The sequence below is a fragment of the Lactobacillus sp. M0403 genome (assembly GCF_016101265.1).
GTDB classification, from domain to species: Bacteria; Bacillota; Bacilli; order Lactobacillales; family Lactobacillaceae; genus Lactobacillus; species Lactobacillus apis.
In genome coordinates this window covers 288358-403700 of the sequence record NZ_JACFQV010000002.1, presented here as the reverse complement: position 1 = coordinate 403700, position 115343 = coordinate 288358, and the positions used below count along the sequence as shown (strand labels likewise).

The window sequence follows — 115343 nt, the reverse complement described above, 5'->3', positions numbered from 1 at the left end:
ATGCTTGTTTCGCCAACGGTTAAGGCGGAAGACTTTAATAAATCCCAACTTGCCTTAAGAATCAGTGCAAATCGAAAGCAACAAAACAAAGATAATAAAGCTTTGATTGCAAAAATGAAAAAGGCAAAAAAGAAGGATGAAAAAAAGAGCAAGCTGATAGCTCAAGCGAAGCGAAGCGCTAAAAAACATCCTGTAAATCGCTCCTATACAAAATATGGGATTAGCCAAGTTGACCTACAGCTGGGACAAAAAGTGCGCCTTACTGCAATAGGTGATTCGGTCATGGCCGGTTCGAGTAATGACTTAACTAAGTTAATGCCTAAGGCAATTATTGACGCGGCTATTTCACGTCAGCTAAATGTTGCTTTTGGATTGGTTAGTCAATATAAAGCCCAACATGCACTTGCTGACAATGTGCTAATTGGTTTAGGCACAAATGGGCCATTTGCCATATCTGATTTAGAGCAGTTGATGAAAGAAGTTGGTCCAAAGCGACATGTTTTTTGGATAAATACGCACGTACCAAATAAACCATGGCAAAATCAAGTAAATAAATTACTGGCACATGCGGCGAAACGTTATCACAATCTTACAATTATTGACTGGTATGATTTTTCTAAAAATAAAACCAACTGGTTTTACGAAGATTTGACTCATCCAACACCAATAGGATCAAAGTACTACAGTGCTTTAATCGTCAAAACGATCACAAAAAACGCCAAATATTAGAACGAGGGACATATGGAATTAGAATTTTTAGGAACGGGTGCAGGGCAGCCATCTAAGCAGCGCAATGTTTCGAGTATTGCACTTAAAATGTTAGATGAAATTAACGAAATTTGGTTATTTGATGTTGGAGAAGCAACACAGCATCAAATTTTACGTACAAATATTAGATTACGAAAAGTGACCAAAATTTTTATTTCTCATAATCATGGTGATCATATTTTTGGGTTACCTGGTTTGCTTGCAACCAGATCGTTTCAAGGGGATGTTGGTCCGATAACTATTTATGGTCCTCCAGGACTAGAACAGTTTGTTCGCACTGCACTTAAAATTTCGCGTACAAAAATATCCTATCCAATCAAGTTTGTTCAACTTGAAGAGGGTGGTCTAATATTCCAAGGCCAAGGATTTAAAGTATATGCAGAAAAACTTGCGCATCGTGTTCCAAGCTTTGGGTACCGTGTAGTCGAAGATAACCATCAAGGTGAGTTGCTAATGAGTAAGTTAACGCAATATAATATTCCTAATGGACCATTACTTGGTAAACTTAAAAATGGTGAAAAAGTGACCTTAGACGATGGTACAATATTGGATGGAAATGATTTCTTAGGACCAAGTAAGCCAGGTAGAATAATTACAATTATTTACGATACTCGTTCTACGCCGACAATTGCAAAGCTTGCTAAGGATGCTGATGTATTGGTCCATGAATCAACTTTTGCTGGTCATGAAGCCGACTTAGCGCACTCATATTTTCATTCAACGGCGGTTGAAGCAGCTAAAATTGCGCGCGATAATGGAGTAAAAAGCTTATATTTGGATCATATTTCAGCCAGATATTTAGGGGCAAAAGCCAGAAAATTAGTAAACCAAGCCGAAAAAATTTTCCCTAATACTAAATTAGCGAATGATTTTGACCGGGTAATAATTCCAATGGAGGGTGAGCAGAATGAGTGACTCATTAAGAAATAAGGTCGTGGTTGTTACTGGAGCATCCAGTGGCATTGGCCATTCAATTGCTTTAGAAAGTGCGGGACGCGGTGCGACCGTAATTTTGATAGCACGAAACAAGGAAAAGCTGGAAAAGGTGGCGGCTGAGGCACATGAACTATCTGGTGCACCAACGTACAGCTTTGTTACTGACATGAGTGAAAGTGAGCAAATTGATGCTACTTTCAAGGACATTGTTAAAGTAACTAAACATGTTGATTACTTAGTTAACTGTGCCGGCTTTGGTAAATTTGAAAATTTTGTTGAAATGGATCGCCGTGAAGTTACTGCAATGTTCCAAGTTAACGTTTTGGGCTTGATGTACTTTACTAGACTAATCGGAAGACTAATGATGGACCAAAAGACCGGTCAAATCATTAATTTTGGTTCAATGGCTGGTAAGGTTCCAACTGTAAAATCAGCTGCTTATAGTGCCTCAAAAGCTGCAGTAATTCAATTTTCAAATGTCTTGCGTCTAGAACTAAAGCCATTCGGTGTTAAAGTAATGACGGTCAATCCAGGACCCGTTTACACGAATTTCTTTAATATTGCTGATAAAAGTGGTGAATATGTTAAAAACGTTGAAAGATACATTCTTGATCCTGATGATGTTGCTTGGCAAGTGGTTCACTTCTTTGGTAGCAATAAGCGTGAATTAAATATTCCGCTTAGTTTGGCCACTTTAGCTAAGCTTTATAATCTATTTCCATCAATTGGGGATAAATTATCCCTTAAGTTTGCCTCAAGAAAGTAGTGCGATAAATGAAAAATAAGACAAGACAAATAAAATTGATCTTAATCTTGATCCTTACTCTTTTAGCAGTGATTTTTGTCGTACTTAATACCAAAAATGTTGCAATTAATTTCGGCTTGTTTAATGTTAAGGTACCACTAATTATTATTTTGGTGCTAATGATTATTATAGGTGTCTTAATTGGCTGGTTTTTTGGAGCAAATGGGCATAAAAGGGACAAGAATAACTAATATATCTTGATTTATTTAAGATACAATAGTATCATTAACAAACGTGAAGTGTTTTAGGCACTGTTTTATTAGTGACCTAAAAACGTAATTCTACAATAAAGGAGATCAAATAAAATGGCAGTTCCTAAGAGACATACTTCTAAGCAAAAGAAACGTTCACGTCGTGGCCATATCAAGTTAGCTGTTCCAGCAATGCATTATGATGCAACTACTGGTGAATACCGTTTGAGCCACCGCGTTTCACCTAAAGGTTATTACAAGGGTCGTCAAGTTGTTAGTGAAACTAACGCAAGCGACAACAACTAATTTAAAGACACCTCAATTAAGGGTGTCTTTTTTTTACCTAAAATTTGTTCACGTAGATAGGATTAGACAAGATGGAACTAGTTTTCTTAAGTTCAAGTGATTTACATGGTTATATATTACCGACAGACTATCAAAGTCCCAAAGATTGCAATGCACCTTTTGGATTAAGTAGGGTTAGTAGCGTCATCAAGCGTGAGCAAGAGACGTATGGAAAGGATAATGTTGTCATCATTGATTCCGGCGATTTCCTGCAGGGCTCGCCATTAGCCTCATTTGCCCAGTCAACTAAAAATATTGAGCAGGTAAAAGAATTTCTTTCTTTGTATAATGCAATCGATTATGATGCACGGTGCTTGGGCAACCACGACTTCAATTACGGACTTGATTACTTAAACGATTGCATTAATAACAGTAGAGCGCCATTTGTAAATGACAATGTTTTGGATGAAAAAACCGGTCAACCTGCTTTTGGAAAAGACTATTTAATCGTCAATAAAAATGGGATAAGGGTAGGATTAATTGGTGCTACCACTAAAAAAGTTCCTTCATGGGAACCTGCGGAACATGTCGCGGGGCTTAGATTTGCCTCTGCATTTGCTCAAACAAAGTATTATGCGCAAATTCTACGCCCACAAGTAGATGTTTTAGCCGTAATTTATCATGGTGGCTTTGAAGCTGATCCCGAAAGTGGTATGCAAACTGAACCAGCAACAGGGGAAAACGAAGGCTACAAAATGCTGGCTGAAATTCCAGAAATTGATGTTTTCCTGACAGGGCATCAGCACAAAAAGATGAGTGCGGTAGTTAATAACACAGCAATTGTACAGCCAGGATATCGCGGTGAAGCCGTCGGAAAAGTGGTATTAGAGATTGACGAACAGACTAAAAAAATCATCTCTAAAAAGGCAATGTTGATTGATACTGCAGAAGCCACTCCTGATTCAGAAATTATTAATCTTTCTACGGATTTAAACAAAAATACACAAAAATGGCTGGATCAGCCGATAGCAAAGTTAAGCCAGTCAGCACCAATTGAAGATGCAAATAAAGCGCGGATTGAGGGATCACCGTTTGTTAACTTGTTACAGCAAATGCAACTTTATTTTACTGGAGCAGATGTTTCAGCCACTGCAGTGATGAGTGAAACGGCGAAAGGCTTTAAACAAGAAGTAACAATGCGTGACATTTTGCTAAACTATCCGTATTCCAATTTGTTATGCAAAGTAAAAATTTTAGGCTCTGAACTACGAGCAATTGTTGAACATAGTTTATCTTTTTTAAAAAAAGATGATCTAGGAAAAATTAGTTTTGCACCTGAATATCAAGATTTATTATTTAACTTTGACGTTTTTTATCCAATTGACTATGAAGCTGATCTTAGTAGAGAAGTAGGCCAGCGCTTAACCAAATTTGAGCTAAAAGGCAGAGCAATTGAGCCAGAAAAGAGCTACTACTTAGCAGTTAACAATTATCGGGCAATGGGTGGCGGCTTTTATCCATGTTATAGTCAGGATAAAATTGAGGAAACACTTGATAAAGATTATGTCCAAATGTTTCAAGAATTTTTAACTCAAGCAAAGATACCAGTTGATCCAAGAAAAAATTATAAATTTTATTAAAACAAAAAGCCGCTAGCAGTCTATGCTAACGGCTTTTTAAGATCTATTTTAGCTTAGTGTATTGACTTTTATCTTTAACAGAATGAGCTGTAATTGTTGGGATAATAGCGGCAAATAGAACACCAAAAATCACACCAATAATAGCAGCTTCACCTAGGTTGAAGACGTTTTGCGTTAAAGGAGCTGCAATAAAACCCACAATTAACATATAAACAACGCTCCAACAAATGGTTACAATATAACGTCCCATAGTGTTGCCCTCTTTCATAGGAGAATTTTAGCAAAGTTTGGGCAGGTTTTCAAACTAAAAGAGTAGTTTTTGGTATACTAATTTTAATAGAAGGGAAGATGCCAAATGAAAATTGCTGCTTTACAAAATACAAGTTCTTTCACACTTCTTGAAAGTCCAATTAAAATTAAAGATCTTTTAATTGCCGCTAAAAGTGAAGGTTATGAGGCAGTTAGCCTAACTGACATAAATGTTACCTATGGTCTAGTTAACTTTTTTGAAGTGGCGCAAGATGTTGGCATTAAACCTATTTTAGGGATGCAGCTCAGATTAAACGGTCTAATTGATAATTCGCACCAATATGACATAATTGCATTGGCAAAAACTGATGAGGGCTATCGCAACATTCTACGCTTATCTAGTAGGATTAACTTATTAACTGAGAATGGGGCTAATAAGAAAATACTAACTTTAGACAAATTGGCTAAAGATCTTGGTGATTTAGTTTTAATTGTTCCGGCAAATTCATATAGCGAGCTGCTTAATTTACAAAAGCAGGATGACCAGCTTGGCAACGATTTTGTACGAAAGCTGCTTAAATTGGTGCCAGAAACAAGCTCTCTATACTTGGGAGTATATGGCTCGAAAAAACAGGAAGTTTATCTTACATATGTTAAAGAACTGGCTAAACAGTTTAAACTACCAATTGTTAGCCTGGAAGATACCAACTACCTGAAACCACATGATCAATTTTTAAAGAAAACATTACAGGCTGTAAAAAATGGTCTTGTCATGGAAGACATCGAATCACTAGCTAAGCAAGAAGGCTCGCATTATTTACCAAGTACGCAAGAATTAAGCATCAGGTACCATGATTTGGACCTTGATGAAGCACTAGAGAATACTTGGAAAATTGCTGAGCAATGTAATGCTAACATTGTTTTTCAAGAACCTGTTTTACCAAAATATAAACAAAACAAATTCCCGACTTCAAAGGAATATCTTACTTATTTGGCGCAAACAGGTTTGCAGGCTCGTTTTAAAAATCAAGAAATTCCTGCTAATTACCAAAACCAACTTGATTATGAATTAGGCATAATTGATGAAATGGGCTTTAACGATTATTTCCTAATCGTTTGGGACGTAATTAATTACTGCCATCGTGCTAAAATTGTCACAGGTCCGGGACGTGGTTCGGCTTGTGGATCACTTGTTTCATATTCATTGCGGATTACCGAAGTTGATCCAATTGAATATCATCTTCTGTTTGAGCGTTTTTTGAATCCTTCAAGACACGAAATGCCTGATATTGATCTAGATATTCCTGACAATCGCCGAGATGATGTTATCAAGTATATGTTTGAAAAGTATGGGATGGATCATGCAGCGCAAATTTTAACCTTTGGTACTTTGGCAGCTAAACAAGTTTTACGTGATACTGGGCGTACATTTGGTTTAAGTGAAGCTGAAATGAGTAAGTGGTCGCAAAGTGTGCCGTTTTCTAAAACAAAAATTTCACTTGAAGAGTCTTATCAAAGTTCTAATAAGATGCGCTTATTGGTTGACGCTAGTTCGAAGAATAAGCTCCTTTTTGAAACGGCAAAGGGACTTGAAGGTCTGCCACGGCATTACTCAATCCATGCTGCTGGGTTGGTTTTAAGCGATAACTCAATTGCAGCGATTTCTGGATTGCAAGCCGGTCAGCTCGGTATACCGATTACACAACAAACTAAAAAGTATGTTGAAAGCCTTGGCTTATTAAAAATTGATTTTTTAGGACTTCGTAATCTAACAATTCTGGGTGACACTGTAGATATGATTCAGAGTCAAGGTAAGACAATTGATGTAAATCAAATACCGCTTGATGATCAAAAGACAATGGAAGCTTTCCAGAAAGGGGATACGGATTTAGTCTTTCAATTTGAATCTGGTGGGATTAAGAATGTTCTTCGTGAGCTTCATCCGGATAACTTTGAAGATCTCGTTGCGGTTAATGCTTTATATCGTCCGGGTCCAATGCAAAATATCCATTCTTTTGTTGCTCGGAAAAGAGGAAAGGAAAAAGTTACTTATCCGGATCCAAGCCTTAAGGAAATTTTGGCACCAACGTATGGTATCTTGGTTTACCAGGAACAAGTTATGCAAACAGCTCAGATTTTAGCTGGCTTTTCTTTAGGTGAAGCTGACATCTTACGCCGGGCAATGTCCAAAAAGAACCAGCAAGTCATTGATCAAGAAAAAGATAAATTTATTGAGGGCACAGTAAAAAATGGACACCCTCGTGAAGTAGGAGAACGTGTATACAGCTATATTGAGCAGTTTGCTAACTATGGTTTTAATCGTTCCCATGCAGTTGCCTATACTAAAATGGCATTTTGGCTTGCATACTTAAAGGTTCACTATCCAGCAGAATTTTATGCCGCAATGCTAAATTCTAATAGTGGTAATCACTTTAAAATTAGTGATTACATTATGCGTGCTCAAGGAGCTGGAGTGAAAATCTTGCCACCTGATATCAATAAGAGTGATTTGAATTATCAGATGGTTGATGGTCGAATTCTGGTTGGTCTTCGCGCAATCAAGGGAATAAGAATTGATGCACTTAGGGAAATTTTAAAAGCACGTGGAAATAAACCTTTTACCTCGTTTACTAATTTTCTGCGTCGAATTGACTCCAAGTTTTTAAAAGTTAAGTTAATTCAGCCGTTAATTAAGGCAGGATGTTTTGATAGTTTAAATAATAATCGAAATGAATTACTCAAAAATAGCCCAGAGATTATTGAAAATATTGAATTGACTGGTAACAATTTGGCTTTATCGGAAAGCTTGGGTGGCGTACCAATAAAATCAGCTGAAGCACCAACTAATACTGAAAAAGCTGATATGGAGCAAGAAGCACTAGGCTTTTCGACCATGACATCACCAATAGTTGCGGTACAAAAATATGCCGAAAAGTTTCATGCAAAAGCACTTAATGAGTTTGAAATTAACGAAGTTGGTGTCGCAGTAGGAAAACTGATGACATTAAAACTTGTCAAAACTAAGAAAAATACAACGATGGCATTTGCTAATTTTGTTGATTCTTCAAGTAGAGAAGATATTGTTATTTTTCCAAATGTTTATGAAAAAGCTCAGTCTATTTTAAAGGAAGGTGATATTTACCTTCTGAATGTTAAAGTTCAAAATGACCGCTTTGATTCAAGTAAAAAACAATACGTTTTACTGAACATAAAAGTGGTGAACTTTAAGGGATAAAGCGTTTTTTCTAACAATTTTTGGTGAGTAATGACTGTTAGCGCTAACAAGCAAAAAGACCGATAAAACGGTAAAATAAGTCATTTTTTTGAGATTTTTTTGGCAAAGAATGTTAGAATTTAGTGGATGTGAGAAATTACACAATAAATATTAATGAGGTGAATTCATGAAGCGAATTGGTATTTTAACGAGCGGCGGCGATGCTCCCGGCATGAATGCAGCTATTAGAGCTGTTACTAAGACTGCAATTCATAACGGGCTTGGTGTCGTTGGTATTCGTTATGGCTTTGCCGGGTTAGTTGCTGGTGACTTTGTTACGCTTACTGCTGAAAACGTTGACCACATGATAAGTTTAGGTGGCACATTTTTATATAGTGCACGTTTCCCAGAATTTGCACAACCAGAGGTGCAAAAAAAGGGTGTTGAACAACTAAAGAAGCATGATATTGACACTGTTATCGTAATCGGCGGTGACGGTTCTTATCACGGTGCCTTAGCCTTAACTCGTCTTGGCATTAACTCAATCGGTTTACCAGGTACAATTGATAATGATATTCCATGTACTGACTACACAATCGGTTTAGATACTGCCTGCAATACTGCGTTAGAAGCAATTGACAAGATTCGTGATACTGCAAGTAGCCACCACCGTGTGTTCATTGTTAATGTAATGGGCCGTGGTTGTGGTGATATTGCTATGCGTGTTGGTTTAGCAAGTGGTGCAGATGCAATTGTTGTTCCTGAACGTCCATACGATGTTAAAGAAATTGCTGAGACACTTAAGCGTGGCTTTGCAGCAGGCAAGGATCATGGTATTATCGTATTAGCTGAAGGCGTAATGGATGCCGAAGAATTTAGAACTGAACTTCTAAAATACGGTGACTTTGACGCTAGAGCTAATATCTTAGGTCATATGCAACGTGGTGGATCACCAACAGTTCTGGATAGAGTTAATGCAACTAAGATGGGTAATTATGCCGTTAAGTTGCTTCTCGATGGTAAAGGCGGTTTGGCTGTCGGTATGGAGAACGGGCAACTTGAAACACACGATATCTTAGACCTGTTTGATGATACTCATCGCAGTGATGAGACGTTATTAGATATAAATGATGAAATGACTAAATAATTTAGTCGATTTTGGGGAGAATTTTACATAATGAAGAAAACTAAAATTGTTAGTACTTTAGGGCCAGCTTCAAACGATATTGAAACTATTACAGCTTTGGCTAAGTCAGGCGTAAACGTATTTCGTTTCAACTTTTCACACGGTGATCATGCTGAGCATTTATCACGTATGAAGATGGTTCGCCAAGTTGAAAAAGAAACTGGAATACTTCTTGGTATTGCTTTGGATACTAAAGGTGCTGAAATTAGAACCACTGATCAAGAAGGTGGCAAGTTCACTATTAATACCGGTGACGAAATCCGCGTTTCAATGGATGCTTCAAAACCTGGTAATAAGGACATGATTCATGTTACTTATGAAGGTCTATATGGTGATACTCACGTTGGTGGTCATGTTTTAATTGATGATGGTTTAGTTGATTTATTAATTAAAGAAAAAGACGACTCTAAGAAAGAATTAGTTTGTGAAGCTCAAAATACTGGAGTTATTGGTTCTAAGAAAGGTGTTAACGCACCTGGTGTTGAAATCCGCCTCCCAGGAATTACTGACAAAGACGCTGATGACATCAAGTTTGGTCTAGAGCACGGTATTAACTTTATCTTTGCCTCATTTGCACGTAAAGCTCAAGATATTCTTGATATCCGTAAGCTTTGTGAAGATGCTGGTTGTGATTATGTTAAGATTTATCCTAAGATTGAATCACAAGAAGGTATTGATAACGCAGACGAAATTTTACAAGTTTCAGATGGTTTGATGGTTGCTCGTGGTGACATGGGTGTTGAAATTCCATTTATCGATGTACCATTTGTTCAAAAGGACTTAATCAAGAGAGCTAATGCACTTGGCAAGCCAGTTATCACTGCAACCCAAATGCTTGACTCAATGCAAGAAAATCCTCGTCCAACTCGTGCTGAAGTTTCTGACGTTGCTAACGCAGTACTTGACGGTACTGACGCAACTATGCTTTCAGGTGAATCAGCAAACGGTCTTTACCCAGTTAAAGCTGTTTCAGCAATGGCTGAAATTGACGAAAGAACTGAACAAGAACTTCTTAAGCGTAACACTTTAGCTCTTCAAAGATTTGAAGAATACAAGGGTTCAAACGTTACTGAAGCTATTGGTGAATCAGTTGTCCGTACTGCTCAAGAATTAGGTGTTAAGACTATCATTACTGCAACTAACTCTGGTTACACTGCAAGAATGATTTCTAAATACCGTCCAAATGCTAACATCTTAGCTTTGACTTTTGACGAAAAGATTCAACACTCACTTGGCATTTGCTGGGGTGTTCAACCATTACTTACTGAAAAACCTGCTTCAACTGACGACATGTTTGATGTAGCTGCTAAAGTTGCTAAAGAACAAGGTTACGTTAAGGATGGTGACTTAGTAATCATCGTAGCTGGTGTTCCAGTTGGTGATTCAGGTACAACTAACTTAATGAAGCTTCAAATCATTGGTAGCAAATTAGCTCAAGGTTTAGGCGTTGGTAACGGTTCAGTTGTTGGTAAAACAGTTGTTGTAAACAGTGCTGAAGAAGCAATTAGCAAGACTAATGAAGGTGATATCCTTGTTGCTAAGAACACTGATCCTGATTACATGCCTGCTATTAAGAAGGCTTCAGGTTTAGTTGTTGAAGCTTCAGGCTTAACTTCACATGCTGCAGTTGTTGGTTTATCACTTGGTATTCCAGTAGTTGTAGGTGTAACTGATGCAACCGAAAAGATTGCTGGTGGTACTACTGTTACTGTTGATGCTCGTCGTGGTGCAATTTACCAAGGTGAAGTTTCAAACCTTTAATTAATAACTTTAAACGAAAAAGTCAGCTTAGTTAGCTGGCTTTTTTGTTTTGCTTTTTTCTTATCATCTTGTAAATAAATTAAATTGCTTCTTAAGAAAAATATTACGTGGTAAAATGTTATACTTAGTGAATAGAATATGTAAAATTAAAGGGAGAATTTTATGCTTGGCACAATTGCAAAAGGAAAGGTCATCGATCAAAATGATGATGCCTATTACGTTCAAATTGAGGGTGTTACTTATGAGCTGAAACGTAAAGAAATAACTCAAGAAGAACCACCTAAACTTGGTGATGAAGTAAAAGGCTTTCTGTATGACGATAAACAGCACAATCGCCAAATGACCCAGTTTTTACCTTTTGCTCAAGCGGATCAGTACGGCTGGAGTAAAGTGACAGATGTAAGGTTTGACTTAGGGGTCTTTGTTGATATCGGGTTGCCTGATAAAGATGTTGTTTTATCAGTCGATGATTTACCTTTTAACAAAGATGTATGGCCAAGAAAAGATGATCAGCTTTTAGTTCATCTTGAAACAGATGATAAAGACCGTATCTGGGCCAAGCTGGCAGATGAAGATATTTTTGAACAACTTTCAGCTCACTTTCCAACTGATATGAAAAATAAAGATGTCTTTGGAACAGTGTATTCTAGTCGCGATGTAGGTGCTTTTGTCATTACTAGTGACTATTATTTGGCTTTCGTTCATGCTTCACAAATGGCGCAGCCATTACGTGTTGGTGAACAATTTAAAGGTCGTGTAGTGGGCATTAGTCAATATGGACGCTTAAACTTAAGTAGTTTGCCGCGCGCATTTGAAGAAATTGATGATGACGCTCAAATGATTCTGATGAGCTTACGTCGTAAAAGAGATAAGACCTTGCCTTTTTATGACAAGTCAGATGCTCAGGAAATTAAAAACTACTTTGGCATTTCTAAGTCAGCTTTTAAACGTGCTGTGGGCCATTTACTTAAAAACAGATACATTTCAGAAGATAAGGAAGCAGGATCGATTACTTTAATTAATGATCCTGAAGCTGAAGAAAATGAATAAACTGCAAGAAGATGTTGAAGATTATCTGCGCTATAGTCAAATTGAACGTGGATTAAGTGATAATACAATTTTTGCTTATCGACAAGATCTAATGGATTTCTTGGCCTTTTTGAAAAAAGAAGGACTCGATTCTTGGCCAACAAAAGCGGTGGATATAGATGCTTTTTTAGCCGAACAGCGTGATTTAAATAAAGCAACAAGTTCGATTAGTAGGATGATTTCAAGTCTAAGAAAATTTTATCAATGGTTGGTTAGGCAAAACATTCAAAAAATAAATCCCATGCTTGAAATTGATTCACCCAAAAAAGAACATCGTTTACCTGTAGCATTAAGTGTTGATGAAGTAACAAAGTTGCTTGATCAACCCGATATAACTAAAAAATTGGGCATACGAGATCGAGCCCTGTTAGAAACTTTATATGCAACAGGAATTAGGGTGAGTGAACTAATTAATTTGAAATTTAGTGACCTGCACGAAGAACTAAAGCTGCTAAAAGTATTGGGAAAAGGATCAAAGGAACGCCTGATACCAATTAGTGATGTGGCAATTTCTTGGATTAAGAGTTATCAGGAGAAAGTAAGGGATCCGCTTCTTTTAAAATCTGGCAAGTACACTGACACCATTTTCTTGAATAATCGTGGTGGTACATTGACTAGACAGGCTGTTTGGCAAATTATTAAGCGCTATTGTCAAATGGCTGGAATCAGGAAAAATGTCACTCCACATACATTGCGCCACACTTTTGCAACTCACTTGCTTGAAAATGGTGCTGATTTAAGAGTGGTGCAAGAAATATTGGGGCACTCAGATATCAGTACGACGCAGATTTATACTAATTTATCGCAGCAGCATATTTTGCAAGTGTATGCTAAAACACATCCACGAACCTAGGTGATTGAATGCTGATTCAATGTAAAAAAGATAAAGAAAAAGTGGCAATGGGCTTATTGTCCTACTTGCCAGATTTTAAAAATTTAGATAATTTAAGAGACGAAATTGAACTAAATAAAAATAGTGAAGAATTTCGGCTGTTTTTGTATCGGGATGATGATCCTAACTTTGTTGGTGTAATGGGAACTCAATGGGATAATGAGTTTATTGTTGTACGTTATCTCTCACTGGCGCCAGATTATCGTCAAGCCAAAACAGAGAGTAAAATAATGCAAGAATTGGCAAGCAGTAATCCGACCAAAAAAATTACCGCCGTACCAGAGTACATTTATTTAGTAAAATATTTAACTAAAGATAATTAAAAGATGAATAGTAATTTAACTTTAGAATTACCAAACTTTGAGGGACCATTAGATTTGCTCCTTCATTTAATCAAATCGCAAAAAATTGATATTTATGATATTCCGATTGCACAAATCACTAGTCAATATTTATCCTATTTGCATGAAATGCAAAGATTAAATTTAAAAATTGCTGGTGAGTATTTTGTGATGTCTTCAATGTTGTTACGGATTAAGTCACAGTCTTTATTACCAAAAAATGATTTTACGGAAGATGAGGGGCCTGAAGAAGACCCAAGGGATGAACTTGTCCAACAATTAGTGCAGTACTCAGTTTTTAAAAAGATTTCTGCTTATTTTAAAGAACGAAATGAGGAGGTTCCGATTACTGCTGCTAAAGAAGAAAGTGTTCCGCAGACTAAAAAAATTCAGCCGCTACCATTAGGACAAATTACCTCCTCAGAATTGGCAAATACCTTTATTGTAGTTCTGCAGCGGTTAAAAATTAGACAGCCTGATGCTGTTTCGGTTGACGTCAAGGAAACGCCAATTAACGAAATGATTGATTACTTGCACCAAAAATTGGCTACACAACGGAAAATTAGTTTTTTTTCTTGTACGGATAAAATGAAGAATTTATCTGATGTAATCGGCTTGTTCTTAGCATTACTTGAGCTTTGTAAAAAGCAGGAAATCAGAGTGCAGCAGGCACATACCTTCGGTAACTTAGAACTAGAAAGAATAGACCAAAATGATAAGTAAAATAGCTCAATTAGAGGCTCTATTATATGTGGCAGGAGATAGCGGCATACCAACCAGTAACTTGTGTGATCTGATGCAAGTGGAGCATTCTGCATTGCGAGAACTAGCCAAGCAGTTAGCTGACAAACTAAGCAAAAACCCTGATTCTGGCCTCCAGGTATTGTATATAAATCACAGCTATAAATTAACTACAAGGCCTGAAGTAAGTGAGTTAGTCTCGAACTTTTTCCAAAAAGATGTTACAAAAACACTCAGTCAATCGGCACTTGAAATTCTGTCGATAGTTGCTTATAAACAGCCAATTACTAGAGTTGAAATAGACGAAATTAGGGGAGTTAATTCCTCAGGTGCTTTGCAGACACTGATTTGGCGTGGTCTGATTAAAACCGAGGGAAAAAAAGATGTTCCGGGACATCCAAATTTATATGTAACTACAACATACTTTTTACAATATTTTGGCTATCAAAGTTTGGCTGATTTACCTTTAATAGAAGATTTTGAAGATGAGAGCATTAACTCTGAGGGAGAAATTGATTTATTCTCTGCAAGAGGAAAAGCTGATGAAAATATTGCCAAGGCACAAAAGGGAGAAAAATAATGGTCTTACAACGATTACAAAAAGTTATTGCGCAAGCAGGCATTGCTTCACGTCGAGGCGCTGAAAAAATAATTCAAGAAGGTAGGGTAACGGTTGATGGTAATGTCGTTACTAAGCTTGGCACAAAAGTTGATACTTTCAGTAATATTACCGTCGATGGTGAGCCAATTGAGCGTGAGAGTCTGCACACATATCTTTTCTACAAACCGCGAGGCGTTGTTTCAACCGTTAAGGATGATAAGGGACGTAAGACTGTGGTTGACTTCTTTAAAGACGTACCTTATCGGTTATATCCAATTGGTCGTTTGGACTATGATACGTCAGGTTTGTTATTAATGACAAACGATGGTGAATTAGCTAATTTGATGATGCATCCACGTAACAAGGTAGCCAAAGTTTATGTAGCTAAAATTGAAGGTCAATTAACACCGGAAGAAATTAAAAAATTATCCTCTGGTGTAGAAATTGATCATCGTAAAAGCTCACGTGCCAAGGTTAAAGTTGTTCGCACTGATAAAAAGAAAAAATTCCAAATTGTGCAGCTTACTATTCACGAAGGACATTACCATCAAGTTAAACGAATGTTTAAAGCAGTTGGGCATCAGGTTATTAAACTGTCACGTGAGCGCTATTCATTTTTAACTTTAGAATCTCTTGTTTCAGGAAAATATCGTGAATTATCTCATGCTGAAGTTGACAGGCTAAAGCATGTGGACTAGTATATGTTTGTAATTAAATATAAGTTTGTTGTCTTCATGGCAGGGTGAAAATCCCGACCGGTGGTGAGAGTCCACGACCCACGTAAGTGGTGGAATCAGTTATGATACCGATAGTTAAAGTCTAGATGAAAGAAGACAGACTAAACTTAAGCTGTGAATGATGTATATGAGGTATGGGTTCATTCCATTTAAGCGGGTCTGTTGCTAGGAGCAACAGACCTGTTGTTTTTTGGAGGAAAACATATTGAAAAGAAAAAATACTAGTAATTTAGCCAATATTATTGCATACGCTTTAATCGGTACAATTGCATTCATTTTAATGGAAATTGCTTTTCCGTTGCCTGTTGCCAGTTTTTTGAAGTTTGATTTTTCGGATGTTATCGTGACAATTGGAACATTTTTATTTGGACCTTTGCCTGGCTTGTTTATCGCTTTTATCAGAATGGTAATTGATTTGATATATAAGGGTTTCGCGTTACCAAGTATTATTGGTCAATTAGCAGCTTTACTTGCATCCATGTCATTCGCACTACCGTTTTACTTTGTTACCAAAGATCTTTCTGTTGACGAAAAAAGCACAACAAAAAGGCATCTGAAGCCACTTTTGGGAATATTAATCGGGATTGTCGCAATGACAATTGTTTTGGCAACATTGAATGCACTTGTTCTAACACCAATTTATGCTGTATCAACAGTACCAAATCTACCTGCTATTCACGGTTATTCTGGTTTACTTAACTTCACAGAAAAGGTTTATTTAGGGCAATTACTTCATATTCCATCAATGAGTGCTTACATTTTCGGAATCATTGTGCCATTTAATTTATTAAAGGGTGCAATTAATGGTGTAGTTGTATTCTTACTATTTGAAACTGTTTTAAGAAGCTTAAAACCATTCGTGCGTAAATATTTCAAGTTAAATAAATAAGTATGAGAAGCGTTAGGATTTTCCTAGCGCTTTTATTTTGCTTAAACATGTTGTTTTTATTTCAACATCTAGTATAATATAACTTGTTAATTATAAACCAACATGAAAGAAAGGTGTTTATTAATGAAATATGCTGTTACTGCTGCTACAGGCAACTTTGGTTTGTTAGCAGTCAATTATTTATCAAAGTTAGTTGATCCAAAAGATATTATTGTTATCGCTAGAAATGAGCAAAAGGCTCAACAACTTTTCCCAGATTTTGAAATTAGAAAAGGCAATTATGATAGTGCAGAAGAAATGACTGACGCACTTAAAGGAATTGATCGCGTACTCTTTATTTCATCACAGCCTGGTGGTCCGCTAGAGCGTAGTGCTCAACATCAGAATGTTGTTTCTGCACTTCAAAAAAATCATGTGAGTTTTGTAGCTTATACTAGTTTTGCTAATGCGCAATCTTCAAAAACTGCATTGGCAGCTGACCATAAGCTGACAGAAAACCTAATTGAAGAAGCAGACATCCCACATTCATTTTTACGAAACAATTGGTATCTAGAAAATGAGGCTGGCTTTTTTGAAAGTGGAAAGACGAGCCAAAAGGCTATTTACTGGGCAGGTAATAAAGCAGGTTGGGCTCTTGAGCGTGAATATGCGGAAGCTGCTGCAAAAGTTCTTACTTCTGAAAATCCACAAGCAATTTATGAATTTTCAGGCAAAGCAGTTACATATGAAGTGCTAGGAGAAGCTTTAAATAAGGCACTTGCTCAGCCATGTGATGTTGCACAGGTTTCTAAACAGGAGTATACTCTTGATTTAGAAAATCAAGGCTTAGACAATCAAACAGCTTCATTATATGCTTCCTTCCAGGATCCAATTGACAATGGCTCGTTAAATGAGAATAGCAGTGATCTGCAAAACGTACTTGGAAGAGAATTGACTACTCTAAGTGATGGTATCAAAGAGATACTTTCGAAGTAAGGTGAGGACAAATCAAATACTCATATAAATTAAGTGACGCGATTCATTTGCTAGCTTATCTAGTAATATGTTCGGACTGTGACCAATCTAGTAAAGCAATCGCTGCCAGTATTGAAGCAAATCCGAGTGTAATTAGAAGTTTGATGAGTGATTTGAAAAAGTCCAACATCATTACTGGGCGTCAAGGCTTAGCTAAACCAACTCTAACCAGAAATCCTGCAGAAATTAGTATTTTTGATATTTACCAAGCAATTAATATCAATCATCATCTTTTGCATGTTGATCCTGAGACTAATCCCAAATGTATTGTTGGTGGCAATATTCAGGAAGTATTAGGGGAAGTCTATTCTGAAATTGAACAAAGTGCACAACAAAAAATGAAAGAGATTTCTCTACAAGAAGTTGTAAATCAAATTTTGCAAAAAAATAAAGATAAGTAAAGTAAAAAGTAAACTGACTAAATAATCTAGAAAAAGGAATTTTTCTAGATTATTTTTTGTCCATTTTAATAAGTAAATATGCTAAAATTAAGCCAGCTAGGTTGAAGGAGTTTTTTAAATGCAGCAAAACCATGAAGGACCATATAAACACTATGAACGTCCTAGCAGCAAAAGAGCGATAATAAATAAAACTGGCTCTCGAGCATGGCTAGTGGTAATTATTTTTTTGGTTGTTATCTTAGTGGCACTTGTTCCAGTAGTTCATCACTTGTCTTCGGCTGGAAAAACGAATGAACGGGTTGTTGAATTGCAAAAGTCAACTAAGAAAAAGGTGCATTCTAAGCTTAAGAAGATGCGCAAGAAAAAAACTAAATCTACTGTCCAGAAACAGACAAGGAAAAAGCCACAAGTTAACTCCCAAGGTGAGATTAAAACTAAAAAGAAAATTTCACAGCCAACAGAGTATACTGTACAAACAGGGGATTCTCTGACCGGTATTGCGGATAAATTCCATTTAACAGTTGATGAGTTGATTCAGATTAATCAACTTGATTCAACCGGTCAAGTTAATGCTGGACAAGTTCTTAAATTAAAATAAATTGTAGAAAGGTTGGGACATACAGTCCCTTTTTTATTGGCATGCAAGTAGCAATTGATGGACCAGCTTCAGCTGGAAAAAGTACAGTAGCAAAGATTATTGCACAAAAATTGAATTTTACATATATTGATACAGGAGCAATGTATCGCGCTTGTACGGTTATCGCAAAAGAAAATAACCTAGATTATGGTGATGAACAAGGCATCTTGGCTGCAGTTGACCGCAATGAAATTCAACTTAAAGCAATTGAGGGTGAGCAAAAGGTATACGCTGGTGATGAGGACATCACTCGTGACGTCCGGCTACCTGAAATTTCCGCCAATGTTTCTCAAGTTTCAGCTCTTCCAAAAATTAGAGAAAAAATGGTCAGTCTTCAAAGAAAAATGGCCGGTGAAATGAATGTAGTGATGGACGGAAGAGACATTGGAACTACAGTTCTACCAAATGCGGAAGTGAAAATATTTTTGGTTGCATCAGCCCATTCTCGAGCACAAAGAAGAATGCTTGACTTGAAACAACAAGGAATTAAAAGTGATCAAACTTTGCAAGAAATAGAGCAGAGTATTCAGGAAAGAGACTATAAAGATTCTCATCGTCAAATTTCTCCTTTAAAAAAGGCGGCTGATGCTGTTGAAATTGACACAACTGAGATGAATATTGATCAAGTAGTTGAAGCAATTTTGGTTCAAATCAAAAAATCTCAAAAAAATATTTAAAAAACGGGCTAAAAGAGTAGAAAAATATCTTACTTTCATTTAGAATTAGATTATGATATTGGGAGGTAAATAATGTCAGAAAACAGTAATCAATTTTTAGATGCATTAAAGCAAATGCAAGGAGTTGAGGTTGGCGATATTGTAGACGTTGAAGTTTTAGACGTTGAAGATGGTCAAATCGATGTTGGTGTAGAAAATGCTGGTGTCGAAGGTGTTGTTCCTCGTCGTGAATTCACTTCAGATCGCAACTTAGACTTACGCGAAGCAGTTAAACCAGGTGATAAATTCAAAGCTTTAGTTTTGAGAAAAGCTGGTGGTGACAAGGAGAACGGTGAATTCTTCTTCTCAGTAACTCGTCTTAAGGAAAGAGAAGCTTATGACGAATTACAAAAAGACTTCGAAGAAGGTAAAACAATCGAAGGTACTGTTACTTCATCAGTACGTGGTGGTTTATTAGTTGATGTTGGTACTAGAGGTTTCTTACCAGCTTCACTTATTTCTAACCGTTATGTTTCTGATCTTAAACCTTACATTGGTAAAACAATGAAGCTTAAGATTACAGAAATTGACCCAAGTAAGAACCGTCTGATTCTTTCACACAAAGACTTAATCGAAGAAGAACGTGAAGAAGCCTTTGATAAAGTTGCATCACAATTAGTTGTTGGTGATGTAGTTGAAGGTAAAGTATCTCGTTTAACTAACTTTGGTGCCTTTGTTGACGTTGGTGGTGTGGACGGTTTAGTTCACATATCTGAAATTTCATATAAGCACGTGGACAAACCTAGTGATGTTTTGAAGGTTGGTCAAGATGTTAAAGTTAAAGTAATCGGTATAGACGATGACAGACATCGTATCTCCCTTTCAATTAAACAAACAGAACCTTCCCCATTCGAGCAAGCTACTGCTGAATTAAACGAAGGCGATATCTTTGAAGGCGAAGTTAAGTCTTTAACTAACTTCGGTGCTTTTGTTGAAGTTGCTGACGGCATTCAAGGTTTAGTACATGTTTCTGAAATTTCATTTAAGCATGTAGATAAGCCAAGTGATGTTTTGGAAGTTGGACAAAAGGTTAAGGTTAAGGTTTTAAACATTGACCCTAGTGAACGTAGAATTTCTCTTTCAATGAAGGCTGCAGATTCTAAAGGTTCTGAAAATAGCGAAGAATCACATTCACATAGTTCATACAACAAAAACGCAGTTAACAAGAAGTATATGAGCAATGATGACAGCGGTTTTGCATTAGGTGACATAATTGGTGACCAATTGAAAGATCGTCGTTAGTTTTTAATTAAAAGAGCCGACTTTGTTAAGTCGGCTCTTTTATTGTTAGGAGGCTGGAAATATGGTTTTACCCGTAGTTGCTATTGTTGGACAACCAAATGTTGGTAAATCAACGCTTTTCAACCGGATTATTAATGAGCGTTTGGCAATCGTCGAAGACAAGCCAGGGGTAACTCGAGACCGAAACTACGCACAAGCTGAATGGCTAGGGCACAAATTTGATTTGATCGATACCGGTGGTATTACATGGGAAGACGGCCGGATAGAGGATGAGATCAGGGCGCAGGCTGAAATAGCAATTGATGAAGCAGATGTCATTGTTGCTTTGACTAGTGCAACTAATCAAGTAACCAATTTAGACGAACGTATCGCACAAATGCTTTACCAGACTAAAAAACCTGTAATTTTGGCAGTTAATAAGGCTGATAATCCTGAACAAAGAATGGATATTTATGATTTCTACAGTTTAGGTCTTGGCGAGCCAATTCCAATTTCAAGTGTTCATGGTACTGGTATAGGTGATTTGCTAGATCGAATCGTCAGTGAATTACCAAAAGACTTGGACAATAATGACAATGATCAGATTTCTTTCAGTGTTATTGGGCGTCCTAATGTTGGAAAATCATCAATTGTCAACCGGCTACTCGGTGAAAAACGAGTAATCGTGAACAATGAGGAAGGAACAACTAGGGATGCAGTTGATACTCCATTTGAAGGTGAAGATGGCACTAAGTATCGTATAGTTGATACTGCAGGAATCAGACGCCGTGGGAAAGTATACGAAAAAACTGAAAAGTACTCTGTAATGAGAGCAATGAGTGCGATTGAACATTCAAACGTAGTTTGTTTAGTTTTAGATGCAAGTACTGGTATCCGGGAGCAGGATAAGCATGTGGCCGGATATGCACATGATGCGGGTCGTGGAATTATTATTGTTGTCAATAAATGGGATTTGCCAAAGAAAAATAGTAATAGTGGCAAGGAATTTGAACAAACAATAAGAGAAGAATTTCAATACTTAGATTATGCACCAATTATTTTTGTTTCTGCTAAAACAGGACAAAATCTTGATCAGATTCCCAAAATGGTTAAACGTGTACACGAAAACCAAGTTCAGAGAATTAGGTCTAGTGTGCTAAATGATCTATTGCTTGAAGCAAGTAAGTTAGTTCCAACACCAATGATTAAAGGAAAGCGTCTTAGAGTATATTACATGACGCAAGTAGCAGTTAATCCACCTACTTTTGTCGTTTTTGTCAATGATCCTGAATTAATGCACTTTTCTTACGAAAGGTTCTTGATTAATCAGCTGCGAGATAACTTTGACTTTACTGGTACACCAATCAAAGTTATTGGACGAAAGAGAAAATAACTTTGTATCTACCAAGTGAAGAAAAATGGCATTTTTTGACTAAATTACTTGTTGTACTATAGGTTTTGTGCTATTTTGAAACAAGGAAAGAATGATTAGGAAAGAATCATTATTCCTTGTTTCTCTATTGAGAAATAAGTATGAATTTCTATTATGAAATTCAATTTTGGGAGGTGAATTTCCAGATGGCAAATAAAGCAGAATTAGTTACTGAAGTCGCTTCAAAAACTAAATTGACCAAAAAAGATGCTGCAACAGCTGTTGATGCAATTTTTAATTCAATCCAAGAAGACCTTGCTAAAGGTGAAAAGGTACAATTGATTGGCTTTGGTACTTTTGAAGTACGTCAACGTGCAGCTCGCAAGGGACGTAACCCACAAACTGGTGATGAAATTGAAATTCCAGCTAGTGTTGTTCCTGCATTTAGACCTGGTAAAGCGCTTAAAGACGCTGTTAAATAAAACTAATGGTTCTATCAAAAAAGATGATGGCGTACTTGCTATCATCTTTTTTGATTGTTATTCTTTTAAAGAACATTAGATGATAACTATTTCCATAATTAAAAAGGTGATAATGATGAGCTATTCCGAACAACTTCTTGATTCAATAGAGAAGCAAGATTTTTCGCAAGAAAAAGTTTTACTGAAAAAAGCTTTAGACGAGGATGAACCAGAAGTTTTGGCGTCGTTAGCTGAGAATTTAATGGGACTTGGCTTTACTGACTTGGCCAAGGATGTTTACCGAAGTCTAATTGCCAGGTTTCCTAAAGAAGATTTGTTTAAAATTTATTTAGCAGAGATTTTATTAAATGATGGTAAAGACGATGATGGCTTGTCCTTACTTTACGGTATCCCAGAGGATTCACCTTCCTATTTAGATAGTCTTTTGGTACAGGCCGATTACTATCAAACCAATGGTTTGCTCGAAACGGCATATAGCAAGCTGAGAAAAGCAGCTAAAATTGCCCCTGATGAAGATGTTGTTAAATTTGGTTTGGCTGAATTAGACTACCTAAGTGGCCGCTACGAGCAAGCACTTGATTTATATCGTGACTTGTTAAAACGGCAAAGCACTTTTAGTGAGATCAATTTGAATGACCGCCTGTTTCAGACGCTTGCAAAATTGGGCCGCTATGAAGAAGCTAGTGAAGTAATCGATCAGCATGGTGGCGATATCTTAGATATTGATAGCAAATATCAAGCTGCATTAATTATGCTTGCTGTTGGCAAAAATGATCAAGCAATTAAGTACCTTGATGAAGTAATTGACCAAAGTCCTGATTATGTTAATGCATATCGCTTATTAGCTACAGCGTATGAAAATAAAAATGATGATGATCAAACCTTACGTTCAGCACAAGCTGGGATTGCTTATAATGAGCTCGACCCAGTGCTGTATTCTAAGGGTGCTAGTGCTGCTGTACGACTAAATGATTTTGCCACTGCTGAGAATTTGCTTCTAAAGGGGTTAAAATTCCTGCCAGAAGATATTGATTTACTGTTACAGTTATCAAACGTCTATTTGCAAGAAGGCAAGTATGAAGAAAATTTGCAGCTGTTTAAAGAAATAGATGAAGATGATCTTGACCCACAGGCACACTGGAACTTAGCATTGTCATATCAGGCTTTGGAGCAAAATGAGCAAGCAAAAAGTGAATTTCTGCTTGCCTATCCCGAATTTCAAAATAATGCAGATTTCTTGAAGCAAATGATTCGCTTCTTTAATACCGAAGCAAATTCCCAACAGGTAGTTAAGGAATTGCTTATGCGCTATCTCAAACTTGAGCCTGAAGATACTGAAATGCAAGAACTTAATAATGATCTTTTAGATAGTTAAAAAACTTCTTAACTGAGTAAATTCAGTTAAGAAGTTTTTGGCTATGTGGTTTGTTTAAGAAAATGTGTTAAATTTTCTCCTAATATTGTAGCTAGCCGATTTGAATTAATATGGCGCAAGTCAGCTAAGGCAGTGAGCGTTTGTTTCAAGATACCAGGATAGTCGGTTACGCTAACTGGTTTATTTAGTAGCCATTCTACTGAATTCAAACCGTCAGTTTCGATTAACAAATGATCTAATGGAACATTTTGGGCTAATTTAATAATCGCAGGGTTGTCTAGAATATCAAGACAAATGCTAAAATAGCAGCCAAGGTCAATGTAGTCTTTTTGATATTTTAGGCAATCATACCAATGCACAAAGTAATTATTGGGATATTGCCGAATTATTGCGAGAATTTCTTTTTCGCAGCCTTTGGTGTGAAGAATAACCGGCTTTTGTTTTTTAACTGCCCAAGCAAGTTGTTTTCTAAAAGTTTTTGTTTGAAGTTTTATATCATTTTTTGTCCAAACCGAATCAAGCCCAATTTCACCAACTGCGTCGGCTTGTTCTAAATAAGGAACAATTTCCTCAAACTTTAACTTGTTAACATCCCATGGGTGAATACCAAAACTAAGTGGCTGTCTATGCATGGTTAACTTAGAATTGATTTGCCACTCTTCTGGAGTTTGACAGTTTATAATGGCTTTTATTTGTTGTTTGATTTGCAATTGTGCGAGCTCTTGATTGTTTGCTAGATGGCAGTGCGCGTCAATTAACATTTGCTTTTTTTCCTTCTACTATAAAAATTATCAGCTAAATTCTATCGTAAATGCCTTTTAAATTATTGTCTAATATTTTTAGATAGGACCAAATTCGCAAAATAAAACCCCTGATTTTCGCAGATTAGCGAGAATCAGGGGGCCTATTGACATGTTGAATTTTAGTTTTGTTACTTACGAATCAGTAAATGTTGTCGTTTTTGCTTATACGTAAATCCTTCACCTAAGGCCTCGTGCACTTCAATTACGCTCACAAATGCTTTAGGGTCTTCTGCTGCGATTAGTTCCTTAACTGCAGGAATTTCACGCGGTGAAACTACGAGGTAGATTACAGGACGCTTTGTCTTTTTGTAACCGCCGCGGGCTTCAAGATAAGTAAAACCGCGATCTAGTTTTAAATCAATCATTTCAGCAATCTTTTCATAGTTATCAGAAATGATGAGTAGACCCCTTGCAGAATATGCCCCTTGTTGTACCGTATCCATTACGCGAGACAGAATGAATGATGCAACTAGCGTATACATAATATGTTTTAAGTCTAAGTATGAAAGGGAAGCAAACAAAATAATTGCATCGCAGAATAATAAAACTTTCCCAGAAGATAGGCCATATTTTATCTGGCAAATTCTAGCAATAATATCAGTCCCACCTGAAGTACCATTATAGCGAAAAACTAAACCTAATCCTATTCCGGAAAGGGTTCCGGCCAAAATTGCGGACAAGAAGAGGTCGTGTTCCAAGTTTAATTGATATATAATAGGAACTAAGCGCCAGAACCACAAGAAAAAAGAGAGCCAAAGTGTTCCCCAAATTGTGTAGGCTAAAAGTCGTTTACCCATAAAACGGTAACCAAGAATTATAAGAGGGATGTTTAATAGAAGAGAAGAAAGTCCCATGTTAATGCCCCAGAAGTGTCTAAGCAAAAGGGTGATTCCACTAATACCGCCATCGGTTAGTTGATTAGGTGCAGAAATCATATCTAAGCTTAGGCCGTATATGGCGCAACCAAGCATTATCATGAATAATTCAAGTATGTTTCTTTTTGTAAGTTTATGCATAAAGTTGTCATCTTTCTTTTTATTTTCATCACCTTAAACGTAACATATTTTGATCTAAAAAACACGAAACAAATGAGTTGATTATTAATGAAAAAAATAAATGAATTACCACCAATTTTTTTATCAGCAATTCCTGTCTTAAAGCGATTAGAAGAAGCTGGTTATGAAGCATATTTTGTTGGAGGTTCAATCAGAGATTTGCTATTAGGAAGGCATATCCATGATATTGATATTGCCACTAGTGCATATCCTGAAGAAGTAAAATCCCTTTTTCATAAAACGATTGATACCGGTATCAAGCACGGTACGGTAACAGTACTTTTTGAAGGGGAAAGTTATGAAATTACTACGTTTAGAACTGAATCAGGTTATCAAGATTTTAGACGACCTGACCATGTTACTTTTGTCCGTAGTTTAAAAGAAGATCTTAAACGACGTGACTTTACAATTAATGCGCTGGCAATGAATACAGAAGGCGAAATTGTTGATTTATTCAATGGCTTAGGGGACTTGAATAATCACCTAATTAAAGCTGTTGGTGATCCTATGGAACGTTTCCATGAGGATGCGCTTCGAATGATGCGAGCAGTTAGATTTATGAGCCAACTAAAGTTTGATCTTGAGGATGAGACAAAAGAGGCAATTAAGAATTTACATGATCTTTTGCCTAAAATCTCTGTTGAACGGATCCGCGATGAGTTCATTAAAATGGGAACCGGTCCTAATTCACGTCAAGCATTTCAGGTTTTCCTAGATACAGAATTAAGTGAAGGAGTTCCTGATTTTGCAGGTAAAAAAGAACTGTTAAGTATTTTTCCTAGTTTGAAATTTGGTCCAAGCATGGAGTCTAGCTTGTGGGCAATTATTATCATTTTGTTAAAATTGCCTAATGAGCAAATCACCAGTTTTATGCGTGATTGGAAAAATTCAAATGCAATGACAACTAATGTAGAACGAATCGTTGAACTATTTGACTTGCTTTCTGAACATAGTCCATCGGATTATGAGTTATTTAAGGCGGGTAAGGATGTTTTGCTAAACACAATCGATGTGGCTAAAATACTTGGACAGCCTGTTAATTCAGAAGCTTTAGTAGACCGCTATACTGCTTTACCAATTAAGTCTTCAGCTGATTTAGCAATTGATGGACGCTTTTTGATTAATGCAGGAATTCATCCTGGACCTGGATTGGGCGAACTTTTAACCGAAATTAAGCAAAAAGTCATTGCAGGTGAGCTTGAAAATAGTGAAGAAGCAATTACGGTTTATTTAAACGGACTCAGTGCCTAAACGTAAAACAAAACTGAAAAGTACATTAAGGCAGAACCTATGATAACAAATAGGTGCCAAATAACATGGATAAATGGTACATTTTTCATCGTATATAAAACTGCACCAACTGTGTAAGCTACCCCGCCTCCGACTAGTAGCCAAAAACCGGTTGGGCTAAGACGAACATACAAATAGTTGCCTGCTAAAATGACTAGCCAGCCCATTCCGACATAGAGGATTGTATCTAAAATCACGTGCTTGCCGCGGTTAAAGATGTAATAAACAATTCCAAAAATAGCAATTAGCCAGATTAAAGTGAATAACAGCCAACCCCATTTTCCACCTATGGCGACTAATGAAAATGGAGTATAAGAGCCAGCAATTAAGAGATAAATAGAGGAATGATCAAAGATTTGAAAGACATTTCTTGCTCTGGTAAAAATCAGGCTATGAAAAAGAGTTGAAAAAAGATATAGCAAAATCAAACAGACACCATAGATAGTGAATGTAATTAGCCTGAGTGGACTCTGAAGAGAAATGGCTTTAATGATTAATAGAATTAAACCGATCACAGCTAAGAAGAAACCGATTCCATGTGTTACTGCACTTAGTGTATTATCCCAAATTTGATAATTCTTACTTCTGTTTTTCGGTTCTTGCCAAAATTCTTTAAATTTCATGATGCAACAATCTATCCGCTTTCTTTTTTTTACTGGTTTTTTTGATATAATAATTTATAATTGATTCAGTTCACATTCTATCATAGAATGTGTAAAGCAATTCAGAATTGAGGTCGAGTAAGTTGTCAAGAATAAAAATTTTGACCGATTCTTCTGCACAATTAACACCAGAAGAAATTGAAAAATATGATATTACAGTTGTGCCCTTATCGGTAACAGTTGGCGGAAATACTTATCTTGATGGTATTGAAATTTCCAGACAAGAGTTTGTTAAAAAAATGAGTGAGTCAGCTGAACTACCAAAGACGAGCCAACCATCAATTGGTCGCTTAGTTGATACAATTAACGATTTAACTAGTGATGGTAGTGAAGTTATCGGTATTTTCTTAGCGAAAGTTCTAAGCGGTACAATTGACGCTGCTCGTCAAGCAGTGAAACTTACCGGTAAATCTGACCAAGTTCATATTGTTGATTCAGAGCTGACAGATCGTGCCGAAGGTCTGCAAGTTTTAGAAGCAGCTCGTGATGCCGAAAAAGGTAAATCAATTTCCGAAATAATTGATCATCTTGAAAAAATTAAGAAGACTCAGCGTTTACGGCTGATGATTGTCAACTTGGAAAATGTTATCAAGGGCGGTCGTTTGGGTCCTATTTCAGGTAAAATCGCTAATATGCTTAATATTAGAATTGAGTTACAAATGCCTAACGGCGAATTGAAGGTGGCCAAAAAAGGTCGTGGTAAGAAATTCATGATGGCTTTTGACCAACGAGTCCTCGATGATATTGAAGCAAATAAAGAGAAAATTAAAGAAGTTGGAATTTCTTATGTTTCGCTAGATGGTGTTCCGCAAAAATTGCTCGATTTTGCTCAAAAAATCAAAGATATTAATTCAAAAATTGATGTCTTGGTTCGTGAGACCAGTCCAATTATTGCAACACATGCTGGTATGGATGCATATGCAATTTTATATTACACGGAGTAAATAATTGGCCTATCGAGAGAGTTTTTACCGATATTTAATGACATTACGTGACGCTGATTCAAACGATGAAGTTGCGCAATTCGCAAATAATGCTCAAAATGATCAAACTTTTCCTAAACAGGAACAAGACTATGACAAATTGTCTGACTATCTTGAACTAAATGCAGGATATTTGTCTAGCATGAGTATTTTTGATCAAGCTTATCAAATGTATCGAGATAAAATGATGTATTAACAAAGGCCCTTTTGGGCCTTTTAGTGTTAAAAGAAGGCGAAATAATGGCTAATATTCAATGGTATCCAGGTCACATGAACAAGGCACGTAACCAATTGGAAGATAAGATGGGGTTAATCGATGTCTTAGTTGAGGTTTTGGATGCTCGCATCCCTGAATCATCCCGAAATCCAATGATTAGCGAGTTAGTAGGCGACAAACCACATTTAATTATCTTAAATAAAGCTGATTTAGCTGATCCTGTGATGACTAAGATGTGGCAGAAAAAGCTCAGTGGCAAGGGCAAAGTTGTTATGGCCCTTGATTCATTGCATAGCACTAATATGCAGGTCTTAATCCGAATGATTAAAAAAGCTGCAAGTTCAAAGGTGGCTAAACTTGAATCAAAGGGTGCTTCCAATCCAGTAATTAGAATTGCCTTAGCTGGTGTCCCTAATTGCGGTAAATCAACCATTATCAATCGATTGGTTGGACGTAATGTCGCTGCCGTTGGTAATAAGCCTGGAGTCACTAAGGGACAAACTTGGCTAAAAACGCCGTATAACATTCAAATTTTGGATACTCCGGGTATTCTTTGGCCTAAATTTGAAGATCAGGAAGTTGGCTATAAGTTGGCAGCGCTTGGTTCAATTAAAGATAGTATTTTTAGTGCTGATGATGTTGCCCTATACCTGCTTTCAAAATTGCGTAAGTACTACTTAAACGATGTCGTTAAATTTGCTCGGTCAACTAAAGAAGAGGTTAGCAAAATTAATGATACTGATTTATTGCTTGCATTAACGGAACAATATGGGATGAGGGATGATTATGACCGCTTTTCACTTTATCTGTTACAGCGCTTGCGCAAAGGTAAAGTAGGAAGGATAACTTTGGACCGCCCATGACAATTAATGAGATAAAAGAATTATTGACCAATGACCGATTAAATGAAACTGAACTTGCCGAACTTAAAAATGATTCACGTGCAGGTGTCAAAAAGCTCTTGGACAGCTATCGACGTCGTAAAGAAAAACTGGCTCAAAAAAGGGAATCCTTTGAAGAGAGATTTACATATGAAAAAACTTTTTGGGCTAAAAATCAAACGGTTGCTGGTGTCGATGAAGTAGGACGGGGCCCCTTAGCAGGTCCAGTTGTTACGGCAGCAGTAATCATTGATGAGAATTTTGACCTAATCGATGTTAATGATTCCAAAAAGTTAAGTGCACAAAAAAGACTGGAACTTTATCCTGAAATTTTGGAAGAAGCTGTCAGTGTAGCAATTGGTGTTAAAGACGCTGAAGTAATTGATCAGGTTAATATTTATGAAGCTGACCGTTTGGCCATGGCTCAAGCAGTTAATGATCTTGACGTTCGTCCAGATGCCTTATTAGTAGATGCAATGAACGTTCCAGTTGATTTACCACAAATAGAATTAATTAAAGGTGATAGTAAGTCAAATTCAATTGCTGCTGCATCAATTGTGGCCAAAGTTTTCAGAGATAAATTGATGGAAGATTATGCGGAAATTTATCCCGAGTATCATTTTGATTTGAATGTTGGCTATGGAACTAAAGATCATATTGCTGCAATTAGAAAATATGGGCCGACCCCAATTCACCGAAAAACTTTTGCACCAGTTAGTGATTTTTATAAATAAGAAATTTTGTCTCCTTTTTACGTAATTCTAATTAGGAGGCTTTTTATGAAGATAACAAATTTTCTTTTGCGCTTAAAATTACAAAACGGAATCGGTTATGTTAAGATGTTACAAATTGCTAGTCAATTGCCTACTAGCGAAGTTAATCATGAAATAATTAAGCAAATGGATTTGCCAAGTAAGTTGATCAAGTCAGCGTTAACAGCATTTTATGATCAACAGGCTGAAGCAAAGATTGCGCGAATAAAAAAGCAGTGTCAGATAATTAGTTTTTTTGATCAAGTGTATCCCCAAAAATTACGGGAAATATATCGACCGCCGTTAATTTTGTTTGCGCAAGGTAATTTGAAATTGTTGCAGGAAAACGTCATCACTATTGTGGGTTCGCGTCAAGCAACTGATTATAGTCAATTGGTTTTGAATAAAATAGTGCCGCAATTAGTTAAAAGCAACTTTGTTATTGCCAGTGGATTGGCAATGGGTGTTGATGTAATGGCACACAGCGCTACATTGAATAATGGTGGCAAAACGATTGCTGTTATTGGAAATGGTTTAAATCACTTTTATCCAGAACGCAATAGTCAAATTCAAAGGCAGATTATTAATGAAGGTTTAGTTCTTAGTGAATATTTGCCTGATACACCACCAAGGCCCTTTCGCTTTCCAGAAAGAAATCGAATTTTGGCTGGAATTGCTAACAGCGTAATTGTTACCGAAGCTAAAGAAAAGTCGGGTTCGTTAATAACGGCCAATATTGCGCTTCAAGAGAATCGTAATATTTATGCAGTTCCCGGTCCGATTAATAGCCAACTTTCGGCTGGTCCGAATAAGTTAATTAAAGCAGGGGCAACACCAATAACTGATTTTTCTTCTTTAGCTTGAATAAGTTGACAATTGGTAGGCAAATATTCTATTCTCAGACTAGTATTTTTAAATAGATTTTTAATGAGGAGGCTTTTGATGCCTACGAAATCAAAGCCAAGTAAACGAAAAAAGACATTGGTGATCGTTGAGTCACCCGCAAAGGCTAAGACAATTGAAAAATATCTTGGTCGTAATTACCGAGTTATTGCTTCTAAAGGTCATATTCGTGATTTGCCTAAATCACAGATGGGAATTGATTTTGATAATGATTACAAACCAAAATATATTTCTATTCGTGGTAAGGGCGATACGATTAAAGAATTGAAGTCGGAAGCCAAAAAGGCTAAAGAAGTATATTTGGCCTCCGACCCGGATCGTGAAGGAGAAGCAATTGCTTGGCACGTTGCGCATACGCTAAATTTGGATGATACTGCCAAAAACCGTGTAACCTTTAATGAGGTTACTAAGGATGCAGTCAAAAACAGTTTTAAAAATCCGCGTGCAATTGACATGGACACGGTTAATGCGCAACAAGCAAGAAGAATTCTTGATCGAATTGTTGGTTATTCACTTTCGCCAATATTATGGGACAAAGTTAAAAAAGGTTTAAGTGCAGGACGTGTTCAATCTGTTGCACTCAAGCTGGTAATTGACCGCGAAAAAGAAATTAAAAACTTCAAGCCTGAAGAATATTGGACAATTGACGCTGAGTTTAAAAAGAAAACTAAGTCATTTAAAGCATCTTTTTGGGGTGTTGATGGTAAAAAGCAAGAACTACCTAATAATGAAGCAGTTCAAAAGGTTTTGGCCAAAATCGATAAAAAGAAGCCGTTTGAAATTAACAATGTTTTAAAGCGTGAACGTCGTCGGCAACCTGCAGCTCCTTTTACGACTTCAACGCTTCAACAAGAAGCCAATAAGCGGTTGAACTACCGTACAAGAAGAACGATGAGCATTGCTCAGCAGCTTTATGAAGGAATTAGTTTGGGTAAACAGGGGACAGTAGGTTTGATTACCTATATGAGAACCGACTCTAAGAGAACATCACCAGTTGCTCAAGCAGAAGCTTCTAAGTTCTTAAATGAGAAGTATGGCAAAGAATACGCGGCCAAAGGTGCAAGGCACTTCAAAAACCAGGAAGATGCTCAGGATGCCCACGAAGCAATTAGACCAACTAGTGTTTACCGCACACCCGAATCCCTCAAATCGGTATTAACAACTGAGCAATATCGTTTGTATAAACTGATTTGGGCACGGTTTGTTGCAAGTGAAATGACACCAGCAGTTTATGATACTGTTAGAGCAGATATTGAACAAAATGGTGTTACGTTTAGGACTACTGGTTCAAAAATGAAATTTGCTGGTTTTACAAAAGTTTATGATAACTTGCAAGAAAAGAATATTGAGCTTCCAGATTTAAATGATGGAGACGAAGTTAAACTTGCAAAATCCGATAATAAGCAGCATTTCACTTTACCACCTGCTAGATATACAGAAGCAAGTTTAGTACACACGCTGGAAGAAAATGGTGTTGGTCGTCCGTCAACATATGCACCGACTATTGACACGATTCAAAGACGTTACTATGTTAAGCTTGAGGCTAAATCGATTGTACCAACTGAGTTGGGTGAAATCGTTGATAATTTAATCGAAAAGTTTTTCCCAGATATTGTTAATATCGACTTTACTGCTCAATTAGAGAATGACCTCGACAGTATTGAGGCTGGTAAAAAGAACTGGGTAAAAGTGGTTGATGAATATTACCACCCATTCAAGAAAGAACTAGATAAAGCTGAAGCAGGGATTCAAAAAGTTCAGATTAAGGATGAGCCTGCTGGATTTAACTGTGATATCTGTGGTGCCCCTATGGTCATCAAAATGGGACGCTATGGTAAGTTCTATGCTTGTTCACGTTTCCCTGATTGCCGTAACACTAAGGCAATTGTCAAAAAAGTTGGCGTTACTTGTCCGAAATGTGGCAAAGGAGACGTTGTCGAGAAAAAATCTAAGCGTAATCGTAAATTCTATGGTTGTTCGCGTTACCCAGAATGTGACTTTGTTTCGTGGGATATGCCGATTAGCCGTAATTGTCCAAATGATGGACATTTCTTAGTTGAAAAGAAAACTAAAAAGGGCTTAGTAATTTCATGTCCAAATGGTGACTACAAAGAAGAACCTAAGGATGAAAAAATAACAAAATAAAATTAAATTTATGTAAATATCATCAAATCGTTTTGATTTGATGATATTCTTTTATTTAAGCTTAATTTAACTGATTTTTAGTAAAGGAAGATATAAACATGCCAAAAAGTGTAACTGTTATTGGTGGTGGCTTAGCTGGAAGTGAAGCTACCTGGCAATTAGCAAAACGCGGAATTCCAGTTGATCTTTATGAGATGCGCCCTAAAAAGATGACGCCTGCACATAAAACGGGTGAATTGGCCGAGTTAGTGTGCACAAATTCAATGAGATCCAATCAACTATCTAATGCCGTTGGATTATTAAAAGAAGAAATGCGTCAACTAGATTCGTTAATTATTGAAGCTGCCGATAAAACGCAGGTTCCAGCTGGAGGAGCTTTAGCAGTCGATCGTGATGAGTTTAGTGAATATATCACGCAAAAGCTTCATGCATTGCCAAATGTCACTTTTCATGGAGAAGAAATTACTGAATTGCCTAAAGATGGTATTACGGTAGTTGCAACTGGCCCCTTGACTAGTGATGCATTAGCAAATCAAATTAAACAATTTTCTGGTACTGATAGCTTACATTTCTTTGATGCAGCAGCCCCAATTATTGCGGCAGACTCAATTGATATGGATATTGTTTATAAAAAATCACGTTATGACCGTGGTGATGCTGCATATCTTAACTGTCCAATGACACAAGAAGAATATGAAAAGTTTGCTCATGAATTGGTTAATGCTGAAACTGCTGAAATGCATAGTTTTGAAAAGGATGATGTTTTTGAAGGCTGCATGCCAATTGAAGTAATGGCCGGTCGTGGTGAAAAGACAATGCTCTTTGGTCCACTTAAGCCAGTTGGCTTAGAGGATCCGCATACCGGAAAAACTCCTTATGCGGTTGTTCAACTGCGTCAGGATAATGCAGCTGCTTCAATGTATAACATTGTTGGTTTCCAAACTCATCTTAAGTATGGTGAGCAGAAGAGAGTCTTTTCGATGATTCCAGGTTTGGCTAATGCACGCTTTATTCGCTATGGTAAAATGCACCGCAATACTTATATGGCTTCTCCTGAAGTCTTAGCAGCTACTTATGAAGCTAAAAAGCAACCGGGACTCTTTTTTGCCGGTCAAATGACTGGAGTTGAAGGTTACGTTGAAAGTGCTGGTAGTGGTTTAGTTGCTGGTATTAATGCAGCAAAGACTGCCTGTGATCAAGCTCCTGTTGTCTTTCCGAAAGATACTGCACTTGGTTCAATGGCCAACTATGTTACAACCACTAGTGTTAAACATTTTCAGCCAATGAATGCCAGCTTTGCTCTGATTCCTGGTTTAGAAGGAAAGAAAATTCGCAATAAGCGTGAACGGCATGAAAAAATTAGTGAACGTAGTTTAGCAGATCTTGCAACTTTTAAGCAGGAAGAATTGATGTAAAAATGACAGGTGCTAATGAAAGTGATGAACTAACGCTTTTTATTTCTTATCTTCAAAACGAACGACATTACAGTAAAAATACGGTCATTTCTTACCAAAATGATTTGCTTGAGGCAAAAGCATTTTGGCAGGATAATGGTGGTTTTGATGGCTGGAAAGAGGTTACTAGACGGGATGTTGAGCTTTTTATACAAAATCTCGCAGAGCGCAAAGTAGCAAGGTCCACACAATCACGAAAAATGTCGAGTTTGCGGTCATTTTACCGCTTTCTAACTAAGCGGAAAATTGTTAAAATAGACCCAACGCAAACGGTTGTTTTGCGCGCTAAAGATCATAAACTACCGCAGTTCTTTTATGCTCCTGAAATCAAGCAAGTTTTTGATTCACTTAAGTCCAATGAGCCATTAACAATGCGCAATCTAGCAATGTTTGAATTGTTTTATACAACTGGCATGCGGGTAAGTGAAGTAAGTGAACTAAAAATTGAGCAAATTGACTTGGAGTTAAAGATCATCCTAGTTCATGGAAAAGGAAATAAAGATCGTTACGTGGCTTTTGACAAGCAAACTGAAGAAGCACTGTCGAACTACCTGAATGAAGGACGACCTAAGCTTTTGAAAAATGCAAACGATACTAAAACTGTTTTTTTAAATAATTTAGGGAAGCCGCTAACTACGCGCGGAATTGAATATATTATGCAAAAAGTATTTAATAATGCGGGGATAAACGGAAAAGTTCATCCCCATGAATTACGCCACTCATTTGCGACAGCTATGCTTGATAATGGCGCAGATTTGCGTAGTGTTCAGGAGTTATTAGGACACATTAATTTGTCGACAACGCAAATTTATACTCATGTAACAATGAGTCATTTACAGGCAAATTATGATCAGTTCTTTACACGCAATGATAAGAAAGATGAGGCAAAATAATGACAACTATATGTTCAGTAAGATATAACGGAAAAACTGCAATCGCGGGTGACGGTCAGGTTACTTTAGGTGAAAAGGTAATCGCAAAAGCAACAGCAAAAAAGATTCGCCGTATTTACCATGATCGCGTGGTTATTGGCTTTGCTGGTGGTGTTGCCGATGCAGTTAGTTTACAAGATATGCTAGAAGGTAAACTTGAAGCGTTTGGTGGCGATTTGCGTCGTGCTGCAGTTGAAATGGCGCAGTCCTGGCGAAAAGATGCAACTTTGCAAAAATTAGATGCAATGTTAATTGCATTTGATGACAAGGACTTGTTACTAATTTCAGGAAACGGAGAAGTTCTTGAGCCAGATGAAAACGTAGTTGCAATTGGTTCTGGTGGTAATTTTGCTCAGGCTGCAGCAATTGCTATGATTAGACATTCTTCTGATATGTCAGCCAGTGAGATTGCTCATGAAGCTGTTGAAATTGCTTCTGGAATCGATATTTTTACCGATGATCAAATTCATACGGATGAACTTTAAAGGTGAGTGAATAAGTAATGGATATCAAAACACCCAAACAAATTGTTAGCTTATTAGACGAATATATTATTGGTCAAGATGAAGCTAAAAAAGCTGTTGCAGTGGCTCTTTATAACCGTTATCGACGCATGCAACTGCCTAAAAAGATGCAGGAAGATATTACTCCTAAAAACATGTTAATGGCAGGACCAACTGGGGTCGGAAAAACAGAAATTGCTAGAAGACTGGCAATTATTGTTGATGCACCTTTTGTAAAAGTTGAAGCAACCAAATTTACTGAAGTTGGTTATGTTGGCCGTGACGTCGAATCAATGGTGCGTGACTTAGTTAGTGAAGCTGTTCGAATGGAAGAAAAGGATCAGTTTGACCATGTTCGTGCTCAAGCAGCAAAAGAAGCAAATAAAACAATTGTACGTTTGCTTGTTCCTGGCATTAAAAAAGAAAAAAGAAGAAATCAAATGCAGGAATTGCAGGACATGATGTCAATGCTCATGCCAAATGATCAAAACGCTAATAACGTTCCTGAAGCTGACCAAGAAGAGGTAACGGACGAAATCAGAAATGAGCGTTTGTCAGTTGCTGAACAACTTGATAAAGGCTTGCTAGAAGACCGTGACGTGACGATTGAAGTAGAACAAGCTCCAAAAATCAACCCAATGGGCAATATGATGAACCAAATGGGCGTGGATATGGGCTCAATGCTTAATGAAATGATGCCAAAGAAACGTATTAAACGGACCATGTCTGTTAGGGATGCCCGTGAAGTTCTAATCCAAGAAGAATCAAAGAAGTTAGTTGATTATGATTCAATCTATCAAAAGGCAATTGAGCGTACATCAAACAATGGGATTATTTTTATCGATGAAATTGACAAAATAGCTGCTGGAAACAAGAAAACCTCAGGTGAAGTTTCCCGTGAAGGTGTACAACGTGATATCTTACCAATTGTTGAAGGATCAACCGTTCAAACCAAGTATGGTCCTGTATCAACGGATCATATTCTCTTTATTGCTGCCGGTGCTTTTTCAGAATCTAAACCAAGTGATTTAATTCCAGAACTTCAAGGACGTTTTCCAATTCGAGTTGAGCTAAATGCTTTAACCAAGGAAGATTTTGTGAAGATTTTGAAGGATCCAGCAGATTCTCTGCTTGAGCAATATGTTGCATTGATGAAAGCTGATGGCATCAAATTAGTCTTCACAAAAGAAGCAGTTGATAAAATAGCTCAAATAGCGTTTGATGTTAACCAGGGAACGGATAATATTGGTGCTAGAAGACTATCAACTATTTTGGAAAAGTTGCTTGAAGATGTTTTGTATGAAGGTCCTGACATGGCAATGGGTGAAATTACAATAACTGAAGCATATGTTGATGAAAAACTTAGTGATATAATAACGAATAAGGATTTAACTAAGTTCATTCTTTAACAAAAGGCGATGATTTAACATGGATTACACAATTAAAAACAGCATTTTGCAAGTCACAATTGCAAGCAAGGGTGCTGAAGTCCAGAGTGTTAAAAGTTTACATAGTGGGTATGAATATATCTGGCAAGCAGATCCAGCGGTCTGGAATCGGCATGCACCGATTCTATTTCCAATTGTTGGTAGGCTAAAAAATGATGAATATACTTATCAAGGCAAAACCTATCATTTAAATCAACATGGTTTTGCACGTAATCAAGAATTTAAAGTTGAGCAACAGACTGATGAAAGTATTACTCTTCTACTTACTGATAATGAAGAGACAAGAAAAGTCTATCCATTTAAATTTGAATTACGCGTAAACTATAACTTACTCAATAATTTATTGGAAGAAAATTTCAGTGTGGTCAATAAGTCCGATGGTGAAATGATTTTTGGTATCGGTGGTCACCCTGGCTTTAATATTCCAACTACTTCTGAGCTAACAAAGGAAGATTTCTACTTTAGTACTAAACCATCCCGTGCACGGGTACGGATTCCTTTAAAGGGAGCTTATTTGGATTGGCAAAATCGTTCTTTAGCTTCAACCAATAGTCTGATTGCGCTAAGTGATCATTTGTTTAAAGACGATGCATTAATTTTCCAATTACGTGGTCATGAAAATCAGGTTTCTCTCAGAACAGATGCAAACAATTTCCACGTTAACGTTTGGTTACGGGATGCTCCATTTGTTGGTGTTTGGTCGCAATATCCAAAAACAGCTGACTATGTTTGTATTGAACCTTGGTGGGGAATAGCTGATCGAAGTGATACCAATCAAAAGCTAGAAGAAAAATATGGGATGAACCATTTGGCTGCAGGTGAAACATTCACTGCTGGCTTCAGTATGGCGTTCCATGATAAAGATGAATAACTTATAATTAAGCAAAAAAGTATGGCGACCAGTCATACTTTTTTTGTGCAATCAAAAATGAATGATAAAAATATTTTTCCTACTAATTTTAGTTATAACTAGCAATTTTTTGTATAATTCAAATCACTTGTTGCTAAATGACATACTATTTAGCACTACTATATATTGTGATAATATTCTAGAAGAGTCAAAGTTTAGTGCTAAGGAAGGAAAATTAATGACAAACAATAAGAAACTAGTAGGAGCAATTATTGCTGTTGGGGTGCTGAGCTTTTTGGGAATCGTAATTGAAACTGCGCTAAACATCGCTTTCCCGCAGTTAATGAAACAATTTGCAGTTTCAGCAAAAACAGTTCAATGGCTAACTACAGGATATATGCTTGTTTCAACGATTATCATCCCCTTTGGGTCATTTTTGCGTAAAAGGTATCGAGCAATCGCCTTATTTAGGGTTGCGGTTATTTCTTTTTTGATTGGAACAATCATGGCAGGATTTACAAGTAGTTTTGCGATGCTCTTGGGTGGTCGTCTCCTACAAGGAATTGCAGATGGAATTGGTCTACCATTAATGTTCTCCCTGATATTAGAGCAGGCGCCAAAAGAGAAGGTTGGAACTTTAATGGGTATTGGAACACTAGTTATTGCCTTTGCACCTGCTGTTGGTCCTGCATATGGTGGTCTTATTTTGAACTATTTACCATGGCAAGCCTTATTTATTTTAATTATTCCAATAATCATTATTACCTGGTTATTAGGAGAACGAAGTATTGTTCAGGTCAAAAAACCAGTTCGAGTACCATTTGATTTCCAAGGTGGAGCTTTTTTAAGTGTATTTTTGGTGTCGACTTTATGGTTGCTACTTGATTTAACTGACCAGCAATTTGGCTTAAGACAGATTGTTTTACTGCTTGTTGCGCTAATTAGTTGCTTAGTCTTTGTTTATTGCGAACAAAAGAGTGATCATGCTGTAATCAAACTAGCTCTTTTTAAAAGTGTGCGTTTTGATGGCTTACTAATTGCCTTTTTCTTATTGCAATTGATTTCGCTATGCCTATCTTTTTTACTTCCCAACGTTTTGCAAACAGCATTTGCGCAGACAACTGCAAATACTAGCCTACTTATCCTTCCCGCCGCAATTACAGATGCTATTGTTGCAGCGTTAGCTGGCATTATTTACGATAAAACTAATCCGCGTCTGCCAATAATTTTGGGTGTAATTATTATTTGCTTTAGCTTTGTGACTGCAAATTTTAATGTGGCATCGGTTTCTGTCATAGTGATTAGTTATGTAGTTTTTATGGTCGGCTTGGGGTTGAGCTACAGTAATATTATGACGTTTAGCTTAGCAAAGCTTGAAAATGAGGAGTCTAATGACGGCAATGTGATTTTTATGACGGCCCAATCTTATTCTGGTGCAATGGGAACAGCTATGGCAGCGTCACTTTTGACTTGGGGTCAAACTCAAAGTAAGGATATTGTTAATGGGGCACTTACCGGTCTAAAATTAAGTTTCGGTGTGCTTTTGCTAATCTCGGTTATTGTGGCTGTACTTTGTGTAGTTAGTTTAATTGAGGTCAAGCGAAAGTAGGATATCTTTTTCCTGCAAAAAGATGCCAAAATATTCCGTTGCGAACTTTTGTTCTTATAACTATAATAAAATAGCTAGCAAATAGTTGCTAGCTCTATTTATTCACTTAGTGTTTATAACTTGTTGTGTTTTTTCTTGTACCAATACCATAATCCGAACGGAATAATGTTTTCTTGATGGTTAATTAATCGCTTAATATTGCTGCGATGCCGGATAAAAAGTATAACCATAATGCAGCCAACGATAATTTCAAGGAAAAGGTCATGAAAAAAGAAAGTGCTAATAAAAATTAGGACAACCGCAATTAGACTGGCTAAACTCACATATGAAGTAATGAAAACAAGGGGAAGAAAGATTAGGGCACAAACGCCGAAAAACTTTAGGTTGTAGCCTAAAAAGAGACCGGCACTTGTTGCAACTGCTTTACCACCCTTAAATTTTAGGAAAATTGAAAAAGTGTGACCTAGAATTGCTAGGCCACCGGAAATTAATAATAAGTATTTAGGACCAGCAATATGAAATAGACGTGGCAAGTTAGTAGCTAAAGTTCCTTTTAGAACGTCAACTACTAAAACAAAGCTCCCGGCAAAAGGACCTAAAACTCGAAAAGAGTTTGTGGTACCAATGTTGCCTGAACCATAGTCACGAATATCTTCAGCAAAAAATATTTTTCCGATAATTACCCCAGTGGGGAAGGAACCTATTAAGTATGCTAGAATAAATACCAGTATTAATTTTAGATTTATCATTTATATCCTGCTCTCTTAAAGTCTAAGGCTATTTTATCAAAGATTACTTGGCTTGAGGATTAAAATATATAAATGATTGAAAACTGGAGGAATTTATTTGGCTAAAACAAATAAAAACGCAAATTCTTACGATGATTCATCGATTCAGATTCTTCATGGTTTAGAGGCTGTTCGTAAGCGTCCAGGGATGTATATTGGATCAACTGATATTCATGGCCTGAATCAACTAGTTTACGAAATTGTCGATAATTCTGTTGACGAAGCAATGGCCGGATATGGTCAAGAAATTGATGTTACAATTCATCAAGATAACAGTGTCACCGTGCGCGATTTTGGACGTGGCATGCCTACTGGGATGCACAAATCTGGTCGCCCAACAATTGAAGTTATTCTGACGGTTCTTCATGCTGGAGGAAAATTCACTGAACAGAACTACAAGACATCAGGTGGTTTGCATGGTGTTGGTTCTTCGGTAGTTAATGCTTTATCCAGTTATATGGATGTAAAGGTTGTTCGTGATGGTGTTGCGTATGAAGAAGAATTTAAAGACGGTGGTCATCCAGTAGGTACTTTAAAGCGTTTAGGTAAAACTAAAGAAAAAACAGGAACCTGCATTACCTTTAAGCCAGATGAAACAATTTTTTCTACTATTAAATATAAGTACGAAACAATTCAAGAACGAATTCGTGAATCTGCTTTTCTACTAAAGGGGGTTCGCTTTGTTTTAACTGATGAACGCGAACCACAGCATCATGATGACTTTAAGTATGATAATGGGATTGAGTCCTTTGTATCCTATTTAAATGAAGGTAAGGAAACCCTTAATGATGTCTTTTACTTTGATGGTAAGCAAGACGAAATTGAAGTTGAATTTAGTGGCCAATACAGTGATAGTTATTCGGAAAACTTGGTTTCGTTTGTTAATAATGTGCGGACGGCTGACGGTGGTAGCCATGAAGTTGGTGCCAGAAGCGGATTTACTCGTGCGTTTAATGACTATGCTAAAAAGCAAGGCCTACTAACCAAAAAAGACAAAAACATTGATGGCTCTGACTATCGTGAAGGTTTAAGTGCTGTTTTGTCTGTCAAGATACCTGAAGAGCAGCTAGAGTTTGAAGGACAGACCAAAGGTAAACTAGGTACACCTCAGGCAAGATCCGTTGTAGATGCGATTGTTTACGAAAAAATGTCGTACTATTTGATGGAAAATGGCGAACTAGCTCAGGAACTGGTCAAAAAGGCACAGCGAGCAAGGGATGCACGTGAAGCAGCCAAGAAAGCTAGAAACGAAAGTCGTAATGGCAAGAAACGTCGTAAGAAAGAAGTCCTATCTGGTAAGCTAACACCAGCGCAATCTCGCAATCCCAAGAAAAATGAACTTTTCCTAGTGGAGGGGGACTCAGCCGGTGGTTCTGCTAAGCAAGGCCGAGATCGTCGTTTCCAAGCAATTTTGCCTTTACGTGGTAAGGTTTTAAACACCCAAAAGGCTAAATTACAAGATATTTTTAAAAACGAAGAAATTAATACTATGATCTATACCATCGGAGCCGGTGTTGGTGCCGAATTTAAGGTTGACGATTCTAATTACGACAAAGTAATAATTATGACGGATGCCGACGACGATGGAGCTCATATTCAAATTTTGCTATTAACCTTCTTTTACCGCTACATGAGACCGATGATAGAGCACGGTAAAATTTATATCGCACTGCCCCCACTATATCGTTTACAAAAAGGTCGCGGGAAGAAAGCTCAAGTTAAATATTCCTGGACTGATGAAGAGCTTGTAAATGATGAAAAGGAAATGGGCCGTGGTTATTCCTTGCAGCGTTTCAAAGGTCTTGGTGAAATGAATGCTGAACAACTATGGAACACTACAATGGATCCAGAGACTAGAATGCTGATTCGCGTTAAGATTGATGATGCTGCACTAGCAGAGCGCCGAGTAACTACTTTAATGGGTGACCAGGCAGAGGCTAGAAGAAATTGGATTGAGGAAAACGTCAAATTTAGATTAGGCGAAAATGCTTCAATTCTTGAAGAAGAAAATGAATAGAGGGGTTAATTAATGGCTACAAAAGAACGAATTCGTGAAATGCCACTTGAGCAAGTCATGGGTGAACGTTTTGGAAGGTATTCTAAATATATTATTCAGGAAAGAGCCTTACCTGATATTCGTGATGGCTTGAAGCCCGTACAAAGAAGAATTTTGTACGCAATGTACCAAGATAATAATACTTATGATAAGCCGTTTAAAAAAGCCGCTAAGGCGGTTGGTAATATCATGGGTAACTTTCACCCTCACGGTGACAGTTCTATCTATGGCGCGTTGGTCCATCTTTCTCAAGATTGGAAAATGCGTGAGCCGCTAATTGAAATGCACGGTAATAATGGTTCAATGGACGGCGATGGACCTGCTGCCATGCGTTATACGGAGTCTCGTCTAAGCAAAATTTCCAATATGCTTTTGGAGGATATTGACAAAGATACTGTCAATATGGTGCTTAACTTTGATGATACTGAATATGAGCCGACAGTTTTGCCTGTGCGCTATCCTAATTTACTTGTTAATGGTTCAACAGGTATTTCTGCTGGTTATGCTACGGAAATTCCACCACATAACTTAGCTGAAGTAATTGATGCGACTATCTATCTTTTGAAAAATCCTGATGCAACGCTTGACGATTTAATGAAGTTTGTTAAGGGCCCAGATTTTCCAACTGGAGCAATTGTTCTCGGTAAAAAAGGTTTGCGAGAAGCATATCAAACTGGTCGTGGACGAATTCAGGTTCGTGCTAAGTCAACAATTCAAGAAATCCGTGGGCATCGCGAAGAAATTATCATTACAGAGATTCCTTACGCAGTAAATAAAGCTTTACTTGTCAAAAAGATGGATGAAATCCGTCTTAACAAAGAAATTGATGGTATTGCGGAAGTACGTGATGAGACTGATCGTCATGGTTTATCCATTGCGATTGAACTAAAAAAGGGTGCAGATGCGCAAAATATTTTAAACTACTTGTTCAAGAACACCGAATTACAAGTTTCTTATAACTTCAATATGGTTGCCATTGATCATATGACGCCAATGCAAGTGGGGTTGAAGCATATTCTTTCTTCATACTTGGAGCATGAAAAAGATGTTGTCATTAAGCGGACAAAGTATGACTTGAATAAAGCAGAAGCACGTCTTGAAATTATTCAAGGTCTGATTCATGCGATGGATATCTTAGATCAAGTAATTAAGGTTATCCGTGCATCTAAGAATAAGACTGAAGCTAAGAAAAATATTTCGGAGCAATTTGATTTTACTGAGCGTCAAGCAGAAGCAATCGTTTCTCTTCAACTGTATCGCTTAACCAATACCGATGTTGATGCCTTGGTAGCTGAGCAAGCAGAACTTGATAAAAAAATTGAGCAGTATCGTACACTTCTTTCAGATTCAAAGGTTTTAGACAAGGAAATTATTAAAGAACTGTCAGCTGTTAAAAAAGAATTTGGGAATCCACGAAGAACAGAAATTTCATCAGAAACAGCACAAATTAAAATTGATGAAAAGGCATTAGTAGCGGATGAACAAGTTCGTGTATTGATTAGTAAAGACGGCTATTTAAAGCGCTCTTCATTAAGATCATGGCAGTCAAGTGATGATGAAGAAAATGGTCTTCCTGATGGGGATGAAGTCGTATTTGAGAAGACTTTGTCTACGCTTACTTGTCTATATCTCTTTACCAATCATGGTAATGTGATTTTCCGTCCCGTTAACGAACTAATTGAGACGAAATGGAAAGATACTGGACAGCACCTATCACAAGAAATAGGTTTAAATAATGATGAACAAATAATTCGTGTCTTTGATTTTGAGCAGCTAGATCAAAAGGTTAACTTCTTAATTGCAACAGATGATGGCTATATTAAGCAGCTACAATTAGCAAACTTACAGCCAACCAGAACATATAAATCGCGAGCAATTACTGCGATTAAAATGAAAAATAATGATAGTAAGGTTGTACGAGTTGACTTGGTTCAACCGGATTCTAAGCAAGAAATAATTTTATTTACTCATAATGCTTATGCAGTTCGCTATGACATTAGTGAAATACCGGAATCGGGTGCAAAGGCCGTTGGAGTTAAATCAGTTAATCTGAAAGATGACGACTTTGTTGTATCTTATGTCTTAATTCAACCTGACTACCTTGATCTAATGCGTGTAGGATTAATTACCCAGAGAGGAGCATTTAAGCAGTTTAAAGCCAATCTGATTAATAAAGTATCTCGGGCCAAAAGAGGAGTTCTCGTTCTACGTGAGCTGAAGAATAATCCACACCGCGTTGTTGCTGTTGCCTCATATGGTCAAGATCATACTTTAATGATTACGACTTCAAGTAAGCGACACATTAAAGTGAATACGAACGAATTTCCACTTGGAGATCGCTATTCAAATGGTTCATTTGTGATAGATACTACAAGTGAAGGTTTACCTGTTAGTTTAAGAATCGGTAACCCACTTAGTTCACGGTAAATAATATTTATACATACACTGTTATTTAATAGAGCTTGCGGCAGTATATTTTGAACTACTCTTTGACATGAAGGGGTTTTTGAACGATAATAGCATATAAATAGAGTTATATTATTGTTAAGATAGAAGGATTAATTTATATGCCTAAAACAGATACAATACTATCAACAAAGTCGTTACATTATTTTTTGCAATTAATCGATACCATGAATTACACTCAGGCGGCGCAAATTTTAGGAATTACGCAGCCAGCCTTAACTCAACAAATTAAAAAGATCGAACATGCAATTGGGACACCTTTATTTGGGCAAATGGGCAAGAAACTCTATCTAACTGAAGCCGGCAAGCAATTACAAACGGGAGCAATTAAGCTTTTAGGAACAATCAATTCTGTTGTTAATGATATCCAGGAGTTTACTCAAGCTGATAAAGGTAATATTTCAATTGGAGTTTTAGACAGTGTTAGTTCTGAGCTATTAAGAAAATTTTTAATTCGTTTCAATCAGCAAAGTCCAGATATCACAATTAACGTTTGTTACTTTAATCGCAAAGATTTGTGGTATAACCTCGATAATAATTTAATAGACTTTGGGTTGTTCTATGTACCTGCAAATATAAAGAAAAGTCAGGTTAATCTGCATAATCAATATGAGTACATGCAGATTTGTGAAGACCGGCTTACAGTATTAACTCATGATCACGAATTAGAAGCAGGGAAGGCTTACCCTTCTTCAAAATTTATGGACAAAAAGTGGGTGGCATATCCAGACAACTTTTACTTAACACAGTTGATGAAGGAAAAATTTGGTAGCAAAATTAATGCTAAGAATGGTATGAAAGTTCCATTGAGTTTTTCTTCAACTGAGCAATTAGTAGAGACTGCGGAAGAAACAAGTTATGACACATTTGTCAGTTCTTCATATTATCAACTGCATAAGAGTGAAATTAATTTAACTCCTGTATATATAGAAGGTACTCCAGAATATTCTGTTTCAATTATTTATCGTAAGGGTAAGATTGACGTGCCACGTATTAAGAGCATTTTAACGGAACTGAAAAAGTTCTTGGACGAATAACTATTATTAGGTAAACTACTAAGTAAAGAGATAAATATAAAAGAAAAAGAGGAAGATTAATGGAAAAAGAGCTAATTTTTGGTCACCAAAATCCTGATACAGATGCAATTGGTACTGCAATTGCGTATTCATACCTACAAAATAAATTAGGCTATAATACTGAACCAGTAGCACTTGGTGAAGCTAATGATGAAACTGCATTTGCATTAAAGAAATTTGGTTTTGAAGCACCTAGAGTAATTAAAACTGCTGCTAATGAAGTAGATAAGGTAATGTTGGTTGATCATAATGAGCCACAACAAAGTGTTTCTGATATTGACAAAGTGACAGTTACACACGTTGTTGACCACCATAGAATCATGAACTTCAACACAACTTCACCATTATTCTATCTTGATGAACCAGTTGGTTGTACAAGTACAATCATGTATGACTTATATAGATATAATGATGTCGAAATTCCCAAGAATATTGCAGGAATTATGCTATCAGCAATTATTTCTGATACTTTGCTATTAAAGTCACCAACCACTACTGATAAAGATAAAAAGGCTGTTGAAGCTTTGGCTGAAATAGCAGGTGTAGATTACCAATCATACGGTTTAGAAGAACTAAAGGCTGGTACAAACATTGCTGATAAGTCTGAAGAAGAGTTAATTGATCTTGATGCTAAGAGCTTTGAGCTTAACGGTCAAACAGCTCGTGTGGCTCAAATTAACGTTGTTGATCTTCCTGAAGCAATGGAACGCAAGGACAGCTTCTTGAAGGCAATGAAAGATGCGTCAGAAGCTGAGAACTATGATTTATTCATGTTGCTAATTACTAATGTACTTGATTCAGATTCAAAAGCACTTGTAGTGGGAAATGATAATGCTAAAGCTGCTTTTGAAAAGGCCTTTGGCAAAGTTGTTGACTCTGAAATTGACTTACCAGGTGTTGTTTCTCGTAAGAAGCAGGTAGTACCTCAATTAACAGAAGCTTTTGAATAAAAATTTAAATTAGTAAAACAAAAAACGAGCTAAGTAAAAACTAGCTCGTTTTTTGTTTGATATTTAATTTGAAACAATTATTCTTTGTTTATTTCTTTAGCTAAAACAATAAAAGATTTACATACTCGTTCAGCTTTTTCTGGAGACATCTTTCTTAATTCATTAAGAACTTTTTTGATAAATACAGGTGTATTATCATGATGATTTTCGACTTTAACTTCTTTAAAGCGGTAAGCATTCATAATGATGTCTGGAGTAGTAGTGTTCAGGGCTCTAGCAATTGAGTCGAGTTTCTGAATACTAATATTCTGATTCTTAGTACGTTCAAGACGTGAAATGAAGTTAACTGACAAATCGCTTAACTCAGCGAGATCCTCCTGCGTCAGTTTCTGTTCACGTCTACGACGGCATATTTCTTTTCCTAAATTTATACTCATGGAATAAATTCAACCCTTTCAAAAATATAATTCCATCTTCCATAATAACAGAACAATTATAGAATTAAAAATTAAAACAATAAAAATAATGAACAAAACAACTTAACTAATAATGTAGTTAAAGCCACAGATTAGCAAAATTGTTTTTTAACTATACCCCAGATAGTATTGTAGGACAAAAACAAAAAAAAGCAAATAAAAAGGGCTAAAAAAATAAACCTAAAGTGAAGAGATAAAAGCTTGCAAATAATAGTTTAAGCCACCAAAAGAGGTGCTGTCAATGCTATTCAAAATTTCTTTAAGACCAGTTTTTGGACAATTAATAATAATATATAAACTATAAATAGTAAATACAGAAAGCGCTTTTTATAACCATTTATTTAGTTTCAAAACCAAAAATAAAAATAGTAATGAAGTAGCATCATTGATGCACTTAAATAAATAACATTCAAAAAAGCAATGTGCTAATTCACTAATATATACCGGTTAGGAATTGTCGCTAAAATATAAATCAACCAACTAATTCGATTTTTGTCTGTTTTAGCTTTTTTAAGCATTAACAGGCCATCATTTTAGTTTTTTAAAATGATTAGTAGGAAAAAAGAAATAAAAAGAAAATTCATTTGAAAAGTAGGACTTATGATTTTTCCATATGTATAACTTCGTATAATATATATTATGTAAAGTTAAATATAAAAAACTGAAGAGAATATTATTTATCAGTGAGAGCATTACTCGTGTATTTAAATTACTAGTACTAGCATCAAACTTTTTTGTTAAGCAAATGTTTGAGTTCAATTGTCTAAAAAGATCAGTTTAATAGGACTAAAATACTTGTTTACGGATACTATCTTCTGCTGTGCTGTTAGAGTGATTTTAAGCGCGTCAAAATAATTTTTGCTCGATAACTGATCAAATCGATTAGCTGATTCGGCAGAATTTTCACTCAATTAAGGTAGAAAAACGATTTTTGAACAAAAGTAGAAAATTGTAGAAATTCACTATTCAGTTAATTATATTTGTAGAGAAATTAGGGCGTTTATTTCTTAAAGGATCCATATGGTCAAATATTCAATTTGGGTCAAAAAATGAAGTGGATTAACTATTTTTTAGTTGCTATCATTAAAACTATAATTTTAATGATAGGTATAAACATACACTATTAGTTGCTTAGTCAAATTTACTTGAGTTTAACTTGTTTAAAGTTATCAAAACGAGTTAAACTTTTTTATCAAAAGTTCTATCGCGTATTTAAAAAGCTGATCTTAGGTTTAAAGATCAGCTTTTTAAATTTTTCGTAGCAAGTCAAACTGATTCTGCGGTAAAAATGCAAAATGTCAGTAGGATTATTGTGGACTGTTGCTGGTAAGTTGGAATAGATGAGCCAAAACCCTAATAAATTATATGAAATCGGCAACAAACCTGACTTCTTTTCATAAAATAGTTGAAAAGCTCCCTTTTTCAATGCCCCCTCTTCCTCTAGTGTTTTGATGACCTAAAAGTAATATTCTTTATGCGCCCAGCTATATATATGATGCTTGATATGAATTGATTTTAGAGCATCTTGCAAAGATTGACAGGAAGTGCTTTAAAATACAGGCTATGAGCAAGGTAGCTTTTGCTACATGACCTACTACTCCCCCATTCTTCTGCTCCCCTAGCTGCAAAATAAGACTACATGGCCATTTTATTTAAGAACAGTATTAATTGACTTATTATCTTGTCAGCAACTGTTATATCATATTTTTCTGGAACAACAATTTTACCTATCAAGAACATTGCTATGATAAGCATCATCAGCACCAGTCACTTTATGTTTAAATTTAATGATATGAAGAACATTAGCTTTTTTCAAATTTAAATCAGTACTCGTATCAGGAAGTTTAAGCAATTTATTATACGAGATTAGCTTCAAATGGTTGCTTTAATCACTCTTTTTAGCAAAAAGACAAACATACATTCCATTTTTGCTTTATAATGATAAAAAAGCATAGTTAGGAGAACTACGTGGAAACTAAAAAGTACTTAGACCTTATTGAAGAAGAATTGAAGAAAATGCCGGATTTTGTTAAAGAGTATAATTTTGGTACCAATCACTCATTAGCAACCTCTTACCAATATTTGACTGAAATCAGGCGTTTTTTTGATTGGTTAAGGCAAGAAGGAATATCTGACGCTGAAGATAACCAGCATATTACTACTGATACTTTGGCTAATCTTCAGCGTAACGACATAATGCTTTATATCAATTACTTGGGGCATGTTAAAAATCAGCAGGGTAACTTGAACTCCCCTACTACAATTAACCGCTCAATCAATGCATTGCGCTCTTTATTTAAGTTTTTAACCATCACAGCCGATAATAACAATGGTGAGCCTTATTTCGAAAGAAATGTTATGTTGAAGATTGACTCACTTAACAATACAAAAACGCTAAACTACCGCGCACATATTTTGGAGTCCCACATGTATACTGGTGATTTAAAATATCAGTTTTTGGACTTTATTGATAAAAATTTTGAAAAGCAGTGCAACAAGCATGCCCTGCCATCTTTTAAAATCAATAAAGAACGCGATATGGCAATTATTGCCCTTATTTTAGGAACTGGAATAAGAGTTTCTGAGTGTGCAGGAATTGACTTAGCTGACATCAATTTAAAGAAAGCTACACTTGATGTAACCCGTAAAGGTGGTCAACGCGACAGCGTGCCAATTGCAAAGTGGACGATTAAGTATTTGAACAGTTATCGAGAAATACGTAAGAAACGTTATTTTGCTGATAAAAAGCAGAATGCCTTTTTTCTTACCAGATGGCATGGTCAAACTAAGAGAATTACAACTAATGCAATTGAAAAAATGGTTAATAAATATTCGGCAGCGTTTGGCCATCCGTTAACACCGCATAAATTGCGTCATACGCTTGCCTCCGAACTTTACGGGGTAACTAAAGATCAAGTGCTCGTTGCGCAACAATTGGGCCAAAAAGGCACATCGGCAACAGACTTATATACGCATGTTGACCAAAAGAAACAACGTGATGCTTTAAATGAAATTGCTAATGTTAAAAATCAAGGAGAAAAAAAGCTGGATTAACTATCCAGCTTTTTTATGTTAGTCACAAATAACTTGCCAATGCGGATCATGTGCAGCCTTTAAGCACATTTTTACTTCATCTGCAGTAGTACGATTTACTGATAATGGTGGAAGATGATCAACGTCAAAATAATCATATTCGGTCGTTTCAGTGTTTACAACGAATTTACCACCAAGTTCTTTGCAAAGGAAAAAGACACTGCAACAATTAATTGCACGCTCTACTCTTTTTTGATTATGAACATTAACGGATTTATCAATTAGTGCAATTACTTTTTCAATTTTAACTTCGCGTCCAGCTTCTTCTTTAACTTCTTTAATGCAATTTTCAGTCGTTGTTAAATTAGGATCACACCAGCCCCCTGGCATTGACCAATGTTCATCAGTCGTTTCTTTAACAAGCAAGATCTTCTCGTCATTAAAAATTGCAGCGCGAACTGCTAATTTTGGAGTCTGATACCCATCATCGCTACTAAAGAGTTCTTTTACCTGTTTTATTGGTAAACCAGTCTTAGCAGACATCATTTCTGTAGCAATTTCTCTAATTCTGGTATATCGCTCTAGGTCAAACCGGTCGTGACCATATTCTAATCCGTCTTGAGCAAGACTTTGAAGTTCAATTGCCCAATTAGTAAATTGACCTCTTTTTTCCATGTTTATTTACCTCAAGTTACAAAAAAGCAGCTTATAAGCTGCTTCTACTTAGCCCAAATCAATCTTATCAATATCGATCATCCAGCCAATTGCAAACGATTTTTCACCTAAGTGCGTAGCAATTACCGGACTAAAGGTAGTGACAGAATAATTCTGGTTAGGGAACTCTTTCTCTATCCACTCTTTAGCTTCATTGACCTGCTCACTATCATTTGAGTCAATAATGAAAAGCTTGATTTTATCTTTATAAGGTAATTCATCAATTTTTTGAGTGGTCAGCTTTTTAATTCTTGAAAAAGCACGCTTCATTGAGCGAATTTTCTCAAATGCAACGATATTACCGTCCTTAAAAGTTAACAGTGGTTTGATATTAAGCATTGAGCCGATAAATGCACCAGCATTACTTAAACGACCACCTCTACTAAGGTTATTCAAGTCATTAGGAACAAAAATTTCGTCAATTGTGGAACGAATTTTTTCAACTCGTTCAAGAATGGTATCGAGATCTAACCCATTTTTAATCATTCTTGAAGTGGCCAAAACCAAATCACCTTGTAAACGAACAGTCATTCTTGTATCAATTGGATGTAGATTATATTTTGGATGATTCTCCGCAATATTGCATAAAGTATGATAAAACCCAGAAATACCACTGGATAAAGTAATCGCAATGATTGCCTCATAGCCTTCATCATGTAATTCATCGAAAAGCTTAATCATATCGCCAATGCTTGGTTGAGAAGTCTTGGGAAAATCAGCCCCTTGTCTTTGCATTTCAAACAATTGATCAGGTGTGATATTGATATTTTCCAAGTACTCTTTTCCACCTATGATAATTGGAATAGGAACAACAACTATATTGTTTTCTTCAGCTTCTTTTTTAGTAATAACGCTAGTACTATCAGTAACCAATGCAATTTTCATCTAAATAACCTTTCGATTCTAATCTGTACAACATAGATGAATTATAGCATAAAAAAACAAGTGGTTCGACTTTCTATTTGAGTGAATTCTTCTCTACTTTTTTGACTAGTTTATTAAACATACTGTTAAAAACTGAGATATCTTTATCAGAAAAACCAGCAAATAAGTTTGCTTCGATCTCTTTTAAAGAACTTTTGAGTTCTTTGATTTTGGCAATCCCTTTTTCATTAAGAACAACAGTTTTACTAGAATCATTTTCTGAGCGAGTAATAATTACTAACTCAAGCGTTTTTTTCTGTTGTAACTGTCTGCTCAATGTGGAAAGAGAGATTTTAAGCTTGTCAGCAAGGTCCCCCATTTTGAGGGCAGTATTATTATTCTTGCCAAAATATAGCAGAATGCGCGTTTGTGAAAGATTTAAGCCACATTTTTTACTAATAGCTTTTTTGATACTTTCTGCAATTGTACTAAAAGATAAAATATCCATCTAACTACCTTTTTCTTATAAAGCAACAAATAAAAACAATTTCCTGTTAATTCAATTTGTTAAAACGACCATCAGCATGAATGATATATGCCAAGTTGTGAAACAAATGAATCATATGTAGCAATCAAATTGCTACAAAAGCTGTTATATTATTTTTAGCTTATAGTTATGTAGCAACGATAACCATAAATCTATATTACCAGTATATCTGCTTTTTGCAATAAATAATTTTGTAAGATCGATTAGTTAATATAGTAATATTAGTATCTTATTTTCAGGTAGAGGCTACTTTCTTTAGATACTTATTTGTAAATAATTGGTATAATAGAAAGCGTATTTTGAGGTGATATTATGGCATTTGACGGATTGTTTATTCATAGTCTTTTAAAGAGTATTGAACCAGTTTTAACTGGTGGCAGGCTCTCAAAAATTTACCAGCCTTTTGATCAGGATCTGGTTTTAACTTTTCGAAAAGAACGAAAAAACTACCAATTACTTATTTCTGCAAACGCGCAGTATCCACGCTTCTATTTAACTAAGCAATCAATAAGTAATCCTGATAAGGCACCTACTTTTGTTATGGTGTTAAGGAAGTATCTTGAAGGATCAGTGCTTCAAGGAATTGATCAAGTTGGCGTAGATCGAATTGTAAACTTGCATTTTAGCAATCGGAACGAGCTTGGCGACCAAGTTAAACTAGTCTTATCGATTGAGTTAATGGGACGACACAGTAATGTTATTCTCTATAATGAACATGATGGTCACATTATTGATTTGCTAAAACGAATTAACCCTGATGAAAATCGGGCTAGAATGTTGTTACCCAAAGCTAAATATGAACTACCACCATTGAATCCTGGTGTTAATGGCTTTGAGTTAACTGAAGATGAATTTAATAAGCAAAAGTCAGAGCAAGAACCGCTAGCTTTTGCTCGCCAAATTGGTGGGCTTGATCGTGATGATAGGAATGAACTAACCGGTTATTTAGAAGATGATTACTCTTACTCATCTTTTTCAACTTTTATCGGTCAATTTGATAAAAGCGGAGCATTCATCTTACAAACTCCGGAGCATAAACAAAAAATATTCTCGTACCTCCCCTACCATCTTGACTTAACTAAGGAACGCTCATATTCGGACATTAATGAAGCTCTTGAGGACTTTTATCTTGATCAAGCCAACCAGGATTGGGTTAAGCAAAAATCTGGTCAAATAGAGCGTCTAGTAAAGAATGAGCAAAAAAAGTTGACCAAAAAAATTGGTAAACTAAATAAGCAATTGGATTTAGCTGAAAATTCTGAAGGTTACCGAATTCGAGGAGAAATTCTTAATGCCAACTTAAATCAGGTTAAACCAGGTATGACGAAAATCGAATTACCTAACTATTACGAAAATAATCAGCCGATTGAGATAAAGCTTGATGCTGCTCTTTCTCCTGCTCGAAATGGCCAAAAGTATTTTACACGTTATAAGAAGCTTCGTGATTCAATCAAACACGTCAAGGAACAAATTAAAATTGCTCAGGATAATTTAGCCTATTTTGATTCGGTACAAACTGCAATTGATAATGCTGAACCGCAAGATATTGACCAGATTACAGATGAGCTAACAGCCCAAGGCTATTTGAAAAAGCCACAAAAACAAAAGCGGAAGAAAAAAATATCAGAACGAAATTTGAACAAGTTTAAATTGTCTTCTGGAAAAACAGTCTTAGTTGGTAAAAACAATTATCAAAACGATTGGCTAACTTTAAAGAAGGCAAATAAGACTGACATCTGGTTTCACGTTAAGAATATTCCAGGTTCACATGTCATTTTGCAGGACGACGATCCAACTGATAAAGATATCGTGGAAGCAGCTGAAATTGCGGCTTACTTTTCAAAAGCTAAAAACTCAGCTCACGTGCAAGTTGATTATGTTCAAGATAAGCGTGTAAAGAAGCCAAATGGTGCAAAGCCAGGTTTTGTAATTTATACTGGGCAAAACTCAATTGAGGTAACCCCAGAAGAAGAACGTGTTTTAAGTAAAAGAATAGACTAAAAAAGAGGATAATCATTTATCCTCTTTTTTGCTTAAAGTTAAGTTTTTAAATTGGTTGAGTGGTTAGTGACAATGATTCAAGAACCCTTAAGATTAATTCTGTTGTTTCAATACTTGAAAGTACCGGAATATGAATATTTAAAGCTTCATCGCGAATTCTTGTTGCATCTCCGCTAGCTGAATCAGATAAATCGGTAATATTGACTACCATGACAATTTTTCGCTGTCGTATTTTGTCTAACAGACTATTTGAGTCTGAATGAATTTTACTTACCACTCCAGTAGTAATCCCTGCTTCAGCCAAGCAATTAGCTGTTCCTTCTGTGGCAATTATCTTAAAACCAAGCTGATAAAAGCGTTTAGCAAGCTCAGTCATTTTCTTTTTATCGGCATCACGCACTGACATGAAAATTGTACCAAAACTAGGAATATGAATACCACTTGCTTCGTATCCTTTATAGAGTGCCTTAGACAGTGCAGTATCACGTCCCATAACGGATCCAGAAGATTTCATTTTGGAATCAAAGGTGTTCTCACTGTGATAGTCGATGTATGAGAATACTGGCATTTTAACATAAATGAAGTTATTTGAGTGCCATAAGCCTCGTTCATAATCTAGCTCATTTAAGTTTTTACCAGTTAAAACTTCAGTAGCACATGCTGTAATGTCCTTGCCCAAAGCCTGGGTTAAAAAAGCAACATTGTGGCCGGCATATGGCTTTATCTGTAACAAGTAAACATTGTCTTTAACAATTAAAAAATGAAGTGTAAAAATTCCCCGTAGTTTAATTTGTTTTATTAAATTAGTGGTATATTCAGTCAAACGTTTTTGGTCTCGTGTAGACAGATTTTGTGGTTTAAACACAGCTATTGAATCAGAAGCATGAGAACCACTTTGTTCTAAGTGCTCGATAATACCCGGTATAGCAACATTTTCACCATCTGAGATGGCAGTAATTTCATACTTATTGCCTTCAATAAAATGTGACAATGAAATTTTGGATAACTGATTTTCATTTAAATACTTTTCCAAAGCCGGCTTATCATAAACAACTGCAGATTTTTGCTTTACACCTTGGCTATTGAAACCACCAATTAAAAGTGGAAAATCATTTTCTTCGATAAATTTTTCTCCAGCTTTTTGATCTAAAGTGGTTATCATTTGGGTTTGCCTTAGTGAGTCTAATGAAGAATTTAAGACTTGCTCAATTCGATCTTTGGGATTAACGTCCCCCGTTCCTAGAATACTCAAGCCATTGTTCATCAATCTTTTTGCTAAGCCACTAATTTCTTTGCCTGAAAATTGAAGGAGAACCTCTTTAATCCCCTCTTTCTCTGCAATATGAACAATGTTTTCAACCGTGATAGGTTCAAAATAGACTTTATCAGCTTTTTGATAGCTGGTAGCAACAGATTCGTCATTATTGGAAATAATGACAGTGTCATATTTATTATTATGTAAAGTATCTATTGCATGACTTACCATGTAATCAAATTCACTAGTAACTGATACCTGTGAAGGCAACATTCCAACGATTAGGATTTTCTTTTTTGAATCTAACTGGATTGATTCATCTTGTACGCCGAAAGCACTATAAAAAGCATGCACCTTTGGTTCATAAACACCAGCTGAACCGTCTATTTGCAAATAAGCTGGCTTTAATTGGAGCCGTTCGATTCGCTTCTCTACTTCTTTTAAACTGATTCCAGTTAAATCTGAAATTAACAGGTTGCGGAAACCTCTCTTTTTTGCTTCGATTAACAAGTCGTCAGTAACTTCTTCCTCGGCTAATTGACGACCAAGATGTGCAAGATGTTCAAATTTTTGATAATAGACTGGATGGATGCTGATGATTTTTTGCAATTCCTGGTATGTAAAGCCTTTAGAGATTGCAGCTAATAACTTAATTAAGTGAAGTTCATCAGGATGAAGTAAATCTTCAATTATGTCCGTGTCATTTTTTGCTATTTCTTTCCGGAACTCATTAATTGCAATTTTGACATTAACGGTTGATGCTAAACCCTTTAGAAAAGCTGATTCAAAATTTTGGCCAATTCCGATTGCTTCCCCACTCGCTTGCATCTGACTACCAAGTTGATAATGGTTAGTGCCAGATTGAGTTAACGACCAAAATGGCAATCTGATTGCTATTTTATCCTGTGCTGGCTCAATCGCTGCGTTGAGTCCAGACATTGGATCTGTGATTTCATTTAGATGGTAGCCAATAGCTACTTTGCAAACAACATAACCTAAACTATATAAGCCAATTCTTTGTGACCAAATTGCGCTACGGGTTAGTCGTGGTTTAATGGACAGGACACGCACCGCAAAATTGGTACCATCGTGTTTGACCGCAAAATGAATGTTTAAAATCCCAACAACGTTCAAACTAGCAGCAATTTTTTTGGCGATTTTTCTCAAAGTTTGGACTTGGTCATTATTAAGCGTTAAAGCAGGCATTACTGCTGCTGAATCGCCAGAGTCAATGGAAACCGGTTCAATATTGTCCGCCAAACTAGTAAATAAAACATTGCCATTACTATCTCGGATAATATTGAGAATGATTTCTTCCCAATTAGAAAGATCTTCAGTTAAATAGTAGCGATTTTCAGGAAAATCTTCATTTTGACGCTCTTCTTTAAGATAGTCTGCAATATCTTGCGCATTATCAAAAAGCATTTTTTTATCGTCTAAGTATGGCTTTTCCTTAATTAACAGAACAGGATATCTAACTTGTTCTGTTAGTTGTTTTTCAATTTCATCTGCTGTAAGCCCCGATAATTTTAAGTATCTGCTGGCTGAAATTCCGTTTTTAGTTAAAAAAGCGGTTATCTTCTCTTCTGTATTAACTTGAAGAGTCTGTTCATTAATCGTCAGTAACCGAATACCCATTTGACTCAGAATGCCATCGCTTACCAATTCACGTGTGACTTTTATTCCCATCGTGGAGCCATAAGCTGAAATAATGGCACTCGGCTCTTCCATCCGGATAATTCGTTTTAAGAAATCCAGTGTCATAGGTTCCAAGTAGGTTGTCACTTTAGGCTTTTTGTCAGTTGAAACTGTTGCAGGGTTGGGATTTACCAGAACAACCTGAATATCATCTTCAACTAGTGCTTTGATTGCGTCACTAATTAAAATGTCGGTTTCAGAAACACTACCAATTAAGGTGGGTCCTGATCCAATGATGAGTACTTTATTTAAATCATTATCTAAAGGCATAATTACACCATTATCTTTATAAAACTGTCAAAAATTTCCAGTGCATCTAGACTACCAGGAGCCCCTTCTGCATTAAAAGCGGTAGCTATTACCTTTTCTTTTTTACTACTAAAACCAGCTATTAGATTACTATGTAAATCAAGATATGATTGGTCAAGTTCTAGTTGAATACTAGCAGGTTCGACTAACTGGTCAATATTCATTGCAGTTTGCCAAATTTTGTTTGAATGTTGCTCAATCACTGGAAAATTAGTTCCATTGTAAGTCCTGGATAAATTGACAAGTTCAAAATTTAAATAATCACTCAGCACCAAAAAGCCTAAGCCAATTCCCCATAATGGAGATTTACCATAAAAGGCTTCAAAAATAGGGCTGAGAGTAGGACTAACTTCTTCAACTTTACCGGGACCACCTGAAACAATAATACCGTCTGGCCGCAAATTTTTAATATCAGGTACAGAAACGTCATATGGTAAAACGGTTGCGTTTATTTTTCTCAAAGATAATTCGCGCAACATTGAATGCTTCAAACCCAAATCAATGATTGCTACAGTCTTACCAACATTTGGTACAGCATACGGATTTTTAGTAGAGACACTTGCAGACTTATTCTTTGGTAGAACTAAGGCTTTGATTTGATCAAAAGCATGTTCATCGTCAGTATCCATAATTGAAGCTTTAATTGTTTTTTCTTTAACTAAGCGATGGACAAGAGCCCTGGTATCAATATTCGAAATTGCAGGAATATTCTTTTCCTTTAAAAAAGAATCAAGATCTTGAAAATTTTCACTATCAGAAATATTTTTAGCCACATCGTTGACAATAATGCCTTTTACTGTGGGATTAATACTCTCATAGTCAATAGCATTAATTCCGTTACTACCAATCATAGGGGTAGTAAAAACCAGAATCTTACCGGCATTGGTCGGATCTGTTAACGCTTCTTGATATCCAAAGTTGCTCGTTTGAATTGCTAATTCACCAGTTGAAATAATTGAGGCGCCAAAGCCTTCTCCAGCAAATGAACTACCATCTTCAAGAATTAAAAATCGCTTCATTTAATCACTTAGTTTCTCTTAGTTCAGTTAGTTTCTGAGTAAAAATTTTTGGAGGATCAACTTTGAATTCTAGCCACTGATTTGTTTTAGGATGATTAAAGCCTAAGACTGCAGCATGTAAAAATTGACCATGCCCTTTTAAGGTATGATGCGGTCCATACAACGGATCGCCTGCTACTGGGTGCCCAATATACGCTAAATGAACCCTAATTTGGTGTGTCCTTCCAGTTTCAAGTTGACATTGAATCAAACTATAATTTTGAAATTGTTCTAAAACCGTAAAATGAGTAACAGCATTTTTACCAGTTTCAGTTACAGCCATTTTCTTTCGATTAAAATGATCTCTACCAATTGGAGCATCAACTAAGCCCGAATTTTCACCAAAATTACCATGAACAATTGCAAGATATAAACGTTTATTTGTTTTGTGCGCTAATTGTTCTTCTAAACACTCACGTGCCTGAGCATTTTTAGCAATCATTAATAAGCCTGAAGTATCCTTATCAATTCGATGAACTATCCCAGGTCTAAAACCTTCAGGACTAGCTGCTAAATCTTTGGTATGGAACAACAATGCATTGACTAATGTATGATCGGGATGTCCCGCTGAAGGATGAACGACCATGCCTTGCGGCTTATTAACCACTATAACGTCTTCATCTTCATAAACAATGTCCAATGGGATATTTTCCGGATCAATTGATAATGGTTTCAGTGCAGGAACATCGACAACGATATGATCGCCTTGTTGAACTTTATACGAAACTTTTTCGTTAACGCCGTTTACAAGAATATGGTTTTCTTTAACCAGTTCCTTGATTCGTGTGCGTGATAAAGTGCTTATTTTTTCAGCAATAAACTTATCTAAACGTTCATTTTCGTTTGCAACTTCTAATTCATATCTTTCAGGCATTAGTTTTTATCACTTTCATCAAAAAAGAGTAGGTAAATAAATACCAGAACAATACCAATAGTAATTGCAGAATCCGCAAGATTAAAAATATTAAAGTGAATGAAATCGACTTGAATCATGTCTATAACATATTTCAAATGAATACGGTCAATCAAGTTGCCAATAATACCACCTAAAACCAAAGCAATACCAAACTTAAATAATTTGCTATGAACATTGGCTTTAAATAGATAGTAAAGGCATACGAAAATCGCAATGGCACTGATAATGTAAAAGAGCCACATTTGACCGGTCAGAATATTCCAAGCTGCTCCACTATTTTGAAGATAATTAAAAGATAGAATGCCAGGAATAATCTGATGGACTTCACCGACTTCATAATTAGTGGCGATAAAATGCTTAAGAACTTGATCGCCGCTAACGACAACCGCAGTAATAATAAGGTATAAAAAACTCATACTTTAAACTTAGAATAACCCGCTAATTTTACCGTTATTGTCAACGTCAATATCAAGTGCTGCTGGATGTTTTGGTAATCCTGGCATATCTAAAACATGTCCAGTAGTAATCACGATAAAACCTGCACCATTCTTCAAACTTGCACCTTTGACATGCAAAGTGAAATCAGTCGGAGCGCCCAACAATTTTTGATTATCAGTAAACGAATATTGTGTTTTAGCAATGATAACGGGTAATTTGTCCTTCCCCATTTTTTCTAACTCGTGAATATCACGTTCAGCTTTTTCGGTGTATTCAACGTTACTTGCGTGGTAGATCTTTTGTGCTACTTTTTCAATCTTAGTTTTCACTGGATCATCATCGTTGTATGTTGATTGCAGGTTGGCTTGGTTTGAGTTTGCTAAGTCGATAACTGCTTGAGCTGCTTCTACACCGCCTTTAGAGCCTTCTTCATGATAGTCAACTACTATTGCATCGATTCCTTGTTCTTTAACAAGGTCTTGCAACAATTCAAGCTCTTTTTCTGTATCCGTAGCGAATCGATTAATCAAGACAATTACAGGTACATTGTAGTTTCGCATGTTGTTCATATGACGTTCTAGATTTTTAAAGCCTTCGCGTAAAGCTTCAAGATTTTCTTTGTCTAGATTGTCTGTTGAACCTTCTGCTTGATATTTAAGAGCGCGAACAGTTGCAACAACAACGCTAGCGTCAGGCATCTTTTCTAAGTGTTTTGAAACAAAGTCCATAAACTTTTGTCCGCCCAAATCACTACCAAAGCCTGCTTCAGTCAATGTGTAATCACTTAAGTGAAGAGCCAAGTTTGTTGCCATCACGGTATTAGCTCCATGAGCAATGTTGGCAAAAGGACCACCATGAACAAGTGCAGGTGTGTGCTCGATTGTTTGAACTAAGTTAGGCTTAAGAGCATTAGATAGCAGTGCAGCAATTGCGCCTTCGAAATGAAGATCTTTTACGTAAACTGGCTGATCATCTTTAGTGTAACCAACTAGCATTAAACCGATACGTTTCTTCAAGTCGTTGATGTCAGTTGCTAAACACAAAATGGCCATTAATTCATTTGCAACCGTGATTGCAAAACTTGATTTATGTTCAACACCGTTAAATTTTGAGCCTTGGCCAATTGTAATATTACGCAAGCTACGATCGTTTACGTCAATTCCACGCTTAAGCAAAATACGATCCGGATCAAGGTTTAGTTCATTTCCTTGATAAATATAGTTGTCAACTAGGGAAGCTAAAGTATCAATTGCAGACGTCAAGGCATGCATATCACCAGTAAAGTGAAGGTTAATGTCTTCCATTGGAATGACTTGAGCTTGGCCACCACCAGTAGCTCCACCTTTTAAACCAAAAACTGGTCCCATTGAGGGTTCACGTAAGGCAATTACAGTTTTCTTGTGTAATTGATTATTGATAGCATCACCTAAGCCGATTGTCATAGTTGACTTACCTTCGCCAGCAGGTGTTGGTGAAATAGATGTCACTAGGACCAATTTACCTAAATGATCGTTTGCCATTGTTTTATTGATAGCTTTCCAATTGATTTTGGCTTTATCATTGCCATATGGTTCAATATCGTTTTCATTTAAGCCGATTTTTGCAGCGATTTCTTTGATAGGTAATGCTTGAGCATCTTGAGCAATTTGAATGTCTGATTTCATTGCGCATGCCCCTTTCTATATATAAAAATTTAATTGTTAATGTTTAAAATGTTTTCTGTCTTTTCATATTAGAATTTAGGTCCCACCCTTTTAATAAATTAATACTAATTATAACAAATTTTGCTTAATATTATTCGCTTATTGGTAACGATAGTAAAACTTAATATTTCTTGTTAATTGAACTTGCCAATTCCTAACAGATAGTATGTTTGCAAAGCAGAAATCTTAATTTCATAGACATTGAAGAACTGCCAAGTGTAGCGTAACTTTGGGGCAACCTGACAGTTGATTTTCTTTTTAAATGGAAGTTTTAAAATCATTTTAGTCCAATATGAAGCTAAGTAAGTATAGATTACTAGTAGTAAAAAAATAATTCCAAAACAAATTGCAGGCCAATTTACTGCTTTTGTGCTTTCATAAGCTAGCGTTAAGGTTGTGAAAAGAACAATTAGCAGCCAGCTATAGTAAATAATGCCGACTCTTCCTAAAATAATAAAATGGTGTTTTTTCATTAATATCTCTCTTAATAATCTATTTGCACCTGTAAATTACTATGATCAGTAGTATCATACAGCGTCTTTAAATACTTGGAAAAACGTGGGCGCTGGGTAACCAAAAGCTTAAATTCTGATGACGAATAAAGTTTGGCCAAGTCACTTTGGCTAATGTGGTTATGCCCTGTAAAGTAGTTATAATTCATTTCAATGAATAAGTGATCCACTTTTTGAAGTAGCGCGGAATTGTTTGTGGTGTCATCCTTTTGACTAGAATTATTCGTTAAATTATGAAGTTGAATTTCCTTTAAATAATGATGAAAATTCATTAAAGTAGGATTTTTTTGTTCTTCAGTAGTTAAATATGGTGTCATATTAAAAATACGCCGTTCATATTGAAGTGAATCTGGTGTGATTTTGACAACACCGTAAGCTTGGTCATAAGAGCAGAAGCTTGAAGTTACAATTTCAGTAGTTGGCGTTGGAAACTGTGGATCAACGATGTTTTGAGCATGAATATGACCAGAAAAAGCCGCTTTAACATCATATTCCTTACATAATTGCCGAATAAACGGAGAATTATTTAAAACAAAGCCTTGATTTACTGCAGGATTATGAGCGTACAGATTATGATGCATAAATAAAACAGGTTTTAAATGATGAACTTTTGCAAAATCTAACTGCTTTCCAAACCAGACTAATTGTTCTTCGTTAATTTGACCAGCTGTAGATGGTGCACCGATTGCCTCATGTTGACCATAGATATTAGAATCTAACATGAAAAACAAATAGTCAGGATTAAACTGGACACAATAAGCTAGAGAATGATGATCTCTTTTTAATGCACATTCATAAGAACTATTAAAAACTTTGCGCCAGTTTACAGGACTAATTTGTTCAGTGTACAGTTGTTGATCTTTTTTAAATTCTCGCGCCCAGCCATCATAAATATCATGGTTTCCGGGTACAACTAGGAGCTTGGTGTCAGTTAAGGAGCTAAATATCTCTTGAAACTTTTGTGCAGAAATTAGTTCACCGTTGAAAGTAACATCACCGGTAACAATAATTGCTGCTGGCTTTTTTTCGTTTGCCATCTTACAAAAAGCACGTAAGGCAATTTCTTGGTAGTCTAAGTCCTTACCTTGACTTGTTTTCTGAATGTTCCTAAAGGCTTCCCCACCATCATGCAAAGAATCTGCAATTAAGTGAGTGTCGGTTATAACCCAAAATTCATCATTTAATCTGTCAGTAATCATTTTTTCTTTGCCCAATATTGATAAAAGTCAACACGTAAATTTCCGTTGAATAACTTACGTTTCTTTGTAGCAGTTTTTCCGAAAAACTGTTCAAACTCTGGATCACCCACCAAATAGTATTGGCTAAAGTCATCGTACTTAGAAAGTGCTTCTCCCATTTGAACATAAAGTTCTTCGGCAGTCTTTTTCTCTTTAAGACGCTTACCGTATGGTGGATTAGCAATAATTACACCATTTTCTAAATCAGTTGCAAAATCTTTAACAGCTACTTGCTTGAAATAAATATCCTGTAAAACACCAGCATTATTAGCGTTTAATTTGGCGATTTCTAAAATTGATTGGTCTATATCACAAGCCCAAATTGGTTGGTCAAGGGTCCTAACCTCTGACTTTGCTTGTTCTAAAAGATCATCATGTAAATCAGGATCAAACCAATCAAAATTATCAAAAGCAAATTTTCGCCAAGTTCCAGGAGCAATGTTTCGGCCAATTAAGGCTGCCTCAATTGCTAAGGTACCAGAACCAGTCATTGGGTCAATCAAGGGATGCGTTCCATCATAAGGAGTTAACTTAATTAAAGAAGCTGCGAAATTTTCTTTTAAAGGAGCCCCACCGTGCTCAATACGATAGCCGCGCTTGAATAAACTTGCGCCAGTGGTATCAAGAGAAATTCGGGCAAGATCTTTATAGATATGAATGTCCAAAGGATATTCACTACCCGTTTCAGGTAAAAAGCCACGGCGATGATACTGATCAGACATTTTATTAACAATCGCTTTTTTAACAATTGATTGGATACCTGGTTCCGAATGTAGTTTAGAACGAACTGAACGACCTTGAACAGGAAACTTTGCATCAACAGGCAGTAATTCTGCCCAGTCAATGTCATAAACTTGATTATAAAGGGTATCAAAATCAGTTGCTTTGAACTCTTTAAGTAGAATTTTAACCCGATCAGCAGTTCTTAGCCATAAGTTGGTCTTGACTATGTCAGATTGGTCACCTTTAAAAAAGACGCGACCATTTTCAGTACGTGTTTCATAGCCAAGTGATTGCAATTCTTTTGCTACTACGCTTTCAAAGCCAGCACCCATTGTTGTATATAGTTGATATTTTTTCATTTATTAACTCTTTCGTTTAAAAAAAGCGCTGAGCCCTTTGAAAAGCTCAGCGCTGCCATGCAAATTTCTATAAGCCACGTTCTGTTCCAGTAATTTTGGCATAATTACCTTCAGCAGCCATCTATCTTTGCTAAAAAGCAATCCAACCATTTAGTTCATTTCCTTTTGGTTGAGACGCCCCCACCAAATTTGGGTTGCACACTCGCAGGGTTTACCTCGTTCCACCAAGAGTGTTTCCACTCAAGCTTCGTCACTGTGGCACTTTTCAGAATATTCATGCATATTATTACTAACTTAGCATTTTTTTCGCCGTAATTGTTTAAAATCCTTTAGCTTATTGGGCTAAATACGATCACTACAAGCATCGCAGCTTGTGTGTGCGTGGACTTTCCTCAGCCTGACTTAAAAAGTCAAACCGCGACTGCTCAAAATTTGCACTATTAAAAATTATAACAGAGCTTACTCTTTTTGTAACCCATAAACTCGTTGCTCAAGGTTGTAAACTTTACGTTCTAGGGCTGAAATTCGTTGAATTATTGCCATATTTGTTGAATTCTCTGTTTGTGAATCGTCGCTAAGTGAATTAAACGCATCACTGCTTTGACTTGGGTTATATGTTTTAACCGTATCATCAGAATGAATTGGCGTAATTCGTCTTGTTTTCTGCAAATCAGCGGGAGTCTCCTTTGGCTGATTATTCATTAATTCACCTTGCAGTTTACCAATCTGACCGTACAAGTCTTCAATGATTTGTTCAAATGTGTCGTAATCAGCAATCACTTGATCCAAAAAAGCATCGACTTCATCCGGATCAATTCCCTTAACTTTTGTTCTAAATTGTTTTTTTAAAATATCCTGAGTGGATAGTTTGATATCATTTAAATCTGCCATGAATAAAAGCTCCTTTAATATTCCTCTTTTATTCTAGCAAAAAGCCCTCTTTCTTAAAACTAAAAAGCTAAGCTTAGAAAAAGTTTTATATTTAGTTGATAAAATTGCTTTCATCATGGTCCGATTGATATTCTTCCGCAAAATCTTGCAAATCATAAAAGTCAATTAATTCTAAAGGATAATCGTTTTCTTCCTGAAAGTTTTTAATTGCGGTATAATCGAACTTAGGTTTGCCTGGGGTTTCAGGATCGTAAATCATCATCGCTCCATCAGTATGCAATAACATGAAATTTTGATAGTTTCGCAACTGAACTGGGCTTTGATATGGCTTATTAGAAGTAGCTGCAAAAAAGTCAACTTGACTCTTAAGAGTTAAAAATTTGTTTTGGTTTGCCTCATTCCAACGATTAGCAAATTCTTCATATGGAATAATGATTGAAACATGCAACGGGTATTTTTCTCTTAAGCTAATTGCGACTTCGCAAGCCCACTGCTCGATTCCTAGATTAGCCCCAGTAATTAGCCAGTCAAGCTGATCGTTTTCTAGCAAATCGATTAACCGCTTTTCTATTAGTAATTTAATTAACTTGATTTTAGGGTCCTTATCACCGAAAGTATTTAACTCATAATTTCGGTACCCAGTGATCCAAAGACGTTGCATAGTGAAAGAGATGGCTCCTTATTCAAAAAGTTTACCTTTATTGCTATAATGCTAGCAGGAGTGAGATTGATGGTCAAATATCCGAGTGGCAGCTCTGCCGCTTTTCGTAAATCCAGCGATAAACCTAAAAAAAGAAAAAAGTATGTCCATAAAGATGATATTAGCTTTTCTGATCGCGGGATGACTCTTGAACAAATGATTAATGAATCAAACAAATATTACCTAACAAAAGAAATTGCGGTTGTTCATAAAAAGCCAACCCCAATTCAAATTGTTAAGGTAGATTATCCTAAACGTTCAAGAGCTGTAATAAAAGAAGCTTATTTTCGCCAAGAATCCACAACGGACTATAATGGTGTATATAAGGGTTATTACCTCGACTTTGAGGCTAAAGAAACCAAAAATAAAACGAACTTTCCCTTAAAGAACTTTCACGAACACCAAATTATTCATTTGGAGCAATGTTTAAAGCAGCAAGGGATTTGTTTTACGATTATAGGTTTCACTGCACTTAATAGATACTTTGTTACCCCTGCAAGTGCGATTATTAAAGCTTGGTGGGAAAAGGACAAAAGTTCAGTAACCATAGAAGAAGTTGAAGAATGGTCAATTGAAATTACTAGTGGCTTTCAACCCACTTTACCCTATTTAGAGGCAGTTGATCAATTCATCGCAGATAGGAAATTAAATAATGGCAAACAGAAATTATAATTCAGATAATGGACGCGAATCACGAGAAAGTTACCGTAAAAGTCTGCCAAAACCATTGTGGCGACGAATAATCAGCTGGCTATTTTTGGCTATTTTTCTAGTACTGCTTTCAGGAGTTGGACTTTTTGCATATTATGCCAAGGATGCTCCCAACATAAGTAGAGCTCAACTACAAAGCGGTGGTTCAACTGCTCTTTACAATACTGATGGCAAGTTTCTACTTTCATTGGGTTCTGAGAAAAGAATTTACGCTAAAGATAATTCAGACATGCAGTTGTTAAAGGATGCAATTGTATCTGTTGAGGACAAACGTTTTTATAAAGATAAACTTGGCATTGATCCAATCAGAATTGTTGGCTCAATGTTAACAAATGCCAAAAGCCAAAGTGTTTCAGCGGGTGGTTCAACGATTACGCAACAGTTAGTTAAGCTAACCGTCTTTTCAACTGACCCTTCACAAAGAACGCTTCGCCGTAAAGCGCAAGAAGCATGGCTTGCAATGCGGGTGCAACGAGAATATTCACATGATGAAATTCTCGAGTTTTATATCAATAAGGTATATATGAATTACGGCAATTATGGAATTGGTACTGCAGCAAACTTTTATTATGGTAAGAAAATTGGTGAACTAGACTTGGCTCAAACAGCATTACTTGCTGGAATGCCTAATCGACCAACAGTTTATAATCCATATGTCTACCCTAAATATGCTAAGTATCGTCGAGATCTTGTGCTAAAAGCAATGCTCGATAACAAAAAGATTACCAACGAACAATATCAAACGGCGAAAAATGAAAGCATTACTAAGGGAATAAAGCCACATCGTCAACGTGCGCAATCTGATTTACGTAAAATAGATGACCCTTACATTAAAGAAACTATCCAAGAAGTAAAAGATAAAGGCTTTGACCCTTACCGTGACAACCTAAAGATTACAATTAATATTGATCAAAAAGCCCAAAACAAACTATATGAGTTAGCTAACAGCAATCAGGTGCCTTTCACAAATGACAAAATGCAGATTGGTGCATCTGTTGTAGATCCAAGTAACGGTCATGTGGTAGCTATAATTGGTGGTCGTCACTTACCTTCCACGGTTCAATTAGGACTTGATCGTGCTGTTCAAACAAGTCGATCCACTGGATCTTCAATTAAGCCAGTTCTTGATTATGGTCCTGCAATTGAATATTTAAACTGGTCAACGGCCAAAATGTTAGATGATAGTAAATACTATTACCCTAACACTGATATTCAACTCTATGACTGGGATAACAAGTATGATGGATTAATGACAATGCGTCATGCTCTAGAACAATCGCGAAACGTTCCAGCCGTTAAAACTTTGAAACAAGTTGGCGTTAAACGAGCTTCCAAGTTTGCTGGTCAAATGGATATCCATGTTCCTAAAAACTCAGGTCTCTCTGTAGCAATTGGAGCCGATGCTTCAAGTTTGCAAATGGCTGGTGCCTATGGTGCTTTTGCAGCAAACGGAATCTATCATAAGCCACAATTTGTTTCGAAGATTGAGACTCCTGATGGCTTGACTAGAAATTATGACTCTGAAGGTATTAGAGTGATGAGCAAGTCCACAGCTTATATGATTACAGATATGCTTAAAGGCGTTATTAAGCGTGGGTCAGGAACTAATGCTCAGATTAAAGACTTATATCAAGCAGGAAAAACCGGTTCAGTCAAGTATTCCAATGAGGAACTTGCTCGCTACCCTAGTTACGGTTCTACGCCAAAAGACTCTTGGTTTGTGGGCTATACGCAAAGCTACTCTATCGGGGTATGGACTGGTTACGATAATCTTAAAGATGGTACTATTTCAGGAATTGGTCAACAATCTGCACAACTCTTCTATAAAAACATGATGACTTATATGATGAGAAACAAGCAAAATGTTGATTGGCAAAAACCGAATTCGGTAATTAGAGCCAAAATTGCTAAAAACTCTAATCCACCAATGGTGTCCTCTACTGGTGAATGGCAACTATTTGTTCGTGGGCATGCTCCTGCTGGAATTGTTGATGACACTAGCGACGATAAAGACGATGATTCAAGTTCAACCAATTATAATGAACAAAAGCGTGCAGTCGTACCAAGAAAGAAATCTTCTGATAATCATTCGGATGATAACAAAAATAATACAGGACATGATCGTGACCAGGGCAATGCAAATAATAATTCTGGTAAGCCTGATAAGGACAAAAACAAAGAGAAACCAAATCAAAATAATAATTCTGATTCAACCGAACACAATCAAGGCAATGATTCTGACTCCCAAGATCAGCCTCCTGAAGAACATGAACATCATTAAGTAATAGAGAAAAAACGTCAACTCAATCTATGAGCTGACGTTTTTTATTGCATTGAGCAATTTACTAATTAGTAGTAAATCAATACTCTTTATTCACATGACTTAACAAAGAGCCTTTTCACTTTGTCTTCAAATATGTATATGGATCATTTTTGTCACGTGCGGTCATCGAATAACGACCAAACAGAATCATTGCGTGATGTGTGTGAATCCATTCATCTTTGGGCAAAATCTCCTCTAACCTCTTTTCAATTTCTAAAGGTTTGGCATTTTGCGGAACGATATGGAATCTTTTTGAGATGCGAGATACGTGCGTATCCACTGCAATTGCAGGCACGCCAAAGCCATCTGCTAGAACAACATTAGCGGTTTTCTCTCCTACTCCAGGCAAAGAAACCAAATCTTTTTTGTTTTCAGGAATCTGGCTATGATATTTATCAACCAAAATTTCAGCAGTTTCTTTTAAATGCTTAGCCTTGGAATGAAAAAGACCAATTTTTGATATATGGTTTTCAATGTCTTTAATTGAAGCTTTTGCTAATGCATCTGGATCTGGGTAATCTTCAATGAATTTTGGCATTACTCGATTTACCATTTTGTCGGTTGTTTGTGCGCTCATTAAAACAGCACACAATAAATGAAATTTATTGTCCCAAACCAACTCACTTTTAGCATCGGAATACATTTGATTAATAGTTCGCAATACTTTACGAGCTTCCTCTGTACTCAATAATTTTTCTTTAGGCATTTCTTTATCGATTCCTTTGTAAAAACTTCTGAACTTCGCTTGTTGTCTTTAAGTTATGTCTTTGCCAATTAAGTAGAACCCGATCAACATACTTAAGGCTATATGCCTGCGATAAAACTGCTTCTCGCAAGGCAAGTTTTATTATTTCTGGATCATAGTGATCAACGTTTAACCAAGCAGAAATTTCTTCACGTTCAATTGGACTTAAGTAACGACCAAACTCAATCTCAAATTGTCTCATTAATTGGTTCAAAGGACTATTGTCAATTTCGGAAGTAGTGTTTGTAGTTTCTTCCCCAGACTTCGGTGTTGCGACATTTTTTTCTAGCAAATTATCTAATTTTGAATAAAGCTGATCAAGATTATAATAGTTGCCAATGCGTCCTTTTTCATCTGTCACTTGATCTATCGTTAAATCGTTTTTATCTATTAATTGTTGAATGATACTAGCAATTTCTGTCGCTGAAAAATTAGTATTGGCTGCCATCTGTTCATTCGATGGAAACTTGTTTCCTTTTTGTGCAAATAACTCAAGTTGGATAATTAAAATCAGTTCAGAATTAGTAATTTTAAGTTGAGGATAATACGCAAGTAATCCGTTTGAGAGTACGGTAAATCCTAAAAAGCGGTAGTCATTATATTGCATGACAATTTCTCCCTTTTAAAAAAGTTGAACTAAAGTAACTTAGTCCAACTTTTTAACTTATTTAATTAATCAAATTTAAGGTTCAACTCTGTTAATCATTCTTGGGAACGGAATTGCTTCACGTACGTGGTCTAGCTTACAAATCCAAGCAATTACACGTTCAAAGCCCATTCCAAAGCCAGAGTGTGGCACGCTACCATACTTACGTAAGTCAAGGTACCAGCTGTAATTATCTTCGTTCAAACCGGCTTCCTTAATTTGCTCTCTTAAGGTGTCATAATCGCTTTCACGCTCAGAGCCACCCATAATTTCGCCATATCCTTCTGGGGCTAAAACATCTGCACAAAGATATTCTTTTGGATTTTCAGGGTTCTTCTTCATGTAGAATGGTTTAATTGAAGTAGGATAGTTAACAATAAAGAATGGACGATCAAATTTTTCGGAAATGAAAGCTTCATCTGGAGCACCAAAATCATCGCCCCATTTAAAGTCACGACCGTCTTCTTGAAGCATTTTTACAGCATCATCGTATGATAAACGGGTGTAGTTTCCTTCAGCAGCTGGTTCCAATTTCTTTGGATCACGACCAAGTAAACTTAATTCATATTGGCAATTATCTAGTACTTGCTTAACAACGTATGAAAGAAAACGTTCTTGAATATCAAGTGATTCATCTTGATGCATCCAAGCCATTTCCGGCTCCATCATCCAGAATTCAGTTAGGTGACGACGAGTCTTAGATGCTTCAGCTCTAAAGGTTGGTCCGAAAGTAAAGATTTTACCGAAAGCCTCGGCACCTACTTCACCATATAATTGTCCAGATTGAGAAAGATAAGCATCCCCACCGAAATACTCAGTATGGAATAATTCAGTAGTGCCTTCTGGTGCAGAATGCATAAAAATTGGGGCATCAAATTTTACAAAGCCTTCGTTTTCAAAAAAGTCGACTGTGGCTTTAAAAATCATGTTTCTAATACGCATAATTGCGAATGGTCTTCTACTACGTAGCCATAAATGGCGATGATCGAGTAAAAAGTCAATTCCGTGTTCCTTGTTACCAATTGGATAGCCTTCGCTATTAGTAACAACTTTTAAATCAGAAATTTGAATTTCATAACCAAAGTGTGAGCGTTCATCTTGATGAACAGTACCGGTAATGTAGAAGCTAGCTTCTTGGTGTAAAGACTTAGCAGCTTCAAAAACTTCATCAGAAACATCATTTTTTCTGATTACACCTTGAAAGAATGCAGTACCATCACGTAACTGCAAGAAAACAATTTTTCCGCTTGAGCGCTTATCTGTTAGCCAAACATGCATTTGAACTTCTTCGTCTACATGTTTAGAACAATCAGCAATTGAAATTAATTTTGTCATAAATTCTTGTTCCACTTTCCTTATCAAATCAATTTAATCATACCAAAGATTTTGGTATTTAGCGACTTAACCTAGCAAATTTCCATTTTTAAATTCATATAATTGGTATTGATAGTGATCAGCTGGATCTTTTGCTGTCACTTCCCAAACTGCTCGATTATTGTACCAACCTAGATTAACTTTGGTAATTTTATTGTTAGGATTTTGAGCCTGATAGCTACTTCGAACTTTTGCTTCACCAACGCCCTTTTTAGCTGAGAGTAAGTAGCCCTTTTTCGAACCAGGCAGGTAAATAAAATAGTATTGTTGGCGATTTTTACTTGAACCTTTTAATGAATAGCTGTTAACTCCCCGATCTAAGTGATAATTTTTTTCAATTTTAGTAATTGGGGACTTAGCTAATGCAATTTGATTTAACTGCTTTGTTTCGTTTCGTTCAGGGTTACTTGCTTTATAAAAAATGAGAACTGAAGCGGCATAGAGAAATATAATTATTCCAATTAGCCATGCTACAAATTTAATCGTTTGTCTTGTGTCGTCTTCTATCATAGTTATCTAACTTATTCCGTAATTCTTTTAAACTAATTTTGTTTGTTTTAACAGGGATAGCATTTAAAAATACTTTACCATAATCTTTTGTCCAAAGGCGTGAATCTAAAATTAAAAATTGACCTCGATCGTTTTCACCACGGATTAGTCTTCCCATTCCCTGCTTAAAACGAATGATTGCACGCGGGATTGCATCTGTCTTAAAAATATCAATTCCTTGCTTTTGCAATTGTTGCTGGCGTAATTTTACTTCAGGCAAGTCCGGAGATTCAAAAGGCAGCTTTGCTGCAATTACGAGGTCGATATTACAATCATGGAAATCGATTCCTTCCCAAAAACTATCAGCTCCTAAAATAATTGCCTTTTGAGCAATTGCAAAACGTTTAGTAATGCGGTTGTTAGAGCCTGAAACTCCCTGAGCCAAAATTTCAAAATCACGTAGAGCTGGAGAATTCGAAATTATACTATAGACATCTTTAATTTTATTCAAATTGGTCATCAGCACAAGCACGTGATTTTTATGGTTTAAATCATTTGCTAGTATTTCTGCCAGTGATTGATCAAACTGATTAGTGGCGACATCAGGTAGATCACTAACGGCAAGTACTTGCAAATGACTTTCCAATTTGAAGGTGCTTTTACCAACATATTCTTGGGGATGCATATCTGTTAAGGCAAGTTGTTTAACAAGATAATCAAAGTTGCCTTCACTTGTTAAGGTAGCACTGACAAAAGAAAGATGATCAAAACGATCGTAGATTTGTTTTAGTTCATCTGAAGCGTCAAGCATTAGCCAACTTAAATTTGCACTTAGTGGATCAGCTGGATTAGTTAAAGTAACAATAAAGCCTTCTTGGCTCATACTGGTATCTGTTTGTAATAAATCAGATAGCTGGTAGCTTTTGGTAATGTAAAAATCAAGGTGATCAATTTGCTCTGTGATTTCACTTAAAATAGCGTCTCGATCAGTGCCTGAAGTGTCTGTTTCATTATAAAGCTTAAACAAAATCTCGTTTGTTTGCTGGCGGACTTCTTCAAGTTTCTTTTGCAGTTTGGCTAAAGTAGCTAAAAACTTGCTGTCTTCGCCGAATAAGTCGCTTGCTTGAAAACTCAGTAATAAATTACCATTCGGCAACATGTTTTTGCTAATTGCCCGGCTACGTTTTTGATAAAGTTCTTGCTGCAACTGGTTGATGATATTGATTAGTTTAAGGATTGCCGGGTCTAATTTTGCCAGTAAGAAATTAAACTGCACATCATCACCATACTGGTTTAGAACACTATCATCTGCATAAAAGAGCAAATTGCGTAAATGTGTCAAAGTGCCCCAAAAAGATTCAAATTGGAACGAATCATTACGTGAAGTAATAACGTTATCAACAAAGCGATGTGCTTCGTCAATTACTAAGTAAGGATTTTGCCCCCAAATTGAATCATTGTAGTGATTAGCCAAATATGCGTGATTAGTAACAAGAATGTCTGCTTCTTCTTGTCTTTGGCGTGCTAAATTCCAAAAGTCAACGTCCGCAAAACTACTTCCAACACGTGCGTCACCAGGATGTGATATTTTAACAAATAACGGTGCCTTATAATTGGTTAATTGCAGTTCATCTAGGTCACCAGTCTTAGTTTCCGTTAGCCAGACCAAAATCCGCATCTGCAAGACTAAAGTCATTTTATTAGGCGTGCCCTGATAAAGGGTTTGATAAAACCCATCGAGATCCAAATAATGACTACTTGATTTAACAACTTCTGCCGCTAAATCAAGTTTAGTTACATTTAGTAGCTGTGGCACTTCCTGACTAATAATTTGATCTTGTAGTACCTTGGTTGGCGTAGCAATTACTAATTTGCGATTAGTGTAGAGCTGGTATGAATATGCAAACAAGTAAGAAAAAGTTTTCCCGGTCCCATTTGGAGCTTCTACCAATAAAGCCCGTTGATCGGGACTTTCAAGAAAAAGATTAATTCGGTTAATCAAGTCAACTTGCGGCTGGCGATAATTAATTTTGTTTTTAAATAAACTATACTTCGCCTTATTATTAGTTGGAAAAACAGCTTCGGCGTCACCGTTTTTAACCGTTGAATGTATTTCCTGTTTTTGCAAAACGATGTTACGCACTTGCATCTGACTTTTATCTAGTGGTCGCTTTTGCTTGCGAGCTTCATCTGCGATTGTCGAGAAAACCCATGACGTATCACGAATTAAACCGTGAGCTAGTGAGCTTAGCGTATTTAAAGTTGCTTGCGGTAGCGATTCAAGCTTTTTGATGATTTTGATTAGTAAAACGGCGGTTCCATATGCGTCAGAATCTGCCTTATGCGGATTAAGATGCTTTATTTGAAGCTGATTGGTCAAATCTGTTAGTTTATAGGATGGTAATGTTGGGAAAGCGATTTTAGCTAATTCAACCGTGTCAATTGCTCGGTTAGTTAGAGCTTCATAACCATGTTGCACAAGTTCATAATTCAAAAAAGGTAAATCAAAATTGACATTGTGTGCTACGAACACAGTGTCCTTCAAAATTTTAATAATTTTTGGTGCGTAATAAGAAAAGTCCTTTTGGTTGGCAACATCACTATCATGAATGTGGGTCAAATTTTGAACCGTTAAAGGAATTTCGCGATGAGGGTTAATCATAAAAGAATAGGTCTTGACGACTTCCATGTTTTTAATAATCGCGCAACCGAATTGAATTATATGATTATCGTCTTCGCGCTGGGTACCTGTTGTTTCAAGATCAACGACTGCAAAGGTATCCTTAGCAAAAGCAGTCATCAGTTCACCTTCATTTCAATTAATTTATTTCTACTATTTTTTCTGCGTCAAGTAAGATTAGGTACTTATGTTTAACTGGCTTTTCAGCAAATGAGTTAAGTGCTCGCTCGTATAAACGCAGTTGACCAGTATACTTTTGCTTAATATTAGCAATTGCTAAATCTAAATTATGCTGATCAATGTGGTCAGTTTTATAATCAAATAATATTATGCCATCATCTTCAACGAAATAACCATCAATTGTACCATGAATTAATATTTTAGCATTTGGATCACTAAAATCGTTAAACAAGGTACTAGCAGAAAGCAGGCTGGAAAATTCAACCTCTCGCTTAAGTTGAGCAGGATTTTGCCAGAACTGTTTAGCAAAATCACTGTGAACGAACCAATTGATTTGTTGCTGATTAATGCTAGGGACAATTTCTGGATTTAACTTGTCTTGTTTAATTAAATCTTTTATTTCAAGTTCAAGTTGTTCCGGCTCACCTTTTTGATTGTAATCGTAGTACTGGAGAAGCAAGTGTGTCGCAGTACCAATCTCTGCTCCAGTAAATTTAGTTTCAAACAAAAAGTCAGGTTTAGTTTCAATTGGCTGGAGATAACGATTGGTTGAAGCCAATAAGTGTGCATTTTCCAACTCAGTTTCCAATGGATCATTGAATGCTTTCTTTATTTCAGAAACAGATTGATAAGCCGTAGTCGAACTGGCATCTCTGAAAGGATAGTCGTAATCGTACAACTTAGGAGCTATTCTTGTTAATAAAGCATGATCTTGGTCAGAGGCCACTTCTTCTGTTTTAGCTATTTCAGAAGAAATTTTTTCATTTTCATAATGGACTAACAAAAATGGTGTCTCTTCATCTAATGAATTCGTGATATCACTAATCTTGATTTCGGGATATTTGTCAAAATTAATTGCTGGACCAATAAAACTCATTGAGCTAGTAGCGTTTAATTTACTACTTAAAGGCAATTTCTGTCGACCATTAAGCTGATTTTGCCATTTTTGGCGCGTCTTTTCGTAATTTTTGACTTCTGTAATAAGAATTAGTTTTTGGCGTGCACGTGTCATCCCTACATAAAGAATACGTGCCTCTTCTTCCAACAATTGCTGCTTTTGAGCAATATTATCATAAGATTTGAGCAGTGTATCGGCGCGATAATGTTCTTGCCTGATTGTTAGACCCAAATTATTTGCATTGATAATATAATTACCGCTTAAATCACGCATTTGATAGCGGTGCTGTAAACCAATATAAAAAACAATTGGGAATTCAAGCCCTTTAGAACCATGGACAGTCATCAGTCTAACAGAGTCCCCCGCTTCTTTAGTAACTAGAGGTTGTGCTAAGTCTTTTTGACTGCGCCTCATTCGCTCAATAAAGTTAATAAACTGATATAGTCCTTTAAAGCCAGCACTTTCATATGAACTGGCACGCTCATAAAGTGCTTCAAGGTTGACGCGTCTTTGCTTTCCGTTTGGCAAAGCAGTCATTATTTCAAGTAAATTAGTTCGTTCGTAAATGCTCCAAATTAACTCAGAAATACGATGATTAGCTGCAAAGTGACGTAACTCTTCTAACTGATTTAGAAAAATCTTTGTTTTTTGACTCAGCTCATCATTGACTGCAACATAAGAAGTTAAGGCATCATAAAAACCGGTATTTTTACTATGTACTCTGATTTTGGCTAAATCAGTTTCAGTGAAATTAAATAGTGGTGACCGCAATACTGCAACTAGCGGAATATCCTGATCTGGGTTATCAATGATGCGCAAGTAGTTTAGCACAATTGTTAATTCAAGCGTTTGGAAGTAATTTTTTGCATCCGTCACCAGTAACGGAATGTCATTTTTGGCAAACTCCTGCATAATTGCTAAGTTATCGCTACGGCTTCTAGTTAAAATCGCAATATCGCTGTATTTAAAGTTCCGCTTTTTCTTTGTCTGAGTATCGTAAACTTGCAAATTCTCGTTTTTAAACTGCTTAATTCGATTAATTACCATTGCAATTTCAGCTGAATCGATTTCGTCTTCATCTTCGGTATTAGTTGAACCATCTTGGCCATCTTTTTCGCTGTATATTAGTTCACTGGCTTGGGGCAGTTTTTCGGGATAGTAATTAGCACCTAAAACTAACTGCCCTTCTTTTTGGTAGTCAATCCCACCAAAGTCAGTAGTCAAAACATGATCAAATACCTGGTTAACGAGTTTAATTACCGGCTTTGTTGAACGGAAATTTGCAGATAATAGAATCCGTTCATCCTGCTTGTTCTCATCTTTAGCTGCCTCTTGATACTTATGGAGGAAAAGCGAAGGCTCAGCTTGTCGGAAACCGTAGATTGATTGCTTAACATCCCCCACCATAAATAAATTATTTTGTCCGTCCTTTTTAATCAACTGCAGTATTCGTTCTTGCAAGGGATTAATATCCTGATATTCATCAACCAAGATTTCTTTGAACTTAGTTTGATAAAACGACCGCGCCATTTGCGAATTTGAAGTATCTTGACTCAGTATTTGATAAGCAAATTGCTCCATATCACTATAGTCAACCAGATTTTCTGCACGCTTCAATTGGTCAAATCGCTCAATTAAGGCCAGCTCTGCTTTAACGATTGCAACCATAATTTGATGCCCTTTGTTTAGCAAGGAAATTTGTTCTTTTTCATCGGTAGCATAAAAGGAGGTAAAAGACGTAAATACTTGCTCGGAAGCATCTTTTTTTAACTCAACGCATTCCTCATAAAAATCAAGTAAATCTTCATCCCATTTGCTCGATTTACGAAAACTGGTAAAGAGGCAACTTCTTAATAGCTCTCTTTGCTTATCATAATTTTCATCACTTTCAATACTAGCCAGATAATTTTGCAAGCACTTATCAAAGAGTTGGAAGCTGTCTTTAACTTTTGCTAATTCTTTGGTTTCCATGGCAGCTGTTGCCAGCAACTGCTCAAGTTTTTCCTTTAAATCAGAAAAAGTGGTCAAAAGATAAGGCTTAATGTTCTTTTGCCATAGCTTTGAATGAGTGACATCGTCACCAATTTCATATTGAGTTGGTAAGTTTTTTAACCAGTCACGGTAATCAGGCTTAGCCATTGCATAATTATATAAGTCTAATAACAAGTCACGTGCAGATTCAGCACTACGGTCGCCGGCAAAATTTTCGTAAAAAGCAATAAAAGCTTGATCATCGTTTTCTAAAAATTCACTTTCAATTTCTTGCAGTGCTCGCTCACGCATTAATGCTGCTTGAGTCTCATCCGTTAAAACACTAAAACTAGGATCAAGGTCAATGACATAGTAAAAACGATGAATAACATCTAGACAGAAAGCATCAATCGTTGAGATATTAGCAGCGTCAATTAAGTTAAGCTGCTCTCGTAAGTCAATTTTAAGTTTTTCATGCTTATTTAGTCTCTGCTCAAGGGCACTTTTGATTTTTGCTTTCATTTCTTGAGCAGCTGCTTTAGTAAAGGTCACGACTAATAACTCATTTACACCCGTTCCAGTGAGAATTTCCTGCATAAGTCTCTCTACTAAAACAGTTGTCTTTCCGCTCCCAGCAGAAGCAGAAACCAGAATATCAAGGTCACGATCGTCTATTGCCTGCTGTTGTTCATTCGTATAATTTGGCATCACTTATTCCTCCTCTCCCAGTTTCTCTTTAATTTTGTTCATTAATTCTGTTTTACTCAAATTATCAATTTGATGGTATTTGTTTTCTTTTAGCATTGCATCAAAGAAGAAGATATCCCGATAGTCAGAGTATGTCAAAGCAGTGACTTGCTGGCCATATTTATAGGGATTGAGCTGAACCTTACCAGAGAGAATTTGACTAGATGCATCTTTGATTAATTCTTCATCATATTTTAGAAGAAGTTCAATTTCTTCATCATTAAACGCGTTGCCACGAAAACTCAACGAACCATCTTTCTTACTATTGACCCCAGCATAGATTTCCGAAGTGGTACCACCATTACTTAGTGCAGGATCGGCGTCTAAGATAACGGCCTGATCATAGTTAATAAGACCGTTATACTTGAGCTTCGTTTTTCCATCTAAGTTAGCTTGCTTAAGTTGTAAGTTATTGCCGTATAGATCCTTACCGTTTAAACGTTCAGTTTGTCTGGTAATGGTTTGGTAAAATGCTCCGAGTAATGACATTGGCTCTTTACCAGTAAAAAACTGCTGATTTCGCATTAGCACATCCATATACGAGACCATTTGCAATGAAATTCCCTGATAAAACAGTCCTAAATTAAACTTTTTGGCGGAAGACTTATAGTCGATAACTTGGGCAATATACTCGTTTTGATCACTAACCTTTGCCAAATCGACTCGATCCATTTTCCCTCGTAAATTGACATAATGCTTCCCATCTAGATTTGGCACTAATAAGTCTAGTCCGGGTACTTTTTCACCAAAGCCAAAGCTAAGTTCAGAGTACTTTGCTCTTAATGGAGTCTTTTTAACTGCGCGATGCCAATTAACAGCCACATTAGTAGTGGTTTGATCGAGACACTTAAAGAGGAACACATTAAATGGATCATTACGAAGTTGTTTATATTTTGCTTCACTCTTCATTTTTTCGCGAGCAACTTCAAGCAATTGATTCAGCTTCAGATCATCAATTTCGGCCAAATCAAGCTTTTCCTTATTCAGCTCTTTCACTAAACGATCAAAGGTTTCATGGAAATAATTTCCGGCTTGGATTACATCAAATTCATTATCAAATCGTTTGCGTAAACGAAGGCCATAATTTAAAAAGTACTCATAAGAATTTTCATAAAAAGTTTCGAGTTGCGAAACTGAAGAGTTTAGGTTTTCTCCGTATAATTGCTGAGCAAGCTCTGCACCGATATCTTGTGGGTGATTGTCAAACTGACTTGCGTCAAGCACCATTTTAGTCTTTTTAGGGATGCGCTCCTTAGTCAGTTCAAATAAGTGCTCAATATTAACTTCCGGATGTGCCTGCTTTAGGTATGTTAAATACCCAAGACTAGCTTGCGGATTGGTTAAAAAAGACAAGAGATCATTTAGCTTTTCTGGAAGATTATGTTGAGCAAATTCAACTCTTTCCTTTTCTTCAGCCTCTTTTTTATTAGCTGCTTCTTGCACGCTGGTATCGACACCTGCGACACGTTTAAGTCGTTCATAATAAATAGAAGGTTGAACCGACTCATTCTCTGCGTTTACTACAGAATATGAAACATAGGTCATGTCACTACCAAGCGCCAGTAGCAGACCAAATTGATAATTTTGGTCAAGGTTACTGGTTTGTTGCTGGTCTTCAATATAAGAATCTTCCTTAAATGCACCACTGTTAGTTAAAGTTTGTAAATTTTCAGAGCTCAAAAAGCCTGGTACATTTTGAATCTTAGGCAAACCTGTATTGGTGGCGCCCATGATAAAGACTTGCTTGTATCCACTGAGCTGAACAATTCCCGTTTCAGAAATATTGACAGCATCCAGTGTAGAAGGAATCTGGGCAAATGTTGCTTCTTTAAAGCCATTGATTAGTACATTGAAGAAACTGTCAAGCTCAAACTCATCTGGATTGATTAATAGATAGTCATGAAGTAGCGTAATTAATAAATCCCAAACTTGTTCTGATTGCCTTGCTTGTTGAAGGTCACCGTCTTCTTGGGCATCTTGGCGCCACTTTTCTAGTACTGCTGGCACGTGATTGTTAACTAAAAAGTTGAAGAAAGTGGTGATTGCCTTTTGCGTGTCTGTTTCTTCTGCTAGTTTTTTTAACAAAGAAGTAATCTTCTTAACAAAAAAGTCCTTTAATTTTTCAATTTTGGCAACTTCATCTGGAACTCTGTCTAGTCGAATAACTTCAGCAGCAATATAATCTGTAAAATCGCGTTTCCACAAGTTATGGTTAATGCCGTGGGCTAAAACAAAATTTTCGAGCTCATCAACGTCATGAATGAATGAAGTCTCATCCTTATACCAATCCGGAATAATTAAATGTGTCTTCATAATCGCAAGCATATTTTGTGTTTGAAGTGGCCTAGTTAACAGCTGAGCGATATTCTCAATTAAAACAACTAAGGGATGATATTTCATTTCCTGTTGTAAATCGTTAAAAAATGGAATGTCATTTTGCCGTAAAATTGGCGAAAGATAGGTTTCGTATTCATGCAGATTAGGCGCAAGCACTAAAAAATCGCGGTAGCGATAATTATTAAGCGCCACCTGCTGGTAAATAGTTCGAGCAACAAAATATGCTTCAGCATACCGGTTGTCGGCACGAATTAGCTGGATATTATTTAATTTTCCTACTTCAGGGACGGTACCAGTCCAAAATGAGTTAAGTAGCTCTCGGTTAGTTGGCGCTGCCGAGGGTTTAGTAGTTTCAACCTGATAATTTAGTTCGTTTGCTTCGATATATTTAACCAATTGGTTAATCGTTCTTTGAATGACATAGTCATAATCACCGGGTTCTGCTTTAGCGTCAAGCTCACCGGTTTTGGTTTTAAAAGCCAGAGTTACACTATTTGCATGCTTCATCAATAATTTGACAGTCAAACATTCCTGCAAGGAAAAGTGTGAAAAATCACTAAAGTAAAAGTCAGTCTTACTCAAATCAATCCCACTAGCCAGAAATTCATTTAGCTGTAACTGAATTTCGTTAGAAGTTGAAAACTTATCTTTAATGGTGTCAATGAAAGCTTCATAAAGAATTTTCAAATCAGCCACTTTGTTTTTAGTTTCAAGGTCTAACTTATCTTGATCAAAGTCATCTAAGTCTAGATTACCTTCTCTAACTTGCAAAATAGTACTGTAAAGCTGCTTAACTAGGCCAGGACTAACATTGACATTTTTGAAGAGGTGGAGCTGATCACGTTTTTGTTCAATGACTTTAGCTAAAATCATTGCTGCCGCAGTGTTGTCTAGCTGGGTGGGCATCACCTGCTTTGAATCCTTTAGAAAAAACCACGCAAGTCGTGAAAAAGATAACACTTGCAAGTTCTTAACTGATTGCTCAGTATTGCCTTGACTAATAGCAAGTCTATTTATTGCTCTGATTTCTGTGGTAAACTTAATGTGATTGGGAACAATGACAAAAGTTTGTTGCTTTGGAAATTTTTGATAATTTTCAACTGCTGCTTGTAAAACTTTTTCCTGCATTGGATCGGTTTGACGACCGACTAGAATTTTGATCATTTGTTCTCTTCTCCTTTGCTACATATTTTAGCATAGGAGCTAAACTTTTTTCACAAACATTAAGGATCTTAAATAAAATGAAATCGAGTTATTTAGCGCACGGAAAAGTGATTTTGATTGGTGAACATTCAGTGGTTTATGGCTATAATGCCCTTGCCTTGCCAATCATGTCTTTACACATTAAAGCAACCGTAGAACCGGGCCCACAAATGTGGATGGATACTGCATCATATCATGGGCCTTTTTTTATGGCGCCAGATGAATACGATGGCTTGAAGTATGTCGTTAAAACGATGCTTACAAAAGCTAATAGTAGCGAAAATTTAAGGATAACTTATACAGGAGAAATTCCAATCGAGCGTGGACTAGGCTCAAGTGCAACAGTTGCCCTTGCAACAACCAAGGCAATGAACGACTACTTTAATTTAAACTTGTCAAATGATGAAATAATTGAAGTTACGAATCATGCTGAAACAATTAATCATGGCAAAGCGTCAGGGTTGGATGCTGCGACCGTTAATTCTGATTACCTTGTCTTTTTTAATAAAAAGTCAGGTCCCAGTGTTTTGCGCGCCAAGCTAAACGCTACCCTTTTAATTATGGACACGGGTGAATTGGGTAGTACAAAAAAAGCTGTTGCTCAAGTTCAACAGCAAGTCCAGTCCTCTCCTGTAGCTAGTGAAAAGATTAAACGTTTGGGTCAATTGGCCGATGATACAAAACAAGCTTGGGTTAATCATGACCGCGTTAGTGTTGGCAAAATTTTTAACGAAGCTGAAGAAATACTAGATTCTTTTGGCCTTGCCACAAATAAAATTAAACAGTTACAACAACTTGCTTTTGAAAATGGAGCTTTGGGCTTTAAACTGTCTGGAAGTGGTTTAGGTGGAATCGTCATTGTACTTTGCGACAACGTTGAAATAGCTAAGTCAATTGCTAAAAAATGTCAAAATGTTGCTGTTAATAGCTGGATCGAGGAAATTTAATGAAAAAAACTGTTCGTGCACACACAAATATTGCTCTAATAAAATATTGGGGAAAAGAAGACCAGGCTATGCGCTTGCCTGCTATGTCGAGTATTTCAATGACACTAGATGAATTTTATACTGATACCAAAATTTCTGATAGTGAAAAAGACCGTTTCATTTTAAATGGTACTGAGCAAACTGGTAAAAGTGCCCAGCGCGTTTTTTTGTATCTTAGATTTTTACAAGAAAGATTTGGTTTAACTGGGCACTTACAAGTTGAATCTACCAATCATGTTCCAACTGCAGCTGGTCTCGCCTCTTCTAGTTCGGCGTTTGCTGCTTTAGCAGGTGCATTTAGCTCGTACTATGATCTGCAGATTGACCGTCAAGAACTTTCATGCTTGGCAAGAATGGGGTCAGGCTCGGCATGTCGTTCAGTATTTGGTGGTTTTGCGATGTGGCAGAAAGGAAATAGTGATTTGACCTCTTATGCGTATGCAATAAATGAGCAACCTGAAATGGACTTACATTTATTAGCGGTTGAACTTAATCCTAACCCCAAAGAATTATCTTCAACTAACGGAATGCAGCTGGCCAAAACCTCGCCCTTTTTCCAGCCTTGGCTAGAACGCAATCAAGCAGAAATAGATAAAATGATTGAAGCAATTGAACAAAACGACTTTACGGCTTTGGGTCAATTAGCCGAATTAAATGCTAATGAGATGCATGCTGTTAACTTAACGGCTCAACCTGGATTTACCTATTTTGAGCCGGATACGATTAGAGCAATCAAACTTGTTGAGCAGCTGCGAAGAGAAGGAATAGAATGTTACTATACAATCGACGCTGGCCCAAATGTAAAAGTTATGACTCGGTTAAAAAATGTAAAAGAAATTACTAAGCGTTTCATATCAGAATTTGACAATGTTAAGATAGTAAATGCAAGTTTTGGTCCAGGTATCAAATATTTGGATTAATAATGTATTTAAATTGGTTAGGAGATTAAATTCTTTGATAACAGAACAAGCGCCCGGTAAGTTATACATCGCCGGTGAATATGCAGTTTTAGAACAGGATTGCCCCGCAATTTTGGTCGCAGTTAATCAATTTATCCGGGTTTCGATTACTAAATCTAAGTCATCTACTGGTTCGATTCATTCCAAACAATATTCGCAGGATTCTATTCACTGGGTACGACGTGGTGCCAAAATGGTGATCGACAATCGTGATAATCCTTTTGAATATATTTTGTCGGCAATTAACTTAACGGAACGTTTTTGCCTCGAACAACATATCAAATTACGAGTATATGATTTGCACGTCAATTCTGATCTTGACTCAGCTGACGGAAAAAAATATGGTCTAGGTTCTAGTGCGGCAGTCACAGTAGCCACGGTTAAAGCGATTCTACGTTTTTATAACGTGCCTTTTAGTAACGAACTAGTTTATAAACTGTCCGCTATTTCCCACTACTCTGTTCAAGGAAACGGCTCTGCAGGAGATATTGCTGCGAGTGTTTATGGTGGCTGGATTGCCTATCAAACATTTGATAAAAAATGGCTGAAACGCGAATTAACACAAAAGTCACTTTCTGAAGTTGTTGATGAAGCATGGCCAGGGCTAAAAATTCAATTATTGACCCCTCCTGAAGGGATGAACTTATTGATTGGATGGAGTCAAAAACCTGCATCAACTTCACGCCTAGTTGATGAAACTAATGCCAATAAAGCAGCATTAAATGTCGAATATAAACAATTTTTACAACAATCGCGAAAATGCGTATTACGCATGATTGATGGTTTTGAACAAGGCAATATTGACCTAATAAAGATGCAAATTCGAGAAAACAGGAAACTGTTACAGCACTTTGCTCAAATAAATCAAATTGCAATTGAGATTCCCCGTTTGTCAAAATTGATCAATATTGCTGAGTCATTTGGTGGTGCGGCAAAAACATCAGGTGCGGGTAACGGAGATTGTGGCATCGTTATAACCGATGAACAAACTAATGTTAATGAGCTTGAACAGCAATGGCGTAAAAACAATGTTTTACCCCTTGACCTTCACGTTCATCAAGTAAAGCTAATGCAGTAAGAAGAAAAATGTCAATTAGATCAAAACGTAAGGAAGAACACCTTTCTTTAGCAAACCAATTTTATGAACCGAATAAGCCAAATAGCTTTGACCAAATGGGACTTTTACGACCTGCTTTGCCAGAAGCAAAAGTTGACTTAAGTTCGATTAAAACAACTATGTTTGGCAAAAACGTCAATGCGCCCTTTTTTATTAACGCAATGACCGGTGGTTCTGCAAAATCATTCTCTATTAACCAAGCATTTGGTAAAATTGCTCAGCAAGCTAAAATAGGTCTTGCATTGGGTTCTGCAAGTATCTTAGTTAAAGAAGCTGAACAACTTGACAGCTTTTTGATTGCACGTGAAAAAAATCCTGACGGTGTCATAATTGCAAACGTGAATGCGAAGACTGAGGCTATGGATGCTCAAAAAATTGTTGATGAACTTAATGCTGATGCTTTACAGATTCATTTGAATACAGTTCAGGAAATTGCTATGCCTGAAGGCGATCGCGATTTTTTGTGGCTAGATAACTTAATTGAATTACGTCAAAATGTTACCGTTCCGATAATTATAAAAGAAGTCGGCTGCGGTTTAGACCAAGCGACAATTCATTTACTAAAAAACGAAGGCTTTGAACTATTTGATATTGCTGGCAGTGGCGGAACGGATTTTGCTAAGATTGAAAATGCACGAAACCAAAATGACCTTTCTTATCTTGAAACGATTGGATTGCCAACTGTTGTTTCTGCTTTAATGGCGGCTGAAGAAAAGGTTACCTTTATCGTGTCAGGTGGTGTTCGTAATGCATTAGATATTTTTAAAGGTTTATGTTTGGGAGGAAAATACGTCGGCATTTCCAATGTCTTTTTGCAGACATATCAGGATCAGGGCGAAGATGCATTACTACAAATGATTTTGGCGTGGCAAAAAGAATTAGCTAGTTTGTTAGCTATTTACGGTCAAAATGATTTAACAAATTTAAGTAAAATCAAGCATTACTTCGACCTGCCCTTGAAGAACTTAATTGATCAATTGAGCTAATTTTACATAATTAAAAATATGCAAAGTAGAATTCTACTTTGCATATTTTTTTGTCTTAATTTAATAGATGCCATATTTCTTTTTGAACGGCACTTTCATTACTTGATCCGATCACTTGGTCCGCTGCACTTTTGGCAACTGGCAAAGCGGTGGCGGTAACAAAGCTCCGGCCAACATATTTTAGCATCCCAACGTCATTACCACTGTCGCCAAACGCAACCATTTCGCGCGAATTAATATGGAATTTTTTGCTTAAGTATTCTAGGCCAACAGCTTTGTTCATCCCTTTAGTTGACATGTCAATTGAGGTAGATGAACCAGAGACAAAGCCAATTTGCGGATAATCGCGTTGAAGTTTACTTAACAACTTCGGCATTCTGTCTTCGGGAACATCTAATGTTACCTTGAAAATCTGATCGTCTAAATGGTTAAAGTCCTCGACAATACGCAGCTTTTGGTAGTACTTTTTAAGCTCTTCTGCATAGCGCTGACCATCTTTTTCTAAAACATATGCACTTGCAAGACCAGAAACAGTGACCTTTTCATCTGAGTATGTCTGAACAATTTCCAAAATGGTTTGAAAATCTTCATCGGATAAGCTGTCAACATGAAGAACTTGTCTTCCCTTAGCAACCAGTGCCCCATTTTCTGCAATAAAATACATTTGCTGAGCTGTTTTAGGAAAACGAGAATAAATATTCTCATATTGATTTCCACTGGCAATTACAAACTTAATTCCCTGTTCCTGCATTAAAGCAAACTCGCGCAAAAATAGTTCTTCATCATAGGTTTTTTCATCGGTTAACCATGTACCGTCCATATCAGTGGCAATTAATTTAATCATCTTTAATAGTTACTTTCTTTTACTTCCGTAATCCCTTTGGATAAAAATTCTTTAAAACATTATTAGTTATTTTACCAAAACTGAACACGCAACTTTGGCAACTAACTAGCACAAAACCGTGTAAAGCTGATTCTAGGCGAATAGTCTCGCCATGAATATACTTAGCATAATCTTCTTTAGTTAAATTTACTACCTGTTTTTGTTTTCTTTGTCCTAATACCAGCGCTAATTGATGACTCGGTTCAAAGCGCTTTTTCTTTAAAATTCCTAGCTCTAATCCGTTACTAATAATTTTAAAATGCATGTTGTCAGCCTCGATTGCAGGAAGATAAACATGATTTTGACTTACTAAACAAGATGTTGACCAGTTAGCAAGTTCTAAAGGTAAATTAAACGGTTTTAAAACTTCTGCAACTAGTGCACTTTCTGACGTTGTCAATTTGGCTTTGTTTTGATGAGCTTTTCGCTTTTTAACTTTTGTATTAGTACTTTTTTCTCGTTCAGCTAATTGTAATTTGGCAACATACTGCCCTTCACCTAAATTATCGTTTGGCCAAAAACGTAATGTCCCCTTTATAGCAGGATCATTATTAGCCCAGTCAGGACGTCCTGGTTCAACAGCAGATGTATTTACTTTGATTGGAAGAATTTTAAAGCCCAATTGCTCTACTAACCAGGATACGATTTCTTCATCCTCTTCTGGTGAAAAGGTACAGGTTGAGTATATTAATTCGCCACCAGGTTTGAGCATTTTTACTGCCTCGGTCAGAATTTCCTTTTGCCTTTTTTGGCAAGTCATGACATAGTCTTGTGACCAATAAGAGACTGCTTCAGGATTTTTTCGAAACATCCCTTCCCCGCTACACGGGGCGTCGACAATGATTTTATCGAAAAAATGTGTAAATGACCGAACTAACTTTTCTGGGCTTGCAGAAGTTATTAGTGCATTAATTACACCCCAGCGCTCTAGGTTTTCTCTTAGGGCTTTGACGCGTGTATTAGAAATTTCATTTGCAACAAGTAATCCTTTACCCTTCAGCTGTTCAGCGATAAATGTGCTTTTTCCTCCAGGAGCAGCACATAAATCGAGTACTATATCTCCGGGGTGGATATCAGCAATCATGGCAGGAAACATTGCTGCAGGGTCTTGAGAATAGACTAAGCCACTGATAGCTTCCGGGTCTTGACCATTAATCTGGCCGTAGTATGCATTTTTAAGTCCGGGAATCGGTTGATCAAGAGAATAAGAGACTTCTCGCTGCCCTTTTAAAGTATTGATTCTAAATGCCTTTTTGGCGGGTTGGTTCATTGCATCAAATAATTCTTGTGCTTGCTTTTGACCAAGTAATTTTTGATATTTAGAAATAAATTCAGTTGGTAAATTAAGCATGTGTGTTTTCCTTTCGCCAACATAAAAAGATGAAGAAGCTATAAACAAGCGCAACTACGCCCCAACTGCCCAAAAGAAGCATTAAAAGGTGCTCTCGATTTGAATAAAAAGCACGCCAGCAAAGGAAGAAATATGCTCCAAGTGATAATAATAGCTCTACTAATATTATTCTAAAGCCATGATTGGCAAGCCAATTGCGTAATAAACTACCTTTTAAGTGAGTCGCCTTAACGGTTTGCCAATCCAAGTAAGCCAAGATGATGTTAGCAATAGTGGCCACAAAGACTAGCAAAATGATGAATAAAAATTCTTTAATTACGGAAAGCTGACGCTTCTGATGCTTTCTTACAAATACTGGTGTTTTAACTTTAACATGATAATGACGGGCAATTTTTCTAATTACCTTATTAGAGCTATCAATAATGATGGTATAGTCTTTAAGCTTGAATTTACCTGTAGGCTGCTTGGTACCGGTTGTTAGATAATAGCCATTTTGTTTCATCCGGCGATAGTGCTTCAGGGTACCAATCACAGAATAATAAGTATTATTTAAATTAATGTACTCATTATTTTGTGTTTTTAATGTTGGAACCTTAGCATTTAAGCCTAAAACTCCAAATGAAACACGTCCCTTAAAGTCATCTGAAGTAAAATATCGTCCAGATTCCGTTGGTAATGTTAAAACATCATGATTAGACCAAACTAATGTCTGATTGTCCTTTCTTTTACTCGTTAAGTGAAGTTGGATTTTATTTTGGGGAAAGGTTTTTTCTAGATACTTTAAAAAGTCGCTAACACTTTGGTTATTTTTGATTTCAAAGCTGCGCGTGTTGTTGCTCAAACCATAAGCCTCAAGTAGTTGGTTAGCTTCTTGGGACTGGACGTTTGAAAGCATTGTACCCGTACCGAGTAATGTTAAAAAAATAATTAATAGTAAGAGGATTTTTTTAGATCTCATGTTTTATCTCAAATATTTGTTCTTCAATAAAATCAAAGCTTGTAAATGAATGATTAATTGCCTGTAATTCTGACGAATGAGTGAAATGGATTTGGTGCCAAAAAGTAGCAGAATTAGTTACACCATTTTTTTCACCAATAAATAGCAAACGACTAGATGGATTGTAATTTTGCCAAGCTTCTATCGCGCTTAAATCACTTTCATCAAAATTAGGTGCCCATGCACAAATAACTAGTTGTACTTCAGGAAACGCTCGAATTGCCTCAGGTGCAGATAAATTCAATACCTTTGTAGCCTGTTGGCTTCCAGTTCTTGAAGTTTTTGACCATTCTAATGAGTCTGTTGCAATTGTCTTTAAACCTACTTCAGTTAAAGCTTTAGACCAATATGCATTTCCTGCCATAATTTCTAAAACGGAGCTAATTTTAAACTGCTCCTTAATTAGTTTGGCAGTTTCCAAATTTGGCAATGACCAAACACCGTAATTGATTGATAGGTACTGCCTCATGCTATTAAGAAGCTGATTAGTAACTTTTATATTGCCCTTCTGCTGCCTTGACATACAACTTTCAAGCTTTTCAACTTCATTTGGATAAAAACCAAGTCGTCTAGGAGCAGTCGGTAAGATTTTCTTTTCTTTCATGTAGCGGTCAATTTGATTAACCTCTTTAATTTGGTCATGAATTAGTGGGTTATCAAGCTGAGCATCTAATTGATTAATTTTCTTTAAATAATCTGTCATTTCTAATACCTACAATGATTTTACCATTCATGTGACTAGATTTCAGTTATAATAAAAGGTAACTGAATAAAGGAGAATATTTTATGGCAAAAAATGTAACAAAAAAGCAAGATAACGAAGAAGAAAGTCTTGGAAAATTCATCCTAGACGTTGTCATAATGATGGTGGTAATTCTTGGTGCTTTCTATCTTGTCTTCCACTTCGTTCTTTCAAATGATGAAGTTTCTGGCCCATCAATGCAGCCAACTTTTGAAGATAAAGATCGCTTGATTTCGGTACGGAACTTTACGCCTAAACGTAACGATGTGGTAGTTTTATTAGCTCCTAAGGCCGCAAACGACACTCCTGGAGCAATGTATATTAAGCGTGTTATTGGTTTGCCGGGTGATAAAATCGTTTCTAAAAACGACAAAATGTATATTAATGGCAAGAGACTAGCTGAACCATACCTTAATAACAAGTACAAAAAAGCGGACAATGATGCTGGACATACATACACCACTAATTTTACTTATAAAGTGCCTAAAGGCTATTACTGGGTAATGGGTGATCATCGTGATATCTCAAAAGACTCCCACATTTTTGGACCTGTAAAAAGAGAAAATCTAGTCGGCAAAGTTACCTTCAGATATTGGCCTTTTAATAAAATTCAAGGATTTTAGCAGTACTTTTCTTTGAATTTTTTGGTTTTTTGGCTAAAATAATTGTAAAGGAGATTTTATTATGAATCAGCAAATAGAAGAATTATCCGATGCAATTATTACTTACCAGACAGAACATCATACTACAGATACAGATTTAGCATTTGCTAGTCACCTGTCGGTTGAGAAAATTCATGCAATGAAGGCTGGTGAAGGTGAATTCACTCCTGAAGAAATCAATCAACTGTATGACTTTCTTGCTACCAAGCGTTAAGTTAAAACAAATATAAAAAATGGCCTCAAGTTTTGCTTGAGGTCATTTTTCTTTGTTTGAAGAGAAATACACTATTTCTTTTCCCTTGCTTCGAAAAAGTAGTTGAATATCAAAGTATTAGCTATCAATAAAAAGATATCAAAGACTAACATGATAATAAGTGAAATACCAAAGTCTACATACCTATCATTATACTCATAGCCAAAAATACTACTAAACAGAAAGTTTATCGGGAAGTCGATAAGTGACGCTAAGAAGCTATTAGCACTAAAGGCAACCCAACAAGCAACAACTATGACTATGATAAAAATGACTCTGAGAAAAGCTTGACCGCTTGTAGTGGGTAAAAATTCTAAAATTGCACGACTTGAAAAGTTTAAAAAATCAACTACAAAAAAGACAAAAAGAGTAATTAAAATCAATAGTAATATAGAGCCCCAAATTTTGAAAGCTCGTTCATTGAATAATTGCGACATAGCGTTTGAAGGACTGGAGAAACCTGTAATCACGTTCTTTTTGAAACGACTATCCGTCAGTACCGACATCCCGAATAAAAGCAAAAGTCCAATTACGTCTAAGATTCCGAGATAAACAATTGAGACAAATGAACTAAGCGTATTATCAAGGTAAAGATTGGTGCTGCTCATTGGAATTAGCCGCCAGGTTTGACTGCGGTTTACTCTTTGAGCAAATATTGCTATCAAGCAAACAGCAATAAATCCAAAAGCAAGAACAATAAAGAAGAAAGACGTCATCCAGTTGGTTATGAAATTAAAATCATTTACATAAGTATTGCGGATAAAGTGATTATTTTCAAATTTATACAGAGAAAAAAAGGTTATTGCCATTGAAGTTAAAATCTGAAAAAGCATCAAGGTGTTAAGCTTCTTAGTTTTTAATTTGAATAGTTCAGTAAAGCAGCAATTAAAAAGTGACATTATTCTTCTTCCTCCTGATAAAGTCCTTCATAGTATTCTTCAATGCTCTGATTTTTAGCTCTAATATCATCCGCTGATAAATGTTCATATACAGTATGATCTCTAATAATCACAACCTCATCTAGCATGGAAGAAATTTCGTTAACAAAGTGATCAGAAACTAAAATAGTAGATTCCTTAGCCTTCCATAAAATAATTGAGTTAATGATCTTTTTTCGAGCCATCGCATCAATTCCGGAAAAGGGCTCATCTAATAGATATAAATCTACTTTACGCGAAAATGTTAGTGCAATAACTAGTTTTTCACGCATCCCTTTTGACATTTCAGAAAGGCGCATCTCAGAATCAATTTTCATAAAACCGCGTAGCTGTTCGAATTCATTTACATCAAAATCTTGGTAAATAACTTCATAGAATTTGCTAATTTGTTCTACTTTTGTATTTTCAGAAAATCCAGATAAATTATCAGTAAAGGATATGTGCTTTTTCCTTTCAACTTCATTATCTTCTCCTGCTACCATTACAGTGCCATGATAATTTTTAGCCATGCTATCAATAATACGCATCAAAGTAGTTTTTCCTGCACCATTTTCTCCTAATAGTGCAACAATTTTTCCTGGTCCCAATGTTAGATTGACATTATTTAAGATCGTTTTTTGATTTTTTCGATACGTCAAATCTTTGATTTCTAGTAGATTTCCCATTAAGTTCGCTCCTAGTTCTAATACACTTTATTAACAACTAAATCTTTTGCTTTATAAGAGTACGTTTGTCAATCTTCATACCCTGAGATAATTCAATTTGGAGATCAAATCAGCTGTTTATACTGTATTATATTTCTATTACACTATTATGATAGACTAAAAAAATCTGCCATGCAATCCTTTTTAACAAAAAACTACTCACTAATATTCTTAATGAGTAGTTTGATAGTTATTTCTTTTCTTTTGGCTCAATATATTGATTGAATAAAAACAAATTAATGGCAATGAAAAGCAAGTCAAAGCAAATGAATATTGAAATTGGCTCCAATAACTCATTTGACGACGTTGATTGAAAAAAGACTGCAAATGGTGCATCAAAAATAGGCGTTAGAGCTCGGATTCCTTTGACTAATGCCCATATGAGAATGAACACTAGAAAAACGCGGATGAACCCCAACAAAGACTTGTTTTTAATTGATCCTGGTAAAAAACTAATAATTGCTTGGCTGGAGAAGTTTAAAAAACTAAGCATTAAATAAAAGAGTAGACAAAATAAAACAAGTAAGATTAGTGACTGGATAACAACAATAAAATCTTCAACATTGAAAACAAAACTACTTTTTTCATACGATGTCATAACTTCTGAATGAAATGTGCCATCAAATTGAAAGGCCAACAAAAAACTAATACCTATACCAATGGCTTCTAAACATGCAAAATATGCTAATGTTGCAATTGAAGTAAAGATATTATCCAAATAATACTTTGAATCAGAGATTGGCAATAACCGCAAAGATTGGTTTACGTTAATTGCCTCATTTTCATTACAAGTTATGCAGTATAAAGCTAATGCTGCAATAAAGGAGAAAAAGAGGACAAACATGAAAAACGATGGAAAAACCCCTAAATCTTGCCTTCCAAAATAAACATGTCCACTCGTAGTAAAACTAAGTACAGTAATTGCTATGGCTGCAATTAATTGGACAAGCAGTACGTAGTTAGCCTTCTTAATTTTTCGTGTAAATAAAGTAGCAAAAAGCCGACCGAACATTATTCTTCACCCTCTCCATATATGTTTTCATAAAATTCTTCGATGCTTTGATTACTCTCACGTATTTCTTCAGTTGATTTGTGACAGTAGATTGTTTTATCTTTTACAACAACAACTTCGTCAAGCATAGAAGCAATTTCGTTAACGAAATGATCAGAGATTAGAATAGTTGCTTCATCCGCTTTCCATAGAATAATTGAACTAATAATTTTTTTTCGAGCCATCGCGTCAATTCCAGAGAAAGGTTCGTCAAGTAAATAGAGTTCTGCTTGACGTGAAAAAGTCAAAGCAATAATTAGCTTTTCACGCATACCCTTTGACATTTCAGACAGACGTAAGTTTTCATTTAATCTCATGAACTTTTGTAGCTGCTTAAATTTATTTTTGTCAAAATCATCATAAAGATATTCGTAAAAATTAATTATTTTCGCAACTTTAGTACTTTCCTTAAATCCTGACAAACTGTCAGAGAAAGAAATGACCCTTTTACGGTCCGTAACAGATTGAACTCCATCAATCGCAACCATACCGCGAAAATTCTTATTAATTCCTGCGATTATGCGCATCAATGTTGTTTTACCAGCTCCATTTTCGCCTAAAAGAGCAACAATTTTGCCATGCTTTAAGTTTAAATTGATATCTTTAAGAATTACTTTTAGGTTCTTTCTATATGTTAAATTTTCAATTTCTAAGAGATTGCTCATTAACTATTCCCCTACTTTAAATAAGCTGATAAGATATCATGAATTTGATCATTTGACACACCCAAATCATTCATACTTTGAACAAATTTATTTAGCTCATCATTAATCAATTCCTGTTTTGTCTTTTCAAGCAAGTCTGTATCTTCGGTAACAAAATTACCTTCTCCGCGCTTAGTATACAAAATCCCCTCTACGTTCATTTGTTGCAAAGCTCTTTGTACCGTGTTCACATTAACAGTCAATTGAACTGCTAGTTCACGCACAGAAGGAATTTTCTGTCCTGGCTTTAATTCGCCGGTAACAATTTGACGATATAGATATTGCTTGATTTGCAGATAAATGGGAATATTATCCTTGAATTCCACAAATCCACCATCCTTTTACTGTATCACATTTCTAATACACTGTAATAATACCGCAGTTTATATGTTAGTGCAATCTTTTTTATTTCTTCCTAATAAATACTTCTAAAAAGCAATTTTATGTTCTTATTGATCGTTTATAAGAGTCTTATTATTTTTTCAGTGTTCCACGACTCTGCATTTTTACTTAATTTCAAACAAAAAAGCCGATTAACTCATTAATAGCAACGTTTTAATCGGCATTTTTTGATTATTAGAGTAGATGTGCATAATTAAGCTGGTATTACCCAACAGTAATTATCATTGATATAAAAGCACTTATCTCATTTAAGTTAATTTTAGAGAAAGTGCTTTTCTAACCTTTTTTGTTTCACTATTTATTATTTGTTGCGTTCATTTCGACCATTCTGATCATAACGTCAACTGCTTTGTACATTGATTCTAAAACAGTGTATTCGTAACGACCATGCATGTTTTCTTGACCTGAGAATAGGTTTGGACATGGTAAACCACGATAAGTCAGTTGACTACCGTCTGTACCACCTCTAATTGGATCCTCGTCGATTTCGGTCAATCCTTCTTTACGATATGCATCTCTTGCTAAGTTGACAACATCCATGTGTTTTTCAAGCTCATCTGCCATATTGTAATATTGATCTCTCATTGTTAATTTGATTCTCTCAGTACCAAATTCATCATTCATTTTAGTGACAATGTCTTTAACCAAGTTTTTACGACGCTCAAGACCATCACGTTCAAAGTCACGGATAATGTACTCAAGGTATGCATTATCAACTGTTCCCTGGAAATCAGTTAAATGGAAGAAGCCTTGTCGTCCATCAGTTTTTTCTGGTACTTCGTCTGCTGGGAGTTGATTTTGGAAGTTAATACCTATTTGGATTGCACTGATCATCTGATTTTTAGCAACTGATGGGTGAACATTTACTCCTTGAATGTTAAGTGTAAATGTTGCTGCTGAGAAAGTTCCCCAGTCAAGCTTACCTGGAGCAGCCCCATCAAGTGTATACCCGAAGTCTGCACCAAACTCATCAATGTCAAAGTGAGGCGCACCAGTACCAATTTCTTCATCAGGTGTAAAGGCCAAACGAATTTTTCCATGCTTAACTTCTGGATGATTCATCAAATATTCAGCTAGAGTTACTACTTCACTGACACCACACTTGTCATCTCCACCTAGCAATGTATCACCTGATGTAGTAATAAGCGTTTTACCGGCATATTTTTTGAGATTAGGGAAAACCTCAGGATCCAAGTAAAAATCAGAATCACCTAATTGAATTTTTGATTTACCATCATAGTTTTCATGGACTTGTGGGCGAACATTTTCCGCATTGAAATCTGCCGTATCACAATGTGCTAGAAAACCCATTACTGGAACTTCATAATCAATATTTGAAGGAATTTCAGCGATTACACAGCCGGATTTTTGGTTGTAATGTACATCACTTAAGCCCAAATCCTCTAAATCCTTCATTACAACTTCTTTTTGGAAGTCTTCTTGACGCTTAGTGGATGGAAAACGGTCTGAGTGCTCATCCGAACGCGAGTTAACTTTTACATATTTTAAAAATCTGGGTAATAAATTTGGGTATTCCATAAAAACTCCTTTATTTAAACTAAATCTTGGAATGGGTTAGTTGAAACATGTGACTTAATAACATTAACATTCCAATTATTTTCTTCATTCCATTTAATTAACTTTTCATATATTTTATCCTTAAATAATTTTTCTGTATAGTGCCCAGGATCAATTACTGTTATTCCTGAAGAAATCATATCGTGACCAGTATGATAATAAACGTCTCCGGTTATAAAGGCATCTATCTTTTCAGTAACTGCTTGGTGCCAGTACTTACCCCCATCTCCGCAAATAAGTGAAACAGTTGAAATTTGTTGCTGGTTATCAGCAGTAATCAATCTAACCATTTTGATATTCATTTTCTTTTTTACATAATATGCAAAATCAATTGCAGAGAGCGGTTCAGGCAGCTTGCCTTTTCGTCCAATAGCAATGCCGTCACTATCTAGACAAAAAGGTTGTACATCAGTCAAACCTAATTCTTCTGCCTGCCAATCGCTAGACCCATCTTGAGCTTTATCAGAATTAGTATGAATTGAATAGACAGTAATGCCGTTAGCAATTATTTTGCCATACATTTCATTTTGTGGATCGGCAAAGTTTAAGTTAGGTGCAGGTCTAAACATTAAAGGATGATGGCTGATAATTAGATCAACATGCTCTTTTATTGCTTCTTCAACAACTTGTGGTCGAACATCTAACGTGGTCATAACCTTGGTAACTGATTGCTCTAAAGAACCAATTTGAATGCCAACGGGATCACCAGCACTTGCAATTTTTTCAGGAAAGAAATCGTTTAAAACTTTCACTAGGTCTTTAACTTTAGTCATTTAGTTCTCCTTTGATCATTTCAATCTGTTCTTGAACCTGTTTTATATGAGACATATCTTTATTTTTTGCCTTATTTAAATTAACTAACAAATTTTGTTGGTACTTTAGCTGACCTATCCATTTATTAGTAAAAGTCTGATTTTTAGTCTTAATTAAGATTGGACCAAAATATAATTCTTTTTCAGTTAATGGGATATTTGATTCAGTTTTTTTAGCCTTAATCAGTTCATATGTATGACCGGCTTCAGCCACAATTTGTTCATCGACAATCTGATAGCTGTGCTGCATCAACCATTTACGAACACCATATTCTCCAACATTTGGTTCAAGAATTAAGGTGTCGAAACTCATTTTTTTGTTAACTAAGGCATCATTTAAAATCTGACTCATCAAGTTGCCGCCCATGCCAGCAATCACTATAGTATCAATGTTGTCTTTGGCTGAGATGGTTTCTAGTCCAGCGCCTAGACGAGTTTCTATTTTTCCTTCTAAGCCAGCCTCTTTAATATCCTGTTTTGCATTATCAAGCGGTCCTTTTCCAATATCACTAGCAATTGCAAAATTGACCTTGCCTGATTTGACTAATTCAATTGGTAAGTATGCGTGATCTGTACCAATATCTGCAATTCGCGCATCTTGATCTACCATGGTTGCGAGTTTGTTTAAACGTAAATTCACTTTTCGACCTACTTTCCATGTATAAAATTTTAGCATACACTTACCGCTCTTTGTTCAAAATAGTTAGAAACCGCTGTATTTTTCATTGATAAAAGATTTATAATAAAAATATCGTAATTTTGTAATGAGAGGACTTTTTTGAATGAATAAATCAGAGACTCATAAACTCAAGCCCTTTATTCGAGATCAGTTAAATAGAAAATTAATTCAGCCAGTAATGCCTACTTCGGTTAACGTCGCTGTACCTCCAGAAATTCTACAGCCTGATTTGTTCAGAAATAATATGCAGAGCACTGATAACGGAGCAGATTTAAGGGCAATTTGGACTAATGTTCCTTTGAAAAAATCCGACCTGTCCACATCTAATACTGTAAAAGGAAAGATTATCAGTGACAGCAACAGCCAAACAATTAATATCAATGGCAAAAACTTTCCATTTCATCCTTTTGGGAAGTAGCTTTAAAGAACGCAAATTTAAGTAGTTTTAAAAAGATGGAGGATTCTAAATTTGGATCGAACAGAACCAGTTACTTTAACAAATATGTGTATGATTAAAAAAGGCGAACAAATTTTAGTCATTGATCGAAATGATCCCTCCTGGCCGGGTTTAACTTTTCCGGGTGGACATGTTGAAGCACATGAGTCTTTTTATGATTCTGTTGTTCGTGAGGTTAAAGAAGAAACCAATCTCGACATTAAAAATCCACGTCTTAGTGGTATTAAGCAATTTTTCGATGAAAACGATCATCGTTATTTAGTTTTTTTCTATATTGCTACAGAGTTTACAGGCACTGTAAAAGCTTCTCATGAAGGAAACTTAGTATGGATGACGAAAGAAGAACTGCTAAATCATCAATTGGCCTATAATTTTGATCGTGACTTACTTGTATACTTTAACGACGATATTGATGAGCATATCTTGGATGATAGCCGAGATGAATTATTTTAAGGAGAATTTGAAATGCCTTCTGAACAAGCAATTAAGCGTTGGCACCTAGGACAAATAATAGTTCAAGAAATTTTGATCATTGTGGCGCTTGTGCTATTTTTTAAAATCAAGCCCCTGACCAAAAGTAAAAATGAGGCTGTGGTAGTTCTATCAGTTTTGTTCATACTGGTATCTCTACAACTAACTCTTCTATGCGAAAAACATCCTACGAGAAAAATAGTCCAATTTAATCATTATTTTCAAGCCGTTAATATCCAAATATGCTTTTTAGTACTCCTTGCAATCGGAGCAGATTTTATCAAAGTTTTTAATACTAAGAACCTTATCTGGCTGATAATTCCACTTACTCTGTATGAACTAGTTCTGCTAGTTCCTATGGCAGAACTTTCCTGGGGAAAAATAAGCAGTGTAATTGGGCAAATCATAACTTTATTATTATTCTCAAGTCTGATACTTGCTATACCGGGAATGTTGACTATGAACAGCTCCCCTTCTTTGCTACAAATGCTTAATAAAACTGAAGTTACTGGGGCAATTTGTTTTGTAATCACTTCAGTGGTTGTCATGAATAAATGGGGCTATCAAGCCCCTGGCTTGAGATTGAGTTCAAGAGCTAAATATGCAGTTCTAGCGTTTATATCTTTATTTATTTTTGTTGACTGCGTGTTTAATGCTTTTAATGAAGCAGGTAACTGGGGGCAACTGCTCACGAGCTGGAATTTTCAGATTACTACAAAACATATGATAAAGCTCGTTTGCAGAGGCATAGAAGCCGGTGTAGCTGAAGAATGGTTGATGCGTTTTTGTGTTTTAAGCATTTTACTCAAAACTTTTAAAAATGCTCAACATCAAATCTCATGGGCGGTTGTATTAGACGGTTTGATTTTTGGAGCACTCCATATTGTTAACCTAATAGAGCAGCCACTACCGGCTACAATTTTACAAATGATTGATGCAAGTGTAGCTGGTATTGCTTTTGCATCAATTTATCTTTATACTGGATCTTTTTTCATAAATATAGGCTACCATGCAGTTTTTGATATCCTAGTTTTCTTGGCTTCTGGTACTACTGTCATGACTAACCCCACTGATTTTGAATGGCAGTATTTAATCTTAACAACCTTAGTTTATCTAGCTTTTTCAGTTTTCTTATTATCAGGTAAACGCAAAAGTGTTATTGAATACAACATGAAGCAATGGGGATTAGCTGATAGCTGATACTTATGGAGTATACGGTTATAATAAAAAAGACAAGATTTCAAAAAAACTTGTCTTTTTGTTTAGCTATTTAATCTAAGAAATCACGCAACTGATTTGAACGACTCGGATGACGCAACTTACGTAGTGCTTTTGCTTCAATTTGCCTGATTCTCTCTCTTGTGACGCCAAAAACCTTACCAACTTCTTCAAGAGTCCTTGTCCGACCATCATCAAGACCAAAACGCAAGCGTAGAACATTTTCTTCACGATCTGTTAAAGTATCGAGTACCTCTTCTAGCTGCTCCTTGAGCATCTCATATGAAGCATGTTGTTCAGGACTAGTTGCATCTTTGTCTTTAATAAAGTCGCCTAAATGGGAATCATCTTCTTCACCAATTGGTGTTTCCAAAGAAACAGGTTCTTGAGCAATTTTTAGTATGTCGCGCACTTTAGAAGTTGGCATATCCATTTCAGCACCAATTTCTTCTGGAGTTGGCTCACGACCTAAGTCTTGCAACAATTGTCTTTGAATTCTAATCAGCTTATTGATTGTTTCAACCATGTGAACTGGAATTCTAATTGTTCGAGCCTGATCAGCAATTGCACGAGTAATGGCTTGACGAATCCACCAAGTAGCATAAGTCGAAAACTTAAAGCCAAGACTGTAATCAAACTTGTCAACGGCTTTCATTAGACCCATGTTTCCTTCTTGAATTAAGTCAAGGAATGACATACCACGACCAACATAGCGTTTTGCAATTGAGACAACTAAACGTAAGTTAGCCTCAGCTAATTCTTGCTTAGCCTCTTCGTCGCCTTTTTCAATTCGTTTTGCAAGAGCAATTTCCTGATCTGCGTTAAGAAGTGGAACACGTCCAATTTCCTTCAAGTACATTCTTACTGGATCGTTCATCCTGACGCTTGAAGGGGCTGACATATCTTTTAGTTCAGCCTTTTCAACATCTTTTTGCTTCTTCAAAGCTAGTTTGGATGGATCACCATTTTCATCAACTATACTGATGCCGTTATCTTCAAACTCTTGAACTAATTGATCGACTGCTTTTCCCTCTAAATCATAGGGCTTAACCAAACGATTAACAAATTCAGTTTCAGTAATTGATTTATCTTTCTTAACCGCTTTAACAACCTCTTGTACTACTTTATCTAAAGATGGTTGTTCTTTTTCGCTAGTGCTTTTCTTTTCTGTCACTATAAAGCCCCCCTCTGCCCTTGAATTCTCTTTAACTGTAAAATTTGTTGCGTAATAGACATTATTTTGTCCGTATCCATAGTTCTCTTTGCATCTTGAAGTTCATTCATCAACTTATTCAGTTGTTTGTCAACTTGACGCATTTCTAAAGCATAGATTTGTTCACAAATCTCACGGTCTGAAAAATCCTGCGGCATATCTGCCATTTCGGCATTAACTATTATACCTTGAAGTTGTTCAGGAATAAAATTTAAAAAACTATTTACTGTCGGTTTTTCATGAGTTTCGCTGAAATTTAACCATAATTCCGCTAATTTTTGATAATCGGAATCAGGAAATAAGAACTTGTTCTGCAAAAGATAATCGCGAGCATGCTCCGAATGAATGAATAAGTACAATAGCCTTGTTTGGACTGGATCATTCTTAATAGCAATATCTTGATGATACTCTGGTGCTGGACCGTCATCTTGTTGAAATTCTGTTTCATTTGGAATTTGTCCGCTTGTATGTTGCTTAGCAGTATTAAATTGACGACGATATTTTAGCAAATTCACTTTTAATGAATCTTTAGAAACATTTTGCTGCTGAGCAATTCTATCCAGATATAAATCTTGTTCAACTGGATTTGAGAGCTGTGCAATTTCTTGCATAGCTTCGTCAAGATATGCAAGCTTCTGGCGATCATTATCTAAGTTATATTTCTTAGCAAGTCGCTTTAAGAAAAAGTCAGTCGGTGTTAATGCGCCTTTGATCTGTTCTTGATATTTTTCAACACCATATTTTTGAACATATTCATCAGGATCAAGTTTTTCTGGTAGAACAACAACACCCAAGTCAAAGCCACCAGCTTTATTAAACAGTTTAACTGCCCGTTCTTCCGCATGCACTCCTGGATCATCACCATCATAATTAATAATGATATTCTTAGTGATTCGTTTCAACATGTAAACTTGTTGGTCAGTTAAGCTTGTACCCATTGACGCAATACCTGACTTTACACCAGCTTTATATGCTGCAATTACGTCCATGTATCCTTCATACAAAACTAAGTGATTTTCAGATCTAGCCGCCTTTTTCGCCTCTGAGAAATGAAATAGAACTTGTGATTTCTCAAAAACTTTTGTCTCAGGACTATTGATATACTTTGCCTCAGTTTTATCCGTTGATAACCGCCTGCCTGAAAAGCCTACTGCATAGTCGCCCTCATTTGTAAGAGTAAACATTAATCGATCTCTAAAGCGATCGAACATCTCACCACTTTTAGACTGAACAAATAAACCACTTGCTAATAAATCTTCATCGCGATAGTCCTTACCACGTAAATACGTTAAGAGAAGATTATTCTGTTTCGGTGCGTACCCGATACGAAAGTGATTTAAAATCTCATCACTCAAATCTCTTTCACGTGCATATTCAAGCCCACGTTTACCAGCATTAGTTGAAACTAAAACCCGATGATAAAAATCAGCAGCTTCCTCATTTATTTTAATTAAAATATTGGAATATTTTGGCTTTTGTTGACCATATTCACCAATTTCAATATGTGCAAAATTAGCAACCTTTTGCACGCTTTCCGGAAAAGTTAAATTTTCTTTTTCCATTAAGAAGGTAAAAACATTGCCGCCTTTACCACAACCAAAGCACTTGAAGAATTGTTTTCCTTCATTGACTGTAAAGGAAGGTGTTTTTTCTTCGTGGAATGGGCAAAGACCAATATAATCTTTTCCCTTTTTTTCTAGTGAAACGTATTGACTGATGACATTAACAATATTGACGTTCTCACGTACCTTGCTAATCGTCTCTTCAGGTATCAATCCAGCCATCTTTTCACCTACTTTGATAAATTATTTAATGACTAACTTACTTAAGTCACCTAAATGTTCAGCAAGTTGTGCCACTGCACCTAATTGATTTAATCGGTTATTCTTAATCGCTTCATCCTTATCCAAAATCATATTGTTTTCAAAGTAGAAATTGATAATCGGTTGCAATTTAACAAAACCATCATAAAGCTGCGTTAAATCAGTTAAGTCTTGCAAATTGTTCACGCCAGAGTAAAGTTCTTTTTCACTCTCGTTAACAAACAAGTCTGGATTAACGACATTATTTCCTTTATGCTTAGCCTTTTTCAAAATATTATTGATTCTAATTAGACTTTCAACAACAGGTCTAAACTGCTCATCATCATGATGTAACTGCAAGACATTAGCCGCTGCCAAAATTTGAATTGGATCCTGTTGACTTGATGCAAGTACTGCATCGATAATGTCATATTTGTAGTTGTTTTTAGTCAGATACTGGTTAATCCGATCACGGATAAAGGATGCAATTTCTGCTTCTTTTTCATCCGACTTAGGTAATTTAGCCGGTGTTTTTCCATTCAATGCAGAAACAAGTTCAGGCAAAACCTTGTTGAAAGCTAATGACCACTTTTGATTAATTAAAATACGTACAATTCCATAGGCGTAACGACGTAATGCGTAAGGATCATTAGATGAAGTTGGAATCATATCTACAGCAAAGAAAGTGATGATTGTATCAAGTTTGTCAGCAACTGAAAGTAATGAACCTACTACAGTTTGTGGCAACTCACCTTCCGAAGTGGTTGGCATGTAATGTTCTTTGATTGCAACCGCAACATCATCTTTTTCACCGGCAAGTTTTGCATAGTGCATACCCATTACACCTTGTAATTCAGCAAATTCGCCAACCATTTGAGTTACAAGATCAAATTTATACAATTCACTAGCACGATCAAAGTCCTTGATAGTTTGTTCATCAAGATTCCATTGTTTTGCGAGGTAGTCACCAATTATACGTACACGTTCCATTTTTTCAGACATAGAACCAATTTTGTCATGGAAAGAAACATTCTTAAGCTTGTCAACAAAATGACTAAGAGGGTATTTACGGTCTTCATCGTAGAAAAATTGTGCGTCATCTAATCTAGCAACTAAAACTTTTTCGTTCCCGGAAATAACATTCTCTAAGTAATCCTTATTTCCATTTCGTACAGAAATAAAATGATTAATTAATTGGGTATCTTGATTATAAACTTCAAAATAACGTTGGTTATCCTTCATTGAAGTAATTAATACTTCTTGAGGCATTTCAAGATACTTTTTATCAAAGGAGCCAGCAAAGACAGTTGGATATTCAACCAAATTGGTTACTTCTTCGAGTAAGTTAGCATCCATCTTGATTTTCCAATTGTTTTGTTTAACCAGCTCATTCATTTGATCAACTATCATTTCTTTACGCTTTTTAGCGTCAGCAATGACAAATTGATCTCTTAAAGCATCTTCATAATCATCAGCATTGGCTAAAACAACTGAATCACCCAAAAAGCGGTGGCCTTCAGTCTTTCGACCTGCAGTGATATCAAGAATTTGAACAGGAACGACCTCATTGCCAAGCAAAGAAACCAACCAGTGAATTGGTCGAACAAATTCAAAGTCATTTGAATCGCCCCAACGCATTTTAGTTGGGAAAGTCATTGCCTTAATAATGTCACTCATTCCTAAAAGAATGTCAGTAGCTTTCCTACCTTCTTTTTGGACATGGACATATGCATATTCTGTCCCTTTTAGTTCTTCAAAGTAAATATCATCAGTAGTCATATTTTGACCACGAACGAAACCTTGAGCTGCCTTGGTCCAATTTTTATCTTGATCCAAAGCAATTTTCTTAGCAGGTCCCTTTTTTATTTCATCAATATCTTCTTGCTTTTCAGCCAAATCCTCAACCAAAATAGTTAATCGACGTGGTGTAGAAAAAGTTTTGATATCCTTAAACTTTAAGCCATTTTCTTTCAAGAACTTTTGAGTTCTGTCAGCAAGTTGTTTAACGCTTTTTGCAACAACATGTGCTGGCATTTCTTCTGTTCCAATTTCAAATAAATAGTCTTTAGTCATTTTCAAGCCCCGCTTTCTTGTCTTCTGCGCTTTTCAGTAAAGGGAAGCCTCTTTTTTCTCGTTCTTCAACAAAGCATACAGCCACTTCATGGGCCATATTTCTAATTCTAGCTAAATATCCTGCACGTTCTGTAACAGAGACTGCTCCCCGAGCGTCTAGCAAATTAAAGGTATGTGAGCACTTCAAAATATAGTCGTAAGCTGGTTGAACTAGATTTAACTTGATTAGTTCTTTCGCTGTTCTTTCGTACACGTCAAAGAACTTCAACAAGTCATCTTGATTAGATTCTTCAAAAGCATATTTAGAGTTTTCGTATTCTGCTTCTTTAAAGATGTCACGGTATAAAACGCCATTTCCCCATTCCAAGTCAAAAACGGAGTTTACATCTTGAATATAGGAAGCAAGTCTTTCAACACCATATGTAATTTCACTCATAGTTGGTTTAACGTCAAGTTCACCAACAGTTTGGAAATAAGTAAATTGACTTACTTCCATTCCGTCAAGCCAGACTTCCCAACCAACACCAGCACAACCCATTGATGGGTTTTCCCAGTTATCCTCAACAAAACGAATATCATGCTCTAATGGATTAATACCCAAAACCTTAAGACTATCTAAGTAGTATTGCTGAATTTGGTCAGGAGCAGGTTTGATAACTACTTGGAATTGGTGGTGTTGAAATAAACGGTTAGGATTGTCACCATAGCGTCCATCTGCGGGACGTCTAGAAGGCTCAACATAACATGCAGCCCATGGTTCAGGTCCAACAGCCCTTAAGAAAGTATATGGACTCATGGTACCAGCACCTTTTTCAACATCGTAAGATGGCATTACCATACATCCCTTAGAAGACCAAAACTCTTCTAATTTAAAAATCATGTCTTGAATTGTTATTTTTTTCTGTGCCATTTTTCTTCCTCCCTGCATCAGGCCATAAAAAAAGCCTATGCAACACTGCATAGGGACGATTTATCGCGGTTCCACCCTAATTCAGGGATATTTCCCTGCTCTTAATTAGTTTGACTAGAGGTGCCGTTTCCCAGATGTCCTTCCACTATCTAACATTCGCTTTACTGGTACTTTTTTTAATCCTCATCTTCGTCAAAATACAATAGTATTTTACCATAATCATATTTTAATCTAAAGGATTAGGTAAATAAATTAAGCTCATCAAGAAACTTTTTTGTCTTTAAGTTTAAATCAATAGTTTCTTGATATATTCGATCAATTGCTTTTCGTGTAGCTTTTTTTGTATCCTGATTAATTTTTATTGTGCCTAAACGTGAAAATGGAATTAAGCCAATCGTTCTTAGAACTGCAGTTTCTTTTGGCTGCAAATGCAAGCGGGTAGCATCAGTATAGAAGTGATTGCTACAAATGATTCCGCCCTTAACAATTGAATAATCAAAGTCACCAGTCTCTTTACCACAAATCACACAATGACGCAGTTCAGGTTCAACTCCATAAGCTGCTAAAAGTTGCATTTGGATTGTCTGAGTAATCATTTCAGCATCCTCACCATCATTGATCTTTGTAAGAGCTAGACTAGTTAATTCATAGTACTTACCTAAATCCTGATACTCAACAAAAGCATGGTCAACTAAATCTAAAATAAATGAGGCATAGGCATTTTTGGTTAGATCATTAAAGATGCCGTCAAACTGCTTAACATTTTTATAGGTGCGGAGATTGCTTAGTCCTTGTCCAGAAGAAACAATCACATATGTACCATAAGAAAAGTTAAGCAGACTCGCACCTAATTTAGACTTAGGCTTAAGTGCACCACGAGCAATCATTGTAATAATCCCGCTATTTTTAGTTATTATTTTAGCTAAAAGGTCTGCCTCATGAAATTTTTGACGCTTAAAGATAATTCCTTGTACTTCTTTTAGCTCTTTACTCATTTTTACGAAAGATCCTTGGAATTATAACCGATTTGCTTCAAAAATCTTGGATCAGAGCGCCAGTTTCGCTGAACTTTCACCCATAACTTAAGATTGACTTTTTCACCTAGGAGTTCTTCAATTTGTTTGCGAGACTTGATGCCAATCTGTTTTAACATGGCACCACCCTTACCAATGATGATGCCTTTTTGTCCACTTTTTTCAACATAAATAGTTGCTTCAATTTGTAGCTTGTTATTTTCATGTTGATTCATTCGTTCAACCCAAACAGCAGCTGCATGTGGAACTTCTTCAGCAGTCAATTTTAAAATTTGCTCACGAATCAGTTCAGCAACCATGAAGTACTCAGGACGATCTGTAATTTGTTCGGGATCATAGTAATCTGGCCCTTCAGGCAAATATTCGCGCAGTACTTCGATCAAGTCAGCAATTCCAATGCCTTGAGTAGCAGATATTGGTAAAAACTCTTTGAAAACATCAAGCTTGTGATACTCATCAATTATTGGCAAAAGTTCATTAGGATTAACTTGATCAACCTTGTTTATAAGTAAAAGGATCGGAACATTTACTTTTTTAAGCTGTTCGATAATATACTCATCACCGCGCCCCATTTTTTCTGGTTCCACCATAAACAAGATTAAGTCGACATCTTTTAGGCTTGAAAGACTTGCCTTATCCATATAGTCGTCAAGTTCTAAATGTGGCTTAAAAATTCCTGGTGTATCAACAAAGACAACCTGCATATCGTCTGTAGTATATATACCGGAGATCTTGTTTCTGGTTGTTTGCGGCTTATTAGAAGTAATTGCCACTTTTTGACCAACTAAAAAGTTCATCAAAGTCGATTTGCCAACGTTTGGTCGCCCAACTAGGGCTACAAAACCTGATTTATTTTTTGTTTCTTGAGACATTATTTACCTCTGCCTTCGTCCAATTGATCAGGGTATAATGGCAAGCCATAAGTTTCCAAAACTTTGCCCTGAATGCCAAACATTTCTTTTGCTTCCGCTGGATCGATGTGGTCAAAACCATTAAGATGTAGGAAACCATGAACAAGTGTATAGCCAAATTCACGATTCCAGCCCGTGCCATATTCTTCACTATGACGCTTAATTACACTAGGACACATAAAAAGATCACCGATGTCTTCGCGAAATTCAGGATCGTCGCTGAAAATAGCCAAATCCAAATTATCGCCACCATCTTCAATGGCAAATGAAATTACATCTGTTGGGCGATCTTTTCCACGATATTTTTTATTAATTTCTTGGCTACGCTTTTCGTCAACAAAATTAATACTCATTTCTAAATTGGTGTCTTTGCTAATTTCATTTTTTGCAAGTAACAAAAGCTGAGAAATCCAATCTTCCCAATTTTCATTACTATCTTTTAAAAAGCCAACCTCATCGTTATAGGTAATATCGATTGGTGTAATCAATGTTTTTCTTCTTCCTTTTCATACGCACTGATAATTTTAGCAACAACTGGATGTCTTACAACATCATTAGCTGAGAAATGAATAAACTTAATTTGACTAATATTCTTTAAGATATGTTGAGCATCAATTAAGCCACTACGTTGACGACCAGGTAAATCGACTTGCGTCATATCGCCGTTAACAATCATTTTTGAATTAAAGCCAAGTCTAGTTAGAAACATTTTCATTTGTGCGTCAGTCGTGTTTTGTGCTTCATCTAAAATTACAAAAGCATCATCGAGTGTACGGCCACGCATATAAGCCAAAGGTGCAACTTCTATTACTCCACGCTCCATTAAATGATCTGTTGTGTTTGTTCCCAAAATTGAGTAGAGAGAATCATAGATTGGACGCAAATACGGGTCAACTTTTTCTTTCAAATCACCAGGCAAAAAGCCAAGTGACTCCCCTGCTTCAACGGCTGGTCTAGTAAGAACAATCTTAGACACTTCACCCTTTTTGAAAGCTGCTACTGCACAGACAACTGCCAAAAAAGTCTTTCCAGTACCAGCTGGACCGATACCGAAAACAACATCATTTTTTTCAATCGCTTCAACATATTGTTTCTGTCCCATATTTTTGATTCTAATCGGTTTACCTTTAGCATCACGAATTAGAATTTGTTTGTAAAGATCAGGGAAATACTCAATTGTGCCTTTTTCAGCCATTTTCATTGCACTAACAACATCTGGAGCACTAATATTAATATTAGCACTAACAATGTTGTCAAGAGCTTTCAAAACAGCCATCGTCTTTTTAATATTGTCATCGCTACCTTCAATCACGATTTGATTTCCGGTATCAACAATTGTTGTATCGTATCCTTCAGCCAGTATGCTTAAGTTTCTATCATTAACCCCTACAAGTTTTTGAATATTTTCAGCATTTTTAGGAATAAAAGTAGTTTGAGCCAAATAATTGCTCCTTTTCTTTAGTTAAGGTGATTGCGAACTGCGTCAGAAGCTACTTTACCATCAGCTTTACCCTTAATTTTTGGCATGAGCACTTTCATTACTTTGCCAAATTCAGATTTACTTGTTGCACCTGCTTCTTTAATTGATTCAGTAACAAGGTCCTCAAGTTCCTCTTTTGAAAGTTGCTTTGGCATATAGCTTTCAACAACAGCAAGTTCTTTCTTAGTATCTTCAGCTAAATCTTCACGTTTAGCTTTTGTAAAGTCTTCGATTGATTCTTCACGTTGTTTTTTCTCACGGTTGAGAACTGTTAGTTCTTCATCTGGAGTAAGATCATGACCAACCTTAATCTTTTCGTTCATTAAAGCAGACTTAATCATTCTTACGGTATTCAATTTAATCTTATCGCGAGATTTCATTGCTTCTTTCATGTCAGACATTATTTGTTCAGATAAACTCAAAGTAAACTCCCTCTTTCTAAAAAGTATAGCTAAATTATACCAAATTCTATAAGTAATGATTAGCAAATTAGCAATAAAACTAGTATTTGTGGCACAAAAAAACTTCTATCAACTTGATAGAAGTTTTTGGTTATTAATAATGCTTACGCTTCCGAGCTGCTTCAGATTTCAGCTTTCTGCGGACACTAGGTTTTTCATAAAACTCACGTTTACGGTATTCTTGCAAAGTACCACTTCTTGAAACGGAACGTTTGAAACGACGAAGAGCATCATCAATAGACTCGTTTTCGTGAACGACTGTCTTGGCCATATGTGATCCCTCCTTCCATTTCTTGACGTTACCGCCATACATTTATATCAATTATATCAAACCATCCTCCACGGTCAATACAAAAGAGCAATATTTTTTGCGATTTCTTATTTTTTTCTACTAAATCTGTAAAAGATTTTTATTAAAATGTATAATTAAAATAAAAAAGGAGCAAATAATGGCTGAAAATACACCAAAAAAAGAAGTTAACATAGTAATTATTTCCGATTCTGCGGGAGATACAGCGTTTAATAATGCAGTTGCTGCTGCAGCACAATTCCCAGATGCAGAAATCAACTATCGTAGATACCCATTTATTATTAGCAAGGAAAAGCTTGAAGAAACATTTAAAGAAATTGAGCAATATCCAAATCTAATTCTCATCTACAGTTTAGTAAAAGATGAAATGCAGATTCCAGTTATTAGGTTTGTACGTGAACATCATATTGAGAGCATCGATATTCTTTCCCCTGCTGTCGAAGCAATCCAAAAGGTTACTGGACTTCGTCCACAAATGAAAGTTGGTGCGCAACATAAAATGAATCAAAAATACTTTGATCGTATTTCTGCGATGGAATTTGCAGTTATGTACGATGATGGTAAAGATCCGAAAGGATTTTTGGAAGCTGACGTTGTGCTATTGGGCGTTTCAAGAACCTCCAAAACCCCACTTTCCCTGTTCTTAGCAAATAAAAATTTGAAAGTTGCTAATCTTCCTTTAGTTCCTGATACTCATATTCCTAAAGAAATATATCAGGTGGATCCAAAGAAAATTATTGGTCTCACAAATGATTTATCTGTTCTAAACGAAATCAGACGTCAGCGAATGATTTCTTATGGCTTAAACCCAGATACCACTTATTCAAATACTGATGCAATTAAGGCTGAGCTTGACTCTGCTCAAAAGCTCTACGATAAATTGGGCTGCTTTGTCATCAATGTTGCCCATCGATCAATAGAAGAAACTGCTGCTTTGATTTTAGACCACTTGGGTATCGAAGACTAATTAATATTGAAGCTATTTTGAATTCTTACGTAAACCCTATTGCTTGCGGACTATTGCTCCTTGAAATACAATTAGTCTAATTATCAATTTAAGTGCTTTTTAAAAAGAAAGTGTGAACATATGACTAACAAACAATCTGACAATCACGGCTTTGATACAGCAATATTTGCTGGTGGTTGTTTTTGGTGTATGGTAAAGCCATTCGACTCCTTACCCGGAATCAAAAAAGTTGTTTCTGGCTACACCGGTGGCCACGTTGCTAATCCAACATATGAAGAAGTTTGCTTTGGAACAACTGGACATACTGAAGCGGTAGAGATTACTTTCGATCCTGAAATTATGCCATATGCTCAATTACTACAATACTATTGGCAAGTAACTGATCCTACTGATGCTTCCGGTCAATTTCAAGATCGTGGTGATAATTATCGTCCGGTAATTTTTTATAATTCTCCTGCGCAAAAAGAGGCAGCTGAAAAATCTAAGGCCGATTTACAAAATAGTAATAAATTTTCTGATCCGATTGTCACAAGTATTGAACCGGCTAGTCCCTTTTACCCAGCTGAAGAATATCACCAAGACTTTTATAAAAAAGATCCACTTAGATACCAACTAGAAGAATCCGGTGGTCGTGATGCCTTTATAAAAGAACATTGGCAAGATTAATTTTAAAATCTTAGAAATTGAGATTATTTCAAGTAATAATAGTGTTAGTATAAAGTGCAACGGTTTTAGATAAAGTTCAGTGAGCTTAAGCTAAAAGCAATTTTGCATTTATCAAGCAATCAGTCTAAAACCTGGTTGCTTTTTTGTTAAAATTAATTGCTGAAACTGATATTATGACCGAATTGATGTTGCTAAATTATGAAATAAACTATAAAGGACTCAAAATTTAATGGACAAACTAGATACTTTCAATAGGCGTTACAGTCTACTTTCCAAAATCTCCGCTTCTTTTTTCTATTCATTAGCAGTTGCAATTGCCTTAAATTTCTTTTGGCAACCTGGCCATATGTATTCATCGGGAATTACCGGTTTTGCACAGTTGATTAATACGCTGAGTTCACGTTTTTTACCCTTCACTTTATCAACGTCTGTAATGTACTTTGCGTTAAACTTACCATTACTTTTAATTGCATGGCTTAAAATAGGTCATAAATTCACCTTGTTTACAATAATCACAGTCATCTTGGGCTCGATTATGATGCGTGTAATTCATCCAATAGATATGCATGTAGACCCATTAGTTTGTGCACTTTTTGGTGGCATGATCAATGGTATGGGAACCGGATTTGCACTAAAGAACGGGATTTCAACTGGTGGACTAGATATTATTGGCATTGTGATTCGGAAAAAAACCGGTGCAAGCTACGGTAAGGTTAGCATTATGATCAATTTGATTATTATTGCTGCGGCGGGCTTTGCTTTTGGCTGGAATCGCGCCTTATATTCTGCTTTGACAATTTTTATCAACGGACGAGTAATAGATGCAATTTATACCCAACATCAAAAATTGCAAGTTACAATTGTCACTGATCAGCCTCAGGCAATTATTGATGGTATTCAGGAAAAGATGCACCGTGGGATCACAATTTTTCATGATGTTGAAGGAGCCTACAGTCATATTGAGAAAAAAGTTTTGATTACAGTCATTGATCGTTACGATATGTACGACGTTTTACAAATCGTTAAGAAAAGTGATCCCTATGCTTTCATGAGTGTCACTGAAGTAGAAAAAGTATATGGTAGCTTTAAGGAACAAGAAATTGTTTAAACTAAAAACTGCACTTCAATAATTGAAATGCAGTTTTTTATTGCCTTTTTAGTCAAAAAGCCTCTTGTATTCACCGTAGCCTTTTTCTTCAAGTTCATCATATGGAATGAAAGTTAAAGCCGATGAATTAATGCAGTACCTCAAACCACCTTGGTCGACTGGCCCATCATTGAATACGTGTCCTAAATGTGAGTCAGCGTCTGGACTCTTTACTTCTGTACGTTCCATGCCTAGCGACTGATCGCGATTGTAAACTAATTTTTTTATTGGCTTTGTAAAACTTGGCCAACCACAGCCAGCATCATATTTATCTTCACTAGAAAACAGAGGTTCTCCGGAAACGACATCAACGTAAATGCCCTTTTGATAGAAATCATCGTACTTGCCCTTAAAAGGATAATCAGTTGCGGCGTGTTGAGTAACTTCAAATTGGTCTTTTGACAGGTTTTTTAGTCTTTCGTTTTTCTTTTCTTGATCCATTTTTTCACCTTCTAAATCAACTATAACAAAGTTTCTTTTAATAACCAGTCATAAAGCTTAATAAATTAATGTTAATTTATACTTTTCCTCGAACGATACTAGGTTATAATTGTATCTGAATAAAAAAATTAAGAAAGGTTCGTTTTTATGCCAACTTTAGCAAAAAGTTTATCCAATACAATTAACAAAAAGATTAATGAAATTCCAAAATCAGAAATTCGTGCCTTCAGCAATAAAATTTCACAGATTCCAGGAATTATTAAACTGACTGTCGGTGAGCCAGATCTTCAAACACCCGAACGCATAAAACGAGCCGCGATTGAAGATATAAAAAGTGATGACTCACACTATGCACCTGAGGCTGGTAAGAAAGAGTATTTAAACGCTGTAAGTAGATATTTGGATGATAGTCTAGGTGTTTACTATAATCCAGATAATGAAATTTGTGCTACTGTCGGAGTTACAGCAGCACTGAATGTTGCATTGATGTCCGTACTTAACCCTGGCGACAAGGTAATTGTTCCAACACCCGTTTGGGGCGTTTATTTTGGAATTATTAAAATGGCTGGTGGTATTCCGGTTGAAGTTGAAACTTCAGAAGATAATTTCATTTTGACGGCTAACCATTTAAAGCAAGTAATGGAAAATGAGGGCAAAGGTGCTAAGGCAATAGTTATTACTGATCCTTCAAATCCAACTGGTCGAGTATATGATAAAGAAGAACTTGAGCAGTTGGCTAAGGTTATTACAGACTACAATTTGTTTGCACTTAGTGACGAAATATATGCGGAATTAACCTATAACGACAAGAAGCACTATTCACTTTCGCAAATTATTCCAGAACGTACTCTTATACTCTCTGGTTTATCAAAA

108 protein-coding genes, 1 other RNA gene and 1 riboswitch (2 of these 110 only partly in view) are annotated in these 115343 nt (G+C 36.2%); of the genes, 58 read left to right on the top strand and 51 right to left on the bottom strand.

Annotation, left to right across the window (positions count from 1 at the left end; all coding sequences use genetic code 11):
• The 6 genes from H3T48_RS04450 to H3T48_RS04425 form a co-directional block, all read left to right on the top strand.
• Window positions 1–729, top strand: partial view of an acyltransferase family protein gene (locus tag H3T48_RS04450; RefSeq protein ID WP_198188655.1) — the end only. The gene continues 1191 nt to the left of window position 1, outside the view; the window shows 729 of its 1920 coding nt (coding positions 1192–1920); its start codon lies off the left edge, out of view; the stop codon is at window positions 727–729.
• 12 nt (window positions 730–741) lie between these two features.
• On the top strand, window positions 742–1683 hold the full coding sequence (gene rnz, locus H3T48_RS04445) for a ribonuclease Z (RefSeq protein WP_046306797.1): 942 nt from the start codon (window positions 742–744) through the stop codon (window positions 1681–1683).
• Complete coding sequence (locus tag H3T48_RS04440; RefSeq protein WP_109715444.1) at window positions 1676–2470, top strand: SDR family oxidoreductase; 795 nt, start codon at window positions 1676–1678, stop codon at window positions 2468–2470. The genes rnz and H3T48_RS04440 overlap by 8 nt, the downstream gene beginning before the upstream one ends.
• 8 nt (window positions 2471–2478) lie before the next feature.
• Window positions 2479–2700: a lipopolysaccharide assembly protein LapA domain-containing protein gene (locus H3T48_RS04435; protein ID WP_046306800.1), complete on the top strand. Its 222-nt coding sequence runs from the start codon at window positions 2479–2481 to the stop codon at window positions 2698–2700.
• 114 nt (window positions 2701–2814) lie between these two features.
• On the top strand, window positions 2815–3006 hold the full coding sequence (gene rpmF / locus H3T48_RS04430; protein ID WP_046306801.1) for a 50S ribosomal protein L32: 192 nt from the start codon (window positions 2815–2817) through the stop codon (window positions 3004–3006).
• A 71-nt stretch (window positions 3007–3077) separates the two neighbouring features.
• Window positions 3078–4625, top strand: coding sequence for a bifunctional UDP-sugar hydrolase/5'-nucleotidase (locus H3T48_RS04425; RefSeq protein ID WP_198188654.1), 1548 nt, complete (start codon window positions 3078–3080; stop codon window positions 4623–4625).
• A gap of 43 nt (window positions 4626–4668) precedes the next feature.
• Here H3T48_RS04425 and H3T48_RS04420 read toward each other — a convergent pair whose 3' ends face one another.
• Window positions 4669–4875 carry a YjzD family protein gene (locus H3T48_RS04420; RefSeq protein ID WP_109715446.1) on the bottom strand — a complete coding sequence of 69 codons (207 nt, stop codon included), beginning with the start codon at window positions 4873–4875 and terminating at the stop codon, window positions 4669–4671.
• Window positions 4876–4980: 105 nt separating this feature from the next.
• Between H3T48_RS04420 and H3T48_RS04415 the strand changes: the two genes are divergently transcribed.
• The 18 genes from H3T48_RS04415 to H3T48_RS04330 all read left to right on the top strand — a co-directional run bounded on the left by H3T48_RS04415 (window position 4981) and on the right by H3T48_RS04330 (window position 23543).
• Window positions 4981–8109, top strand: a complete 3129-nt coding sequence (locus tag H3T48_RS04415; protein ID WP_198188653.1) for a DNA polymerase III subunit alpha — start codon at window positions 4981–4983, stop codon at window positions 8107–8109.
• Window positions 8110–8275: 166 nt separating this feature from the next.
• A complete protein-coding gene (gene pfkA / locus H3T48_RS04410; RefSeq protein ID WP_109715448.1) occupies window positions 8276–9235 on the top strand; it encodes a 6-phosphofructokinase in 960 nt (319 codons plus the stop codon).
• Window positions 9236–9265: 30 nt separating this feature from the next.
• Window positions 9266–11035: a pyruvate kinase gene (gene pyk, locus H3T48_RS04405; RefSeq protein ID WP_046306812.1), complete on the top strand. Its 1770-nt coding sequence runs from the start codon at window positions 9266–9268 to the stop codon at window positions 11033–11035.
• Between the two features lie 162 nt (window positions 11036–11197).
• Complete coding sequence (locus tag H3T48_RS04400) at window positions 11198–12085, top strand: S1 RNA-binding domain-containing protein (protein ID WP_187157891.1); 888 nt, start codon at window positions 11198–11200, stop codon at window positions 12083–12085.
• Entirely contained in the window at window positions 12078–12977 is a 900-nt protein-coding gene (xerD, locus tag H3T48_RS04395) for a site-specific tyrosine recombinase XerD (protein ID WP_198188652.1), read from the top strand. Before H3T48_RS04400 ends, xerD begins: the two co-directional genes overlap by 8 nt.
• 8 nt (window positions 12978–12985) lie before the next feature.
• Window positions 12986–13339: a reductase gene (locus H3T48_RS04390; RefSeq protein ID WP_074425402.1), complete on the top strand. Its 354-nt coding sequence runs from the start codon at window positions 12986–12988 to the stop codon at window positions 13337–13339.
• Between the two features lie 3 nt (window positions 13340–13342).
• Entirely contained in the window at window positions 13343–14080 is a 738-nt protein-coding gene (locus H3T48_RS04385; RefSeq protein ID WP_198188651.1) for a ScpA family protein, read from the top strand.
• Window positions 14070–14678: an SMC-Scp complex subunit ScpB gene (gene scpB / locus H3T48_RS04380; RefSeq protein ID WP_187157893.1), complete on the top strand. Its 609-nt coding sequence runs from the start codon at window positions 14070–14072 to the stop codon at window positions 14676–14678. The genes H3T48_RS04385 and scpB overlap by 11 nt, the downstream gene beginning before the upstream one ends.
• Window positions 14678–15397 carry a pseudouridine synthase gene (locus H3T48_RS04375; RefSeq protein WP_198188650.1) on the top strand — a complete coding sequence of 240 codons (720 nt, stop codon included), beginning with the start codon at window positions 14678–14680 and terminating at the stop codon, window positions 15395–15397. Before scpB ends, H3T48_RS04375 begins: the two co-directional genes overlap by 1 nt.
• Before the next feature lie 26 nt (window positions 15398–15423).
• Window positions 15424–15538: riboswitch (FMN riboswitch) on the top strand.
• Between the two features lie 103 nt (window positions 15539–15641).
• Window positions 15642–16325, top strand: coding sequence for an ECF transporter S component (locus tag H3T48_RS04370; RefSeq protein ID WP_232349868.1), 684 nt, complete (start codon window positions 15642–15644; stop codon window positions 16323–16325).
• Window positions 16326–16448: 123 nt separating this feature from the next.
• Window positions 16449–17300, top strand: a complete 852-nt coding sequence (locus tag H3T48_RS04365; protein ID WP_198188649.1) for an NAD(P)H-binding protein — start codon at window positions 16449–16451, stop codon at window positions 17298–17300.
• An 11-nt stretch (window positions 17301–17311) separates the two neighbouring features.
• Window positions 17312–17740 (top strand): Rrf2 family transcriptional regulator, encoded by a 429-nt coding sequence (locus H3T48_RS04360; protein ID WP_198188680.1) that lies wholly within the window; start codon window positions 17312–17314, stop codon window positions 17738–17740.
• 118 nt (window positions 17741–17858) lie between these two features.
• On the top strand, window positions 17859–18338 hold the full coding sequence (locus tag H3T48_RS04355; RefSeq protein WP_198188648.1) for a LysM domain-containing protein: 480 nt from the start codon (window positions 17859–17861) through the stop codon (window positions 18336–18338).
• A gap of 41 nt (window positions 18339–18379) precedes the next feature.
• Entirely contained in the window at window positions 18380–19054 is a 675-nt protein-coding gene (gene cmk, locus H3T48_RS04350; RefSeq protein WP_198188647.1) for a (d)CMP kinase, read from the top strand.
• Between the two features lie 72 nt (window positions 19055–19126).
• The gene (gene rpsA, locus H3T48_RS04345; RefSeq protein WP_122035094.1) at window positions 19127–20335 is read left to right on the top strand and encodes a 30S ribosomal protein S1; all 1209 of its coding nucleotides are present in this window, start codon (window positions 19127–19129) and stop codon (window positions 20333–20335) included.
• Between the two features lie 61 nt (window positions 20336–20396).
• On the top strand, window positions 20397–21707 hold the full coding sequence (der, locus tag H3T48_RS04340) for a ribosome biogenesis GTPase Der (protein ID WP_122035096.1): 1311 nt from the start codon (window positions 20397–20399) through the stop codon (window positions 21705–21707).
• Between the two features lie 185 nt (window positions 21708–21892).
• Window positions 21893–22168, top strand: coding sequence for an HU family DNA-binding protein (locus H3T48_RS04335; RefSeq protein ID WP_046306834.1), 276 nt, complete (start codon window positions 21893–21895; stop codon window positions 22166–22168).
• Between the two features lie 115 nt (window positions 22169–22283).
• Window positions 22284–23543: a lipopolysaccharide assembly protein LapB gene (locus H3T48_RS04330; RefSeq protein WP_198188646.1), complete on the top strand. Its 1260-nt coding sequence runs from the start codon at window positions 22284–22286 to the stop codon at window positions 23541–23543.
• A gap of 41 nt (window positions 23544–23584) precedes the next feature.
• Here H3T48_RS04330 and H3T48_RS04325 read toward each other — a convergent pair whose 3' ends face one another.
• Together H3T48_RS04325 and H3T48_RS04320 are read right to left on the bottom strand one after the other, a co-directional pair.
• Window positions 23585–24304: a TatD family hydrolase gene (locus H3T48_RS04325; RefSeq protein ID WP_198188645.1), complete on the bottom strand. Its 720-nt coding sequence runs from the start codon at window positions 24302–24304 to the stop codon at window positions 23585–23587.
• A 170-nt stretch (window positions 24305–24474) separates the two neighbouring features.
• Entirely contained in the window at window positions 24475–25362 is an 888-nt protein-coding gene (locus tag H3T48_RS04320) for a YitT family protein (RefSeq protein WP_122035102.1), read from the bottom strand.
• Between the two features lie 87 nt (window positions 25363–25449).
• Between H3T48_RS04320 and H3T48_RS04315 the strand changes: the two genes are divergently transcribed.
• Window positions 25450–26652: a CCA tRNA nucleotidyltransferase gene (locus H3T48_RS04315; protein ID WP_198188644.1), complete on the top strand. Its 1203-nt coding sequence runs from the start codon at window positions 25450–25452 to the stop codon at window positions 26650–26652.
• Here H3T48_RS04315 and H3T48_RS04310 read toward each other — a convergent pair.
• Window positions 26649–27314: a hemolysin III family protein gene (locus H3T48_RS04310; RefSeq protein ID WP_198188643.1), complete on the bottom strand. Its 666-nt coding sequence runs from the start codon at window positions 27312–27314 to the stop codon at window positions 26649–26651. The genes H3T48_RS04315 and H3T48_RS04310 overlap by 4 nt on opposite strands.
• 122 nt (window positions 27315–27436) lie before the next feature.
• On the opposite strand from H3T48_RS04310, the gene H3T48_RS04305 reads away from it, so the two are divergent.
• The 12 genes from H3T48_RS04305 (at window position 27437) to H3T48_RS04250 (ending at window position 40030) form a co-directional block, all read left to right on the top strand.
• Complete coding sequence (locus H3T48_RS04305) at window positions 27437–28297, top strand: DegV family protein (protein WP_074425382.1); 861 nt, start codon at window positions 27437–27439, stop codon at window positions 28295–28297.
• 4 nt (window positions 28298–28301) lie between these two features.
• On the top strand, window positions 28302–28532 hold the full coding sequence (locus tag H3T48_RS04300; protein WP_046306842.1) for a YozE family protein: 231 nt from the start codon (window positions 28302–28304) through the stop codon (window positions 28530–28532).
• Between the two features lie 44 nt (window positions 28533–28576).
• On the top strand, window positions 28577–29416 hold the full coding sequence (gene ylqF, locus H3T48_RS04295) for a ribosome biogenesis GTPase YlqF (protein ID WP_046306843.1): 840 nt from the start codon (window positions 28577–28579) through the stop codon (window positions 29414–29416).
• Window positions 29413–30168, top strand: coding sequence for a ribonuclease HII (locus H3T48_RS04290; RefSeq protein WP_198188642.1), 756 nt, complete (start codon window positions 29413–29415; stop codon window positions 30166–30168). The genes ylqF and H3T48_RS04290 overlap by 4 nt, the downstream gene beginning before the upstream one ends.
• Window positions 30169–30213: 45 nt before the next feature.
• Window positions 30214–31050, top strand: coding sequence for a DNA-processing protein DprA (dprA, locus tag H3T48_RS04285; RefSeq protein WP_198188641.1), 837 nt, complete (start codon window positions 30214–30216; stop codon window positions 31048–31050).
• 78 nt (window positions 31051–31128) lie between these two features.
• Window positions 31129–33234 (top strand): type I DNA topoisomerase, encoded by a 2106-nt coding sequence (topA, locus tag H3T48_RS04280; RefSeq protein ID WP_046306847.1) that lies wholly within the window; start codon window positions 31129–31131, stop codon window positions 33232–33234.
• A gap of 98 nt (window positions 33235–33332) precedes the next feature.
• Window positions 33333–34649 carry a methylenetetrahydrofolate--tRNA-(uracil(54)-C(5))-methyltransferase (FADH(2)-oxidizing) TrmFO gene (gene trmFO, locus H3T48_RS04275; RefSeq protein WP_198188640.1) on the top strand — a complete coding sequence of 439 codons (1317 nt, stop codon included), beginning with the start codon at window positions 33333–33335 and terminating at the stop codon, window positions 34647–34649.
• A gap of 2 nt (window positions 34650–34651) precedes the next feature.
• Window positions 34652–35581: a tyrosine recombinase XerC gene (gene xerC, locus H3T48_RS04270; protein WP_198188639.1), complete on the top strand. Its 930-nt coding sequence runs from the start codon at window positions 34652–34654 to the stop codon at window positions 35579–35581.
• A complete protein-coding gene (gene hslV, locus H3T48_RS04265) occupies window positions 35581–36105 on the top strand; it encodes an HslVU peptidase proteolytic subunit (protein ID WP_046306853.1) in 525 nt (174 codons plus the stop codon). The genes xerC and hslV overlap by 1 nt, the downstream gene beginning before the upstream one ends.
• A 17-nt stretch (window positions 36106–36122) precedes the next feature.
• Entirely contained in the window at window positions 36123–37532 is a 1410-nt protein-coding gene (gene hslU / locus H3T48_RS04260; protein ID WP_198188638.1) for an ATP-dependent protease ATPase subunit HslU, read from the top strand.
• A 19-nt stretch (window positions 37533–37551) separates the two neighbouring features.
• Window positions 37552–38442, top strand: a complete 891-nt coding sequence (locus H3T48_RS04255) for an aldose 1-epimerase family protein (RefSeq protein WP_198188637.1) — start codon at window positions 37552–37554, stop codon at window positions 38440–38442.
• A gap of 217 nt (window positions 38443–38659) precedes the next feature.
• On the top strand, window positions 38660–40030 hold the full coding sequence (locus H3T48_RS04250; RefSeq protein WP_370567527.1) for an MFS transporter: 1371 nt from the start codon (window positions 38660–38662) through the stop codon (window positions 40028–40030).
• Window positions 40031–40143: 113 nt separating this feature from the next.
• Here the strand turns inward: H3T48_RS04250 and plsY are convergent, their stop codons facing one another.
• Window positions 40144–40779 (bottom strand): glycerol-3-phosphate 1-O-acyltransferase PlsY, encoded by a 636-nt coding sequence (gene plsY / locus H3T48_RS04245; RefSeq protein WP_046306861.1) that lies wholly within the window; start codon window positions 40777–40779, stop codon window positions 40144–40146.
• A gap of 97 nt (window positions 40780–40876) precedes the next feature.
• Between plsY and parE the strand changes: the two genes are divergently transcribed.
• The 4 genes from parE to H3T48_RS04225 all read left to right on the top strand — a co-directional run bounded on the left by parE (window position 40877) and on the right by H3T48_RS04225 (window position 47366).
• Complete coding sequence (parE, locus tag H3T48_RS04240) at window positions 40877–42835, top strand: DNA topoisomerase IV subunit B (protein WP_046306863.1); 1959 nt, start codon at window positions 40877–40879, stop codon at window positions 42833–42835.
• A 12-nt stretch (window positions 42836–42847) separates the two neighbouring features.
• On the top strand, window positions 42848–45301 hold the full coding sequence (gene parC, locus H3T48_RS04235; RefSeq protein WP_198188635.1) for a DNA topoisomerase IV subunit A: 2454 nt from the start codon (window positions 42848–42850) through the stop codon (window positions 45299–45301).
• Window positions 45302–45441: 140 nt separating this feature from the next.
• A complete protein-coding gene (locus tag H3T48_RS04230) occupies window positions 45442–46377 on the top strand; it encodes a LysR family transcriptional regulator (RefSeq protein ID WP_122035126.1) in 936 nt (311 codons plus the stop codon).
• Between the two features lie 59 nt (window positions 46378–46436).
• Window positions 46437–47366, top strand: coding sequence for a manganese-dependent inorganic pyrophosphatase (locus H3T48_RS04225; protein WP_198188634.1), 930 nt, complete (start codon window positions 46437–46439; stop codon window positions 47364–47366).
• A gap of 77 nt (window positions 47367–47443) precedes the next feature.
• On the opposite strand, the gene H3T48_RS04220 is transcribed toward H3T48_RS04225, so the two are convergent.
• Together H3T48_RS04220 and H3T48_RS08900 are read right to left on the bottom strand one after the other, a co-directional pair.
• Complete coding sequence (locus H3T48_RS04220) at window positions 47444–47803, bottom strand: helix-turn-helix domain-containing protein (RefSeq protein WP_046306868.1); 360 nt, start codon at window positions 47801–47803, stop codon at window positions 47444–47446.
• Window positions 47804–49477: 1674 nt separating this feature from the next.
• On the bottom strand, window positions 49478–49600 hold the full coding sequence (locus H3T48_RS08900) for a hypothetical protein (protein WP_255534275.1): 123 nt from the start codon (window positions 49598–49600) through the stop codon (window positions 49478–49480).
• A gap of 210 nt (window positions 49601–49810) precedes the next feature.
• Here H3T48_RS08900 and xerS point away from each other — a divergent pair, with 210 nt between their 5' ends.
• Entirely contained in the window at window positions 49811–50896 is a 1086-nt protein-coding gene (gene xerS / locus H3T48_RS04215) for a tyrosine recombinase XerS (protein ID WP_109715484.1), read from the top strand.
• Window positions 50897–50914: 18 nt separating this feature from the next.
• Here xerS and H3T48_RS04210 read toward each other — a convergent pair whose 3' ends face one another.
• From H3T48_RS04210 to H3T48_RS04200, 3 genes are all read right to left on the bottom strand, one after another.
• The gene (locus H3T48_RS04210) at window positions 50915–51550 is read right to left on the bottom strand and encodes an NUDIX hydrolase N-terminal domain-containing protein (protein WP_198188633.1); all 636 of its coding nucleotides are present in this window, start codon (window positions 51548–51550) and stop codon (window positions 50915–50917) included.
• Between the two features lie 48 nt (window positions 51551–51598).
• On the bottom strand, window positions 51599–52474 hold the full coding sequence (locus H3T48_RS04205; protein ID WP_074425361.1) for a DegV family protein: 876 nt from the start codon (window positions 52472–52474) through the stop codon (window positions 51599–51601).
• A 73-nt stretch (window positions 52475–52547) separates the two neighbouring features.
• Window positions 52548–52961, bottom strand: a complete 414-nt coding sequence (locus tag H3T48_RS04200) for a MarR family winged helix-turn-helix transcriptional regulator (protein WP_187157911.1) — start codon at window positions 52959–52961, stop codon at window positions 52548–52550.
• Between the two features lie 351 nt (window positions 52962–53312).
• On the opposite strand from H3T48_RS04200, the gene H3T48_RS04195 reads away from it, so the two are divergent.
• Window positions 53313–55001, top strand: coding sequence for an NFACT family protein (locus H3T48_RS04195; RefSeq protein ID WP_198188632.1), 1689 nt, complete (start codon window positions 53313–53315; stop codon window positions 54999–55001).
• A 46-nt stretch (window positions 55002–55047) separates the two neighbouring features.
• On the opposite strand, the gene H3T48_RS04190 is transcribed toward H3T48_RS04195, so the two are convergent.
• The 11 genes from H3T48_RS04190 to H3T48_RS04140 all read right to left on the bottom strand — a co-directional run bounded on the left by H3T48_RS04190 (window position 55048) and on the right by H3T48_RS04140 (window position 66762).
• The gene (locus H3T48_RS04190; protein ID WP_198188631.1) at window positions 55048–58224 is read right to left on the bottom strand and encodes a carbamoyl phosphate synthase large subunit; all 3177 of its coding nucleotides are present in this window, start codon (window positions 58222–58224) and stop codon (window positions 55048–55050) included.
• A gap of 2 nt (window positions 58225–58226) precedes the next feature.
• Window positions 58227–59282 carry a carbamoyl phosphate synthase small subunit gene (locus tag H3T48_RS04185; protein WP_198188630.1) on the bottom strand — a complete coding sequence of 352 codons (1056 nt, stop codon included), beginning with the start codon at window positions 59280–59282 and terminating at the stop codon, window positions 58227–58229.
• 4 nt (window positions 59283–59286) lie between these two features.
• Window positions 59287–60195, bottom strand: coding sequence for an RluA family pseudouridine synthase (locus tag H3T48_RS04180; protein ID WP_109715490.1), 909 nt, complete (start codon window positions 60193–60195; stop codon window positions 59287–59289).
• A complete protein-coding gene (lspA, locus tag H3T48_RS04175) occupies window positions 60195–60653 on the bottom strand; it encodes a signal peptidase II (protein WP_198188629.1) in 459 nt (152 codons plus the stop codon). Before lspA ends, H3T48_RS04180 begins: the two co-directional genes overlap by 1 nt.
• A 9-nt stretch (window positions 60654–60662) precedes the next feature.
• On the bottom strand, window positions 60663–62339 hold the full coding sequence (locus tag H3T48_RS04170) for a formate--tetrahydrofolate ligase (protein ID WP_198188628.1): 1677 nt from the start codon (window positions 62337–62339) through the stop codon (window positions 60663–60665).
• Window positions 62340–62512: 173 nt separating this feature from the next.
• Window positions 62513–62851: an acyltransferase gene (locus tag H3T48_RS04165; protein WP_198188627.1), complete on the bottom strand. Its 339-nt coding sequence runs from the start codon at window positions 62849–62851 to the stop codon at window positions 62513–62515.
• Between the two features lie 11 nt (window positions 62852–62862).
• A complete protein-coding gene (locus H3T48_RS04160) occupies window positions 62863–64089 on the bottom strand; it encodes a metallophosphoesterase (protein WP_198188626.1) in 1227 nt (408 codons plus the stop codon).
• Entirely contained in the window at window positions 64086–65210 is a 1125-nt protein-coding gene (locus H3T48_RS04155; RefSeq protein ID WP_198188625.1) for a class I SAM-dependent RNA methyltransferase, read from the bottom strand. The genes H3T48_RS04160 and H3T48_RS04155 overlap by 4 nt, the downstream gene beginning before the upstream one ends.
• A 65-nt stretch (window positions 65211–65275) precedes the next feature.
• Window positions 65276–65643, bottom strand: an RNA gene (gene rnpB, locus H3T48_RS04150) — RNase P RNA component class B.
• Window positions 65644–65669: 26 nt separating this feature from the next.
• Window positions 65670–66101: a DivIVA domain-containing protein gene (locus H3T48_RS04145; protein WP_046306883.1), complete on the bottom strand. Its 432-nt coding sequence runs from the start codon at window positions 66099–66101 to the stop codon at window positions 65670–65672.
• A 91-nt stretch (window positions 66102–66192) separates the two neighbouring features.
• On the bottom strand, window positions 66193–66762 hold the full coding sequence (locus tag H3T48_RS04140; protein ID WP_198188624.1) for a DUF1273 domain-containing protein: 570 nt from the start codon (window positions 66760–66762) through the stop codon (window positions 66193–66195).
• 69 nt (window positions 66763–66831) lie between these two features.
• Between H3T48_RS04140 and recU the strand changes: the two genes are divergently transcribed.
• Both recU and H3T48_RS04130 read left to right on the top strand, forming a co-directional pair.
• Window positions 66832–67473, top strand: a complete 642-nt coding sequence (gene recU, locus H3T48_RS04135) for a Holliday junction resolvase RecU (RefSeq protein WP_232349866.1) — start codon at window positions 66832–66834, stop codon at window positions 67471–67473.
• Entirely contained in the window at window positions 67454–69793 is a 2340-nt protein-coding gene (locus H3T48_RS04130; protein ID WP_198188623.1) for a transglycosylase domain-containing protein, read from the top strand. The genes recU and H3T48_RS04130 overlap by 20 nt, the downstream gene beginning before the upstream one ends.
• 118 nt (window positions 69794–69911) lie before the next feature.
• Here the strand turns inward: H3T48_RS04130 and nth are convergent, their stop codons facing one another.
• From nth to H3T48_RS04095, 7 genes are all read right to left on the bottom strand, one after another.
• Entirely contained in the window at window positions 69912–70541 is a 630-nt protein-coding gene (gene nth / locus H3T48_RS04125) for an endonuclease III (protein WP_198188622.1), read from the bottom strand.
• A gap of 4 nt (window positions 70542–70545) precedes the next feature.
• Entirely contained in the window at window positions 70546–71187 is a 642-nt protein-coding gene (locus H3T48_RS04120) for a DnaD domain protein (RefSeq protein WP_198188621.1), read from the bottom strand.
• A gap of 75 nt (window positions 71188–71262) precedes the next feature.
• Complete coding sequence (asnS, locus tag H3T48_RS04115; protein ID WP_198188620.1) at window positions 71263–72561, bottom strand: asparagine--tRNA ligase; 1299 nt, start codon at window positions 72559–72561, stop codon at window positions 71263–71265.
• 66 nt (window positions 72562–72627) lie between these two features.
• Window positions 72628–73110 carry a hypothetical protein gene (locus H3T48_RS04110; protein WP_198188619.1) on the bottom strand — a complete coding sequence of 161 codons (483 nt, stop codon included), beginning with the start codon at window positions 73108–73110 and terminating at the stop codon, window positions 72628–72630.
• On the bottom strand, window positions 73079–75889 hold the full coding sequence (locus H3T48_RS04105; protein ID WP_370567526.1) for a helicase C-terminal domain-containing protein: 2811 nt from the start codon (window positions 75887–75889) through the stop codon (window positions 73079–73081). Before H3T48_RS04105 ends, H3T48_RS04110 begins: the two co-directional genes overlap by 32 nt.
• A gap of 19 nt (window positions 75890–75908) precedes the next feature.
• Window positions 75909–79526, bottom strand: coding sequence for a helicase-exonuclease AddAB subunit AddA (gene addA / locus H3T48_RS04100; protein WP_198188618.1), 3618 nt, complete (start codon window positions 79524–79526; stop codon window positions 75909–75911).
• Between the two features lie 3 nt (window positions 79527–79529).
• Window positions 79530–83066, bottom strand: a complete 3537-nt coding sequence (locus tag H3T48_RS04095; protein ID WP_198188617.1) for a PD-(D/E)XK nuclease family protein — start codon at window positions 83064–83066, stop codon at window positions 79530–79532.
• A 77-nt stretch (window positions 83067–83143) separates the two neighbouring features.
• Between H3T48_RS04095 and mvk the strand changes: the two genes are divergently transcribed.
• Genes mvk through fni form a run of 4 tightly spaced genes read left to right on the top strand, consistent with a single transcriptional unit; the run spans window position 83144 to window position 87153 of the window.
• The gene (mvk, locus tag H3T48_RS04090; RefSeq protein ID WP_198188616.1) at window positions 83144–84052 is read left to right on the top strand and encodes a mevalonate kinase; all 909 of its coding nucleotides are present in this window, start codon (window positions 83144–83146) and stop codon (window positions 84050–84052) included.
• On the top strand, window positions 84052–85011 hold the full coding sequence (gene mvaD / locus H3T48_RS04085; RefSeq protein WP_198188615.1) for a diphosphomevalonate decarboxylase: 960 nt from the start codon (window positions 84052–84054) through the stop codon (window positions 85009–85011). The genes mvk and mvaD overlap by 1 nt, the downstream gene beginning before the upstream one ends.
• Before the next feature lie 34 nt (window positions 85012–85045).
• Complete coding sequence (locus H3T48_RS04080; RefSeq protein ID WP_198188614.1) at window positions 85046–86128, top strand: phosphomevalonate kinase; 1083 nt, start codon at window positions 85046–85048, stop codon at window positions 86126–86128.
• A gap of 8 nt (window positions 86129–86136) precedes the next feature.
• The gene (gene fni, locus H3T48_RS04075) at window positions 86137–87153 is read left to right on the top strand and encodes a type 2 isopentenyl-diphosphate Delta-isomerase (protein ID WP_198188613.1); all 1017 of its coding nucleotides are present in this window, start codon (window positions 86137–86139) and stop codon (window positions 87151–87153) included.
• Between the two features lie 55 nt (window positions 87154–87208).
• On the opposite strand, the gene H3T48_RS04070 is transcribed toward fni, so the two are convergent.
• The 4 genes from H3T48_RS04070 to H3T48_RS04055 are packed head-to-tail and all read right to left on the bottom strand — an operon-like array spanning window position 87209 to window position 91087.
• On the bottom strand, window positions 87209–87997 hold the full coding sequence (locus H3T48_RS04070) for an HAD family hydrolase (protein ID WP_198188612.1): 789 nt from the start codon (window positions 87995–87997) through the stop codon (window positions 87209–87211).
• 19 nt (window positions 87998–88016) lie between these two features.
• Entirely contained in the window at window positions 88017–89387 is a 1371-nt protein-coding gene (locus H3T48_RS04065) for an RsmB/NOP family class I SAM-dependent RNA methyltransferase (protein WP_198188611.1), read from the bottom strand.
• Window positions 89380–90345, bottom strand: a complete 966-nt coding sequence (locus H3T48_RS04060) for a hypothetical protein (protein WP_074425322.1) — start codon at window positions 90343–90345, stop codon at window positions 89380–89382. Before H3T48_RS04060 ends, H3T48_RS04065 begins: the two co-directional genes overlap by 8 nt.
• Window positions 90335–91087, bottom strand: coding sequence for an SAM-dependent methyltransferase (locus H3T48_RS04055; RefSeq protein ID WP_198188610.1), 753 nt, complete (start codon window positions 91085–91087; stop codon window positions 90335–90337). The genes H3T48_RS04060 and H3T48_RS04055 overlap by 11 nt, the downstream gene beginning before the upstream one ends.
• A gap of 83 nt (window positions 91088–91170) precedes the next feature.
• Between H3T48_RS04055 and lepB the strand changes: the two genes are divergently transcribed.
• Together lepB and H3T48_RS04045 are read left to right on the top strand one after the other, a co-directional pair.
• Entirely contained in the window at window positions 91171–91749 is a 579-nt protein-coding gene (gene lepB / locus H3T48_RS04050; protein ID WP_046306911.1) for a signal peptidase I, read from the top strand.
• A gap of 61 nt (window positions 91750–91810) precedes the next feature.
• Entirely contained in the window at window positions 91811–92002 is a 192-nt protein-coding gene (locus H3T48_RS04045) for an LBP_cg2779 family protein (protein ID WP_109715510.1), read from the top strand.
• A 71-nt stretch (window positions 92003–92073) separates the two neighbouring features.
• Here the strand turns inward: H3T48_RS04045 and H3T48_RS04040 are convergent, their stop codons facing one another.
• The 8 genes from H3T48_RS04040 to H3T48_RS04005 form a co-directional block, all read right to left on the bottom strand.
• Window positions 92074–92940 carry a hypothetical protein gene (locus H3T48_RS04040; protein ID WP_198188609.1) on the bottom strand — a complete coding sequence of 289 codons (867 nt, stop codon included), beginning with the start codon at window positions 92938–92940 and terminating at the stop codon, window positions 92074–92076.
• The gene (locus H3T48_RS04035) at window positions 92940–93644 is read right to left on the bottom strand and encodes an ABC transporter ATP-binding protein (RefSeq protein ID WP_187157935.1); all 705 of its coding nucleotides are present in this window, start codon (window positions 93642–93644) and stop codon (window positions 92940–92942) included. Before H3T48_RS04035 ends, H3T48_RS04040 begins: the two co-directional genes overlap by 1 nt.
• Window positions 93645–93873: 229 nt before the next feature.
• Complete coding sequence (locus H3T48_RS04030; RefSeq protein WP_198188608.1) at window positions 93874–94695, bottom strand: hypothetical protein; 822 nt, start codon at window positions 94693–94695, stop codon at window positions 93874–93876.
• On the bottom strand, window positions 94695–95399 hold the full coding sequence (locus H3T48_RS04025) for an ATP-binding cassette domain-containing protein (protein ID WP_198188607.1): 705 nt from the start codon (window positions 95397–95399) through the stop codon (window positions 94695–94697). Before H3T48_RS04025 ends, H3T48_RS04030 begins: the two co-directional genes overlap by 1 nt.
• Window positions 95400–95410: 11 nt before the next feature.
• Entirely contained in the window at window positions 95411–95764 is a 354-nt protein-coding gene (locus H3T48_RS04020; RefSeq protein ID WP_046306922.1) for a GntR family transcriptional regulator, read from the bottom strand.
• Between the two features lie 370 nt (window positions 95765–96134).
• Window positions 96135–97379, bottom strand: coding sequence for a peptidase T (gene pepT / locus H3T48_RS04015; RefSeq protein ID WP_198188606.1), 1245 nt, complete (start codon window positions 97377–97379; stop codon window positions 96135–96137).
• A gap of 14 nt (window positions 97380–97393) precedes the next feature.
• A complete protein-coding gene (locus H3T48_RS04010) occupies window positions 97394–98191 on the bottom strand; it encodes a Nif3-like dinuclear metal center hexameric protein (RefSeq protein ID WP_198188605.1) in 798 nt (265 codons plus the stop codon).
• Window positions 98184–98870 (bottom strand): class I SAM-dependent methyltransferase, encoded by a 687-nt coding sequence (locus H3T48_RS04005; protein WP_198188678.1) that lies wholly within the window; start codon window positions 98868–98870, stop codon window positions 98184–98186. The genes H3T48_RS04010 and H3T48_RS04005 overlap by 8 nt, the downstream gene beginning before the upstream one ends.
• Before the next feature lie 142 nt (window positions 98871–99012).
• Here H3T48_RS04005 and H3T48_RS04000 point away from each other — a divergent pair, with 142 nt between their 5' ends.
• From H3T48_RS04000 to H3T48_RS03990, 3 genes are read left to right on the top strand one after another with little or no spacing between them, the layout of a single operon-like run.
• Window positions 99013–99327, top strand: coding sequence for a hypothetical protein (locus H3T48_RS04000; RefSeq protein WP_198188604.1), 315 nt, complete (start codon window positions 99013–99015; stop codon window positions 99325–99327).
• Window positions 99328–99378: 51 nt separating this feature from the next.
• Window positions 99379–99819 carry an 8-oxo-dGTP diphosphatase gene (locus H3T48_RS03995; RefSeq protein WP_162542501.1) on the top strand — a complete coding sequence of 147 codons (441 nt, stop codon included), beginning with the start codon at window positions 99379–99381 and terminating at the stop codon, window positions 99817–99819.
• A 12-nt stretch (window positions 99820–99831) separates the two neighbouring features.
• Window positions 99832–101037 carry a CPBP family intramembrane glutamic endopeptidase gene (locus H3T48_RS03990; RefSeq protein ID WP_198188603.1) on the top strand — a complete coding sequence of 402 codons (1206 nt, stop codon included), beginning with the start codon at window positions 99832–99834 and terminating at the stop codon, window positions 101035–101037.
• 70 nt (window positions 101038–101107) lie between these two features.
• Here H3T48_RS03990 and rpoD read toward each other — a convergent pair whose 3' ends face one another.
• The 10 genes from rpoD to rpsU form a co-directional block, all read right to left on the bottom strand.
• Complete coding sequence (gene rpoD, locus H3T48_RS03985; protein ID WP_074425311.1) at window positions 101108–102229, bottom strand: RNA polymerase sigma factor RpoD; 1122 nt, start codon at window positions 102227–102229, stop codon at window positions 101108–101110.
• Window positions 102229–104052, bottom strand: coding sequence for a DNA primase (gene dnaG / locus H3T48_RS03980; RefSeq protein ID WP_198188602.1), 1824 nt, complete (start codon window positions 104050–104052; stop codon window positions 102229–102231). Before dnaG ends, rpoD begins: the two co-directional genes overlap by 1 nt.
• A gap of 21 nt (window positions 104053–104073) precedes the next feature.
• On the bottom strand, window positions 104074–106143 hold the full coding sequence (gene glyS / locus H3T48_RS03975) for a glycine--tRNA ligase subunit beta (protein ID WP_198188601.1): 2070 nt from the start codon (window positions 106141–106143) through the stop codon (window positions 104074–104076).
• A complete protein-coding gene (glyQ, locus tag H3T48_RS03970; RefSeq protein WP_074425307.1) occupies window positions 106136–107053 on the bottom strand; it encodes a glycine--tRNA ligase subunit alpha in 918 nt (305 codons plus the stop codon). The genes glyS and glyQ overlap by 8 nt, the downstream gene beginning before the upstream one ends.
• A 239-nt stretch (window positions 107054–107292) precedes the next feature.
• Window positions 107293–108048 carry a DNA repair protein RecO gene (recO, locus tag H3T48_RS03965; protein WP_198188600.1) on the bottom strand — a complete coding sequence of 252 codons (756 nt, stop codon included), beginning with the start codon at window positions 108046–108048 and terminating at the stop codon, window positions 107293–107295.
• A 2-nt stretch (window positions 108049–108050) separates the two neighbouring features.
• Window positions 108051–108959: a GTPase Era gene (gene era, locus H3T48_RS03960; protein ID WP_074425305.1), complete on the bottom strand. Its 909-nt coding sequence runs from the start codon at window positions 108957–108959 to the stop codon at window positions 108051–108053.
• Window positions 108959–109483, bottom strand: coding sequence for an rRNA maturation RNase YbeY (gene ybeY / locus H3T48_RS03955; RefSeq protein WP_198188677.1), 525 nt, complete (start codon window positions 109481–109483; stop codon window positions 108959–108961). The genes era and ybeY overlap by 1 nt, the downstream gene beginning before the upstream one ends.
• Window positions 109483–110439 carry a PhoH family protein gene (locus tag H3T48_RS03950; protein ID WP_198188599.1) on the bottom strand — a complete coding sequence of 319 codons (957 nt, stop codon included), beginning with the start codon at window positions 110437–110439 and terminating at the stop codon, window positions 109483–109485. Before H3T48_RS03950 ends, ybeY begins: the two co-directional genes overlap by 1 nt.
• A 17-nt stretch (window positions 110440–110456) precedes the next feature.
• A complete protein-coding gene (locus H3T48_RS03945) occupies window positions 110457–110900 on the bottom strand; it encodes a GatB/YqeY domain-containing protein (protein ID WP_046306943.1) in 444 nt (147 codons plus the stop codon).
• A 133-nt stretch (window positions 110901–111033) separates the two neighbouring features.
• Window positions 111034–111210 carry a 30S ribosomal protein S21 gene (rpsU, locus tag H3T48_RS03940; RefSeq protein ID WP_046306945.1) on the bottom strand — a complete coding sequence of 59 codons (177 nt, stop codon included), beginning with the start codon at window positions 111208–111210 and terminating at the stop codon, window positions 111034–111036.
• 178 nt (window positions 111211–111388) lie between these two features.
• Here rpsU and H3T48_RS03935 point away from each other — a divergent pair, with 178 nt between their 5' ends.
• The 3 genes from H3T48_RS03935 to H3T48_RS03925 all read left to right on the top strand — a co-directional run bounded on the left by H3T48_RS03935 (window position 111389) and on the right by H3T48_RS03925 (window position 113990).
• Window positions 111389–112216, top strand: a complete 828-nt coding sequence (locus H3T48_RS03935) for a pyruvate, water dikinase regulatory protein (RefSeq protein ID WP_046306951.1) — start codon at window positions 111389–111391, stop codon at window positions 112214–112216.
• 120 nt (window positions 112217–112336) lie between these two features.
• On the top strand, window positions 112337–112882 hold the full coding sequence (gene msrA, locus H3T48_RS03930) for a peptide-methionine (S)-S-oxide reductase MsrA (protein WP_198188598.1): 546 nt from the start codon (window positions 112337–112339) through the stop codon (window positions 112880–112882).
• 229 nt (window positions 112883–113111) lie between these two features.
• Window positions 113112–113990 carry a YitT family protein gene (locus tag H3T48_RS03925; RefSeq protein WP_074425302.1) on the top strand — a complete coding sequence of 293 codons (879 nt, stop codon included), beginning with the start codon at window positions 113112–113114 and terminating at the stop codon, window positions 113988–113990.
• A gap of 48 nt (window positions 113991–114038) precedes the next feature.
• On the opposite strand, the gene msrB is transcribed toward H3T48_RS03925, so the two are convergent.
• The gene (gene msrB, locus H3T48_RS03920) at window positions 114039–114470 is read right to left on the bottom strand and encodes a peptide-methionine (R)-S-oxide reductase MsrB (RefSeq protein WP_187157947.1); all 432 of its coding nucleotides are present in this window, start codon (window positions 114468–114470) and stop codon (window positions 114039–114041) included.
• 147 nt (window positions 114471–114617) lie between these two features.
• On the opposite strand from msrB, the gene H3T48_RS03915 reads away from it, so the two are divergent.
• A protein-coding gene (locus H3T48_RS03915) for an aminotransferase class I/II-fold pyridoxal phosphate-dependent enzyme (protein ID WP_198188597.1) crosses the window boundary here: on the top strand, window positions 114618–115343 show its 5' portion. 471 nt of this gene lie beyond the right edge of the window; only the first 726 of its 1197 coding nucleotides appear in the window; its start codon is at window positions 114618–114620; its stop codon lies beyond the right edge, outside the window.

Bases quoted from the DNA above. Each gene is read 5' to 3' on its own strand.
- H3T48_RS04390 (WP_074425402.1), top strand. From the start codon at position 12,986: ATGCTGATTCAATGTAAAAAAGATAAAGAAAAAGTGGCAATGGGCTTA.
- H3T48_RS04160 (WP_198188626.1), bottom strand. From the start codon at position 64,089: ATGATTACTGACAGATTAAATGATGAATTTTGGGTTATAACCGACACT.
- rnz (WP_046306797.1), top strand. From the start codon at position 742: ATGGAATTAGAATTTTTAGGAACGGGTGCAGGGCAGCCATCTAAGCAG.
- H3T48_RS04335 (WP_046306834.1), top strand. From the start codon at position 21,893: ATGGCAAATAAAGCAGAATTAGTTACTGAAGTCGCTTCAAAAACTAAA.
- H3T48_RS04180 (WP_109715490.1), bottom strand. From the start codon at position 60,195: ATGCCTGAAAGATATGAATTAGAAGTTGCAAACGAAAATGAACGTTTA.
- H3T48_RS04325 (WP_198188645.1), bottom strand. From the start codon at position 24,304: ATGTTAATTGACGCGCACTGCCATCTAGCAAACAATCAAGAGCTCGCA.
- xerC (WP_198188639.1), top strand. From the start codon at position 34,652: ATGACAGGTGCTAATGAAAGTGATGAACTAACGCTTTTTATTTCTTAT.
- H3T48_RS04155 (WP_198188625.1), bottom strand. From the start codon at position 65,210: ATGAAAAAATATCAACTATATACAACAATGGGTGCTGGCTTTGAAAGC.
- H3T48_RS04065 (WP_198188611.1), bottom strand. From the start codon at position 89,387: ATGCTTAATTTACCAACTGAATTTATTTCTAAATATCAAAAATTACTT.
- plsY (WP_046306861.1), bottom strand. From the start codon at position 40,779: ATGATAAATCTAAAATTAATACTGGTATTTATTCTAGCATACTTAATA.
- glyS (WP_198188601.1), bottom strand. From the start codon at position 106,143: ATGACTAAAGACTATTTATTTGAAATTGGAACAGAAGAAATGCCAGCA.
- H3T48_RS04190 (WP_198188631.1), bottom strand. From the start codon at position 58,224: ATGCCTTTAGATAATGATTTAAATAAAGTACTCATCATTGGATCAGGA.
- H3T48_RS04045 (WP_109715510.1), top strand. From the start codon at position 91,811: ATGAATCAGCAAATAGAAGAATTATCCGATGCAATTATTACTTACCAG.
- fni (WP_198188613.1), top strand. From the start codon at position 86,137: ATGTCAATTAGATCAAAACGTAAGGAAGAACACCTTTCTTTAGCAAAC.
- hslU (WP_198188638.1), top strand. From the start codon at position 36,123: ATGGATATCAAAACACCCAAACAAATTGTTAGCTTATTAGACGAATAT.
- H3T48_RS04315 (WP_198188644.1), top strand. From the start codon at position 25,450: ATGAAAAAAATAAATGAATTACCACCAATTTTTTTATCAGCAATTCCT.
- H3T48_RS04110 (WP_198188619.1), bottom strand. From the start codon at position 73,110: ATGATAGAAGACGACACAAGACAAACGATTAAATTTGTAGCATGGCTA.
- lepB (WP_046306911.1), top strand. From the start codon at position 91,171: ATGGCAAAAAATGTAACAAAAAAGCAAGATAACGAAGAAGAAAGTCTT.
- H3T48_RS04385 (WP_198188651.1), top strand. From the start codon at position 13,343: ATGAATAGTAATTTAACTTTAGAATTACCAAACTTTGAGGGACCATTA.
- H3T48_RS04000 (WP_198188604.1), top strand. From the start codon at position 99,013: ATGAATAAATCAGAGACTCATAAACTCAAGCCCTTTATTCGAGATCAG.
- H3T48_RS03925 (WP_074425302.1), top strand. From the start codon at position 113,112: ATGGACAAACTAGATACTTTCAATAGGCGTTACAGTCTACTTTCCAAA.
- H3T48_RS04220 (WP_046306868.1), bottom strand. From the start codon at position 47,803: ATGAGTATAAATTTAGGAAAAGAAATATGCCGTCGTAGACGTGAACAG.
- H3T48_RS04010 (WP_198188605.1), bottom strand. From the start codon at position 98,191: ATGACTAAAGTTAAAGACCTAGTGAAAGTTTTAAACGATTTCTTTCCT.
- msrA (WP_198188598.1), top strand. From the start codon at position 112,337: ATGACTAACAAACAATCTGACAATCACGGCTTTGATACAGCAATATTT.
- pepT (WP_198188606.1), bottom strand. From the start codon at position 97,379: ATGGAATACCCAAATTTATTACCCAGATTTTTAAAATATGTAAAAGTT.
- topA (WP_046306847.1), top strand. From the start codon at position 31,129: ATGCCTACGAAATCAAAGCCAAGTAAACGAAAAAAGACATTGGTGATC.
- H3T48_RS04290 (WP_198188642.1), top strand. From the start codon at position 29,413: ATGACAATTAATGAGATAAAAGAATTATTGACCAATGACCGATTAAAT.
- H3T48_RS04425 (WP_198188654.1), top strand. From the start codon at position 3,078: ATGGAACTAGTTTTCTTAAGTTCAAGTGATTTACATGGTTATATATTA.
- mvk (WP_198188616.1), top strand. From the start codon at position 83,144: ATGAAATCGAGTTATTTAGCGCACGGAAAAGTGATTTTGATTGGTGAA.
- nth (WP_198188622.1), bottom strand. From the start codon at position 70,541: ATGCCTAAAGAAAAATTATTGAGTACAGAGGAAGCTCGTAAAGTATTG.
- H3T48_RS04120 (WP_198188621.1), bottom strand. From the start codon at position 71,187: ATGCAATATAATGACTACCGCTTTTTAGGATTTACCGTACTCTCAAAC.
- H3T48_RS04185 (WP_198188630.1), bottom strand. From the start codon at position 59,282: ATGAAGCGATTTTTAATTCTTGAAGATGGTAGTTCATTTGCTGGAGAA.
- der (WP_122035096.1), top strand. From the start codon at position 20,397: ATGGTTTTACCCGTAGTTGCTATTGTTGGACAACCAAATGTTGGTAAA.
- H3T48_RS04165 (WP_198188627.1), bottom strand. From the start codon at position 62,851: ATGAAAAAACACCATTTTATTATTTTAGGAAGAGTCGGCATTATTTAC.
- H3T48_RS04105 (WP_370567526.1), bottom strand. From the start codon at position 75,889: ATGACTGCTTTTGCTAAGGATACCTTTGCAGTCGTTGATCTTGAAACA.
- H3T48_RS04070 (WP_198188612.1), bottom strand. From the start codon at position 87,997: ATGATTAAATTAATTGCCACTGATATGGACGGTACATGGTTAACCGAT.
- H3T48_RS03990 (WP_198188603.1), top strand. From the start codon at position 99,832: ATGCCTTCTGAACAAGCAATTAAGCGTTGGCACCTAGGACAAATAATA.
- H3T48_RS04095 (WP_198188617.1), bottom strand. From the start codon at position 83,066: ATGATCAAAATTCTAGTCGGTCGTCAAACCGATCCAATGCAGGAAAAA.
- H3T48_RS04060 (WP_074425322.1), bottom strand. From the start codon at position 90,345: ATGAGATCTAAAAAAATCCTCTTACTATTAATTATTTTTTTAACATTA.
- rpsA (WP_122035094.1), top strand. From the start codon at position 19,127: ATGTCAGAAAACAGTAATCAATTTTTAGATGCATTAAAGCAAATGCAA.
- H3T48_RS04230 (WP_122035126.1), top strand. From the start codon at position 45,442: ATGCCTAAAACAGATACAATACTATCAACAAAGTCGTTACATTATTTT.
- pfkA (WP_109715448.1), top strand. From the start codon at position 8,276: ATGAAGCGAATTGGTATTTTAACGAGCGGCGGCGATGCTCCCGGCATG.
- rpsU (WP_046306945.1), bottom strand. From the start codon at position 111,210: ATGGCCAAGACAGTCGTTCACGAAAACGAGTCTATTGATGATGCTCTT.
- msrB (WP_187157947.1), bottom strand. From the start codon at position 114,470: ATGGATCAAGAAAAGAAAAACGAAAGACTAAAAAACCTGTCAAAAGAC.
- xerD (WP_198188652.1), top strand. From the start codon at position 12,078: ATGAATAAACTGCAAGAAGATGTTGAAGATTATCTGCGCTATAGTCAA.
- H3T48_RS04210 (WP_198188633.1), bottom strand. From the start codon at position 51,550: ATGGAAAAAAGAGGTCAATTTACTAATTGGGCAATTGAACTTCAAAGT.
- glyQ (WP_074425307.1), bottom strand. From the start codon at position 107,053: ATGGCACAGAAAAAAATAACAATTCAAGACATGATTTTTAAATTAGAA.
- H3T48_RS04130 (WP_198188623.1), top strand. From the start codon at position 67,454: ATGGCAAACAGAAATTATAATTCAGATAATGGACGCGAATCACGAGAA.
- recU (WP_232349866.1), top strand. From the start codon at position 66,832: ATGGTCAAATATCCGAGTGGCAGCTCTGCCGCTTTTCGTAAATCCAGC.
- H3T48_RS04435 (WP_046306800.1), top strand. From the start codon at position 2,479: ATGAAAAATAAGACAAGACAAATAAAATTGATCTTAATCTTGATCCTT.
- H3T48_RS04420 (WP_109715446.1), bottom strand. From the start codon at position 4,875: ATGGGACGTTATATTGTAACCATTTGTTGGAGCGTTGTTTATATGTTA.
- H3T48_RS04355 (WP_198188648.1), top strand. From the start codon at position 17,859: ATGCAGCAAAACCATGAAGGACCATATAAACACTATGAACGTCCTAGC.
- H3T48_RS04375 (WP_198188650.1), top strand. From the start codon at position 14,678: ATGGTCTTACAACGATTACAAAAAGTTATTGCGCAAGCAGGCATTGCT.
- H3T48_RS04025 (WP_198188607.1), bottom strand. From the start codon at position 95,399: ATGAGCAATCTCTTAGAAATTGAAAATTTAACATATAGAAAGAACCTA.
- H3T48_RS04030 (WP_198188608.1), bottom strand. From the start codon at position 94,695: ATGTTCGGTCGGCTTTTTGCTACTTTATTTACACGAAAAATTAAGAAG.
- H3T48_RS04225 (WP_198188634.1), top strand. From the start codon at position 46,437: ATGGAAAAAGAGCTAATTTTTGGTCACCAAAATCCTGATACAGATGCA.
- H3T48_RS04415 (WP_198188653.1), top strand. From the start codon at position 4,981: ATGAAAATTGCTGCTTTACAAAATACAAGTTCTTTCACACTTCTTGAA.
- addA (WP_198188618.1), bottom strand. From the start codon at position 79,526: ATGCCAAATTATACGAATGAACAACAGCAGGCAATAGACGATCGTGAC.
- H3T48_RS08900 (WP_255534275.1), bottom strand. From the start codon at position 49,600: ATGATGCTTATCATAGCAATGTTCTTGATAGGTAAAATTGTTGTTCCA.
- H3T48_RS04205 (WP_074425361.1), bottom strand. From the start codon at position 52,474: ATGAAAATTGCATTGGTTACTGATAGTACTAGCGTTATTACTAAAAAA.
- asnS (WP_198188620.1), bottom strand. From the start codon at position 72,561: ATGACAAAATTAATTTCAATTGCTGATTGTTCTAAACATGTAGACGAA.
- H3T48_RS04170 (WP_198188628.1), bottom strand. From the start codon at position 62,339: ATGAAATCAGACATTCAAATTGCTCAAGATGCTCAAGCATTACCTATC.
- H3T48_RS04140 (WP_198188624.1), bottom strand. From the start codon at position 66,762: ATGCAACGTCTTTGGATCACTGGGTACCGAAATTATGAGTTAAATACT.
- recO (WP_198188600.1), bottom strand. From the start codon at position 108,048: ATGAGTAAAGAGCTAAAAGAAGTACAAGGAATTATCTTTAAGCGTCAA.
- dnaG (WP_198188602.1), bottom strand. From the start codon at position 104,052: ATGGCTGGATTGATACCTGAAGAGACGATTAGCAAGGTACGTGAGAAC.
- H3T48_RS04320 (WP_122035102.1), bottom strand. From the start codon at position 25,362: ATGCATAAACTTACAAAAAGAAACATACTTGAATTATTCATGATAATG.
- H3T48_RS04255 (WP_198188637.1), top strand. From the start codon at position 37,552: ATGGATTACACAATTAAAAACAGCATTTTGCAAGTCACAATTGCAAGC.
- trmFO (WP_198188640.1), top strand. From the start codon at position 33,333: ATGCCAAAAAGTGTAACTGTTATTGGTGGTGGCTTAGCTGGAAGTGAA.
- rpmF (WP_046306801.1), top strand. From the start codon at position 2,815: ATGGCAGTTCCTAAGAGACATACTTCTAAGCAAAAGAAACGTTCACGT.
- ylqF (WP_046306843.1), top strand. From the start codon at position 28,577: ATGGCTAATATTCAATGGTATCCAGGTCACATGAACAAGGCACGTAAC.
- H3T48_RS04400 (WP_187157891.1), top strand. From the start codon at position 11,198: ATGCTTGGCACAATTGCAAAAGGAAAGGTCATCGATCAAAATGATGAT.
- H3T48_RS04200 (WP_187157911.1), bottom strand. From the start codon at position 52,961: ATGGATATTTTATCTTTTAGTACAATTGCAGAAAGTATCAAAAAAGCT.
- H3T48_RS04055 (WP_198188610.1), bottom strand. From the start codon at position 91,087: ATGACAGATTATTTAAAGAAAATTAATCAATTAGATGCTCAGCTTGAT.
- cmk (WP_198188647.1), top strand. From the start codon at position 18,380: ATGCAAGTAGCAATTGATGGACCAGCTTCAGCTGGAAAAAGTACAGTA.
- pyk (WP_046306812.1), top strand. From the start codon at position 9,266: ATGAAGAAAACTAAAATTGTTAGTACTTTAGGGCCAGCTTCAAACGAT.
- H3T48_RS04330 (WP_198188646.1), top strand. From the start codon at position 22,284: ATGAGCTATTCCGAACAACTTCTTGATTCAATAGAGAAGCAAGATTTT.
- dprA (WP_198188641.1), top strand. From the start codon at position 30,214: ATGAAGATAACAAATTTTCTTTTGCGCTTAAAATTACAAAACGGAATC.
- H3T48_RS04440 (WP_109715444.1), top strand. From the start codon at position 1,676: ATGAGTGACTCATTAAGAAATAAGGTCGTGGTTGTTACTGGAGCATCC.
- H3T48_RS04195 (WP_198188632.1), top strand. From the start codon at position 53,313: ATGGCATTTGACGGATTGTTTATTCATAGTCTTTTAAAGAGTATTGAA.
- H3T48_RS04310 (WP_198188643.1), bottom strand. From the start codon at position 27,314: ATGAAATTTAAAGAATTTTGGCAAGAACCGAAAAACAGAAGTAAGAAT.
- H3T48_RS03935 (WP_046306951.1), top strand. From the start codon at position 111,389: ATGGCTGAAAATACACCAAAAAAAGAAGTTAACATAGTAATTATTTCC.
- era (WP_074425305.1), bottom strand. From the start codon at position 108,959: ATGTCTCAAGAAACAAAAAATAAATCAGGTTTTGTAGCCCTAGTTGGG.
- mvaD (WP_198188615.1), top strand. From the start codon at position 84,052: ATGAAAAAAACTGTTCGTGCACACACAAATATTGCTCTAATAAAATAT.
- parC (WP_198188635.1), top strand. From the start codon at position 42,848: ATGGCTACAAAAGAACGAATTCGTGAAATGCCACTTGAGCAAGTCATG.
- H3T48_RS04040 (WP_198188609.1), bottom strand. From the start codon at position 92,940: ATGTCACTTTTTAATTGCTGCTTTACTGAACTATTCAAATTAAAAACT.
- lspA (WP_198188629.1), bottom strand. From the start codon at position 60,653: ATGAGTTTTTTATACCTTATTATTACTGCGGTTGTCGTTAGCGGCGAT.
- H3T48_RS04035 (WP_187157935.1), bottom strand. From the start codon at position 93,644: ATGGGAAATCTACTAGAAATCAAAGATTTGACGTATCGAAAAAATCAA.
- scpB (WP_187157893.1), top strand. From the start codon at position 14,070: ATGATAAGTAAAATAGCTCAATTAGAGGCTCTATTATATGTGGCAGGA.
- H3T48_RS04145 (WP_046306883.1), bottom strand. From the start codon at position 66,101: ATGGCAGATTTAAATGATATCAAACTATCCACTCAGGATATTTTAAAA.
- H3T48_RS04250 (WP_370567527.1), top strand. From the start codon at position 38,660: ATGACAAACAATAAGAAACTAGTAGGAGCAATTATTGCTGTTGGGGTG.
- H3T48_RS04365 (WP_198188649.1), top strand. From the start codon at position 16,449: ATGAAATATGCTGTTACTGCTGCTACAGGCAACTTTGGTTTGTTAGCA.
- hslV (WP_046306853.1), top strand. From the start codon at position 35,581: ATGACAACTATATGTTCAGTAAGATATAACGGAAAAACTGCAATCGCG.